At 60.3% G+C, this 86941-nt stretch carries 79 protein-coding genes and 4 pseudogenes; 42 read left to right on the top strand and 41 right to left on the bottom strand.

Going from position 1 to position 86941, the window contains the following annotated elements:
* Nucleotides 1-268 precede the first annotated feature (268 nt).
* The 3 genes from EVC45_RS27105 to EVC45_RS27095 form a co-directional block, all read right to left on the bottom strand.
* The gene (locus tag EVC45_RS27105; protein ID WP_129961283.1) at nucleotides 269-1297 is read right to left on the bottom strand and encodes a sensor histidine kinase; all 1029 of its coding nucleotides are present in this window, start codon (nucleotides 1295-1297) and stop codon (nucleotides 269-271) included.
* Nucleotides 1298-2364: 1067 nt separating this feature from the next.
* A complete protein-coding gene (locus tag EVC45_RS27100; RefSeq protein ID WP_129961282.1) occupies nucleotides 2365-3549 on the bottom strand; it encodes a YhcG family protein in 1185 nt (394 codons plus the stop codon).
* Nucleotides 3546-3821: an HU family DNA-binding protein gene (locus EVC45_RS27095; RefSeq protein WP_129961281.1), complete on the bottom strand. Its 276-nt coding sequence runs from the start codon at nucleotides 3819-3821 to the stop codon at nucleotides 3546-3548. The genes EVC45_RS27100 and EVC45_RS27095 overlap by 4 nt, the downstream gene beginning before the upstream one ends.
* A gap of 427 nt (nucleotides 3822-4248) precedes the next feature.
* Here EVC45_RS27095 and EVC45_RS27090 point away from each other — a divergent pair, with 427 nt between their 5' ends.
* The 3 genes from EVC45_RS27090 (at nucleotide 4249) to EVC45_RS27080 (ending at nucleotide 7525) form a co-directional block, all read left to right on the top strand.
* Nucleotides 4249-5106: an MBL fold metallo-hydrolase gene (locus EVC45_RS27090; protein WP_129961280.1), complete on the top strand. Its 858-nt coding sequence runs from the start codon at nucleotides 4249-4251 to the stop codon at nucleotides 5104-5106.
* A 726-nt stretch (nucleotides 5107-5832) separates the two neighbouring features.
* The gene (locus EVC45_RS45765; RefSeq protein ID WP_168991544.1) at nucleotides 5833-5994 is read left to right on the top strand and encodes a hypothetical protein; all 162 of its coding nucleotides are present in this window, start codon (nucleotides 5833-5835) and stop codon (nucleotides 5992-5994) included.
* A gap of 331 nt (nucleotides 5995-6325) precedes the next feature.
* On the top strand, nucleotides 6326-7525 hold the full coding sequence (locus EVC45_RS27080) for an RNA-guided endonuclease TnpB family protein (protein WP_129961278.1): 1200 nt from the start codon (nucleotides 6326-6328) through the stop codon (nucleotides 7523-7525).
* Nucleotides 7526-7997: 472 nt separating this feature from the next.
* Here EVC45_RS27080 and EVC45_RS47690 read toward each other — a convergent pair whose 3' ends face one another.
* The 4 genes from EVC45_RS47690 to EVC45_RS27055 all read right to left on the bottom strand — a co-directional run bounded on the left by EVC45_RS47690 (nucleotide 7998) and on the right by EVC45_RS27055 (nucleotide 13963).
* Nucleotides 7998-8123 (bottom strand): hypothetical protein, encoded by a 126-nt coding sequence (locus EVC45_RS47690; protein WP_306770796.1) that lies wholly within the window; start codon nucleotides 8121-8123, stop codon nucleotides 7998-8000.
* A gap of 1866 nt (nucleotides 8124-9989) precedes the next feature.
* The gene (locus tag EVC45_RS27065) at nucleotides 9990-10961 is read right to left on the bottom strand and encodes an RNA-guided endonuclease TnpB family protein (protein ID WP_129961276.1); all 972 of its coding nucleotides are present in this window, start codon (nucleotides 10959-10961) and stop codon (nucleotides 9990-9992) included.
* A gap of 813 nt (nucleotides 10962-11774) precedes the next feature.
* The gene (locus EVC45_RS27060; protein ID WP_129961275.1) at nucleotides 11775-12758 is read right to left on the bottom strand and encodes a ParB/RepB/Spo0J family partition protein; all 984 of its coding nucleotides are present in this window, start codon (nucleotides 12756-12758) and stop codon (nucleotides 11775-11777) included.
* The gene (locus EVC45_RS27055; RefSeq protein WP_129961274.1) at nucleotides 12755-13963 is read right to left on the bottom strand and encodes a ParA family protein; all 1209 of its coding nucleotides are present in this window, start codon (nucleotides 13961-13963) and stop codon (nucleotides 12755-12757) included. The genes EVC45_RS27060 and EVC45_RS27055 overlap by 4 nt, the downstream gene beginning before the upstream one ends.
* An 839-nt stretch (nucleotides 13964-14802) precedes the next feature.
* Here EVC45_RS27055 and EVC45_RS27050 point away from each other — a divergent pair.
* A complete protein-coding gene (locus EVC45_RS27050; RefSeq protein WP_129961273.1) occupies nucleotides 14803-16179 on the top strand; it encodes a replication initiation protein in 1377 nt (458 codons plus the stop codon).
* Nucleotides 16180-16331: 152 nt separating this feature from the next.
* On the opposite strand, the gene EVC45_RS46925 is transcribed toward EVC45_RS27050, so the two are convergent.
* From EVC45_RS46925 to EVC45_RS45760, 4 genes and pseudogenes are all read right to left on the bottom strand, one after another.
* A complete protein-coding gene (locus tag EVC45_RS46925) occupies nucleotides 16332-16775 on the bottom strand; it encodes a hypothetical protein (RefSeq protein WP_248295270.1) in 444 nt (147 codons plus the stop codon).
* Between the two features lie 121 nt (nucleotides 16776-16896).
* A pseudogene (locus EVC45_RS46920) lies at nucleotides 16897-17499 on the bottom strand (RNA-guided endonuclease InsQ/TnpB family protein); the annotation flags it as partial.
* Nucleotides 17500-17551: 52 nt separating this feature from the next.
* Nucleotides 17552-18052, bottom strand: a complete 501-nt coding sequence (locus tag EVC45_RS46915) for a helix-turn-helix domain-containing protein (RefSeq protein ID WP_248295269.1) — start codon at nucleotides 18050-18052, stop codon at nucleotides 17552-17554.
* A gap of 258 nt (nucleotides 18053-18310) precedes the next feature.
* Nucleotides 18311-18460 (bottom strand): hypothetical protein, encoded by a 150-nt coding sequence (locus EVC45_RS45760; protein ID WP_168991543.1) that lies wholly within the window; start codon nucleotides 18458-18460, stop codon nucleotides 18311-18313.
* Here EVC45_RS45760 and EVC45_RS27035 point away from each other — a divergent pair.
* From EVC45_RS27035 to EVC45_RS26975, 13 genes are all read left to right on the top strand, one after another.
* The gene (locus EVC45_RS27035) at nucleotides 18459-19160 is read left to right on the top strand and encodes a type IV secretion system protein (RefSeq protein ID WP_129961272.1); all 702 of its coding nucleotides are present in this window, start codon (nucleotides 18459-18461) and stop codon (nucleotides 19158-19160) included. The two genes, EVC45_RS45760 and EVC45_RS27035, sit on opposite strands and share 2 nt — an antisense overlap.
* Nucleotides 19157-20041, top strand: coding sequence for a TrbG/VirB9 family P-type conjugative transfer protein (locus tag EVC45_RS27030; protein ID WP_129961271.1), 885 nt, complete (start codon nucleotides 19157-19159; stop codon nucleotides 20039-20041). The genes EVC45_RS27035 and EVC45_RS27030 overlap by 4 nt, the downstream gene beginning before the upstream one ends.
* Before the next feature lie 588 nt (nucleotides 20042-20629).
* A complete protein-coding gene (locus tag EVC45_RS46225; protein ID WP_373683071.1) occupies nucleotides 20630-21592 on the top strand; it encodes a CpaF family protein in 963 nt (320 codons plus the stop codon).
* An 18-nt stretch (nucleotides 21593-21610) separates the two neighbouring features.
* The gene (locus EVC45_RS27020; protein ID WP_129961269.1) at nucleotides 21611-22003 is read left to right on the top strand and encodes a conjugal transfer protein TrbC; all 393 of its coding nucleotides are present in this window, start codon (nucleotides 21611-21613) and stop codon (nucleotides 22001-22003) included.
* 54 nt (nucleotides 22004-22057) lie between these two features.
* The gene (locus EVC45_RS27015) at nucleotides 22058-22321 is read left to right on the top strand and encodes a conjugal transfer protein (RefSeq protein ID WP_035490446.1); all 264 of its coding nucleotides are present in this window, start codon (nucleotides 22058-22060) and stop codon (nucleotides 22319-22321) included.
* Nucleotides 22315-24777: a VirB4 family type IV secretion system protein gene (locus EVC45_RS27010; protein WP_129961267.1), complete on the top strand. Its 2463-nt coding sequence runs from the start codon at nucleotides 22315-22317 to the stop codon at nucleotides 24775-24777. The genes EVC45_RS27015 and EVC45_RS27010 overlap by 7 nt, the downstream gene beginning before the upstream one ends.
* Nucleotides 24778-24787: 10 nt before the next feature.
* Entirely contained in the window at nucleotides 24788-25522 is a 735-nt protein-coding gene (locus tag EVC45_RS27005; protein ID WP_129961266.1) for a type VI secretion protein, read from the top strand.
* A gap of 17 nt (nucleotides 25523-25539) precedes the next feature.
* Entirely contained in the window at nucleotides 25540-26580 is a 1041-nt protein-coding gene (locus tag EVC45_RS27000; protein WP_248295268.1) for a type IV secretion system protein, read from the top strand.
* The gene (locus EVC45_RS26995) at nucleotides 26577-27869 is read left to right on the top strand and encodes a TraI domain-containing protein (protein ID WP_129961264.1); all 1293 of its coding nucleotides are present in this window, start codon (nucleotides 26577-26579) and stop codon (nucleotides 27867-27869) included. Before EVC45_RS27000 ends, EVC45_RS26995 begins: the two co-directional genes overlap by 4 nt.
* Complete coding sequence (gene traD, locus EVC45_RS26990) at nucleotides 27866-29737, top strand: conjugative transfer system coupling protein TraD (RefSeq protein ID WP_129961263.1); 1872 nt, start codon at nucleotides 27866-27868, stop codon at nucleotides 29735-29737. The genes EVC45_RS26995 and traD overlap by 4 nt, the downstream gene beginning before the upstream one ends.
* 10 nt (nucleotides 29738-29747) lie before the next feature.
* The gene (locus tag EVC45_RS26985) at nucleotides 29748-30266 is read left to right on the top strand and encodes a hypothetical protein (RefSeq protein WP_129961262.1); all 519 of its coding nucleotides are present in this window, start codon (nucleotides 29748-29750) and stop codon (nucleotides 30264-30266) included.
* Nucleotides 30223-30504: a hypothetical protein gene (locus EVC45_RS26980; protein WP_129961261.1), complete on the top strand. Its 282-nt coding sequence runs from the start codon at nucleotides 30223-30225 to the stop codon at nucleotides 30502-30504. Before EVC45_RS26985 ends, EVC45_RS26980 begins: the two co-directional genes overlap by 44 nt.
* Complete coding sequence (locus EVC45_RS26975) at nucleotides 30494-31099, top strand: DUF4400 domain-containing protein (RefSeq protein WP_129961260.1); 606 nt, start codon at nucleotides 30494-30496, stop codon at nucleotides 31097-31099. Before EVC45_RS26980 ends, EVC45_RS26975 begins: the two co-directional genes overlap by 11 nt.
* Before the next feature lie 84 nt (nucleotides 31100-31183).
* Here the strand turns inward: EVC45_RS26975 and EVC45_RS26970 are convergent, their stop codons facing one another.
* Entirely contained in the window at nucleotides 31184-31585 is a 402-nt protein-coding gene (locus tag EVC45_RS26970) for a hypothetical protein (RefSeq protein WP_129961259.1), read from the bottom strand.
* A gap of 304 nt (nucleotides 31586-31889) precedes the next feature.
* On the opposite strand from EVC45_RS26970, the gene EVC45_RS26965 reads away from it, so the two are divergent.
* The 4 genes from EVC45_RS26965 (at nucleotide 31890) to EVC45_RS26950 (ending at nucleotide 36694) form a co-directional block, all read left to right on the top strand.
* Complete coding sequence (locus EVC45_RS26965; protein WP_129961258.1) at nucleotides 31890-32777, top strand: ATPase; 888 nt, start codon at nucleotides 31890-31892, stop codon at nucleotides 32775-32777.
* 13 nt (nucleotides 32778-32790) lie between these two features.
* The gene (locus EVC45_RS26960; RefSeq protein ID WP_129961257.1) at nucleotides 32791-34497 is read left to right on the top strand and encodes an ATP-dependent helicase; all 1707 of its coding nucleotides are present in this window, start codon (nucleotides 32791-32793) and stop codon (nucleotides 34495-34497) included.
* An 18-nt stretch (nucleotides 34498-34515) separates the two neighbouring features.
* Nucleotides 34516-35235, top strand: a complete 720-nt coding sequence (locus EVC45_RS26955) for a hypothetical protein (protein ID WP_129961256.1) — start codon at nucleotides 34516-34518, stop codon at nucleotides 35233-35235.
* 184 nt (nucleotides 35236-35419) lie between these two features.
* Nucleotides 35420-36694, top strand: coding sequence for an RNA-guided endonuclease TnpB family protein (locus EVC45_RS26950; protein WP_129961255.1), 1275 nt, complete (start codon nucleotides 35420-35422; stop codon nucleotides 36692-36694).
* A gap of 63 nt (nucleotides 36695-36757) precedes the next feature.
* On the opposite strand, the gene EVC45_RS26945 is transcribed toward EVC45_RS26950, so the two are convergent.
* From EVC45_RS26945 to EVC45_RS26925, 5 genes are all read right to left on the bottom strand, one after another.
* Nucleotides 36758-36961, bottom strand: coding sequence for a hypothetical protein (locus EVC45_RS26945; protein WP_129961254.1), 204 nt, complete (start codon nucleotides 36959-36961; stop codon nucleotides 36758-36760).
* Entirely contained in the window at nucleotides 36949-37233 is a 285-nt protein-coding gene (locus EVC45_RS26940) for a hypothetical protein (protein WP_129961253.1), read from the bottom strand. The genes EVC45_RS26945 and EVC45_RS26940 overlap by 13 nt, the downstream gene beginning before the upstream one ends.
* A 39-nt stretch (nucleotides 37234-37272) precedes the next feature.
* Entirely contained in the window at nucleotides 37273-37665 is a 393-nt protein-coding gene (locus EVC45_RS26935; protein WP_129961252.1) for a polymer-forming cytoskeletal protein, read from the bottom strand.
* 12 nt (nucleotides 37666-37677) lie between these two features.
* Entirely contained in the window at nucleotides 37678-38526 is an 849-nt protein-coding gene (locus EVC45_RS26930) for a hypothetical protein (protein WP_248295267.1), read from the bottom strand.
* A 92-nt stretch (nucleotides 38527-38618) separates the two neighbouring features.
* The gene (locus tag EVC45_RS26925; protein ID WP_129961251.1) at nucleotides 38619-39218 is read right to left on the bottom strand and encodes a DUF1845 domain-containing protein; all 600 of its coding nucleotides are present in this window, start codon (nucleotides 39216-39218) and stop codon (nucleotides 38619-38621) included.
* 636 nt (nucleotides 39219-39854) lie between these two features.
* Between EVC45_RS26925 and EVC45_RS26920 the strand changes: the two genes are divergently transcribed.
* From EVC45_RS26920 to EVC45_RS26880, 10 genes are all read left to right on the top strand, one after another.
* Complete coding sequence (locus tag EVC45_RS26920; protein ID WP_013094719.1) at nucleotides 39855-40121, top strand: hypothetical protein; 267 nt, start codon at nucleotides 39855-39857, stop codon at nucleotides 40119-40121.
* Complete coding sequence (locus tag EVC45_RS26915) at nucleotides 40118-41524, top strand: hypothetical protein (protein WP_129961250.1); 1407 nt, start codon at nucleotides 40118-40120, stop codon at nucleotides 41522-41524. The genes EVC45_RS26920 and EVC45_RS26915 overlap by 4 nt, the downstream gene beginning before the upstream one ends.
* Nucleotides 41525-41907: 383 nt before the next feature.
* Nucleotides 41908-43338 (top strand): metallophosphatase family protein, encoded by a 1431-nt coding sequence (locus EVC45_RS26910; protein WP_129961292.1) that lies wholly within the window; start codon nucleotides 41908-41910, stop codon nucleotides 43336-43338.
* A 219-nt stretch (nucleotides 43339-43557) separates the two neighbouring features.
* Nucleotides 43558-44148: a hypothetical protein gene (locus EVC45_RS26905; protein ID WP_129961249.1), complete on the top strand. Its 591-nt coding sequence runs from the start codon at nucleotides 43558-43560 to the stop codon at nucleotides 44146-44148.
* Nucleotides 44136-46457 (top strand): SMC family ATPase, encoded by a 2322-nt coding sequence (locus tag EVC45_RS26900; RefSeq protein ID WP_129961248.1) that lies wholly within the window; start codon nucleotides 44136-44138, stop codon nucleotides 46455-46457. The genes EVC45_RS26905 and EVC45_RS26900 overlap by 13 nt, the downstream gene beginning before the upstream one ends.
* Before the next feature lie 351 nt (nucleotides 46458-46808).
* Nucleotides 46809-46967, top strand: coding sequence for a hypothetical protein (locus EVC45_RS45755; protein ID WP_168991542.1), 159 nt, complete (start codon nucleotides 46809-46811; stop codon nucleotides 46965-46967).
* Nucleotides 46968-47044: 77 nt separating this feature from the next.
* Nucleotides 47045-48100, top strand: coding sequence for a hypothetical protein (locus tag EVC45_RS26895; RefSeq protein ID WP_248295266.1), 1056 nt, complete (start codon nucleotides 47045-47047; stop codon nucleotides 48098-48100).
* Between the two features lie 281 nt (nucleotides 48101-48381).
* The gene (locus EVC45_RS26890; RefSeq protein WP_129961247.1) at nucleotides 48382-48909 is read left to right on the top strand and encodes a hypothetical protein; all 528 of its coding nucleotides are present in this window, start codon (nucleotides 48382-48384) and stop codon (nucleotides 48907-48909) included.
* 29 nt (nucleotides 48910-48938) lie between these two features.
* Nucleotides 48939-50720: a hypothetical protein gene (locus tag EVC45_RS26885; RefSeq protein ID WP_129961246.1), complete on the top strand. Its 1782-nt coding sequence runs from the start codon at nucleotides 48939-48941 to the stop codon at nucleotides 50718-50720.
* 75 nt (nucleotides 50721-50795) lie between these two features.
* The gene (locus EVC45_RS26880) at nucleotides 50796-51773 is read left to right on the top strand and encodes a hypothetical protein (RefSeq protein ID WP_248295265.1); all 978 of its coding nucleotides are present in this window, start codon (nucleotides 50796-50798) and stop codon (nucleotides 51771-51773) included.
* Nucleotides 51774-51910: 137 nt separating this feature from the next.
* Here the strand turns inward: EVC45_RS26880 and EVC45_RS26875 are convergent, their stop codons facing one another.
* From EVC45_RS26875 to EVC45_RS26855, 5 genes are all read right to left on the bottom strand, one after another.
* A complete protein-coding gene (locus EVC45_RS26875; protein ID WP_129961245.1) occupies nucleotides 51911-52378 on the bottom strand; it encodes a hypothetical protein in 468 nt (155 codons plus the stop codon).
* Between the two features lie 343 nt (nucleotides 52379-52721).
* Complete coding sequence (locus EVC45_RS26870) at nucleotides 52722-53249, bottom strand: hypothetical protein (RefSeq protein WP_129961244.1); 528 nt, start codon at nucleotides 53247-53249, stop codon at nucleotides 52722-52724.
* Nucleotides 53250-53486: 237 nt separating this feature from the next.
* Complete coding sequence (locus EVC45_RS26865) at nucleotides 53487-53771, bottom strand: hypothetical protein (RefSeq protein WP_129961243.1); 285 nt, start codon at nucleotides 53769-53771, stop codon at nucleotides 53487-53489.
* Nucleotides 53772-54302: 531 nt separating this feature from the next.
* Nucleotides 54303-56027 carry a SulP family inorganic anion transporter gene (locus EVC45_RS26860; protein WP_129961242.1) on the bottom strand — a complete coding sequence of 575 codons (1725 nt, stop codon included), beginning with the start codon at nucleotides 56025-56027 and terminating at the stop codon, nucleotides 54303-54305.
* The gene (locus EVC45_RS26855) at nucleotides 56024-56824 is read right to left on the bottom strand and encodes a TrkA family potassium uptake protein (protein ID WP_211193483.1); all 801 of its coding nucleotides are present in this window, start codon (nucleotides 56822-56824) and stop codon (nucleotides 56024-56026) included. The genes EVC45_RS26860 and EVC45_RS26855 overlap by 4 nt, the downstream gene beginning before the upstream one ends.
* A 612-nt stretch (nucleotides 56825-57436) precedes the next feature.
* On the opposite strand from EVC45_RS26855, the gene EVC45_RS26850 reads away from it, so the two are divergent.
* The 4 genes and pseudogenes from EVC45_RS26850 to EVC45_RS26835 all read left to right on the top strand — a co-directional run bounded on the left by EVC45_RS26850 (nucleotide 57437) and on the right by EVC45_RS26835 (nucleotide 61746).
* Entirely contained in the window at nucleotides 57437-57736 is a 300-nt protein-coding gene (locus tag EVC45_RS26850) for a hypothetical protein (RefSeq protein ID WP_129961241.1), read from the top strand.
* A 47-nt stretch (nucleotides 57737-57783) separates the two neighbouring features.
* Nucleotides 57784-58668 (top strand): DUF2092 domain-containing protein, encoded by an 885-nt coding sequence (locus EVC45_RS26845; RefSeq protein ID WP_129961240.1) that lies wholly within the window; start codon nucleotides 57784-57786, stop codon nucleotides 58666-58668.
* Nucleotides 58665-59588, top strand: a complete 924-nt coding sequence (locus EVC45_RS26840) for a hypothetical protein (protein ID WP_129961239.1) — start codon at nucleotides 58665-58667, stop codon at nucleotides 59586-59588. Before EVC45_RS26845 ends, EVC45_RS26840 begins: the two co-directional genes overlap by 4 nt.
* Before the next feature lie 714 nt (nucleotides 59589-60302).
* Nucleotides 60303-61746 (top strand): annotated as a pseudogene (locus EVC45_RS26835) (IS1182 family transposase).
* A 386-nt stretch (nucleotides 61747-62132) separates the two neighbouring features.
* Here the strand turns inward: EVC45_RS26835 and EVC45_RS26830 are convergent.
* Both EVC45_RS26830 and EVC45_RS26825 read right to left on the bottom strand, forming a co-directional pair.
* Nucleotides 62133-63155, bottom strand: a complete 1023-nt coding sequence (locus tag EVC45_RS26830) for an IS110 family transposase (protein WP_129961238.1) — start codon at nucleotides 63153-63155, stop codon at nucleotides 62133-62135.
* 423 nt (nucleotides 63156-63578) lie between these two features.
* Nucleotides 63579-63890 carry a DUF4148 domain-containing protein gene (locus tag EVC45_RS26825; RefSeq protein ID WP_129961237.1) on the bottom strand — a complete coding sequence of 104 codons (312 nt, stop codon included), beginning with the start codon at nucleotides 63888-63890 and terminating at the stop codon, nucleotides 63579-63581.
* Nucleotides 63891-64201: 311 nt separating this feature from the next.
* Between EVC45_RS26825 and EVC45_RS26820 the strand changes: the two are divergent.
* Nucleotides 64202-64575 (top strand): annotated as a pseudogene (locus EVC45_RS26820) (IS5/IS1182 family transposase); the annotation flags it as partial.
* Between the two features lie 413 nt (nucleotides 64576-64988).
* Nucleotides 64989-66170: a porin gene (locus tag EVC45_RS26815; RefSeq protein ID WP_129961236.1), complete on the top strand. Its 1182-nt coding sequence runs from the start codon at nucleotides 64989-64991 to the stop codon at nucleotides 66168-66170.
* Between the two features lie 829 nt (nucleotides 66171-66999).
* Here EVC45_RS26815 and EVC45_RS46910 read toward each other — a convergent pair.
* The 7 genes and pseudogenes from EVC45_RS46910 to EVC45_RS26785 form a co-directional block, all read right to left on the bottom strand.
* On the bottom strand, nucleotides 67000-67176 hold the full coding sequence (locus EVC45_RS46910) for a hypothetical protein (RefSeq protein ID WP_248295264.1): 177 nt from the start codon (nucleotides 67174-67176) through the stop codon (nucleotides 67000-67002).
* Between the two features lie 113 nt (nucleotides 67177-67289).
* Nucleotides 67290-68021: a trypsin-like peptidase domain-containing protein gene (locus EVC45_RS26805; RefSeq protein ID WP_129961234.1), complete on the bottom strand. Its 732-nt coding sequence runs from the start codon at nucleotides 68019-68021 to the stop codon at nucleotides 67290-67292.
* An 80-nt stretch (nucleotides 68022-68101) separates the two neighbouring features.
* Entirely contained in the window at nucleotides 68102-68335 is a 234-nt protein-coding gene (locus EVC45_RS26800; protein WP_129961233.1) for a DUF6723 family protein, read from the bottom strand.
* A gap of 38 nt (nucleotides 68336-68373) precedes the next feature.
* Nucleotides 68374-68658 (bottom strand): hypothetical protein, encoded by a 285-nt coding sequence (locus EVC45_RS26795; RefSeq protein ID WP_129961232.1) that lies wholly within the window; start codon nucleotides 68656-68658, stop codon nucleotides 68374-68376.
* Between the two features lie 772 nt (nucleotides 68659-69430).
* Nucleotides 69431-69610 carry a helix-turn-helix transcriptional regulator gene (locus EVC45_RS47975; RefSeq protein WP_373683070.1) on the bottom strand — a complete coding sequence of 60 codons (180 nt, stop codon included), beginning with the start codon at nucleotides 69608-69610 and terminating at the stop codon, nucleotides 69431-69433.
* A gap of 130 nt (nucleotides 69611-69740) precedes the next feature.
* Nucleotides 69741-70088, bottom strand: a pseudogene (locus EVC45_RS47970) (response regulator transcription factor); the annotation flags it as partial.
* A 462-nt stretch (nucleotides 70089-70550) separates the two neighbouring features.
* Nucleotides 70551-71795, bottom strand: coding sequence for a hypothetical protein (locus tag EVC45_RS26785; RefSeq protein ID WP_168991541.1), 1245 nt, complete (start codon nucleotides 71793-71795; stop codon nucleotides 70551-70553).
* Between the two features lie 838 nt (nucleotides 71796-72633).
* Here EVC45_RS26785 and EVC45_RS26780 point away from each other — a divergent pair.
* Nucleotides 72634-73911 carry a patatin-like phospholipase family protein gene (locus tag EVC45_RS26780; protein ID WP_248295263.1) on the top strand — a complete coding sequence of 426 codons (1278 nt, stop codon included), beginning with the start codon at nucleotides 72634-72636 and terminating at the stop codon, nucleotides 73909-73911.
* Nucleotides 73912-74881: 970 nt separating this feature from the next.
* Nucleotides 74882-75988, top strand: a complete 1107-nt coding sequence (locus tag EVC45_RS26775; RefSeq protein WP_248295262.1) for a PAS domain S-box protein — start codon at nucleotides 74882-74884, stop codon at nucleotides 75986-75988.
* Between the two features lie 28 nt (nucleotides 75989-76016).
* On the opposite strand, the gene EVC45_RS26770 is transcribed toward EVC45_RS26775, so the two are convergent.
* Nucleotides 76017-76415, bottom strand: coding sequence for a response regulator (locus tag EVC45_RS26770; protein WP_129961230.1), 399 nt, complete (start codon nucleotides 76413-76415; stop codon nucleotides 76017-76019).
* Between the two features lie 223 nt (nucleotides 76416-76638).
* Here EVC45_RS26770 and EVC45_RS26765 point away from each other — a divergent pair, with 223 nt between their 5' ends.
* Nucleotides 76639-76956: a hypothetical protein gene (locus EVC45_RS26765; RefSeq protein WP_129961286.1), complete on the top strand. Its 318-nt coding sequence runs from the start codon at nucleotides 76639-76641 to the stop codon at nucleotides 76954-76956.
* 194 nt (nucleotides 76957-77150) lie between these two features.
* Here the strand turns inward: EVC45_RS26765 and EVC45_RS26760 are convergent, their stop codons facing one another.
* From EVC45_RS26760 to EVC45_RS26750, 3 genes are all read right to left on the bottom strand, one after another.
* Nucleotides 77151-77726 carry a hypothetical protein gene (locus tag EVC45_RS26760; protein WP_129961229.1) on the bottom strand — a complete coding sequence of 192 codons (576 nt, stop codon included), beginning with the start codon at nucleotides 77724-77726 and terminating at the stop codon, nucleotides 77151-77153.
* Nucleotides 77727-77873: 147 nt separating this feature from the next.
* Nucleotides 77874-78104, bottom strand: a complete 231-nt coding sequence (locus EVC45_RS26755) for a hypothetical protein (RefSeq protein ID WP_129961228.1) — start codon at nucleotides 78102-78104, stop codon at nucleotides 77874-77876.
* Nucleotides 78105-78295: 191 nt separating this feature from the next.
* Entirely contained in the window at nucleotides 78296-78499 is a 204-nt protein-coding gene (locus tag EVC45_RS26750; protein ID WP_129961227.1) for a cold-shock protein, read from the bottom strand.
* 752 nt (nucleotides 78500-79251) lie between these two features.
* Between EVC45_RS26750 and EVC45_RS26745 the strand changes: the two genes are divergently transcribed.
* Entirely contained in the window at nucleotides 79252-81171 is a 1920-nt protein-coding gene (locus EVC45_RS26745) for a PAS domain-containing sensor histidine kinase (protein WP_129961226.1), read from the top strand.
* A 147-nt stretch (nucleotides 81172-81318) separates the two neighbouring features.
* Nucleotides 81319-81579, top strand: a complete 261-nt coding sequence (locus EVC45_RS26740) for a hypothetical protein (RefSeq protein WP_129961225.1) — start codon at nucleotides 81319-81321, stop codon at nucleotides 81577-81579.
* Here the strand turns inward: EVC45_RS26740 and EVC45_RS26735 are convergent.
* The 6 genes from EVC45_RS26735 to EVC45_RS26705 all read right to left on the bottom strand — a co-directional run.
* Nucleotides 81576-82730, bottom strand: coding sequence for a sensor histidine kinase KdpD (locus tag EVC45_RS26735; protein WP_129961224.1), 1155 nt, complete (start codon nucleotides 82728-82730; stop codon nucleotides 81576-81578). The two genes, EVC45_RS26740 and EVC45_RS26735, sit on opposite strands and share 4 nt — an antisense overlap.
* Before the next feature lie 509 nt (nucleotides 82731-83239).
* Nucleotides 83240-84097 carry a PA4780 family RIO1-like protein kinase gene (locus EVC45_RS26730; protein WP_129961285.1) on the bottom strand — a complete coding sequence of 286 codons (858 nt, stop codon included), beginning with the start codon at nucleotides 84095-84097 and terminating at the stop codon, nucleotides 83240-83242.
* Nucleotides 84098-84533: 436 nt separating this feature from the next.
* Nucleotides 84534-84746, bottom strand: coding sequence for a 30S ribosomal protein S21 (gene rpsU, locus EVC45_RS26725; protein WP_129961223.1), 213 nt, complete (start codon nucleotides 84744-84746; stop codon nucleotides 84534-84536).
* Nucleotides 84747-85338: 592 nt separating this feature from the next.
* Nucleotides 85339-85578, bottom strand: a complete 240-nt coding sequence (locus EVC45_RS26715; protein WP_248295261.1) for a DUF6723 family protein — start codon at nucleotides 85576-85578, stop codon at nucleotides 85339-85341.
* A gap of 34 nt (nucleotides 85579-85612) precedes the next feature.
* On the bottom strand, nucleotides 85613-85897 hold the full coding sequence (locus EVC45_RS26710) for a hypothetical protein (RefSeq protein ID WP_129961222.1): 285 nt from the start codon (nucleotides 85895-85897) through the stop codon (nucleotides 85613-85615).
* 450 nt (nucleotides 85898-86347) lie between these two features.
* On the bottom strand, nucleotides 86348-86941 hold a 594-nt coding region (locus tag EVC45_RS26705; protein WP_248295260.1), incomplete at its 5' end, for a transposase.

Below are 86941 nucleotides of genomic sequence, written 5' to 3'. Positions count from 1 at the left end.
AATCACCCTGACGCATGCGCGCCAGTACCTGTCGATACTCAAACACTTCGAACCTCCTTCGACTCATCGGCCCTCCGGGCAAAAAGCCTGAAGGTACCGGGTTGCGGAAATTCGAAATGCGTTTCGGGCTGGCACCCGACAGAACACTGAGCCTGCTACGTGGCTCGATTACGCCGATCCTGCGGTGGCTCCAATACGCCGATCATCGAGTGGCCCGATTGCGCCGATCATGCACTGGCTCGATTGCGGCGATCATCCGGTGGCTCGATTACGCCGATCCCGGAATGGCTCGAATATGCCGGTCAGTGACAGCGTCCGGCTCGTTCACGCCGCGGCGGAGCGGCGTGAACATACAATCTAGCGTCACCTGATCAATCGCCTGACCGCGATTCCTGACCTCGATATGGACTTCCGCATCACTCCCGGTCGCTACCACGCGGACCGGGGAATCGAGCGCGCCATATCTGGTGGCGTTGACCACCAGATTACCAACCAGTTGCTGTATACGGTGAGCATCCCAAATCCCGTGCAAATCGCCATGTGCCTCCAAAACGATCCGGTGGCCGGGATGAGCCGCACGCAACTGGTCGACCAGATCGGCAAGCACTTCCGCCAGATCGACGTCGCCGGGGACAATATTGATACCCAACCCCAGTTTGGTTCGATTGAAGTCGCATAGATCATCCAGGAGGCCTTGCATGCGAGCGCCGCTCCTGATGAGCCGGGCGGCAGCCTCCGATACCTTGTCGCCGGCATTGAGCGCCGCAAGATATGACGCAGTCGTCACGATCGTTTGCAGGGGACTGCGCATGTCGTGGCCGAGCATGCCGAGCAACAGATTGCGGGCCTGCTCAACCTGCTCGTTGAAGAAAGCCACCGATTCCGCCAACGCCTGATCTATAGCTTCATTAAACCGGATCATGTCATCCAGATGCGGCGTGCTGGGCTGACATTCGTCCGCCCACAAACGAAGGACACTAGCCCGCAGCGCACGGTATTCAGCGGCCATCTGGTTGATACTGAAGCCGCGTTGCGCGCGCAGCAGGGCATGGGTTTGCGCAGCCGTCTCAGTCGCCTCGATCGGCGCGGGAGCATGACCCAGAGATTTCTCGCGTTGTTCTTGCTTCGTCTGTGGCGTCGATATGTCCTTGGCCACGGCCTCAAGAATCTGCCGTGCGTGATCACGCAAGCCAGACGAATTCATGCTTCCCGCAGCCGGCGTCAAGGTGGATGCGAACGCCTCCCATTGCGCCAGAATCGGCTCGATGTTGCGAATGATGAAGTCCGCCAACCGCATGTGCCCCTCTCTCATTGTTGGCCTTGTAACAGCCGAAGCTTCTTAAGTGCATACATATCCGTGCTCCGCCCCTGACGTAGGCCCGAGATACCATGTTGGCGTATCCGGATAGAGGCATGCCAGCCGATATAACAATTTACCAGTGCAAAAACGCCAGTGGGGGCATCCGCGCGTGTGTACGGAATCCGCGATATCCGTACAGGCCTGACAGGCTTGACAGGAGACGCCTCATGGTGGCGAGTCTCCGTGCCCAAGGGCTGGAGGTGTTTTCTGCTGGTTGCGCGCGAAGTGACGAGCCCAATCGCTTTGGACGCGCAATTACCCTTTCCGTCAGTGATCCAGGCGTCGACCCGTCCAAGCGCGAAATAGCTCGCGCCCGGAGTAAAGAAACGAAATCGCACCGACCAGCAACGCCGCCCTTGCTAGCACAGCGTCGGTATTGTTTAAGTTCTCTTTGGCAATGAACCAAAGCCCCGCGCCGGCCGTCGCGACAACGATGCCGAAAACAAGTCCCCACACCGGTCCCGCCGTTGGCCGGCTACAGCCCGATGGGTTTGGCAGTCGTCGGCCCCTCACCTCTGCTACGCCTCTCCGCAGCCTCTCCACGAAGTTCCAGTTTTGCTTCCCTTCGTCAACCAGGTCCAACTTCAGTTCCCGTTTCCGGAAAGCAAATTTGAATACGCGGGCTGGTTGGACGGCCTCAGCACGGACATTCTTTGGAGGAGAATGGAACAACTTCACTTCGCGGGACGGTCATCGAGAGCAAGGCGAAGCCCACTGATCCAACATCTGCGAGGTGGGCTGATCGCATGTCCTCGTCACGGGTACTTTGTCCTGTGGCTTTTCCGGTTCAGTACAAGTCGATATGGTGCCGTGCCGCTGCCCACGCATTTAAATACTAGTGGGCGACCGACCGGAATAAAGATCTCCGTCCCAAGACGTAATAAATTAGTCACCGCCCCTCTACCAACCACGGGCCAAGATGCGACCCTGTTGACACTGAAACCTTCTGTGGCACCGGCCGCGTCTATTCGGACCGCTTTTTGTAGAGACGCACGCAACCGGAATCAGGATTCCCGTGCGGCCGCGCCAGGATGAGCGGTTTGTTTGCGCTCTTCCAACGCGATGCGGGTTCGTTCGAGTTCCTTAGCAATCAGCCTCTCGTCCGGTAGCACGGTCCGGTACTCGGCCGCCACGATCTTGTTTGGCAGGTTGTCGAGCGCATAATGCGCTTCGGCCGCTCCCTTCTCGGCACACAGGATCAATCCAACCGGTGGGTTTTCACCTAGCTTCATCCAGTGCTCGCGCGCGTAGTTGAGGTACAGGTGCATCTGCCCAGCGTCAGCATAGCTGAAGCGACCGACCTTCAGGTCGACGATCACGAGACACTTCAACCGCCGGTGAAAAAACACCAGATCGACCCGAAACCAGGTGTCGTCGATCCGAAGGCGACGCTGACGGCCGATGAAGGCAAAGTCATCACCGAGCTCGAGCAGAAAGTCCGCGAGGTGTTGGATCAGGGCCGCCTCAAGATCGGACTCGGAGTACTCGTCCCGAATGTCGAGGAACTCGAGGACAAACGGGTCTCGAATCGCCTCCTCCGGCGTCACGGCATCGCCCGGCTGCTCATCGCCAGCCTTCCTGAGGAGGGCCGCTTTGTTGCGAGAGAGGGCCAGTCGTTCGTAGAGCTGGCTGCCGATCTGCCGGTCGAGCTGGCGTACCGACCAGCCCTGTCGCAACGCTTCCGTCTCGTAAAAGGTCCGGGCTGCGGCCGTCTTCACGGAGAGCAACCGGACATAGGCAGACCACGGAAGCGTGAAGTGGCTGGCCAGTGACAGGTAGTCGGACGTCGCCGCTCCCGTGGCGACGGCTCCGTCTGCTGACGGGGATTTTCCAGACGTTGTCTGGAGGTTCCGATGAGCCGCCGATTTTCCAGACAGTGTCTGGAAAATGTCTCCCTCGGGCCACGCGAGGTAGAAGGCCCGCATGCTCGCCAGATTGGCCCGGCCGAACCCGCGGCCAAAACGGCTTGTCAAATCCTCGGCGAGGTGTGCGATGATCGCCTGCCCGTAGCCGGCGCGCGCCTTGCCACCCTGCTCACTACCGACGATGCGCCGCCCGATCTCCCAGTAGGCGGCAGTCATCACTGCATTGACGTTGCGCGCGGCGGCTTGTCGTGCGGACTCGACCACACCGACAACGGCATCGTGTAGCCCGGCGTAGTCGTCAGGCGCGATCAGGAGTTTCGTCATGACGCGTTTACCGCCTCGTTGATCGATTTGCCGGCAGTGAGTTTATCCGTCTTCGCCTCGCAAATATGGATTTCTGCTCCCGTCGATAAAGCGCGGCCGGTGCGGGCCGGGCGGCGCCCTACCGAAATCGTATCGAATCCGGCCAGCCGTATTGGATCGTCGCCTGCGACCGCGTGCGTGGAGACCTTGAACAAGGCGTTCACCTCAGACGTGGCGGTCTTGCTGTCACCGGTGCCCGCAGCCACCCTATCAACGAGTTCCTGTCTTTTCATGGCCGGCCCTGCTCTGCGTGTGAAACCGGCACCCTACCGCATCACGCCGCACGCTGGCAAATCCGCGGCACGCTGGGTCCGGTCGACGTAGTGTGTGCTATGCCCCGTCGACGGTGCGCCGCGGAATTCACTCTCGCATTCGCGGTACGGCGCGCATGTGACAAATAGTTACTGATGCACCCGCGCAACGCGAGGACTATACGAGCAACTGCAATTTAGTTGTCGCGTAACCATCGGTCCGAGTACCACGAAACGCCAACGATCGTCGGCTGGGTAACACCCACGGTGACATTGCGCACGCTAACCGCTACGACTGGTCGATCGGTTGCCTCGCCGACGCCTTCGTGATCGAGTAACAGTACCGGATGGAACCCAGGTTGGCCTTCCCGCGCATTGCGCCCGTGGCTTTCCGGACCGTGAGCATCGAATGAAGCCGACACGCAACGCCGATTCCGTCCCAGGCGAGTGGTACATCGACACAGCGTGCATCAATTGCGGTGCATCGCGTCACGTCGCGCCTGGGCTGATCGTCGAACGAAACGACAAGAGCGTCTTCATGCGGCAGCCCGCTACACCCGAAGAGCACCTCGCTGCCTGGCTCGCGATGCTTATATGTCCTACGGCGTCGGTACGCAGTGAAACGAAGCAGCCTCGTCCGCGCGGCGCGATCTTTCCAGAGCCGATCACGTCGGCTGTGTGGCGATGCGGATTTAACGCGCGGTCGTCGTTTGGCGCGCACTCTTACTTTGCGAAGCGTCCGGACGGCAATCTGCTGATCGATTCACCGCGCCATGCGGCGGAACTCGTGAAATGGTTTGATGACAGCGGTGGTATCGCGCACATCCTTCTGTCGCATCGTGACGATGTAGCGGACGCAGATAAATACGCACGGCAAGTCGGCGCACGCGTCTGGATTCACTGGGCAGACTTGTCGGCTGCGCCCTATGCAACGGACGTCCTCGACGACGGATCGGCGACGGACGTTGCGGCCGGTGTGCGCGCGATCCCCGTGCCCGGCCACACGCGCGGTAGCGTCGTGTACCTGCTCGATGACAGCGTGTTGTTCACGGGTGATTCGCTTGCCTGGAGCCCGCGCGCGCGGGACTTGATCGCATTCAGGGATGCGTGCTGGTATTCATGGTCTGAGCTCACCGAATCGCTTGGCAAGCTATCCGCGTATCGCTTCGACTGGTTGCTGCCTGGTCACGGTTGGCCTACTCACTTGCCGGCCGAAGAGATGCGTGCCCGCCTGCTGGCGTTAGTTGTTCGTATGCGGAAGGGTTGAAGTCGCCGGAATACGCCGTCAGGTATGACATCGTTCTGCTTCATCGGCTTCCGGAACCCACCTCGAAGCTCGCCTTATGCGACAAGGTCGACGGATCCTCGATTGTTTCTTCGGATGCTGTTTCGTAGAACGCCCGCTCTTTGGACGAGCGCGTCTATCGCAACAGCCGCACATAGTGCGTTCAGGACAACGGGAAACACTCGGCTAACTGTTGAAGCGAGAAGATCCGAACCGGTGATCCGGATTTTGTCGTGCAGGCCTGCGTCCGGGATTTCCAAATCAGTGATTCGGAAATCCTACTTGGCCAATTATTCTGGTCAGAGAGAGAGGCTCATCAGCTCTGACGAGGTAAGACTCTCTCCGCACTGCGGAGAGAATCTTCTACCGTATCCCAAACGTTGCTCGCCACTACTCGCGCGATCCAAGGCCGCTCAACCGCGAACAGCTTAATCACTGGGCGGATCGTGTTCTACAACGCAGTCTGGTAGGCCCGTGCCGAGCAGGCCTACCGACACGCGCAAACCATGCAACGCGAAGTCAGAAAAGCTCCCTTTGCCGTGCGTCCCTGACTGGCGGTAACGAGACCCTCGCACGTCGTGCACCACCGCGATGTGCGAGCCTGCGCACGTGTGCAATGAGTTCGACGCATACCTCCCCGATCGCCAGCACCAGTGCATACAGCCGTGCACCTTCGGGGCCGAGCTCCGGGCGCACGCGCAGCGAGGCTTGCAATCCCAGCCGGCGCGCTCGGTCGAGCAACTGGGCGCGGCTCATGCCGGACCAGCAGGCCGCGACGAATCGGGTGACAGAAACTGGAAGCGATTCTGGCGCGCAGTCAGCGGGCAGCGCGAGGGCGACAAGTTCGAGGCGATCGGCCATGCGGGGTGAAGTGAAGGGAGTACGGACCCCATGATCCTGCCGGAAACAACGCTGCACGGCAACGTTCGACGCGACCAGTGCGTTTGAGCACGGCCTCGCAGCATCGCAACCTCACAGATAACGGCTGTGCTTGACCGTTAGTTGCATCTGGCTAACCAAATTGCTCGAACTGGCATTGGCGCTTGCCAATCAGCAGAAACCTGTATATATTTACAGTACTGTATTTAAATACAGTACTGTAGAGCATCTGGTCAGGGCTTAAGCAGATTGGTTTGAAACTAGGCAATGCTATGCGAATCTAGCTCGATGGAGTTTGCCAAGCCGTGGAGAAGACGCAGAAATGATCCTCGCTCACCGGATCGCCCTCGACCCGAACAACGCACAGGCCAAGTATCTGGCCTGTGCAGCAGGCACGGCGCGCTTCGCGTACAACTGGGCGCTCGCCGAGTGGAAGCGGCAATACGAGTCGCACAAGGCCGATCCGACGCTGCCAAAGCCGTCGCAAACGGCGCTGCGTCGCCAACTTAACGCTGTCAAGCGCGAGCAGTTTCCCTGGATGCTTGAGGTGACCAAGTGCGCCCCGCAGTTAGCTATCATCCAACTCGGCGAGGCGTTCAAGCGTTTCTTTTCCGGCCAGAATCGGTATCCGACGTCCCGAAAGAAAGGCGTCGATGACCGCTTCAGCCTTTCCAACGATCAGTTCTCCGTCGACGGTTCACGCATTCGCATCCCCAATCTCGGCTGGGTGCGTATGCGCGAGTCGTTGCGCTTCGTCGGCAAGTTCGTGTCGGCCACCGTCTCGCGAAAGGCCGACCGCTGGTTTGTGAGCATCACCGTCAAGGTCCCCGATGTGTCCCACCTTCCCAAAGCCAAAAACCAAGGCGCGGTTGGTGTTGATCTCGGAATTTCCGTGATGGCGACGCTCTCGACCGGTGAGAAGATCCCCGGCCCGAAGGCGCACACGGCTCTGCTCGATCACCTGCGGCGCCTGTCGCGTGGCCTCTCGCGCAAGCAGAAAGGCTCCGCGAACCGCCGGAAGGCCCGCGCCAAGTTGGCTCGTCTTCACGCCCGCATCGCCGATATCCGCTCGGACGCGCTGCACAAACTAACGTCGGACCTCGCGCGCCGATTCGACACGATCGGCATAGAGGACCTGAACGTGCGCGGCATGATTGCGAATCGGCGCCTCGCGCGTTCGATTGCCGACATGAGTTTTTATGAGTTCCGCCGGCAGGTTAAATACAAGGTCGACATGCGTGGAGGGCGGGTGATTCTCGCCGATCGCTGGTTCCCGAGCAGCAAGACGTGCTCGGACTGCGGCCATAAGGTCGAAGCGATGCCGCTCAATGTGCGCGAGTGGGTATGTCCGTCGTGCGGGAGCGTGCATGACCGCGACGTGAATGCCGCGATCAATCTGAAGAAGATGGCCGCGAGTTCCGCGGTTTCAGCCTGTGGAGAGGAAGGCTCTGGCCGCGCGCGCAAGCGTGCGACGAAACCGGCCTCTGTGAAGCAGGAACCAGACAGCAATCTCGCTGCGTAGCATTAGTCAGCTATGCAGCGGCTTGCGTAGGTTTTGGAGAACGGTCTACAACGAGAAAGACCCCCCGGCAAACGCTTGAGGGGCTTCGCAGGCATGTCGGAGATGCGGCGATCGCCACCTCCGTCGAGCAATGCGCGGGATCAGGCAAACCTTATCTCTCGACCGTCTGCAGACGCCTAGGTGTTAGAACTCCAGAGTTTGCGGCAGCGCGTCGGCACGCGTCTTCTCCGATCGCGGAAAAATCTCTGGCTACTATCCGGAGTATCCTTTCTGCTCGAGCAAAACCCGCAAAACTGGTTGCTAGCTGGTAGGTGCCACCCTCCCCCGCGTGCCTTTCCGCAGCGACGACGGGTGCTCGATTTAGGACCGCGGCTTCACAGCGCAACGATTCGGCGCGGGGTCGGCTCGCGAACCATGACGGTATCAGCTAGCCTGCAACGATCCTGACTTTCGCTGGATCCGGCGTGTTCTTTTACTTCAAAACGGGTAGGGGCGTCGCCGACAGCAGTCTTTTTTCAACTAGCGAACGCGGTGCCTGCTCGCCGTCTTCATCCGCCACTTCTTCGTAATGCTCAATATTTTCGTTGAATCGTGGCATCTAAGACGCCGCTATTACGTGTCGCTGGTTTCGATCGGCGCCCGCGAGTCGGCGAGTCTGCTTGAGGAATTCAACGGCGCCTCGCTGATTTCGTTGTTCGCCGTCTCCTCGCCTGCCTCGCGGCCTTCCGCGGCTTCCTACGCCGCATTCGCAGTATCGCTGAAAACGCTCAAGCATAGCCTCCTCGCCGTCACATAGGTTTCGCGTCCTGCGAGCGTACTTGTCGCAAGGTCTCGACGTAGGCCAGTGCGATGCTCCGGTTCCGTTTTTAGGTTTTCACGGATAAGCAACCACAACGTCTCGTCCACCGGCTAGTCGAGGAGTCTCGACCGACCCCGATCCCGGACGCCACTCGACGAGATGCCCTTGTCCAGAGGCAACACTTGCTTGGGCATATTCGTCACCTGACGAAAGGCAAATGAGCTGCCCACTCGTCTGAAGGGGCAGGTCGGTCAAAAAGGTCTGGTTCGGAGCGATCTTCGGTTAACTGGGGGACCTGTCCGGCACGGACCTGTTCAAGCAGCTGTGGAGGCAACCAGGTTTCCTCCAGTGCGCCTATACCCTCTTCGATGAGTCGTTGGAGGAAAAAAGACTGCTTACGGCCGCTAGTCTCGGCGAGCAATCGAAGTCTGCGCTCGACGCTCGGGTCTATCCGAACCGCGACAACCTTAGAAGTTTCCAAGCTCTTTGTTCGTGGCAAAGCGGACACCTTCCGTTCAAAGGGTCTGCATTGTAGACCCTAGCTTCTGTGCAATGGGCGGCCGGAACGCCAAGCCAAGCCAAGCCAAGCCAAGCCAAGCCAAGCCAAGCCAAGCCAAGCCAAGCCAAGCCAAGCCAAGCCAAGCCACTATAGTCTCGATGATTCGCGGGTTGTCCTTGATGTCCACGAATTCAAGGACGCACCGACGAACGTTCGCGCAGGGTCTCCATTTCGTAGAATTCTCGGGCGACTTCCATCTTCACGGAAAGCAGGCGAACGCCAAGAGAGGAAAAACCTGTGCGACAAAGGACAGTTCGGAGACAATGCGCGCTGGTACACCCGTGACCATTGGCCCCTGCGCTGGCGATCATTCAGACAGCGTCTGCAAAATTCTTTCAGGCGACCAGGCCGGGTAGCAAGTCCGCATCTACGCCGCGCGCGTGGATTCCACTACGTCCGCGATCTCGCGGGTGTAGGTTCCTCATGAACGTCTGCGGAGTTTCTTGTCTCGTCAAGACGCATTCACCGCATCATTGACGGAAAGCCCCTCGAACAGCCGCGAGCAGAAATTCGCAGCAGCGTTACAAATTACGTAGTATTCGCTACGTTTAGTCCATCCCGACGTCGAAGGCTCGGTCCGAGCGACAGCTTGCAGCCTTTTTGCCGGTCATATGGGAATTTGGCCGTGAAACAATTGAGGGGGAAGTCGAAAGAATCCCTGACAGACGGGGCTTTGGAGGCAGCGGAAATTGTTCGCCAATGTTTCACGGAAGCGGCGCGCCAATCTGCCGCGAAAATTCCGAGTTTCCAACTAAGCCTCCGGTCCGCAGGACAACAATTTCTTAGTTATGCCAGGCATCTTTGTCGAGGGCAGTTCCGTCCGTGCTATCGATGTGTCATTGACAGCTGCCTCGACGCGCTCGCGATTTCACAGAGTGCGGAATCCCCACAGGCCCCAAATCAGGCGCTGTATTTGGACCGCCCGGAGCGCTTTCTGTATCGCCACTAAAGGTTCGCGATAGCGGGTAATGCCGCCGCAGACCATCCATCGCGCTTGCGACCTCACGTCGAGGACTGAGTCATTTGTAGGGGCGCAGCGATGCGGCAAGATTCTCCAAGCGATACTTGTTCGTGTGTGACAGCCTTCGCCCCAAAGGCCGGGGTTCTTAGAGGAGCATCATGCGTCGTCGCTTCGGTCGGGTTCTTGTTTCCCCGGAGCACCCTGACTGCACTATCTCTCCACAGACCAACGAGGGCATGTCCGGCCCCTCACTGGTCAGAAGCGCTTTGCCGCGGCGACGCACGTTGATTGGGTCGACCACATCGACATGGTTCCCGTACCCGCACGCAATCCAGAGGAATTCCGCCTGTTTGGTGCGGTTATTGCCGAGACGTGCCCCCAGCACGGGCACGTCTGGCTCGCATGTCGCGGCGGCACGGAAATGAGCCACCCACCCTGCCACTTGAGCTGGTGATCCGGTTGAGGCCGGAAGTCGATCCAGCGTTGATCGGGAATCGCTTTTTTGCCCGGATATCCGTGCGGGCCCGCAGTCGACTTCGACATGTTGCGCGCCGTCCTCGACACACATGAGTGCGTGGTTTTGGCTGATCGGGGCCGAGGCCTCGTAAAGGTAGTTGCGACACACGTTGGCGATGCGGACGTGGACGCGCTGGATGCGCGCCTTCTGTTTCTTCCAGTTGCTGCTAATTTTGGCCTTGCGACTCAGGCTGCGCTGGGCGCACGCGAGATGTTTCTCGTGCCGCCTGAAGTTGTTGAGCGGCTCCAGCTGCAAACCATCGGATAACGTGGCAAACCGGCTAATACCCACGTCGATGCCGACAACCGAGGTTGCCTGCGGAAGAGGCTTCGCGACCTCACGCCGTGTCGGGATTGAGATGAACCACTTTCCCGCCGAGTGGCTGACCGTGACGCTGTGCAGTGCGCCTAGCACCATGCGACTCTCGCGGTGACGTATCCAGCCGACCTTGGGCAGGAAGATTCGCCCGTTACTCTGATCGAGCCGGATCTGTTTCGGATTGGGGTAGGGGAAGGTGTCGTACTGGCCTCGCTTCCTGGACTGCGGGAGCGTCGCGCACTTCTCGAAGAATCCGGCGTCCGCGCGTCCAAGGTCATTCACGCTCTGTTGCAGGGGTGAACTGGGTCGTCGGCCAACCGTGCCGTTTCTCCGCTATTGCGCCACGTGGGTGAGTTCCTTACACAACCCGGCGTGGCCAAGCCTAGCGTTTGAACTGCTACGCCAGCGCCTTGTTATTGACGAACGGGCAGGCACCAGCGATACGGCATGAAGCGCATTGGCACGCCGTTGGGCATCAGTTCGAATGTATAGGCCTGAAGTCGTTGCACGCAGGCAATCGCATCAGTGTTGACGCGGTGTCAAGAACACCCTTTGGCGTCCGCGCTTTCTTTTCCTCCGGCGAACGACGGGGCTTGGCGCGCGTGCAGGCCAAGCTCGATCTGTTGTCGGGAACACAGATCGCGAATCGACTTGGTCGCAGCCGACGCAATGATGCTCGCCACGTTCGGGAGCGGACCTTTAAGTCTCTTCCTTGAAGACGACGTATCGACCGCTAGCTGCAACGGGGCGGACCTTGCGCCCTTTGCAGTGCCTTCACCGCGCCCCGGAGATGCCTCGATGCGGCCTCTGGACCTCAAATGCTGAGTCGTGTAATTCAGACTTACCGGCGACGCAGCGCGCGAGAAAAGACGTGTCCCAACTTGGGACACTCGTTCAGCAAGTCGGAGCGTCGCTGCCACTTTCAGTCCCCGACAACACAAACTCCCGAATCTGCTGCGGGAGGTGATCTCGAATCGCTGAGCTTTGCCGTGGCAGAGGACGCGTGTCCCAATTTGGGACACACCAACGGCCATCAATTAACGATGGGGCTCCCCAAAAAAAGTGCCCGCTTGGGGCACTTTTTATCGATTGCTCTCAATCAGCACTGCTGTTACCGGCAGAAAAAAGCTCCGCTATGAGCTTCCGTATCTGCTTCTCCTTTTCGTCCGAAAGCATTCCGGCTCGGATCTTCACGGTAAATCCCACAGCATCTTTCGTAATCGACCCGGCCTGGTTCTTTCCCGCAAATATCTTCTCGATGCTGCGGTCACTCACACCGCGTGATCCATTGTCCCCGCTTTGAATGGCTTGCTTGATCGTTCTCGCGAGTTTCGATTGATCGAGTTCCCCCGACACCACTCTTCCCCATACCTCTCGAGCGACGTCGACCGCTTTCTCATTCTTGTCCCGCAAGACCGACACGAGCCCCTCCGCGGCAGTTGCCCCCAATAGCCTGGGCTGTATGTCCAGATCCTTGACCACAAAGTCCGGAAGATCAGAAAAAGCGAGGAAGCGATACAGTTCCGAACGAGAAATACCCAAACCTTCCGCCATACGCTTCCGGTTGGGAAATTCCTTCTCTGTGCTACGGATAGAGCGAGCGATCTCGTAGTCGGACAGGTCGTCGCGCACGACGTTTTCCACAAGGGCTAACATCGCCATCTCTTCATCCGAAAGATCGATGATGACAGCCTTGATCGTCTCCTTACCGATCATCTTGTGGGCGCGCCAACGTCTCTCGCCGGCAACAATCTGATGGCCATGCGCCGCCCGCCGAACCACGATCGGTTGAACCAGTCCCGCTTCGCGAATCGATTCCGCGAGTTGCCTCAACTTCGCTTCATCGAACACCTTCCGTGGCTGCCACGGGTTAGGAACGATGTCCGCAACGGTAACGTCTGACGCTGTGCCTGCCTTCTCAAGTTGAACAATTCGCTGTTGTGCCTGAGCCAACGCGCCTGCCATCCCTGGGGCGGTTCGCGGGCTTGTGGGTTTTTCTTCCTGCTGGTCAAGCTGAATGTCCTTCGCGGCCCGGACCTCGGCAGTCTTGCTCATCATGCGCTCACGCAAGTTGCTCATTGTCCAGCCCTCCATTGCGCGACATATTGATCATCGATCCACTTGCAGTAGTCCAGCAGCGGTTGCTTCACCCGGGCCAAAGTTTTCGCAACAGCATCAGAACGCGATAGGTCGAAGACCGTCGAGAAGGCTAACGCGCCGTTGCTCATAACGGAACTGGCCGGGACCTCCGTTGTGTTAAGCCAGTCCCCGTATGCACGTTGAGACCACGAGCGGACGACCGGCGCTGATGATGTTGTTCCATAGTCCACTCGAGACAGGAGGACAGAGATGAAGTCGTACGTTTTATCGACCTCATGCTCCACAAAACCATGCGCTACCTCGGCGAACAGAGACCAGAAAGATACCGAGGAGATAAAGTCCAAGCTCTCCGGAACCAACGGCATAACCATCGAATCTGCCGCCATGAGACCATTAAGGGTCATGTAGGAAAGAGACGGGGCGGTGTCCAGAATGATGTAGTCGTATTGGGCCCGGAGCGGTTCAACTCCCTTGCGAAGGACAGACCAGAATTCAAAGCCTGGGTTTGTCTGCTGCGCAGTAGGAAGATGAAATTCAGCATCATGAAGGTAATTGTGTGCAGGGATGACGTCTAGGCCATCCCAATATGTGCTTTGAACCTTCGCTGCGAGCCCGCCTTCGATGTTCGGGTCATAAATGAAAGGGAGGACCGTGTCCTCCCACGTCACGTCTTTTTCCGCGTAGAGCCCGCACAGCTCCGAAAGGGACGCCTGCGGATCGAGGTCAATGACAAGGACCTTGCGACCACGCAAGCTCAAACCTTGCGCAAGACACATGGTGGTAGTGGTCTTACAAGACCCCCCTTTGAAGTTCGCCGTGATCAACACGCGGCCACGATGTTCCCGCGTGCCGGTGACCAGCGGAGTCTGGTAGATGTCAGATACTTGCTGCACCCACGTGCGAACTTCTTTAAGAGAGAAGATGCGCGCCCTGCCAGTACCATGCGCCATACCCGGCGGAAGCTCACCGCCTTCCTTGGTCGCCAGATAGTTAATTTTCTGGCGGTCGATACCGCATAGCTCTCCCAGCTCGCCAATTGTGAATACTGGAGGATTCTTGCGAGGTCTCGGAGCTAGAATTTGGTCACGCAGTTCATTCGCCATCACCGACAGGCGTTCAGCGAACTCCCCCAAATTGGAGAGCTTCACGCGCCTGTCTATCCCGGGCAATTCGCTCAAATTCATTTTGCAGTTCCTATGTTTTATCGACGGTGAGATGATTTCTTCACGCTCACCATCTGTTTCTACGGTTTCTATTGGATCACGCGTCGAACCGTAGAATACTCATCCCACCAGAGAATTGCCAACGAAATCTGATCATAAAAGTAAGGACGATCGCCCCGAACAATTTTTCCCTTTTCTTTCAATAGCTTATCTGATCTGATTAGCGGACGACTTTAACGAAAAATCGCAGAAGGGGAGCGAGGGCCACCGGGACCGGCGTCGAAAGGCCAACCATGCCAACACAGAACGCCTCACCTTATCGTGGCAAAAGCGGCGAAATTTGGTCCCCCTTTTGTGCGTCACACAATTTTCCTCACCTTCGCTGAAGGCCCTGCCGTCGACCTGTGTTGAAGGCTCCAGTCCGTGCCTACGGGCAATGCGGTTCTCAAATACCATCGCGTGACCGAACCTCACCGCTCTACTACAGCTCGTTCGTCCTGCTCAATAGAGGTTCTAGTGGTTAGTGTTTACAAATAAACAAAACCGACAAACAACTAACGTGATTCGCAGTTTCCTTTAAAAACAATAAGTTAAACACGCAAGGTGAGACGAATTGTGTCGAAGGTGCTGTTAATTGAGAACCAAGGTGAGGCGTTTACCACGGCAAGGTGAAGCAAATTGATCAGCAAGGTGAGGCGATTTGGCGGGGAGGGTGAGACGAATTGTGACGACAGGCGGTGGAAAGGTGAGGGGTTCTGTGTCGACCACCCCGCAAGGTGAGGTGATCTGTGTTGACTTGGCACCTTCCCGTCGGTACCGTACCGCTCCAAGTATCTTTGACCACGAGCTAGGGGGGCCGTATGACGACAGCAGGGCAGGTAGCCACATCGCGGCAACTGGCCTTGGCTTTGTTCGACGACGCAACTGGTCAGGATCTGCCGGTCGACACAGCGCGGTCCGATATTGGCTTCGCGCGAAAGAACGTTCTCATCCGAATTATCGATTTAGGCGTCGCCGCTCGACGTCTGATCGATGCGGCGTATTTCATCGTTGCTCAGGACGAACAGATACGCAGTCTTTATGACGTAGAGCTGGACTACTTCAAGTGGCTCATGCGTTACTCGAGTCGTAACAACGCACATCTCGAGCAAGTCATCACAGAAGCCCAACGGGCATTGATTCAGGCGACCACCGCGCCGGACGCCGATGGCGAAAAACCCTTTGGGTCAGTGCAACTGATTGGACGCATTTCCTACTCAGGTGGCCGCTTCCAGTTTCGAGTGCCCCCGGATCTCGTAGACATCATACGTGGTCCCGGCAAGTCGCATTGGCTGAGCCTGCGTATTACGTCACTCTTCACGCTCAGCTACGCACGGGTCATGTACGACCACTTGCTTCCCTACGCGGATGACGGAGAAACGGATTGGTTCACGCTCGATGAATTGCGTTTGTGGCAAGGCGCAATGGGTGCCAAGGCAAACGAGTTCAAGTATTTCAAACGAGACTGGCTAGTACCCGCTATCGAACAGATCAACGAGGTCTCCGACCTGAGGCTTTCGTACGAGACTCGCAACGAGCAGGGGTCTCGGAAAATCGGTCGCCTGAAGTTTCGCATCGAGCGCAAAGAGATGGCTGAGCGCATCCTTCACACTCACGAGCAGGCGCAAGCGATTTATCAAACGTTGAAGCAGGAGTTCGGGCTGTCCAGCGCTCAGCTCAACCAGATCGCGGCATCGCGCGACACTTACAACGATGAGCGACTGGAACAGGCAATCGAGCGTACGCGTTTCAGCTTGAAACTGGGTAAGGTGTCGAAGAGTCCAGCAGGATTCTTCATGAAGGCATTGAAGGAGGGGTGGATCATCTCCGACGCTGAGCGTCAAATGATTGAGATTCAGGAGACGTTGGCTCTGACAGAACAGCGCGAAGTCGAAGTGAAAGAACAGGCTATAAGTCGGGCGGCATTGCGGGTCGCGGCGCAGGATGTACATGCTCAGGACCGCAGAGTCGAAGAAGTCCAGCGCGGATGGGAAGCTTATGAAGCCGCGACACTTCGACAGCGAGAGGACTGGCGACGGACCTATAAGGTCACTCCCGCAGGCAAACTCACGTTGCGTCGGCTGGGAATCGATCCAACGAGCGATTTGACTGAACCCACTATCCAGAAGTACCCCGACCTAAAAGACGGATTCGCGGGCTATGTATTTAACAGGTCGAGGTCTGGCAAGTCTCGCTAGCCTTAGTTTGATGTTTGTATCGAATGTTGGCCGGAGAGAGCTCCGAGTTTCGGCTGGCGTCTTTCCTGTATCGAAATTTCCGGAGACGCATTCTGCCCTAGCGACAATAACGATACGGCTCAACGCGCGCGTCGTTCTCTACCGGAAGCTTCTCAGATCAGTAGCAACACCCCATTCAAAACAGTGTTGATTGTCCTCTCAAGACGCGGAAGATCTGAGGACATGCGGCTCAACTGCGGCGAGTACAGCCTGATGTAACCTTCATCGTTATGGCGTGCGAGCCTCACGACTTGTTTTCGGATCGGCGCCAAAAACTCAGAAGCCAAGCCCGCGAATATCTCGTGCACCTTGAGATCGGAACGGGCACCAAGGCTCACCGCGCGAGCTATCAAAAGCATGCGCCCGCTCTCCTTTTTAATCTTCGCGAGTCTCTCAACGGTTTCAAAGGAAATGCGATGTACGCCGCCAAAAGTATGGACAACTTCGTCTGGAACTTTTGCTGCGCGCAGCAACCGGGTGACGTGCGGTTTCGAAATGGCCACGGCTGAAGCCATTTCAGTTTGCGATTGCCAGATTTGCCGAATGAACTCTCCCATCGCTAAGCGTCTCGCGGCGCTGTAGCAGGGGTTTCGCGGGTCACAGACTTTGACTTGGCGCGTTGCCGCGACAGAGGTTTCGGTCTCGCCGCCACGCCCGTTCCAAGCGTGTGCGCATCGATCAGGACGACCGATGCTGCGTTCTGGTCGCGTGGCGCTGTGTGTCCGCAATGCGCGCACACATGCGTGCGCTGCGCGGCGTCTTGGGCGCGATCTCCCAACACGCCGCGCAGCGCTGCGACGGTCGTAACTGGCGTGTGTTCGCCACATGCAATCGCGTACCAGCTTCTACCGCTTTGTACGCGAGCATCTGATGGGCAATGCCCAATCCAGCCGACAGAATCTCACGATTCAGCCCGACCTTCTGTTTGACCATCCGACCGGGTTTGTCCTGCGTGCCTTTGGCCGAACGGCTCATGTTCTGTATGCGCAGTTCCTCGGTCGCGAGCACCGCGCATGCCTTGACCATGCGCGTGGTTTCCTTGTGCAGGAAATCGAGGCGGAGATTGCCGATCCGCTCATGCACCTTCGTCACCAGAGCGCCGAGCCTCCTGTACCGGATGGAGCCACGCTTCTTGCGTGCCTGTTGACGCTGAAGATCGGCTATGCGCGGCATCTCGTTGCGCATGAACCGCGGGTTGCCGATCGTCTCGCCGTCATCGAAGGTCGCCCAATCGTTGAGGCCGAAGTCCACGCCGCGGTGTGCGTCGCCGGTACGGGCACGTGTGCACGCATCTTCCGTTACCCGAAGCGTGACCGAGGCGAACCAATCGCCATTAGCGCGTGATCGTCAAGTCGTTGGGTTTGGCGCCGTCTACGAAACGATGCCGGCCGCGCGCGCGGATCGACATGGCGTCCTTGCCGCTGCCGATGCGCAGCGTGGCACCGCGGCCGCCGTGCTGCAAGAGCTTCCATCCAGCCGGATCGGGATAGCAGAAGCCTGAGAAGCGCTTGCTGCCCTTGAACCTGGGGAAGCCAGGCGTGTGGCCGGCCTTGACGCGCCGGAAGAACCCCTGAAACGCGAGGTCCAGCTTGCGCAGGGTCTGCTGCAACGCGTGCGAGCCGAGTTCGACGAACTCAGGGCGAGCCGCCTTAACCTCGGGTAGCGCGTTCTGCTGCTCGTAGTAGCCGACCGACTTGCCGCATTTGCGGTAAGCGTCAATGCGCTCCTCGAGCGCCGCGTTATACAGCTCACGGTGCAGGCGAATCCAGCCCGCGAGGCGTTTGGCCTCCCGAGCATTCGGATAAAGCTTGAAGGTGACTCTGCGGCGTTCCATGACTCAATCGTAACCGCGAATATGCGAAGTCAAGGAAGCTTAGGCATTACTAGGGCGATCAGAGGTCGCGTTTTGAAGAACAAGGCATGTTGATTTGATATCGCCGAAACTTCCGTCAGCCGGCTGACGCCAAAAGCTCTACATTTTCGTTTTAAATCAACGACGCGACTGGGCGATTCCATGTAACCCATGTAACAGCCAAGATCCTATTCGCATACGCTCTCAGTTGCCGCCTCGAAAGCTACCCCTAAATCGTCATCATTTCGCCTTAAGCCCGTCAGCCGGCTGACGCGATGCATCGCCGAGCCCCTCAGCCCAGAAAGCACCCAATAATCGCACCTCTTTTGCATGACTTGCTTCCCATACGGACTGATTCAATGGAGTCGGCCCAAATGGATCGACCGTCATGTCCTTTCTCCGCAGCAAAAAGCAGATAGCACTGTCTACCGCCCCTGGCGGCTACTCCGAAGATGATCCCGAGAAGATCATCTTCGACAATGGCTCGCGTCTGCGCGTTGAAGCGAACCACTGGAAGACGTTCTGCTTCATTCTCGTGTTCATTGCTGGCGGTGCAATCTACACCCGAAATCCTGCGCCGTCCGTCGTCAAGGCCTATGGTGTGTCGGGCGACGCGAACGGCCATGCAGTCGTGGCGCAACTGACGGCGTACAAGCCGGACGATCAGGCTATCCGCACCTCACTTCGTGAGACCGTCGAGCGATGGTTCACGATCGAGCCGGTGCTCACCGATGACATCCAGACTTCGCGCATGGCCCGCAACATCAACGGCGTGAAGGCCATGATGGTCGGCAATGCACGCAACCAGTTCGGCGACTGGATCAAGATCGATGCACCGTTCCAGCAGATCACGCTCAACCCGAAGCTGGTGCGTGAAGTGCGCGTGACCAACGTAGCGATGCTCGAAGACTCGACCGCGGTGGTGGAATTCACGACAAGCACGACGCAATCGCCGACCGACAAGCCGGCCGTGCAGAAGTACGCCCTGACGTTCCGCTACCAGATCATTCCGCCGACTTCAGAAGACGCGCTGGGCCTGAATCCTTTCGGCATCTTTTATCCGTTGTTCTCCATCCAGAAGACCCAATGATGATCGACTCCCGCACGCTCGCCTCGTGGGTCGCGGCTCTCGCCTGCGTCACGGTGGTTTGCTCGCCAGTGTTTGCAGCACGGAAGGGAAGCCCTGTGTCGTCCGCATCCTTCGATATCGCTACTGCGATGAGCGATCCGATGAGCCCGGTGAATCCCTATAACGCCGGTACTGATCCGATCACGATGCCCGGTGACGCCCGCATGGCGGTGTTTCCGTATAGCCGGGACCAGATCTACCGCATCATGACTGCGCCGCTCAAGACGACGACGATCGAGCTGGCGCGCGGAGAAGTGCTGGCGACTGAGCCCGCGCTTGGCGATTCGATCCAGTGGATCGTCGATACCGACGGGTCGAACCACGTCTTTATCAAGCCGGTCAAGCCGGGTCTGGTCAACACGCTGCACCTCACGACGAACCAGCGCGAGTACGACATGACACTCGTCTCGTCGCCGATGGGCGGCCTCTTCTATCAGACGGTGCGGTTTAACTATCCCGGTTCGCTGATGGCCAAGGTTCACGCGCGCGAGGACGGCAACGCTGAGACGGCGGACGCGGGGCAGGGTGGACCTAATGCGAACGATTCTGGCCCGCTCGGTGTATCGCCCGATAAGCTGAACTTCGACTACAAGGTATCCGGCTCAGCGCCGTTCCGTCCCGAGACCGTATTCGATGACGGCAAGTCGGTGTGGTTGCGTCTGCCTGCGAACGCGCCTTTCGCGGTGCCGATCGTCAAGGACCACGGCGATAACGTCAGCCCCAATTTCATCCGTCGTGGGCAGTACATCGTCGTGCAGGAATTGGCCAACGAGATCGTCCTGCGCGCTGCCGATGACCAGGTCACGATCCGGCGCGGTCGTCCCGGCGTCTTCGGATTCTGAGGGCACGCGCACATGACAGGGCTAAACGGACAGCCAACGGGCGCGCAGGCGCAGATCGTGAAGGGGAAGTCGCCACGCAATGCGCTGATCAGCGCGGGTGTAGTCGCTGCTGTCGTCATTGCCGCACTCGGCTTCTACTATCAGGTCAAGGAGAGCGCGAAGGCCGACGACGAAGCGAAACTGGCAAAAAAGGCCAAACAGGCGGAGGTGGTCGACAAGTCAACCAGCACCCAGGACGTCGACAAGATCATTGAGGACCAGCAATCGGCCGCACGACGGATTGCGGCCTCCGAGGCGCGAGCTGCCGCATTGCCGCGTGCTGCATCGGCCGCGGCGCCCAGCCTCGCGCCAGGTCTGACGGTGGACAACTTCGTCGCTGACCAGCGCACTCGCGAACTCAAGACACAGGCGGACAACGATGCGATCTACGCGTCGGCAATCTTCCGTCCCGGTGTCAAGGTCAAGGATTCCGGGTCCGTGCAGGCGACCTTGCCTCCGGGCATCCTCACGCCGCAGCAGATCGCCGCGCAGCAGGCGTCCGCCCAGCAGGCTGCCGCCGGTTCAGCCGGTGCACAGGTCGCCGCCGCGCTGGCGTCAGCGGGCATTGACGCGCCCGACGTTGCCGAAATCATGATCAACGATTTCAGCAACATCTGGATCGAGCGCCGCGGCACGATGGAGCGCCTTGACCTCACGCTTAACGAAGCGGTGCTTGACGGCGCGATCAGCGCGCTGGCGGCATCGGTCGACAAGTCGGCGGTCGCTGGTACCGCGCAGGGGATCATCAACGCGGGACACAAGAATCTGCGTATCGCATCGGTGATGCGGCCAACCGCGATCGACGGCAACGCGCTTTCGATCCGCAAGCATCGGGACAAGCACCTCTCGCTGCATGACTACGTGAACATGGGCGCGTTCTCTCTCGTGAACGCCCGCAAGGAAAAGGAACTCGATCTCTTCCCGCCGGACATCCAGGACGATGCCTTGCGCGAGGCCCTGAGCGCGATGGTTCGCGCACGCCGGAATGTCCTCGTCGCCGGCGGCACCTCGTCCGGCAAAACCACCTTGCTCAACGCGCTCAATGCCGAGATTCCTGAGGACGAACGCGTCATCACGGTCGAGGACACGATGGAACTGAAGCTGACCGCGCCCAATCGTGTGCGGCTGCTCTCAAACCCCGACAAGGGTGTCACGACCCAGCTGCTCGTCGCCCTGTGTCTGCGCTTCCGGCCCGACCGGATCATCGTCGGCGAAGTCCGAAGCGGTGAGGCCTACGACTTCATCCAGGCGCTGAGTACGGGTCACGACGGTGGCATGGGCTCGATCCACGCCAACGACGCGCGTGGCGGGCTGAGCCGCCTCGAAAGTCTCGCCATGCTCGGCGTGCCGCCGGGCAGCCGGTGGGAACTGGCAGATATGCGCAAGGCGGTGGCCGACTGCTTCCACTACGTCATTCATCTTCGCCGCACAGGCGAGCTGCGTCACGTTTCCGAAATCCTCGAAATCAAGGGTTTCAGGGACGGCGACTACGTTCTCAACCGCGTTTTCTAACCCATCGGAGTGCCGTTTATGAAGAAGTACCCGTCTGATTTTCTCGCTACCGCGCGCGAGCGCACGCGAGCGTTGAGCCGACTGATCTGGACGCGCTTCCTGACGCGTCGGGAGCTGCGTTCGACTCTGGTGGGCGCCTCGCTCGCCGCATTGGCGCCGTTCGCTTCGGCCACCGACCTGACCGACCTCGGTTCCGCGACGGACGTCATCTGTCTGATCTCGGCCTATATCAGCGGTCCCTGGCTGTACGGCATCGGCATCGTGCTGATCATCGTCGGCGCGGTCGCGATCGGCAACTCGGAAAGCACCATCGGCAAGATCATTTCGACGGTCTTCGTCGGCCTCGGGCTCGCCGCGTGCGCAATTCCGATCGTGAAGAACCATCTCCACGTCACCTACACCTGCACCTGAACTCACATGCGTCAGCCAACCCGCGTCAGCCGCTCTCTTTCGCTGCCTCGCCAGATGGGCGGGGCAGATCGCGGACTCGCGATCGCCAACGGCACGATGACCATGCTGCTCTGCTACACCAGCATGACGCCAACCTTCCTCGTCGTTGGGATCGCGGTGCACTGGCTGTTGCGCTGGAAAAGCTCGAAAGATCCGTGGTGGAAGCAGGTCATGCTCGTCTACAACCGCTACGCGGACGTGTATGAGCCCCTGCCGACTGCGAAGTTTTCGGCCCGATTCAAACGTCCCTATGGATTTGATCAGGACCTGCCATGCTGAAGAAGAGCCTGAAGCGCCGCTCGATCCAGGAAATCGCCCCGTGGGCGACGATGGTCACGCCCGAACTGATCCTCGACAAGGACGGGTCGCTCCTGACCGTCTATACGTTTGAAGGCGTGGACGCGGACAGCCCGAACGCCTCCGATATTTCGGCCGCGCGCGACAACCTGGATCATGCCTGCAAGAATTTCGACCACCGGATCACGGCGTGGTGGAAGCTCTCGCACCGGCGCGTCAAGGGAGACATCGGTGGGACATTCGATTCCTCGATGGACGCGCGTGTCGACGAAATCAACCGCGCTCATGTCGCGAGCGGCCGGTATTTCCGCAATACGCATTCGCTCGCACTCGCCTTCACGCCCGAGACCGGCGTCAACAAGATCTTCGAGAAGGTCGCGTATCACATGACGGTGGGCGGCAAATCGATGCCGCTCGCGATCTTCGAGACGATCAAGGACTCGGTGCTTGCGCGCAGTGCCTTCGCCTTTGATATCGAGCGGCTGACGTCTGACATCAAGCGGTTCGAAGGCGTGATCGATGCGTTCAAGGGTGGTGTCACGCGACTGAGGATGAAGCGCCTGCAGTTGCAGAACGCGCTCGCGTTCCTTCATCAGGCGGCCAATCCGTCGGTGCCGCCTCGGCGCGTGCGGTATCCCGTCACGATGCTCGATACGCACCTGACCGAGAGCGAAGTCACGATCGGTGCCGACACGCTGATGTTCGAATCGGCGCACGGCAAACGGTACGCGAAGATCATCGCGGTCAAGGAGTGGATGGGCTTTCAGGAAGCCGCACTGGACGTGCTCGCCGAAGTCGACGCCGAACTGGACGTGTGCGTCATGTTCCGCTTTCTGGACACAACGAAGGCGAGCGCGTACATCGAGAAAATCCGCAAGTTCTATAAGGTCGCGGCGTTCAACCCCTGGTCGATCCTCAAGGCCTACTTCTCGAAGGAGGAGCAGAAAAACGACGAAGGCCGCGAGCGTCTCGCTGATGAAGCGGAAAAGGCGCTGGCCAAACTGGTCGCGGACGGGCAGCAGTATGGCTTTGCGAACGTCTCGGTGATCGTCTATGGCGATACGGTCGACGAATGCGACGACGCAACGCGCGAGGTGATAGGCCGCATCGGCAACGCGGGATTCGGCGTGATCCTCGAGCGGGACAATTTGTTTGCCGCCTGGCAGACGACGCTGCCGGGCCGGTGGGACCAGCAGAGGCGATTGCAGTTTGTCGAAACGCCGGCCGTGTCCGATATCGCCCCGGTGCGCAGCGTATCGGAGGGCGACACGGTCAATGCGTGGCTCACGCAGCAGTCCGGTGAGAAGACCGGGCCGCTCACGATGCTGCCGACCCGTCACAAGACGCTGCAGCGCGTGAGTCTGCACCATCCGGGCGGCAAGTCGCACGCGCTCGTGATTGGCCCGATTGGCGCGGGCAAGTCGATCTTCCTGAATTTCCTGGTCTCCCAGACCGGGCGCCACAAGGCGCGGCGAATCCGGTTCGACAAGGACCGCTCGACCCGCATCCCGACCCTGCTCGCGGGCGGACGGTTCGTCGACGCGACGGGGCGCTTTGAGGCCGGAACCTCGGTCAATCCGCTTTCGCTGCTGCACGATTCAAAGCACTTCCCGTACGTCGCCGAATGGGTACAGATGGCGATCGAGGACGATGACTTCCGATGCTCGCCGCAACAGCAGCGCACGATTTTCGAGAAAGTCACGGTCCTGGGTACGGGCTACCCGCGAGACCTCTGGACACTGTCCAACCTGAACGCGCTTCTGCCGATCGAGCTGCGCGAGCGGCTCGCCGTCTGGACCCAGGGCGAAAAGAACGGCCGGTTTTTCGACCACATCGACGACGCCTTCTCGCTGTCCGACGACATCTCGATCGAAATGGGCGACCTGTTCCAGAACTATCCGGTGGCCGCGGCGCTGTTCATGGATTACGCGTTCTACCGTATCGCGCAATGGCTTGACGGCAAGCGCTACACAGTCATCGAAGTGGAGGAGGCGGGCTTCTTCTTCCAGTATCCGCGCTTCTACCAGCGGCTGGAAATCTGGGCAGTCACCATCCGCAAGCTGAATGCGACGCTACTGCTCGCGACGCAGTCGCTTTCCCAGGTGGCCCGCATCCCGAACTTTGAAATTCTCAAAGAGAACATTCCCAACATCTTCTATCTGCCCAACAAGGATGCAAAGAACAACCTGCATCTGTATCGCGACCTGTTCGGGCTGACGGAACATCAGATCGACATGCTGGCCAACGCCGTGCCGAACCGCGATTACCTGTGGGTGACGCCGGACCAGACCCGCATGCTGCAGGCGAGCTTCCCGAAGGAAACGCTAGCGGTGCTGCGCTCGGACGGCCGCGCGCAGGCGGTGCTCGACAGGCACTACACGTCCGGCGCACCGGACTGGCGCGAGGCCTATGTGCGCGAAATGCTGACTCTCGACTAGGAAACCCACGATGAAAATGATCCTTGGCCACCTGACGCTCGCCGCAGGCCTTATGCTCGGTATGTCGCACGCTGCCAACGCCGTGCTGCCCGTCATTGACGCGTCTAACCTCGCGCAGAACATCATCACTGCGGCGAAGGCCGTGAAGACCGAGATCTATCAGGACAGCAACATCGTCTACCAGTACCAGATGATGGCAAACCAGCTGCTGCAGGCGACGAACCTCGACCCGTCTGCCATGAAGGCGCAGTACGACCAGATCACCGGCGACATCAGCAAGTTCACGCAGCTCAAAAGCACCCTGACTGACATGTACGGTGACCTCAACGAGGGCAGTCAGTGGATCAATCACGTCCAGACACTGATTTCCCGCTCGGGCAAGTCGAATTCGCAGTGGTTCGCCGACATGGCAACGCTCTACAACCAGCGTGATAACGAGGCCACGCGCCTCTTTCAGACAGGCAATGACGTCATGGTGCACGCCCAGACGCTGGCCAAACGCCGCCAGGAACTGCAGTCGCAGATGTCGCTCACGCCGACGCAACAGGCAACCGCTGAGATGACGACGCATTATCTGGACATCGTATCGAGCCAGATGAGTGACCTGATCCAGATGACGGCCGGCAAACAGCAGCAGGATGCACAGAAGCAGTCGATTGCCAACGAGGACGACAAGAACCGCTCAGCCGCCGCGAAAAGCTTCCTGGATCAACAGGACGCAGAACGCGCGTCCTATGGCTTCTGATGCGGGCAGGGCTGAACATGCTTCGCTATCTGAACCGGCTTTTTCTGACGGTGCTGGTGCCGCTGTGTGTGTTCGCGTGGCCAGGGTTTGCGATCGCAGACGAACCTACGACCCTGCCGGACGGCACCGTGGTGCCCGCTTCCAACACGCCCAGTCCGTCGAGCTCGGGTGCCACGGCTGCGTCGCTGGTCAAGCCGGGAGAACTTGGGCAGGCCAATGCGAATGCGATGGCGAAGCTCAACGCGATGTTTGCCTCGGTGGTCAGTGCCGCCGCTGATGCAAGCCAGAGCATCAGCCAGGAATCGGACAAGTTCGCCAGTGGCCTTGCGGTTATCACGATCGTGCTGGCCGCGGTCCGCTTCGCCGCAACAAAAGACCCGGTCATGGCATGGATCGCGCTTTTCGAGGAGCTCGGGATGCTCGGCATTTTTGCATCCTTCTACGTCGGCTACGCGACCTGGGTTCCGTCCTTCTACAAGTGGTTCCAGACACTGTCGTCAGAGATTGCCGGCGGCACGAACATGGGCAGTTCGGTCAGCATCATCGGCAATGCCGCCAGCCAGCTTTTCGACGCGGTCATCAAGGCGTTCTCCGGTGCCTCATGGACCGAATACATCTCGGTGCTGATTGGCGTTATACCGCTGCTTCTTGCCTGGTTTGTCCTGTCGATCACGGCGGTCATCTTCGTGTTCTACATCAATGTGGGGCAGTTGCAGTTTGCGTGCGGCGCGGTCATGGGCCAGATCGCGTTTGCGCTCGGATTTTCGTCATTCACACGGAGCTACTTCAAGTCATGGCTCGACTTCATGATCACCGCGGGCATGTATATGGTCGTGGCCGCCATCATGATGAAGCTCGTCACGGGTACTCTCGTCAACGCAGTCAAGGACGCGGCCAGCGCGGGACTGACCACTTCACTGTCGGCCGGTTACGTCTTTGACCTCTCGCTTTTCGTGTTCCTGGTGTCGTTCGAGATTCCGAAGATCGCCGGCATGTTCGGGGGCGGCACGGGAGCAACCGGCGGGGCGCTGGCCAAACTGGCGAAGCCGCTGCTATGACCGCGCATACGCCTATGACCGAGGACGCGCTGCTCGGCGAGTATCAGCGTCGCGTGGACCTGATTGGGCAGTGTGCGAACGAAGCCACCCAGAGCGAGCTGGAGCGCAAGTGGCTCGCAGTGCTGCGCGCCTGCGCATCGTGGTTCTCGTCGTTGCCGTTGAGCCCGGATCTGTACCGCGAACCGGGCGGCGCCTTCCGCGCCACGATCGAGACCGCGTTCTACGCCATGCGGCTCGCTGGCGGCCAGAAGTTCGGCACCAATCTGCCTTCAGAAAAGCGCCGGCGCATCGAGCCGCAGTACAACTATGCGGTGTTTCTGGCCGCCGTGTGCTCGCGGCTTGATGAACCGTACCGGCATTTCGCCGTCGAGCGGGACAGCGACCGTGCGCTGTGGAATCCACCGGTTCACGGACAGTTCGGCCCGTGGCTGGCCGGATCGCCATATCGCCTCGCGCGGCGCGACACCCCGCTGCCGGTCGAGCGGATGCGTACCGGCATGCTGGCCCAGATGCTGGTGGGCTCCGGGCTGCTCGCCGGTCTCGACGCCGAGGTGCTCGCCGAACTCTTTGGCGCGATCAATCCGAACATGCGGCCGATCGAGGCCGAATCGCTGCTGCACAAGGTGGTCCGCCAGGGCGTGAGCACGGCCGACGAGTTTGACCGCAAGGCGCAGCGTGGTGTGTTCGCACCCGTGCAGTTTGCTGTGCCGTCGGCCGTACACGTCGCGGCCGAGCTGGAGCCAGTGTCATCGCCGGGAGCACCGGTACCAGGTGCGAGCGCGGCAGCACCACACAATCCGCCTCCAACGTCGGCTCCTCCAGTTCCAACAGCAACGCAGGCGGCGGCTGTTGTGACGGCGGCAGGCATGACCGTCGAACGATCGACGGGCGAGATTCTGCCCGCCACGCCTGCGGATACCCCGATCGTGCCGTCGCCGGCACCAGTGTCCGCCGCGGTCGATCCCACCGCCATGCGCCCACTAGCAACGACGGCGAGTCAACCGAAGCCGTCGAACGCGCCGACCTTCGACGAGGTTCTCAAAGGCGTCCCCGGCTCCGTGCGCGAATTTTTTCAGGCACTCGGTGAAGACGTCGCCAGTGGCAAGGCGGCAGTGCAGTGGACCGAAAAGGGGCTGGTCGTGCCCACGCGGCTGATTGGCAGCTACGGCATCGCCGCCAGCACCCTTGTTGAACACATGCGCAAGCGCAGCCTGATGGTCGCCGATGCGCCAACCGAAGTCACCCTCGCGCCGCGCGCGGGACAACTCATACTCGCGAGCCCAGCGTGACCAGCTACATCAACCATTTCAGGCCGATCTACGAAGTTCGCGCAGCGGTGTTCTGGCTGGCGGCGATCGTGCTGTTGCCCCTCTCGGGCATGCCCTATGGCTGGGCGTTCGCACTGGTCGCACTTGCGTTTCTGGCGCTGCGTTCCCTGCAGATCTGGCGCGCACTGACTTTCCGCATGGCTATCTCGACCAAATGGCTGACGACGCTCGAGGTGCCAAAGCTCCTTCAGATCCAGAAGCGGATGCGCACGGAAGCGAACTCGATGTATCTCGGCATCGGCTACGAGTGGACGCAGAAGCATTGCCAGATCGCACATGACATCCTGCGCATGCCGACGACCGATATTCCCGGTCTGCCGCGCTGGCTCAACAGGACGAAGACGGGCCGCAGGATCGAAGAGGCCATCGAGGGCATCTTCGCGCCGAAAGACAGCCTCCGCGATCGCATGCCGCAAGGTTCATCGTGGATTCACGGCATGGAGCCGAAAAAGGCGCTGGTGCCGTTTCACTACAAGGCGATGGGTGGTCACACCCTGGTTGGCGGCACGACGGGCGCCGGCAAGACCCGTACCTATGAGGTTATCTCCACCCAGGTCATTCACCTCGGCGACGTGCTCATCATCGTTGACCCGAAAAACGACGCGGAGTGGAAGCGGCGCGTCGAGAAGGAATGCCAGCGCGCCGGCCGCAAATTCCTGTACTTCAATCAGGCCAAGCCATCCGAGTCGATCCGGTTGAACCCGATCGAAAACTGGTCGCAGCCGTCGGAAATCCCGAGCCGCATCGCCCAGCTGATGGAGGAGGGGCCGTTCCGGGACTTCGCGTTCCTGTTCATCGACCGCGCCGTGAAGGGCGAGCTCTATATCGGCGACAAGCCGACCCTGCGCTCGATCCTCAAGTATGCGCAGTCGGGCATCACTTCTCTGCTCGAAAAGGCACTGAAGCGCTTCTTCGTTGAACGGGGGCTCACCGACTGGGAGCAACAGGTCGCCACCGAAACGACCCGGCAGGGTCAGCGTAACAATGCCGCCTCGCTCGTCGACGGGATGATCGGACTCTACAACGCACAGTTCGCGTCACAGGAACGTGGCAACGAAGCGATCGACGGCCTGATTGCCACGCACGTGCACGACCGTGAGCACTACATGCGCATCATCGCGTCGGCGCTACCGCTGCTGCAGATGCTCGCAACCGGGGAGACGGGCCTGATGCTCGCGCCCAAGGCGGACGACTTCGACGACGAGCGCGAGATCTGGGACATCGACAAGGTCATCAAGCAGAAGGCCGTCCTGTACATGGGCCTCGATTCGCTGTCGAACAACATCGTGCAGAAAGCGATCGCGTCGATGATCCTGTCCGACGTGGCCGCGGTGTGCGGCTCAATCTACAACTTCTACGATTCGCCGCCCGAAGTGGTGCTGATCATCGACGAGATTGCAGAAGCGATCAACGAACAGGTGATCCAGATTCTCAACAAGGGGCGCGGCGCTGGCTTCAAGGCGTTCGTCGCATTCCAGGCGCGAGCGGATCTGGAAGCGCGGCTCGGAAACGCCGCCAAAATGCTGCAGGTTTTGGGCAATCTGAACAACCAGATAATTCTAAGATTGGAAGACAGCGATACCGCGCAGTGGTTTTCCGACAAGGTCGGGGAGACCGCGATTCGCAACCTGACGCTCACAGGCAGTACGAGCACGGGCAGCGAAGCGCATATCGGTGAATTTACCGGGTCCGTTTCACGTTCGCTTCAACTGGAGAAGGTTCCGCTGATCCCAACCCGCCTGATTCACGGCCTGCCCAACCTGCAATACTTCATGCGCATTTCGGGTGCCGCCGTCTATCAGGGCCGTATTCCCATCCTTCAAGGCTGAAAACCTACGCATGTCTGCCGTATTCAAAAAAATCATCCGCGAACATAAGCTGTCCTCCCGTCTGATCCCCGTCTTTACGGTGGCGCCGGAACTTGAACTCGCCTGCGCCCGCGTGGCCGATTTCATCGGGGAGAAGTTCATGGGCGAGAGTGAGCCGCTCGTCAAGGAGATGCTGGACTGCGGGCTCGCCGCCTACAAGCGCACCCGCAAGACGGGCAACCCGCACATCGCATTCATGCAGGGGTTATTTTCCCGCGCGCACCTGCTGTATGCGCGCCGCTACGTGGCGATCGACGGCGATCGCTATCACGTCTGGCCGCCGATGTTCGAACCGGTGACCACGTTCGAGGCACGCTACGGCAAGCTTGAAACCGTCATGTTCGACGAGCGTTGCCCCGAATCGGTCACGCAGCGCTCGGCCGCCTTCCAGCTGGCCGCGCGCGCGCTGACGGGCGAAAACTTCCGGCTCTATTTCGAGGACTACGATGTCGCTCACGCCTTTTCTGATAGCGAAGCTATCGAGGGTTGAACCGGACGTCGTGCGCCGTGCGATGTCGACGGCCAGCGCGATCGACGAGATTGAAGGCGGGCGACCGGCCGAGTTCTCGCGCGGTCCGAACGCGATGGCGTTCGCACTGGCGCTCTTTGTTGCGCGGCGGCCTGTGCATTTCTATCTTGGCCTCGCGGGGCTCGTTGGATTTCCGGTCTACCTTCTGGTGCGGATCGGGTCGTTCCTGATCGGATGGATGCACATCCATGGCCAGTAGCCGGTTCGTCTCCCACGTCAAGTGGTGGTTCTTCTTCGTGCCGTTGCTTGCCGTGTTCATCATGCCCGCCATTCCTGAGCCGTCGCTGTTCTCGGTGCCGCCCGAGGAAGCGGAGTCGGTCGCAGCGATTCTCGGTGCGGAGAGGGCCGACGAAGTGGTCGAGAAGACCAACGAACGGTTCAAGGCGTGGTTCGTGCAAACCGGTCTGGTGCGCGCAACCATCGACGCGACGGGAGGCGGTGATATCGGCGATGGGGGAGTGTCCGAGTTCGCCCACATCTGGATCCACAACTTCTGGCGCGAGCTGTACCGGGTCGTGTACCGCGCGAGCGTCATGAGGCTCTGGATTTTCGGCACGCTGATCTTCTGCGTCGCGGCATTCTTCGACGGCGCGATGCGTCGCAAGATCAAGGCATCAGCGGCGGGCTTCGCCAGTCCACTGTCGTTTCACCTGGCGGGCCACGGCATCCTGCTGGTGTTCGGTGTTGCCTTTGCGGTCCTCGTCGCCCCGATCCCGGTGCTCGCGCCGTGCTGGATCGCTATCGCCGCGGTTCTCGGTGCGCTTCTGTGGCACGCGGCGTCGTCCTACCAGTGATCGGCTAGCCCGAAAGCTATATGGAAAACCGCATCATTTCAGGTTAAGGCCGTCAGCCGGCTGACGGCACCCTGATTGTCCGTTTCATCTGGAGGGGCAGAGATTTTTCAGTGCCCCATACAGCCACGGTTCCTTGACCCGACCCCAGCTAGCCCCGTCAAACCGCTGTCTGGCTACCACGTCGCCCGATTCATCGAGCAACGTCGTTTCCGTGCGAATGACTGTCAGACGCTCGCAATTCACGATCTGTTGAGAGATCGCCTGACTGAAGAAGACCTGTTGCTGATATGTCGGCGGTAGCCGGGTGTTGACCCGGTTAGGAAAGGTTTCCTTCTCCAGGAAGCTTGTCAGCCCGTCCTCATGACGTATTGAATCGAAATCAATGTAGACGCGATGAGGCCTGTCGATCTGCTGAACCCAGTTCTCAGCATGGGCGGCGCCGGCACTGAAAAGCAGGCACAAACTAACGACTGTTCTTTTCATCATCTCGCTCTTTCCCCGTCCTCAAATTCCCCAGGTCAAAACACGTCATAGTTTACCCGACGGTGGATTGACGTTGAAATCGCTGGCGCTTTAGGCGCTCCCAGCCGGTTCCCGAGACCAGCGGGATTGACTGGGCTCGCGGCTGCGAGCATGGACGGGTGAGTGGCACTCTGCCCGGGTACGATCATCAACTGGTCGGAAAGATGCTTCAAATCACACATGTTTTGACGGTCCGGGCGAGGTGAGGCTCGCAACAATAGGGACATGCCGCGCGCGTGCGCGTGCACCTTTCCAAAGGACACCCTACATGAGCACCATCTCCGAAGAGACGAATACTGAAGCCCTGAGCCAGCCGTCGGCGACCGACATTCCTGCAGCAGCGGACGGCCCGGCTACCGGTGCTGATGTCGCAAGTGCATCGGCGGCAGACCAGAATGCGACGACGGATGGCGCGGACGGCGGCGAGATCGAACTCGAGCTGCAACAGATGGAAGACGCGGCAACCACCCTTCAGAAGGAAGGGATGATCAGCGAGTCCGAAGCCGAGGAAAAGCGTGAGCAGGTCGCCCGCACGCGCAAGCTGTTCCGCGAGCTGTCGCCGGCCGAGCGCGCAGCGATCGTGCGACGCCGCCGAGAAATCGGCCGTGAACTGATGGCGCGTCAGCTTTCCGGCGCGGCAGTAGTGACCGCGACAGTGCGGCTGAATCACACCCGCCTGAAGCCGCTGTTCGAACAGTGGTGGCCGTACCTGAACCGCATGAGCATCAACATGCAGCGCTTTGGCCGCTCGACGTTTGGCGCTGAGGATCAGGGCACGGTCACTTCCTGGCTCGAGAAGCAGGTTGCCGAACTCGAAGCGTATGTCGATGAACAGCTTGGCGTGGCCAAGGACTTCCGCGAGAAGACCGAGCAGAAACTGCGCGACCAGGGCGACATCGTGTTCGCGCCGACGGTGACGAAGCCGTCGCTCGCCATCGAGGTTGAGGCGTATTCGCGTTTCTCGATGCGTCTGCTGTCGCTGCTGATGAAGTTCGACAAGGTGATGGACAACTTCGACTTTCTCATCTGGAACGGCATTCGCGACCAGTCGGACGTCGACGAGGAAACCGCACGCTTCCTGCGCAAGTTCCATCCGATTGGCGTGCGCGGGTATATGACCCACCTGCGCCTGATGACCACGGTGCGCGGTCGCTAGGCGCGACGCAATCATGCTTGACGGCCTGAATCCCCAGCAGCGCGAGGTTGCCGAGCACCGCCGGCACTGCGTCGCGATCGCATGTCCGGGCGCGGGCAAGACGAAGACGATTGCCGCCAAGGCCGCGCTCCTCCTGACGCAGCCTGGCGCGATCGTCGGTGCCGTCACGTTCAGCAAGGACGCTGCGGTGGAACTGCGCGATCGCATCCTGGCGCTCTCGGGCACCCAGGCGAAGAATCGGCTCATCGCCGGGACCTTCCACTCGCTGGCGTTCCGGCAGTTGGGCCAGCCCGGCGGAAAACGGCGGGACATCGCATCCGATGGCGATCGCATGGGCCTGATTACCCGTGTCATCGCCGAACTCGGCCTCGAATGGAAGCCTGAAGAAGTCGTGCCCGTGATCGAGCGGATCAAGACCAATTTTGGTCGTGTCGAGGCCGGCACCGCCGATGCGCAACTCTACGAGGCCTATCAGGCAGCGCTCGAGCGCAACGGCAAGATCGACTTCCAGGACATGCTGCGTCTCGCGGTTGCAGGCATGGAGGCGGGCGATATCAAACCGTACCGCTTCACGGATCTGCTCGTTGACGAGTTTCAGGACACTGACCCGTTGCAGTACCGGTGGGTCGAGCTTCATGCGAAAGCGGGGGCACAGGTGACGGTCGTGGGTGACGATGACCAGAGCATCTATGGCTTCCGCGCCGCGCTCGGCTTTCGCGGGATGGAGAGCTTCGCCGCATCCTTCAATGCGCAGCGGGTCGTGCTGGGCAGCAATTACCGGTGCCGCAGCGAAATCCTCTCGGCCGCCGACCGGGTGATCCGCCATAACGCCGATCGCATTCCAAAGGTGCTGCAGGCCGAACGCGGCGCCGGCGGCTCGGTCGCGACGAAGCGGTCCGACGACGAATATGCAGACGCCATTGCCGCGGTCGAATTCCTGCAACCGCTGCTCGCGTCCGGCAAGTCGTGCGCCATTCTTGCACGCACGAACCGTATACTTGATCCGATCGAAGCGGTTTGCCGCTCGCACGGCGTCCCGTACTTCCGTGCGTCCGGCAGTTCGGTACTGAACCGGCCGCAGGGCGCGCTCATGTGCAATCTGCTCGAAATCGTCGAAGGCCGCAAGCAGAACGGGCTTGATGCGGTCCTGGGCTACATGGGAATGAGTTCTGCGCACCTGGGCTCATTGCACCGCGACATGGGCTCGGCGCTTGTACAACGGCAGAAAAAGGATCTTGTCGCGCTAGGTCTGCCCGAAGAGACGGCCACCGCGTACCGCGCGTTCATGAAGCGCCTGGGCGAATGGCAACTGATGTGTGAGCGCCAGTTCTATTCGCTTGCGCTCGATGGCGTGCTGGAACTGATGATGACCTATGCGAAGGCCGATCCGGCGATTCGCGCAATCCAGGGCACGTACGACGTGCTGTCGCGACTGAACGGCACGTTCGCCGAGCGGATCGAATATCTCAAACGGGACAACAACAAGCCCGCAGACGGCGCGCTCGTGCTGACCACGATGCACAGTTCGAAAGGGCTGGAGTGGGACCACGTCTGGATCACGCGCGCCGAAGAGGGTGTCGTACCGGACGAGAAAAGCACCGAATCGGAGGAGCGGCGCCTGTTCTACGTCGCGATGACACGGGCGCGTGACAGTCTGGTCATCGCCACGATCAAGAAAAATCCCGTGTCGCGATTCGTCATCGAATCGGAAGCACGCTGATCATTATCTGGAGTTTCCATGCTCGATCGACTGCTTCGCAGGCTTGGCTATGTGCCTGCCTCATCCCTTATGCCGGTTGACGCTGCCTCGCAGGTCGTCGTGCCATCGGTTGCGCCGCATCGACACCGGGCATCGGCCTTTGAGTTCGACAGGGCAAGTCTCGATGCCCTCTGCTATTCGTACAGCGACGGCGACTTCTCCTACCTCGCCGTCGGACGCGATGACTGGGCCCCGCTCGCCGTCTCAGGCTTTTCGCTCGTGAGCCAGCCGCAATGCCGTACATGGCTGAACGAGAACCTTCGCTCACGAGTCTGGGTCGGAACGGACGCGCTGGAATCCTGGCACGCGGAGAACAGGCCGGTGTTCGCAAAGGTTGGCGCGCGACCGGACCGGCAGTTCGTGTCGCCGATGAACCTGACGATGGTGACGGACATCGGGGAGGATCAGGTCCCGTTACTGGAGGCCAGCGAGATCGCGGAGCTGTTCTCGTTGGCGTGGCAGCGTGCCCGTGTCGCGTCGCCGTTTTTCTTTCTGGCAAATTCGGCGCAGTATGCCGCATTGCTCGGTCACCACGCACTTCGCTTCGCCTCTGAGGCGAACGAGCACGCACTCGAAAGAGCTATCGACTGGCTCGCGACCTGGTTTGAGGCACGCGGCCTGGCGGTTGACCGGAAGCGGTTGCTCATAAACCTGCCGGGCTATCGTGCGCTTTTCCATAGGGCTCCTGCACCTCTATGACGTGGACGCGGACGTGGTCCGGCGCACATGCAGAGGGCGCTTCACTGACGGGAGCGCCCTTTGTTCTATCGTGGCCCGGTAATTACCAAAAGCGCGGAAAGCCCCGTCGTTCACGGGGCGGGGATGGAAAGCGCGGACGCCGCAGGCGTCCTTGACAACGTCAGCATGCTGATATCCTGTGCATATGCAACGACTTCAAGCCTTCAAATTCGAACTGATGCCGACCGGTGAACAGGTGCACAAGATGTGCCAGTTCGCGGGCGCGTGCCGGTTCGTCTTCAACAGGGCGCTGGCGTTGCAGGTTGAGCGCTACAAAGGCGGCGAGAAGAAGCTCGGATACGCCGGGCTGTGCAAACAGCTCACCGAATGGCGCAACAGCACAGATACGCCGTGGCTGGCCGACCTGCATTCGCAAGTCGGCCAGCAGGCGCTCAAGGATCTGGAGCGCGCCTACACCAACTTCTTCGATGGTCGCGCCAGTTTTCCGCGCTTCAGGCGCAAGGGAGAACGCGATAGCTTCCGGTTTCCGCAGCGTGTCGAGGTCGATTGTGCGAACGGCCGCGTCAGGCTTCCGAAACTCGGCTGGCTGCGCTATCGCAATAGCCGTGCGGTGCCTGGCGAGGTCCGCAGCGCAACCGTGTCGCTGCACGCCGGCAAGTGGTACGTCTCTATCCTCACGACGCGTGAAGTCGAGGCGTCTGTGCCTCACGGTCCGGCCGTCGGGATTGATGTCGGCATCACGCGCTTCGCCACGCTGAGCGACAGCACGTTCATCGCACCGCTCAACAGTTTCAGAAAGCACGAACAGCGTCTCGCAAAGTACCAGCGCCGCATGGGGCGCAAGGTCAAGGGTTCGGCGAACTGGAAGAAAGCGAAGGCCCGTATCCAGCGCATCCACGCGCGTATCGCCAATGTCCGTTCGGACTTCCTGCACAAGGCCTTGGCCACGATCAGCAAAAACCACGCGATGATCGCCGTCGAAGACCTGAAAGTGCGCAACATGTCGAAGTCCGCATCGGGAACGCTTGAAGCACCGGGACGCAACGTGCGTGCAAAGTCGGGACTCAACAAGGCGATTCTCGATCAGGGTTGGGGAGAGTTTCGTCGGCAACTGGAGTACAAGACGGCGTGGTGCGGCGGATTCTTTGTTCTGGTACACCCGCGCAACACGAGCAGAACCTGCCCGTGCTGCAGCCACGTCTCAGCTGAGAACCGCACGTCTCAGGCGAAGTTTCTGTGCGCCGCGTGCGGATACGAAAATCATGCCGACGTGGTCGGTGCAATCAACATTCTTTCCCGCGGATCGGCTGCATTGCGGGACGAAGGGCAGGACACGGGCGACGCTTCGCCCGGGTGCGCATGCACAGCCCGGATCGCCTGTGGAGAGCCGGTGCAGTCGGGCCGCTCTGTGAAGCAGGAACCCGCCGAAGTGACTATGCATACAGTTTCTCATGCGTAGCGCCGTAGGAATTCTCCCCCTTCCCGCGAAAGCGGCGACCGAAGGTCGAGGGGGAGGAGGATGTCAAAGGTCCGCGTGGTGAAGCTTCAGCGCGAGGCGATAATGTGTGTCGCCGAGCGGCACGTCGATAGTCTGGCCATCTGCGACCACCACGTTGCGTTTTTCGACTACCAGGCCCTTCGTATTCACGACCTGGGAACGACAGTCGGCTGGCCCGTCTTCCGACTTGCCCATGAATTCCGTGTCGTGAACGGTCACGGAAACCATTGCCTTATTCCCGTCGACCATGGCTGGTGCGATAAACAGGCCGCGCCCCACAGATTCGTGCAATGACCATAGCCGATGTTCTCTCCGTTCGAAATAACGAATGGGGCTTTGCCATCGTCGCCAATGATTGACGAGCCAGTCACGATCGGAACGCCGTCCTTATAGAGCGCTGCGTCCAGCTGTTCACGAGCGGGCGCTGTTTCGGCTTGTGCACTGGCCACCAATGCGCCGGCAATGAGGAACGGACTGAAGACCTTGCTGAAACTGTGCATCCTTGATTCTCCTGTTGAAAATAGTTATACGCGTTCGGCTCAGGTATTTGATGCGGCGCGCGCCAACTGCTGGACGTTGCTTGCCGCGTTCTCTATTGTCAGATCGCTCTTGCGCTTGACCTGCCCTTCGAGGGACGCACGCGGGCCGAGACGGATCGTCCCGTAGTAGTAGACATTCCCTATCACGCGACCGTTAATCTCGAGGATGCCGCGCGCGTGCACGTCGCCTTCAACCGTGCCGTCGATCCGGACGTGCTCGCCCTGAACCTGCCCCTTGACCATGCCGCCCTGACCGACGTGCAGCAGGCCGGTATTGGAGACCACGTCACCATCGACGATGCCAAAAAGGCTCAGACCGTGATCGAGAATCACGCTGCCGTGAACCGACAGGCCCGCGCAAAGCAGGGTGACGTTGGGACCTTGTGTTTTCATGGGGGCGGGCTCCTAGAACAGTTGAACGTCGCCGGATTTCGCGGCGGGCGCTTTCGACGGCGCGGGCGTTGTGGTCGACGGCGCAGCGGGCTCGTCGTTCGCCGTCGGCTGGTGACGGGTGAGGTGATGCAATGGCCGAGAGGCTGGCCTGGCCGGTCCATGCGGCTGCTCCGCCGGCGTCGCGGCCGCCGTTGTGGTCGGAGTCGAGGTTGTGGGTGTCGGCGCGCTCTGCGATGGCGAGGGCGCTGGCGCCGGTGCCGGTGCTGGTGCCTGAGTCTGCGGTGTGATCGCCAGCGCGGCTGTCTGTGCAGGGGCAGTCGGGCGTTGCGCGTGGATCGGAGAGGCCGCGGCGCGCTGTTCCGGATTGGTGGATGGGGTGGCCGCGCGAATATCGGTTCCCGCAGCCGCGGCCGGCATCGCGAGCGAACGCGCGTCGACGCTCGCGAGGCCGGACGGTCCGGTTGCCTTTGGAACTTCGAGGTCACCCGCCGTCAATGGCTTCGCGGGCGCCGCATTGATCGGCATCGTGCCGTCGCCCACGGATTGCGAAGTACCAGGAACCTGAGCGGATGCCGGAGCCACGGCGATCGGCGCCGGATGAATATTCTCGCGCGTCGCGTGCCACACCCGCGCTGCACTCATCCCCGCCAGACCAGCAAGCGCGGCAATGGCCACAGCGATCACGGCAGAGCGTCTTGCCGTGCGCAGTGCCGCGGTCATTGCGGCACCCTGGGAGCGTAGCGATTTGCCGCCTTCGGGTGCCGGTAGCGCCGGCATCGCGGCAGTGTGGCGGGTGATGTCGATGACGACGGGTTGCCCCGAATACTGGGCGTGCAGTGCCTGAATTTGCCGTAGATCCATATGTTCCTCACAGGGTGACAAGTCGAGCGTACCCATGCGGCCACGAAGTCAAGTGGGCCGCGATCTGAAGTAGGCGTGAGAGGTCGAAGCAGTCAGCTTTCGCGGCGCTGGCCGTCGAAGTCGTACTGGTCGTTGTCGGGCATGCACACCTGAACGATGTGTTTGAGCCGGCGCTCCGCATTCGCGAGAATGTTTGCGCGATCCTGGTCCGTGATCTTTCGCTCGATCATGCGCTCGGTGGATCGCACGAAGATCCGGTCATACTGCGTCAGGCATCGCACCAGCAGACCCGCGAGCGGACGCGTGACAGTCAGTTCGATCAGTTCGTGCGGCATTTCGAGCCGACGCGCTTCGTGCCGGGCCAGCCACTCATCGGTCTTGCCGAGCCAGTTCGAGGTGTCGCGCAACGCCTTCTCCAGAGCCTTGACCTTGCCTCCCCGCGCGACGGCAATCTTCGACGCGCAGAAGTTGTAGTCGGACCTGATGTAGTTGCGGGCGAACTGCGAGCTGTACCGAAGCACCGTTTTCGCATCGGTCTCCGGATTGATCCGCTCAATCCGGCCGTCGCTTGTGAGGCGTTCGATGGGCTTCAGCCCGCTACCGGATGCTGAAGGGACACTGAGTGCGGGGCGCCCGGCGGTGCCCTGCGGCTGCCGTTCGGGCTCAGGTGGGAAATCACGGACTGCGGCCATGGTTATATTCAGGTGTGGTCTCTCTCACCGTCCATTTTCAACGTGAGTCCTCTGACGAATTCAGGCAAAAGCTATGCCGTTTTCGTGATCTTTCGGGGGATTGGCGGCAGCGTTTTGGGCAATACTGACTCTACTTCTCGCGTCCCTGACGCATCGACCTGACCCCGGCTAGCCCGGAGTCCATCTTCTGTCCCATGTCGTGCCCTTGTGCATGCTCCGACCAGCCGGCAACTGGTGTGGAATGTTCTGCTGATGAGCGCCTAGCCCGTGCTCCCCATTCATTCAGTCATAAAACTCGTCGCCGGTCGCATTCATTTGCGCCGCGACATCGTTCGGACCCGGATCATTCGGGTGTTCTCTCTCCAGAGCCCGTCTGGGTAGAACGATCGTAGTGGACTGATCCGTGATCCTGCGGCGGAATGAATTTTCCGAAAATGGGCTGTTGCGCAGCGTGACCATGCTGCGCGGGAACGACCTAACGTTCCCGACTGTGAGCCTCACGGCTCCCTGAGCGCCACGACCCCAGAAGGGTTGTGGCGCTCGGGTCATTTCATCCGAATCCCGAAGCGCGCTCCTCTGACCGAGGAACGCGCTTTTTTTTCGTCCTTTAGTTCCTGTCCCGTACGGAGGTCTTCCATGCTTCCCGACCGCCTTGACCAGCGCATTGCCCAGGCGATCAGCGACACGATCGCCCAGGAACGCGCATCTGCAGATACCGCATCGCCAGCATGGCGCACGCGGTGCGAGGTAGCACGGTTCGCGACGTTCAGCGATCCCGAGCGCCGCGTTTTTCTTTCACATGTTGCTGAACGCCGCGGCGAGGCGGCGGCGCACGAACTGGAGCAGTCGGCCAGCGAGCTGCGCACGACAGCGATCTTTTTCCTTGCGAGAAAACCCTCATGAATGCAGTTCCCAGCATGCTCAACGGCCCTGTGCGCAGTGTCGTTGAAGAACGGGCCTTGCGCCCGCCGGTGATCGGACACATCCGGCCCGGTATCAAGGTGCTCACATCGAAAGCCCGAGCCAACAGTCGCGCCGTTGAGATCTATAACGACATGGTTGCGGCGGGTGATTCGTTCGACACGATCGGCAAGGTGATCGAATCGAAGTGCAACCTGAAAAACGCACTCGCGCCGAAAAACACACCGTATTTCACGTGTCGCCGCTCGGATTTCACCAATCCCGACGTCGCCGCCGAAATCCTCAGGCTGTACGGCGAGGATCGTGGCGAGGGACTCAAGCTCTATCGCTTTCCAGTGCTGTTCGCGTTCAACGACTGGATGCAGAACCTGCCCAACCAGATGGCGGTGTACGGCACCAATGGTCGCAAGTTCTTCTCGCAATACGAACGCGATGGCATCCGCTATTGCATGACGTACGCAAAGATGGAGCGGGATCAGCGAGCGCAACGCGCGGTTCGCCACTTCGGCGGCCGCACGGTCATCCGGCGACAGGATGAAGCGATTCCTGATGGCATCTGTGACCCCGAACAGTGTCCGCAGTATCAGGCGCGACATTGCAACCTATCAGCGAGTTTCGTCTTCGCTGTGCCGGACATCAAGGGTCTGGGGCTCATCGAGTTGCCGACGAATTCGATCTACGTGCTTCAGAAGGCGTATTCGGCCATGCAGACCGTGCAGCTTGCCAGAGGCAAACTGACCGGGACGCGATTCTGGATCACGAAGCGCGAGTTCGACATCACGCGCATCAACGAAAACGGCGAAGCGGTTCGGGCAAAGCAACTGCTCACGGTGCTCGACGCTGACATCGACATCGGTGCGCTGCTTGACGGCGCCGATGATGCCGTGCCGGCAATCGAAGCGGCCGCACAGGCGGTTGCCTTGCTCGAGGCCGGTGGCAACGTTGTTCCCCTTGCGGGTGGCTTTCCAGTCGCCATTGCTGATGAGGGAACGCGCGGTGAGAGCTCTCTCGACCACAGCGACCCAACGCCAGATCAACAGGCATCCGGGCGGCAGCAGCCGGTACAGGTTGCGGACGCAGCCGAAGCAGGTCATGCGCATCCCAACGCGCCGTCATCGCAAACTGACGGCAGCGCGGACGATGCAGTCGAAACGCTCGCCGACAAGCTGGACCGTATGTCGGACCTGCTGAAGCGTCTCGGGTTAAGCGCGGAAAACCGGAAGGAAGATTTCCGGCTCTTTGCGCACACCACCTATGGACGTGGATGGGTCGAGCGGCCGCAGGATGTCGACAGCATGAACGAGCGTCTGGAGAAGGCACTGACTGATCGCGCAGCACTCGATCGCGAGATCGCGGCGACCAGGCAGACGACGTTCTTCGACTGACGGTTTCATCCCTTTCCAAAACCTTCCTGCCAGCCCTTCGGGGCTGGCTCTCTCCATACCCGTAGCGAGAACATTTCAGAAAGCTGGTGTTTGCTCAAGTGTTTTCGACCGCGCATTTGCGCATCGAAGCCATGCCGCTAGATGCGGCCATTTCCCTGTTATTCACAAAGAGTTCGTCCGATGCGCACGATCGGGAATTACACCGCGTTTTTCGGCGAGGACGATGTATGGCGCGGACAGAACCTCCTGGGCATCGCGCTCATGAAGGTTCGGGACGCAGTCGCTGCATACTGACGAAAAGTTCTTTTTTCCCTGCGTCCATCCGGGCGCGCATTCAAATATTGGCTGCCGTATGGCGGCCTTTTTCATTTCTGGAGGCGAAAGTGAAGTTCGCACATTTTTCTGACCTGCATTACGCGCCCGACAATCTGGCCGAGTCCGACCGTTGCTTCAGTTTTGCTGTTGGCAACGCGATCGACCGCGGCGCTCAGGTTGGCGTGATTTCCGGCGACTCGACCGATCACCGGCTGGATGCGCATGCGCCGTCGTTGCACGCGCTCGCGACCCAGATTCACCGGCTAGCCAACGCGATGCCTGTGCTCATGTTGCAGGGGACTTTCTCGCATGAGCCACCGGGCACGCTCGATAACTTCGCCCTCATGGGCGGCGTTCATCAGATCCATGTCGCGGATCGCGTATCTCAGGTCGCGCTCGTCGATGGGCGTTTCTGGGCATCGAAGGGACCAGTCTTCTCGGATGACGAACTGCGTCAGTTCATCGGCGTCATGCCCGAAGTGGTGTTCACCTGCCTGCCCACGGTCAACAAGGGCCAACTGGCTGCGAGCGTTGGCGCGCTCGAGGCCGGTACGGGACTGGGCGATGTGCTCGCCGCATATCTGGCGGCGGCGGGCCGGGTGAACAGGCAGCTCCGCGCAGCGCGGATTCGCACGGTGGGTGTCTCGCACGGTACGGTCAACGGCTGCACGACCGAGCACGGCGTCACGATGGCGGGGTTCGATCACGAGTTCTCGCTCACGGCGTTGTTCGAAGCCGAATGCGATGGCTTCATGCTGGGCCATATTCACAAGGCGCAGCAGTGGGAGCGCGACGGCAGGCTGGTCGCATATCCGGGCTCGATCGGCCGGTTTCACTACGGTGAAGAGGGCGAGAAGGGCTATCTGTCGTGGGACGTTGAACCGGCCAATGCGTCAGCAACGCTCGTCGCAACGCCTTCGCGACAGATGATCTGCATGGACTTCGACGGACCACCGGACATGGCAAAGCTTCAGGAGCTCGCTGCGGACGCGACCGACAAGTTCGTGCGTGTGCGTTGGCAGGTCGACGAAGAGCATCGGCAGGTAGTCGATCGTGAGGCGATCAAGGCGCTGTTTTCCGGCGCTGCGGGGCTGAAGGTCGAATCGCGGGTGCTGCCGGTGGTTCGCAGCCGTGCCCAGGGCATCAGTCTGGAGACGACCGTCGAGGGGAAACTCGCACGCTGGTGCGAACTTTCAAGCGTTGACGCCAGCCCGCTTCAGGACCGGTTGCAGCTGCTCGCCTCCGGCGACGTGGAAGCGATCGCGGCCGGTGTGCTCGCCAGTCTTGCTTCCGGGCCTGGATTGCAGCCCGAATCGCAGCCTGAATCGCAGCCTGAGTCGCTGCCTGAAGTGCCGGCGCTCGCCACGGTGCTCACGCATCCCGCCGCATCGCTGGAGACGACGGACGTAGTCACCGTCGCCCCGGTCGTGACTGACACGAAGGCGACCGCTACACCCGCGTCGTTCGACTGGCTCAACGATGATCTGTTTGCGGCCTAGCCGCCATCGTGAGAGTGGCCGGTACGGCACTCTCACGCGGAACACAGCCGTGTTCCGGAAGCCCGCCCGCTACCAGAGGACTGCGGGCTTCCGGAACAAGGTTCACCCGCGTCCCTGACGCATCGATCGCAGTCTGCTGCATCCATCTTTTTCGATTAACCCTGGCGGGGATTCATCCCCTCCGGGATGCACTCCGCCGATCTTCTGTGGAGTGTCATCATGTTTGGTCTTTATCCCGCCGGCGCCCAATGGGTCCGGCATTTCACTGCCAACCGCTCGCCGCGCGAGATCCAGAAGGTCCTCACCGACCACGCGGGTTATCGCGCAAGCATTTTTCATCTTCCCTTTGGAGAACATCGCGGCGCTGTCATTGCCCAGTCGGACCGCTTCCTGATCCTGACTGCTGCCGTCAACGCGGCAACGGCGGACCTGGCCGTTGTGCCAGACGTGCAGTTGCAGAACCTGCTGTGGTCGTTCAACACGGGCTATGCAAACCAGTGGGGCTCACGCGAGCTGCTCGCGCTCACGGGCGTCGACAACTGGGACGCGCTTATCCGGCGTACCAGCGCGGCCTATGCCGCCGTCTGCAGGACCGTTGGCGAAGTCGTCGACGGGTCACTGGAAAAAAGGGCGGCGGAAGAGGCCGCCCGAGTGGCCGCCCAGGCGGCTGCGAAGGCTGCTGAACCGCCTGCGCACGTGCCTGATCCGATCGTTGGAAGGATGTTTTCCAACGACGATGACGCGCCGTGGTTGCCATCGGACTATCTGTACGATGCGCCGCTTCAGGAGGTGCCGACATGCGCCCACTGAAACTGACGCTGACGGGCTTTATTGGTGTTCGTGACGGCATGAAGCGCGACACCATCACGCTCGATCTCGAATCGCTTCCGGCAGGCCTCATCGCGTTGACCGGTCCGAACGGTGCGGGAAAGTCCACGATCATGGATAACCTCCATCCGTACCGGATCATGCCGTCGCGGGCCGCGAAATTGTCGGTGGATGCGTTCTCTTACTGGGACCACGTCTACGGCGCGCACGCGCTCAAGGGGTTCGAATGGGAGCATGGTGGTGTGCGGTACCGCTCGTCATTCGCATTCCGCAAGCCGGGCAAGACGGGCAAGGCTGAGTACTACCTGGCCTGGCGCGACGCGGACGGAAACTGGCAGCCCATGCAGACAGGTGACGGTACTGTCTCTGATGGCAAGGCGGAGACCTATGACCTGTGCGTCGAGTCGGTGTGTGGCTCGCTGGAGTCGTTCTTTACCAGCGTCTTTTCTGCGCAGAACCGACGTCCGCTCGCCTCCTATGGCGCGACCGAGATCAAGGCACTGCTCGCGGAACTGCTGCATATCGATGACCTGCGCACGCTGTCGGCGAAAGCCGCCGATGTCGCCAAGGTGCTCAGTCGCGCGCTTGACTCCACGCAACAGCAACTCGTTGCGCTTGGAGCGAAGCGCGATCGCGTCGCCCAGATCGATCAGGCCATCGCTTCCGATGCACAGTCCGTCACCGCAACTCGCGAGAGCCGGGAGACGCTGAATGCAAAGGTGGCCACCCTGACCGACCAGCGCGCCGTTCTCGCTGCAAGGCAGACGGCCAATGCCGGTGCGCAGGCCCGCCTGCGGGAACTCGGTACGCGGCGAAGCCAGATTTCGTCGGCCTTGCAGGTCCTTGTGACGGACGCGAGCGCCGACGAACGGCGCCTGAACCAGCGGCGCGCTTCGTTGCGCTCGTCCATCGCGGAACACAACGCAGTGATTGCGCAACGTGAAGCGATTCTGGGCGCCGCCACGGCACGTGATACCGCCCAGGCACGTATCGCGAGCGAAGAGGCGCGTGTCGAGCCGATCCAGAGGGAGATTGCTGCCCTCGAAGAGAAGCAGCTTGCGCTGACCGCGGCGACTTCCCGTCTGAACGGTCTGGAGTCGGAAGGCACGTCGAAGATGACGCTCCTGAAGTCGCTGGAACAGCAGGCGAGTGTGATCAGTACCGTGCCCTGTGCCGGTCATGAGATGCATAACACCTGTCCCTTGCTTGCGCAGGCCCGTCAGGCGGACGTACAGGTTCAGGAGCACCGCATTTCGCTCACGAATCTGCGTGAGACGTTTCGTGCCAAACGCGATGAGGTCGCGCTGCTGACGCCTCAGGTGCAGCATCTTGCGGGCAGGCGGGCGGAGCTGAAGGCGGTCAATGATGCGATCGCGGCCGCGCGCCGTGACCTTCAGAAAGCTGTCGATCTCGCCGCACGCAAGCCGCTGCTCGATGCCGCAACCAAGGGTCTGGGCAAAGCCAGTGAAGAACTGGCCGCGCTCGAGACCGAGGAAGCCACGCTGCATGCACGCCGCGAGGCGCAGCAGGCCCGTCTGTCGGAGGAAGCGAAGGAACTGGACGCGGAAGTCGCACGCCTCGGCGTCGACGACGTGACCGGTGCCATCGCCGATCTCGACCGGCAGCTAACGCAATGCCGCGAAGCCATCACCGCGGCCGATGCCCGGATCGAATCACTGATCCGCTCGCAGACGACGCGTGAGGTCGAGCGACAGGCGATCGCAAAGGAGCTTGCGGGATTCGACGCGACACAGTCGCGTGCGAACCGCATCTCCGATGAAATTGCCCAGTGGAAGCTGCTCGCGAGAGGCCTCGGCAACGAAGGCGTGATTGCATTGACGATCGACGATGCGGGCCCCGCCCTCACGAAGATGGTGAACGACCTGTTGCTCGCATGCTATGGCATGCGCTTCACGGTCGAGATCCAGACGCAGCGGGCGCTGGCGAGCGGTGAACTGCGCGAGGGGTTTGAAATCCTCGTGCATGACGCCGATCACGACAGCACCAAGGCAGTCACGGTGATGTCCGGCGGCCAGAAGGTCTGGATCAACGAGTGCCTGACGCGCGGCATCGCCCTGTATCTGGCAAGCAATGCTGGCCAGCCCTACCAGACCCTTTTCAGCGACGAGTCCGATGGCCCGCTCGATCCGCAGCGCAAGCTGCAGTTCATGCGGATGAAGCGGGAAGTGATGCGGCAGGGCGGGTACGAGCGGGAGTTTTTCATCTCGCAGACACCCGATCTGGTTGCGGAAGCTGATGCAGTCATTGACGTCGAGGCGCTCGCTGCCTGAGCGCTGTCATTTCTTAACCCTGTGGGGAACGTCCCCACAGGGGCGTTCCCTCGTCTTTTTCACAACGAGGAATCCCATGCAAAACCTGTTGTTGCTGCTCATCGCAGCAGGCAGTTCGTCGCTGTGCGCGTGCACGGCTCAACCCGTGACACACGTTGAGCCGGCCAGGCCAGCACCGACGATCGTTGTCCGCGAGCCGCGAGCCGCGAGGCGAGCCGGGCGACTTTGTTCTCTGCAAGGATGGTCGCGTTCTGGTCTTCCCGGCCGCGCATCCGCAAACCTGTTCCTGATCGCGCGAAGCCCTGGCCTCGAAAGAGCGTCGGGGCTTCGTGCGCAAACATGGAGGTGACCATGAAGAAGCAGATCGCAGCCGCAACCGTGATCGGGGCAATGCTTGCACTTGTATGCCTGCTCTGGGAACAGCAGTCGTTTGCTGCGCTTCACAAACATCCGACGCGCGTACCAGCCAATAGTCTGTCGCCATTCGACCGGCATCTTCGTCGCGCCTGACTGCCATTTTTCTTTACCCCGGCCGGGCAGACCTCCCGGTTGGGGAGGTCTGCCCGGCATCCCCCAAGGAGCGGAAATTGACCTTCTCATGCAGTGATTTTCTAGATGATGTAATGCGCAGTCTCGTCCACTCACAGGCGATCACAGAGGCCGAAATTCCTGCTGATGATCCCGGCAGAGCCGCAGACATTGCGACCGCGGCAATCGTGGCGATGCATCGTGCAGGCCTGTTCGCACGCTTCATGCGAGAGCTGCTGAACGCAGTGGAGACGTTAGGAGCGGTCGCTGAGGCCCACGGTGTCGACGCGCTGGTCTTCCTGTTCGATCTGCAGGCGGCGATTCTCAACGATACTTCTGTAGATGCGCACGCAGGCATCGACGGTCGCATCGTCGAACTCCTATCTCAACTGCCGTCGGCCGCCGAATGGATGAAGCATATCCGGAAGGAAGGGCATGAGATCGACACTCGCTTTGGGGCTACCGCTCTGCTGGAGAGCCGCAGAGTGCTGGAAAGCGGAGATTGTCGATCGCCGGACCACGAGTTCAAGAACTTCCACCGGCTGCTTTGCGAGCGCTTCGAGTACCCTCACGATGAGATTGACTGGAAACGCGATCAGCTTTCGCTGATCGAATGGATCGCGAATCGCCAGTCGACCCAAGTCAGTGTGCAGCCTGTTCCGACCATCCGGGTCAGAGCGGACGGCGACGCGAATTTCTATCATCTTCTGGACGGCGACGACTGGATTGCCGCCGTGCAGATGAATGGCAGGTTCACGGTGCCGATGCAGGAAGCGATGCTGCAAAAGTTTGCCGGGGTGTTGCGCAATCCATGCGGTCCTCACTCACCGGACATGAGCAACGCAGTTCCTCATCATGTCCGGGACCGGGTGAAATGGGCGCTGAGCCGGTTGCGTGATCATGCAGCCGCGCTTCAGGGAGTTCATCTGGCGCGCGGGAACGGCCACATCCTGGCACTGGAACTGAAGGATCGGGAAGAGGCGATCGGGCACGCAATGGAAACGATCAACGAGTTCCGGGGCATGGCTGCCAAAAATGGTGTGGATGCTGAGGCGTTTATCCATTCCATTGGCGGTCTTCCCGATCTGGAGAGGTTCGGATACCGGACCAGCTAACCGGTACTACCATGAAACCGCCCGTCGAGCGTCCCCGTCCTGGGGTCCGCCCGACGGGTTTTTTTTTGGTGCGCGCGCAGTCAGCGCCGGATTTGCGGGTCGTCTGCGGTCGAAAGAGACCACTTTTTCCGCATCTTTTCCCATGGCTACGCTCGCGCACTGGAATTACCCTGTGTGAATCTTCTGCGCCACTGGCGCATCGACCAGCCCGCCTCGCGGGCTTCTTTTTCCCCTTGGGAGCTTCTCCCACCGGGGAAGGCTCCTGTCCTACTGGAGCCTTCATGAAAAGCACTCAACGCAGCGCCAATCGTTACCGTTCTGCTTCCTGGGAGCGGGTCTGCACGGCATCCACCCGGGTTCCCGCGGATTTCGGGCGTCACTTGCGTGACATCGCTCGCCCGCTGCAGATCGCATATCAACGTCTCATGTCTTCGTATGACGGTTATCCAGCCGGTATCGAGTGCCGCATGGAAGATCGCGAGTCCTGGGCATTCGTGCTTCCGGATGCGTCAGGCTCAAAGGCGTGGCGCATTCAGCAGTTCGACCTGGACGGGTTCATCGGTCATCTCTGCTTCGACTCCCTCAACGAGGCGATCGAAGAAATGCTCCGCATGGGCTACTGCGTGACCGATCCCGGAGCACTCGATCGCATCGGAGCGACCGACCGATGGGCACGGGGCGTACGCCGCGCAGCGCTCACGCAGAAGCATCAGGAAGGCCTCATCACCTACCGTCAGATGATCGGCGAGATGTCTGCACTGCCTCACGGACCTTTCAACTCATTAACCCTATGGGAGCCGCTCCCGTAGGGGGCGTGCTCCAATAAGCCGGAGCAATCATGTTTGATGACATTCTTCAAAAGATGGAGGCCGCGATCGCCGTCCTCATGGGCCTGATCCGTGCCGGCCATCCGTTGTGCGGGACGGCCAGCGGCAAGGACTCCACGTGTGCGACGATTCTCATGTTGGAAGCCGTGCGCCGCGTCGCGGATGAAGGCCTCGCCCAACCCGCGCACTACATCTCGTCGGCCAACACCACGATCGAAAACAGCAGTCTCGCGCGACATATCGAGACCATGCTGGAAGAGGTCGACGATCACGCGGCCGCATATGGGCTCCGCGTGACGACGCACATTGCCACGCCGTCGCTGGCGATGCAGTTTGTCGTTTCAACCATTGGTCGCGGCACGCTGGTGCGCACCGTCGGAAACGGCGTGCGTGCCGGCAAACGCATCAGGGCATGCGCGACGGACTGGAAGCTCATCCCTCAGGGGCGGTTGCGCGCGGCGCTTGAGCGCGATGCGACGGCCCGGGGCGATCGCGAGATCGTTACCGTTCTCGGCAATCGCATCGCCGAAAGCGCTTCGCGCGGCGTTGCGATGCTGGTGCGGGCGGAAAGCGCGATTGCGCCTACGCGTGACGCCAATAGCGCATTGACTATCTCACCGTTGCGGGACTGGTCGGTTGACGACATCTGGCTGATGCTGACACTGTTTGCCGACGAAGCAAAGCGTCCGTTTCCTTGTGCGTTTTCGGTGCGATCCATCGAACGTCTGTCGGACCTGTACCGCGCCGGTAACGATGGCATGTGCGGAGTGGTTCTCGGCGAAAGTGGGCAGCGTACGGCGTGCGGTTCGCGATTCGGATGCGTGTTCTGCTGCGTCGTTGGCGATCGGAACAAGTCGCTGGAATCCATGATCCGGGAGCCGGAGCATGCGTACATGGCGGGCCTCAACGATTTCCGCAATTACCTGCTCGCGACACAGTGGGATCTGAAGCGCCGCGAGCCGGTAGGTCGGTCGCTGAGTTCCGCCGGATATGTGCGAGTGCAGCCCGATGTGCTGTCGTTCTGGGAGCGCATGAACCTGTTGCGCTACCTGCTCACGCTCGACGCGCTCGAAATTGAACGCGCCGAACAGCACGACGCGGATCTCGCGGCTGGTCTCATTCCTGGTACGCCCGAGAACCGCGACCTCTGCGACGTGCAGTTCGAAATGATCACGCCGTCACAACTGGTCGCGATCGACTTCATGTTGTCCATGCACCACTACGCACCGCGTGCGTTTCCAGCGGTATCAGCCTGGTACGAAGTCCACAGACTGGGGCGCCGATACCGCATCCCCAAAGTCGACACGTTTCCGAAGGTACCCATCACGAATCACGGATGGTTCCGCGTCGGACAGTTCGACGCGGAGGCGCCCGCCGAAGGTCTTCGGGATTTTGGCGCCGAGCAGTGGAATCGGTACCGACATCCGGGTCGCGTGTCCACCTATGCGCAAACGACTGCTGGCGAACGCGTCGTGTATTTCGAACAAAGCGACCACCTCGACGTCGATGCCGAAAGAGCCTGTGAGTTCGTAACCTGTTCGTTTGACTACGACTGGTATGCGCGCGTGCAGGCCCATGCAGGGATCGAATCGGCGCGTTTCTGGCTCAACGAAACGATCCTGACCCTGCCTACTGGGAAGTCCCAGCGATATCAGGAGATGGCAGTGCGCGGGCAGTATTTCGCGCGCCTCGCCGAGCGTCTGAACCTCACGCCGGCGGAAATGGATCAGTACCTGATCAGCAATGCGGTCAAGGAAGTGCAGCAGCTCGATCTCTTCTCAATGGCCGCGTGAGCGGTCTCATTTCATTCACCCTTGCGGGGCATCCCCTCGCAAGGGGCTGCCCCGCGCATCCATCTGGAGTAGCTTATGTACCTTGAAGCAGCTGAACCCGGCATGCCGGTTCGCCAGCGCAACGCTCATGTGGACGAAGGCCTGCTCGTCCGTGTCGGTATCCCGCACAGCGGCGGTCGACTCGCATACCACGCGTTCAATGAAGGATACGCGGGCATGGTCTCCGCTTCTGCCTTCTGGAATCCGAAAACCGGGCGCTTCCGCATTCCTGAAGCGACGGACCTTTCGGAGCTCGATTTCGCGCTGGATAGCGCGGGCTTCACCGCAATGCGGCTCTTTCAACTGAAAGGACGCCAGCAGGGAATCGCTAACGTATATCCTTGGAGCTTGGAGCAGTTCGTGGAACTTGCAGCCTTTTCCGGTGCAACATGGTATGCACAGCCAGACCTTTGCTGCGAACCGGCTATTGCACCTGACCAGGAAGCAATCGACTATCGTATTAACGCGACGGCAACGCTTCTGGAGGGGACGCTGCGTGTCGTGCATGCGTGGCAGGATGAACTGTCGAAGACAATGAGCGCGGCCGCGGTCCAAAATGCCGTTCGCATTCCCGTAGGTGTGGCCCAAGGCTGGACGGTCGACGACTACAGGCGCAGCATCGATCTCATGATGCAGGTGTGGGAGCGATGGATGCCCTGGATCGCTCCCCCCGTTCTGATTGGCCTCGGCTCCGTCTGTCGACGCCACCTGACCGATCCCCGGCATGGGCTGTTTGCCCTACTGGAGGGGCTGGAGGGGCATCTTCCAGTTGGGGCGCGCGTCCACTGCTTCGGCGTCAAGGGGCAGGCCTTATCGAGGGTCAAAATGTATCCCTGGGTGGCGAGTGTAGACTCGATGGCCGCCGACTATTCGGCGCGGGTGAAGGCCCGACAGGCTGGGATCTCCAACACGATCGCGCACCGCGCGGCAGAAGTGAATCGCTGGATGGCGGCCGCCTCACGGCGTGCTGCACCTGCAACTGGCGACCAGTTCCGTCTTGGCTTCAACGTCTGAAGGCAGCATCCATTTTCTCGATACCAGCCCGCGCGTTCTCACGAACCGCGGGCTTTCTTTCTTTTTGGACTTCGGCATTATTGCGCCGTGCTTGATGCATGCTTTCTCGATAGATAGCTGGCTGCAACACTTCCTTGCTATCGCAGAGCCGCAGCTTTTTCCTTCGGGACAGGAACAGGTTTCGCGTGTGCGGTATGGACGCGTGCCCGCCCGGCGATGACGGAGTCCGTGCGGATTGCAACGCGTTCGGAGAACCTGCCTCGGCCCGTCGTGACATGGGTGGCGTCGTACGGATTGCCGCGCGTGATGTAGTCGTGGATGTCGACCTCAATGGCGAAGAGGGCCAACGTCTCGCCGTCCTCAACGACGAGCCTGATTGCGTTTAGCGCCACGCCGCGTAGATAGACATCCAGGATGCGGTTCAGCACGTGGTCCCGAACGATCGAAGAATTCAGCGGACTTTGATGGTCCGGGTTGACGTGGCGCAGTTGAATGATCCCAAATCGTTCGGGCGCTTCCGTGAATGCGATCCGGAATTGAAGGGCACATGGCCGTGCAGATTCGTCGGGATAGGTCAGATCTAAAAATGCTGTCCGGTAGGGCATGCCACGCTCCGCTCGAAGGTTGCGCCGGTCGGGACGATCCGGCACAACCCAGCCTACGGAGCAGCGCGCAAAGTCAAGGCGCTGCAGAAGCACACAGCCATTCGCCGAACTGTTCAAAGATGCGACAGGCAGCAGCCGCGTCGAGGCGCAGCCGGACATGTCCGGCTGGCTTCGGCCAGTCTCTGCCGTTCGTTCGTGCTGTCAGTCGGTCATCCGAATGTCAGGTCCACGTCCGAACCCAGCCGACGTTAGTTGCCGGGCAGGTACGCAAATGGGAGTACGGGTCCTTGAAACGCAGCGAAGGCGCCGAAATATCGGCCTGGTCTGTGTTCGAACTCAGCCATTACATGCTGGACTGCCCCGTGGGATTGGTCGGCATCGGCCCAAAGAACATCGCCATAAATCTTTTGCGTCCAATGATCCGGGACAGCTCCGCCAGCACACAGTAGTTGAGAATCAGAGTCACGAGAAGAATCTGAATGGCCCAAAAATGCGCCCAATTAAGTTCAGTAAGCTGTTTATGATATGCCGTCAGGAGACTTGGCGAAACCTTCCAGTAATCGTACAAGTGTTCGAGAAAATGCACGAACAGTGCTACGAGCGTATAAATCAAGGTCTTCCAGCCCGCATTCCAGATCAACGGCTTTTCAGGGAAACAATTGATGAAAGGCAACATGTTTGCGACCAGCACCGACTTGCCGAGGATGAGGGCGACGACGGTGACTGTGCCCGAGGTGTGCCACGACGGCACCGTACCTTCCGACGTCAACGTGCGGATCAACGCGACGATATGAAGAATCACGAAAAAGAAGAGGGTCGGTGGCAGCATCTCCATGAACTCATGTTTGCACATGGCAGCCAGCTTACTCATATTCCTCTCCTAAGCGTTTGACCCAGGAGGCGTACCCGGCATAGCGCCGCACTATCGGAATGTCGATCGCCGATAGCAAGCGGTCCCAGCGAAAGGTCGGCGTGAGATCTTCGCGGATTTGCGTTACACCGTCCAACACTAACAGCCTTCGTCACAGCTGACCGAACTCGCGAATACAAACCAGTCGTGCGAACGGAATGGCGGTTGCTCGACACGCGGGGAACGATGAACGCACATTCAGTTGCAGCCGTGACTGTTCGCAGTGCGGTAGCAGGTCTTGCCTCCAGGCCCCTTGGCCACGCCTTTGCCGTTCTTGGTCTTTGCCTCCCCGCCCCGGTTGGTCTGCGTCGTCGTAACCCCGCTTTGATTCTTCTGGGCCGACCACGCCGTTCCTGAATTCCGGTTATAACCGCCAGCCGTCTGCCCGTTGCCGCATACCGTTTGACCATGCGAATTTGTCGCGCATTCTGCAAAGGCACTCGCCGAGAGCATGAGCCCTATCAGCATCACCAGCTTCTTCATGTTCGTCTCCTACACGACGGCTATTGAGTTTCATTGTCGACGCCGATTGGAATCGGACCCGATCAGGGGTTGCCGAGCCTGAGAACCCCATGGTGGCCACCAAGGCGTCTGCTCAATCGTCTGTTGAGTGGATATCCCGCGTCAACCCTCAATTACGCTCGTTGAATCCTGCGAGCTGCCGGTCCATTGGTTGGATCGTCGCGCCCCATCCAATGTGGCGGGTTGATCTTGATCAACGGAATGAATCGATAGAGGACCGAACGATCAGCGCCGTTAACGAATGTAAGAATGGCTGATAGGAGCCGGTTATTGTGGAAAGGATTCGGCGGTCCAGGTCCGGAGAAGCAGCACCACCGTCGTTGTCGAAACGACGCCTACGGGCGCGAGACAGGTGTTTCTCGCGCTCTTTAGCCGCCGCCCTGAACGGATTCGTTCGGCACGCCCGCTCACAAGAAAAACTTTGCCGCGCGGTTGAGAAGTACGTGATGCAGACTAGCGCGCAATGCGCCATCGGCTAGAAAAGGATGTGTTTCATACCTTCGGATCGCGGTGCGCTGGGGGCGCCGGCGCGTCGACCAGTGCCGCGACTGCTTCATCCACCGTCGTAAATATCTTTTGGCGCGGTGGAATGGCGCTTAGTGCCCGATAGCGGCTCAATTCGTCGAGGACCCCCTCGGGAACCGCAATCGACGCGAGCCCCACGCCGCGCCGTTCGAGTTCGTCACGCAGCTGCAGCAATGTCTTGCCAGCCGTGTAGTCGATGTTACTGATCTGAGACGCGTCGATCACTACCCAGCGCACGGGCGGACGTGTTTGCTCGACGATCCTCAGGATTTCCTCCATGAAGCGCCCCGCGTTGGCGTAAAAGAGGTCGGCTTCAAAGCGGTACACCACGATGCCGGGTGCCGCGAGCAGGTTGGGCGCGACGTCGTGCGGCACCCAATGTCCGCTGTCGGCACGCGTCACCACGCGGGTGCGTAACTGATAGCTGTACCGGGCGTGGGCAATCAGCGACAGGATGACGGCCGCAATGATCCCGTGCATGACATCGACGAATACGACGATGCCGGCCGTGATCAACGCGACGAGGAATTCGTCTCGCTGCAGGTGGAACAGCTCCGCCATGCCTTTCACGTCAATCAACTTCACGCCGATCATGAAGACTATCGCCGACAGCACGGCCGCCGGCAAGAAGCTGAGAGGTCGCGTGAGAAAAAGCAGCACGAGTACGACGATCACGGCGGTGGTGAGGTGCGCGACCTGCGTGCGCCCGCCAGCATCATCGACCATCTCCGTTTTCGTCGGGCTGCCGTTCACGACGAACGTACCGGTGAACGCCGCAGCCGCGTTCGCTGCTGCAAGACCGACGATGTCGAGATTGTCGTCACCACGTTCGTTGTAACGGTTCGCATACGCTCGTGCAGTCGCCGCGCTTTGCGCGATGATGACGATGAAGCACGAGGCAGCCGTAGTCAGCACCTGGTCGATGGTGCTCACATGGATGGGCGGCAGCGATAGCGACGGCAATCCGCCTGGTATCGTGCCGATCACCGAGATACCGTGTCGCGCGAAATCAAAGGCCGCGCTCGCGGCAATCGCGCCCACCACGGCGATCAGTGCGCCCGGTGCACGTGGTGCGAAGCGCTTGCATCCGATGATCAAGACCAGGACCGCTGCCGAAATCGCAGTCGTGCCATAGCTCAAGCTGCCGATCCGATGAAACACGGAGGCGAGCTGAAGCAGAGGTCCATGCCCCTGTTTCTCGAGCCCGATCAGTCCGGCAAGCTCTCCGGCCGCGACCTGCACGCCTACGCCGGTCAGGAAGCCGACCAACGCGCTGCGCGACAGGAAGTCGGCGAGAAAGCCGAGGCGAAAGACACGCGCGAGCACGAGCATGACCGCGACAACGAGCGCGACGGTACTCGTCAGCGCGATGTAGTCCTTGCTGCCGACGGCGGCCACGATGGCGAGTGTGCTCGCGAGGATGGCGGCGGTGGCGGAGTCGCCTCCGACGACGAGATGTCGCGACGCACCGAAGAGCGCAAATGCGATGAGCGGTAGCAGAATTGTATAGAGGCCCGTGACCGCAGGCGTGCCCGAGATCTTCGTGTACCCCATCACTTCGGGAATTCCGAGGGCGGCGAGCGTGATGCCCGCCACGATGTCGTGCGGAAATTGTGAGCGGTCGACGGGCAGGAGTCCTTGCAGGAAGGGCATGTGGTGCGGGCGCGCATCGGTCAGGGCGGCGGGCTTCATGTCATCGCTCCGGCATCGGCTGTGAGTTTGTCGACCAGTGCGTCGGCGAGAATCTCGTCCCCAATGACAACCCGGGTGGCGCCGGCACTTTCCAACATGGTCTTTCTTAAATCGTTTTCACCGTGCACGAAAATCGGCAGCGACTTGTTTAACGTGTGTGCCACAAGCGTGACCGCCAGATTGGCGTTGCTGTCGGGGGACGTCACAACGAGCGCCCTGGCACTGTCAAGCCGCGCGCGTTTTAGTGCGTCGTCGAACACATCAGGCGCGCACAGGATGACCAGGTGGCCTCGTTCCGCGGCCCGATCGGCCAGGGCCTGGTCAGCCACCAGAACAAGGACATTTACCCCGGCCCGTTGGAGCTTTTCAGCAATCCGTTCTCCGAGCGACCGAAAGCCCACGACGACCACGTGGCCCGCAAGATGTTCGAATTTCCGTTCCATTATCCGGTTCTCCCTGAACGTCATCACATCGTCTCCAGACAGAATGCCCGTCAGCCTCGATAGCGCGAATGCGGCGACCAGCATCGTCACAAACATCGCAGCGAGCATGAAGAGCTTCTGGCGTACGTCGAAGTCCGAAAAATCGCCGAGTGTTGTGATGAGATTGACTGCGTCCCACGCGGCGTTGAATAGTCGCGTGGTCAAGGACGCGTTTGACTGGTCCAGCAGCATGAGCCCTGTGGTGGCAGCAACAAGCAATAGAACCAGCAGGGCGATAGCGTGCCGTGCGCGGCGTCGCCATTCACGCACTCGAACCGCACCCAGGCGTGGCTCATTGACATGGTAGATCCACATTTGCACTCCACACCCTCACGTGCACCGCTCATCGAGTCCGCCGTGGCACTTTTCCCGTAACGGCCTGTCGGATCACCGACCCCAACCCGCCTGAAACGGCCGGGGATGATGGGTTGGGTGCACTCTTGTGAAATTGCGCGCATTGCCCGCGTGTATAAACTGAAATTCGCGCTCACCTCAAACCGGGTTTGCCTGGTACGGGCTTGTATGAAAGGCTAGTGGTATCGGTGTTGATCTGATTGACTTGCATCAACGCAACCGCAATACGGCACGATCAGGCGGCGAAACGAGTCACTCACCGGGGTTGACATGGATCAATCAACAGGTCCTGGCCCGGCGGTCTAATATGCACACTGCCCTTTGGCTGAGACGAGGGTTAGCGTGGACACCGACAGCGTCAGGCGCAATATGCAATTGCCGCTGCGGTTCTTGCTCGTCACCAGATGCGCGAGCGGCAGCGCGCGAGCAGTAGCAATGTGCAGACGTTTCCTGCGTCCCGATGACCGGCTGCGCCTGCCACAACGCGGAGCCGTTCAACGATCAGGCTAACGTTCGGGACGTACATGTCGAAGCGGTCCCCGGATACTTTCCTTGACGAAACGAGGCCAAATCATGCTTAAGCGTGTTTCGTGGTTTGCGATTGCGACGGCGTTGCTGTGGACGAATGTCGCCACGGCACAGCAATACCCGATGCTCGACTCAGTCGCAAGCCGACTCGTGCAGAAGTACGAGCAATCGAGCTGCGAGCAACTGTGGCAAGAGCGAGCGACGAAGCAAGGTCGTCCGAAGCCGCAGGGTGAGGAGAATGCTATACAGATGCTGCATAACGATCCGCACATGCGAGCCGAGTTCATCAACCGGGTGGCCGCGCCGATCGCCAACAAGATGTTCGAATGCGGGATGATCCCCTGATCCCGACGAGGCGTGGCGTCGCGCTACGCCTGATCACGGAGGCTGCCATGACTGCCTGGAAACCGGTCTTGCGCGCAACGGCCGTTGCGCTGGGCGTGTGCCTCGCCGCGAGCGGTGGCGCGCAGCAACCCGGAAGTGCGCCCTCGAAGGCCGCGGCGAAACACACGACGCAGGCCGCCGCGCCCGACTACCAGCCGGGGCTCGACCAGCACGCGCTCGACGTCATCAAGGCCGCGTGCGACCGGCTCGCGGCGGCGAAGTCGATGTCGTTCACGGCCATCGTCTCGTACGAGAGCCCGAGCCGAATCGGCCCGCCTCTCATCTACTCGACCAAGTCGGAAGTCGTCATGCAGCGGCCCGACAAGCTGCGCGTGATCACGCTGGGCGACGGTCCGCGCTCGGAGTTCTATTACGATGGCAAGACGATGACGGCGTTCTCGCCGGCCGAGAACCTCGTAGCCGTGACGGACGCGCCGCCGACGATCGACGACGCGCTCAAGAAGGCCTACGACGTCGGGGCGATCTATTTCCCATTCACCGACGTGCTTGTCGCGGACCCGTACAGGGACATCGCCGACGGTTTGAAAGTCGCGTTCTATATCGGCCAGTCGATCGTCGTCGACAACACGACCACGGACATGGTCGCGTACGTGACCGGCGACGTCTTCGTTCAGGCCTGGATCGGTGTCGAGGACAAGCTGCCGCGGCGAATCTACGCGGTCTACCTCAACGATCCGACGCGGCTGCGCCATGTGCTGGCGCTCTCGAACTGGGTACTCGATCCAGCGCTCCCGAAGGACTCGTTCGTGCCGTCCGGCACGTCCGGCGCGGCGCCCATCGCGTTCGAGCGTCCCGATGCCGCCAACTCGTCGGGGCTCAAGCCGCCGAAGAAGACCAAGGCCACCGATCCTCAACGAGGAGGCTCATCGTGAAGACGATTGCTATCTATGTAGTCGGTTTCGTCATTCCGGCCTTCGCCTCGGGCCCCGCCGGCGCCTGGGGGCACGCGGGCGGCTGGTCCGCTCCGGCCGGCGGATCGATGACGCGCAGCAACGCGTATGGCGGAAGCGAAACCCACACGCCGGGCCAAGGCACGACCGCGACCAACCGCTACGGTGACACCGCCACGCACACGCAAGGCTCGGGGCAGACGAGCTTCAGCAATCCGTACGGCGGTAGCGCGACGCACACCTACGGCCAGGGCACGACGGCCACCGGTGCCCATGGCGGCACCGCCACGCACACCGAGGGCTCCGGGCAGACCACCTACTCGAATCAGTACGGCAGCGCCACGCACACCTACGGCCAAGGCACCACGGCGACCAACAACTATGGCGGCACGGCCACGCACGCCACGGGATCGGGCTACACGACCTACACGAACTCGTCGGGCGCGACCGCGTATCACAGCAACTACTACGGCAACACGACCTACGCCGCCTACCATCCGCCAACCACGGTGAACGTGTACGGATCGGGATGCTATAACTGCGGCGGCTGGTCGACGGCCGGCGCGGCCGCGGCGGGTGCAGCGGTCGGTGTTGCGGCGGGCGCGGCGGTCGCTTCCGCGAATACGCAGGCGGTCGCCGCGAACGCCTACAACAGCGGCTATGCCGCCGCGAACTCGGCGAACTCGGCAAACGCCTATAACGCGGGCTACGTCGCCGGCGCGACATCCGCGGCGCCCCCGCCCAGTTCGAACTTCGCGATGGGCGCGATCTACGCGACGCTGCCGGCCGGCTGCATGAAGCCAGCGGTCCAGGGGGGCACCTACTACCTGTGCGGCAATACGTGGTTCAAGCCCTCCTATGGCGCGAACGGTGTCTACTACCGCGTCGTGCCCGCGCCCTGAACCACGCCCCGCCTCCGGCGCCAGGCACGCGACAGGCGGCAGGCGGCGTCGACGTGCATGACGCCACACGGTGGCGCTGCCGCGCACCTCTGACGGCGTATCGCGCGTGCACCATCTGTCGCATTGATCGCGTTGGCCCGCGTCTGCGGCAGCAAGCTGCTGGGCTTGTATGCCGGACGCGCCTAGCGAACCATCATCCTGGCGACGACTCGATCGGCGTCGTGAAACTGCCGACATGATCGCGACGTTGGTCGGCTCGTGCTCGGGCTCCTGTTCTCGTAGGCGAGAAGCTCGTTCGATAACCTGGAAGGCAAGATCACGCGCAAAGCAGCCAACGTCATCCTGCTCGACCGCATGCTGGCCAAAGGAGCCCGAAACGCATGTCCGAAGTACCTCGGGACCTGCCACTCGCCTTGCGCGAAGCCGAACGGCAGTTCCGGGTCGAGAGGACTCGTTCGTCAATAAGGAAAGCTGACACACGCCGGCACCGGGTCGCGAATGTCGGTGAAACGATCTAGAACGGCCACACGTTCCTGATCGGCCACCGTCGGCAATGGCCGACAACTGCGCATTCAGCATCGGGCGGGTTTCGGAGTGGACCGGTCGTTCAAGCGACCACCGCATGACTCAAGGCGAGCGGCAGAAAGTGGCCGAGGGTGTGTGAAAACGCATTGATCGCCTAAACTGGATCAACGCACTGAGACCGGGTGACTCATGAAGCGATTCGTTGAAGGCGATGACCGCAAGCAGGTCGCACTGCTTCCCGAATGCGTCGATGACTACATCGGACAGGACAATCCAGTCAGGGTCATCGATGCTTTTGTCGACGAACTGGACCTTGCGGAACTTGGCTTCAACGGTAGCACGCCTGCAGTCACGGGCCGCCCGTCCTACCACCCAGGCGTGATGCTCAAGATCTATATCTACGGGTATCTAAACCGCGTACCCTCCAGCCGGCGTCTTGAGCGCGAATGCCAACGCAATGTCGAGCTGATGTGGCTGACAGGACGTCTGGCGCCAGACTTCAAGACGATCGCCGACTTTCGCCGCGACAACGGCCCCGCCATCCGCAACATATGCCGTCGGTTCGTCGAACTGTGTCGCGGACTGAAGCTGCTATCCGGCGACATGGTGGCAATCGACGGCAGGAAGTTCAAGGCAGTGAACAGCCGTGACAGGAACTACACCGCAGGCAAGATCGACAAGCGTCAGCAGCAGATTGAGGAAAGCGTGCAGCGATATCTCGACATGATTGAAACCGCAGACCGGACCAGTCCGACAGGTTTCGATGTGAAGACCGTGCGCCTGTACGAGAAGATCGCGCTGTTGCGCCACCGGATGCGTGAGCTCGAGCAGATCAAAAAGCAACTGAAGACGCAACCGGACAGACAGCTATCGCTCACTGACCCGGATTCCCGCTCCATGACCAGTGGCGGCAAGAGAACCGGCACCGTCGGCTACAACGTGCAAACCGCCGTGGATACGAAGCACCATCTGATCGTGGAACACGAGGTGACGAATATCGGCGGCGATCACGGGCAACTCAGCAGGATTGCGAGTTGTGCGAAGAGCGCGATGGGCAAGCTAAAGCTGAAGGTGCTGGCTGACCGCGGCTACTTCAGTGGTCCGGACATCCGTGCCTGTGAATTGGCCGGGATCACTACGTATGTCCCGAAACCACTCACCTCGGCGTCAAGGAAGAAAGGGCTCTTTACCAAACGCGACTTCATCTACATTGCCAGGAACGATGAGTATCGATGCCCCGCCGGCGAGCGCGCAATTCTTCGATTCAAGACCGTTGAGAATGGCATGAATCTGAACGTGTACTGGACCAGCGCATGCCCGCGTTGCCGTCTCAAGGAGCGATGTTCACCCAGCGACTACCGCCGCATCCGACGATGGGAGCACGAACATGTACTGGAAGCCATGCAGCGTCGACTCGACCGGAAACCCGATGCAATGACCATCCGAAGAAGCACCGTTGAACACGTCTTCGGCACGCTCAAGCATTGGATGGGTGCCACACTTCCAGACCCGGACGCTCGGGAGGGTGAGCACCGAAATGAGCCTTCAGGTACTGGCATACAACCTCAAGCGAGTCATGAATATACTTGGTGTTGCGAGGACAATGAAGGCAATGAGGATGGCTGGAAGCTGAGGCCCTGAAGGGCTTCTTGCGCTCGCATTGCTCAAATAGCGTAAGCTCGACGCATCTAACTTGATCGACCCGACCACCAACCTCGCCCTCAGCCGCGAAAATCGAGTTTCCACACACCCTTATATGGACACCGCCCGGTTTGCCAAGTTGATCTTGATGTGATGTGCTAACGAGGTGTCGGCTGCGGTCTTATATGCGGCCTTTGGCAAGCCGAAGCTGCGGGCCCTGATGGAATACGCCAGGAACGTCCTCATCTCGGCCACGTACTTGTCAGTACAAGGGTGTGTTCAGGCTTGCGTTCCTGCGGTCCGACCTGTTTCGCCATCACATGTTAATCAACCTCAGCAACCTATCCAGACTACGGTCCTGGATTTACTGCTTCCCTGCTAAACAGATTTCACACTGACGTGATGCTTCTCGTACGTGCTGCCGCGAGCGAGAATTGCCCACGCGATGCGTGCTATTTTGTTGGCCAGCGCCACCGCCACTACATTGGCTGGTCGTCGCTCCCGAATTCCTTTCTGCCATGCTGTTGGAACCTTGGTGTGACACATCACCGAGCGCGCACCATGGATCGGCAGGGTGCGCAAATATGGGTCACCTCGCTTCGAGATTGAGCCCAGCCGGATCTTGCCTCCGGTGCCGCTTTGCCGTGGAACGAGTCCGAGAAACGACGCAAATTCACGGCCAGATTTGAACGTCTTTGCATCGCCGATCGTAGCCACCAGCGCTGTTGCAGTCAGTCTGCCGATGCCAGGCACTTCAGCGATTGCACGGCACGCCGCTTCCTGCTTGTGCCAGACGCCGATCCGTTTCTCAAGCTGCTCAATGTCCTGCTCAATCCCGTCGATACGCCTCAACTGGTCCTGCAGGCTGGAAATCATGATTCCGGGCAGGAGGCATTCCAGTTCGGCCATGCGTGCGCGGATCTCATTGAGTCCGGCGACGCGACCGGCTCGGAACGACACACCGAACTCGTAGAGGAGACCTCTCAGCTGGTTCACCTGCATGGTCCGGAATTTGATGAGCAGCGAGCGCATCCGATGAAGACCGAGCATGGCCTGCTGGTCTTCTGTCTTCATTGCCACGGTTCGCATCCCCGGCTGCTGAACCGCTGTCCAGATCGCCCGAGCATCTGCTGCGTCGGTCTTGTTCGTCTGAACGAACGGTCGGATGAACTTCGCATGCAACAACACCACCTCGTGTCCGAGCGCCTGGATCTTGCGGGCCCACCAGTGCGCACTGCCGCACGCTTCAAGCGCTACAAGACCGGCCGGCCGTTGGGCGAGAAACGTTATCAACTCGTCGCGCCGAAACCGTCGATTGGATACCTCACCCGTTTGCGCGTCGACCCAGTACATCTGGAAGATCTGTTTTGCAACATCCAGTCCGTATGTCGTAGCATTCATTTGGGCCCTCCGTTCCTCAAGTGGACGTGTCGAAACGCCACTCTGGCACATTGATGCCATTCGGTTCTGGAGGGCCTCCGCTTTCCTGCCGGACCCTACCTCCCCGAATGGAGGGCGGTGTCCATTCCATCTCGACCCGTTGCGGACGGCCGCAGCTCGGTGGAACCGGAGCTACCGGCGCTGCACCGGTATTGGCATTGTTGCAACGGAAAAATGAAAAAGCGCCCAGACCGCGGAGATCTGAGCGAGGCCATCGGGAGCCCGACGACGGAGGTAGAGCGACGAGACTGGCCCACTGCCGGCGTTGCGGTGCTAGCGAGCAGCTGTTTGAACCGGACGCGCGCAGGGGTGCTGCGCGCTTCAGACTGCGAGACGCGAGACAAGATACTTTTGGCGTCCTGCCGCGAGGCCGAAATCAACGCATTACGGATGGCTGTACATCGCGTTCCAGTCAGCCTTCGACACTGCCGGGCGTCCTGCTTCCGACGAACCACTGACTACGCCACCGTAACCGCTCGCCCCGCCATTCTGCGAAGCCACCTTGGCTTCAGCAGCCTGAATTGCTTCAGGATAGTGCGCGTTGTCGCCGTCACCAACGTGATAACCAGCCTTTTCCAACTGAACAAGTTCGGCGCGTACCTGTGCACGGGTGACAGACGCGTTCGATTGCGCGAACGACATGACCGGAGCAGCAAGGGCAGCGGCAACGACAACGGCGTGAATAAGGGACTTCATGGTACTGACCTCCAGACTTTGCTTTGTCCTGTTACGAACAGCCCTGTTCGTAAAGCAGTGACTACAGTCTAGATAAGTAGACGCTTAATATTAATGGCTATCGCTGGAAGGGATCGTTGCTGGATTTGGGGAAACCCTTAGTTCGTGCGCAACGCAAAAAATCCCGCCGAAGCGGGATAGCCTGATCTCGGCACTAGTTGGGCAAGAGCGTGACGACCCGGTACATAAGCATTGGATCCCAGCGAATCTCGGAGAACGACGGTTGAATCGGGGCGAATGGCCCGATGATTACGCAGTTATTCCGCTCATACCTGGCTGGAGCGCTGGAGCAGGCGGCAATCCTGAGCGACACGACGCAAGAGGTGGCGATTGTGGATCGCGGCTTCAAGGGTGTCGCGATCGACGACGTGAAGATCTACCACCCGGGCTTGCGCCGGGGCATCATACGCGGACTGCGCGCGATGATCAGGCGGCGCAGCGCGATCGAGCCAGCCATCGGCCACATGAAGACAGACGGAAAACTCGACAGAATTGGCTCAAAGGCGCGCTCGGCGATGCGATGCAAGCGGTGCTGTGCGGCGCGGGCCACCACCTGCGGATGATCCTGAGGAAGCTGCGGCTTCTTTGTGCCTTCGTTCTCGCGGCTCTGTTCAACTACAGTATTGCCGCCGATGTGATGGCGTGACGCCAGCAGGATGAGCAACGAATTGTTCAGGGCGGACTCAGTAAGAGAGCAGCGAAACTCATCGACCGCACTATGACCCGCCAGGGAAATACTGCGCCCCAGCGCATGCCTTCGAGTCGCCTCGATTCTTCAAATCCACCGGGCTCTGATGCGCAATCCAGCTCCATGCGATGCGCAACTACAGGAACGGTTGCCGTTGCGCCAATGCCACTGATGTTCCGGGCCAAACGCGATCGTCCTGTCTTCAAGTGCCCCGCAAAACACCGTCCCGCTTCGATTGTTTACAGTTTGTGACAAATTATTTCATTTGTCGCAAGAGAGTTATGCCTGACGGACAGGGTCTGTTCGACGGCGCGCTTTTCTATACTCGAGCGGTTTTCTCTCCCTTGTCGCAGCCAAAGCCAGAATAATTTATGAAGAAAATCTCCATCGCCCTCGCCGTATCCGCGCTTGCCGCATCGGCCGCTCATGCACAGAGTTCTGTCACCCTCTACGGCCTGATCGACGCGGGCATCGCCTATACGAACAATGTTCAGAATGGCGCCCCCAGCCACGGTAGCTCGCGCGTCGCACTCGCAAGCGGCAATATCAGCGGCAGCCGCTTTGGCCTGCGCGGCAGCGAGGACCTGGGTGGCGGTCTGCATGCGATCTTCGTGCTCGAAAACGGCTTCAACGTCAACAACGGCGCGCTCGGCCAGGGTGGTCGCATGTTCGGCCGTCAAGCGTATGTCGGCCTGAGCACCGATCAATACGGCACCTTCACGATGGGCCGGCAGTATGACTCGATGGTCGACTTCGTCGCGCCGCTGTCCGGCACTGCGGGCACGTTCGGCGACTCGGGCTTCGCGCACGTGTACGACAACGACAACCTGCAACATACGGTTCGCTTCAGCAACGCGGTGAAGTTCTCGAGTATCGACTACGCCGGCTTCAAGTTCGGCGGCATGTACGCGTTCAGCAACAGCACCAGCTTTACCGTCGATCGTGCATACAGTGCCGGCGCGAGCTACAACAACGGCCCGCTGCGACTGGCCGCGGCCTACCTCCAGATCAACGGCTCGGCGGCGGCGAGTAGCCCCGCAGGAGCGGTCAATCAGAACGTTGCGGCTGATCCAAGCGAGTTCAAGACGACCGTGGGCGGCGGCAACCTGACGGCGGATGTGCAGCGCACAGTCGGTGCAGGCGTCGGCTATACGTTCGGCCCGGCGGCGGTCAATTTCGTCTACACGCACAGCCAGTACCAGAACACGTCCGCGTTCGGCCTGAACCCGGTGAGCGGGTCTACTCACTTCGACAACTATGAACTGAACGTCAAGTACGCACTCACGCCGGCGCTGAATCTCGGCCTCATGGATACTTTCACCGACGGTCATCTGAATGGTGTGAGCAAGTCGAACATCGGCTCCGATCCGAAGTGGAACCAGGTCAACGCGATTGCACGCTACTCGCTGTCGAAGCGCACAGAGGTGTATGGAGAAGCGATGTACCAGCGCGCGATCGGTCACAACAATGTCGCAGTGATGTACAACGCCGGCGGTTTCTCGGCGACGAGCAATCAGGTGATGGGTGCTGTCGGCATGCTGACCCGCTTCTAAGGAAGCCTAACGCGGAACGGATTCAATCCTGTGTGAGGGCACAGTAGCAGTGCGCGCCGGCAAAGCACGCACTGGCGCAAATTCATCCGGGCACGACCGATACAGCCTGATTCAGAGGTCGGGTCCAGATGTGTCTGGACTCTCGTCGCGGGTTCAGACGAAACGGCGGTCATGGCGCAGTGAATGCGGAGCGAGAGTCCGCTGATACTTTCGCCGACGCGACTTTCTCCGAGCAAATCCAAGTAGTATTGGGCCCGTCCCGCTGGACGGGCTTTTTTTCATCCGGTGACCCAGCCGAGTCGCCTGGCGACGATGCGCGGGCCCCGTTTTTCCAACTGTTTGCTGCAAACAGGCGACATGCCCCAACCACCAAGGTCCGGTGTCTGGGCGGAGCCGACGTCTGAATGTCCACGAGAGCGCACGGTCGGACGACCGTTGTTGGCCGACCCCGGTCCGACGTAGACCGGCGGGCGTGCTCGGCCATAGATCGGCTGCGTCGGGCAGCAGTCGACCCAGAACGGACCTCGAACCCGGCTCTACTCGTACGGCAGCTTTCAGAGATGCAACGGCCATCCACGCCACAGCGCCCGGCAGTAAGTCGTCGGCCTTATGCGAAGCTTTGCATAAGGCCGAGCTCCAGTCGGTTGACCGAAAGGGCGGACCGAAGATCGCGTATGTCGCGGGCATCATAGCCGCGAGGTATTCGATCGCATTTCAGTTCAACCTGCTGTCGTTGAGCGTGGCCGTCGAGATCGCGCGCGCCCGGGCGCAGGGCCACGGCTGCGCGGCGCATAAACCCGTACCTTCATCCCCTGATCGCGTCAGAACGCTAAAGGTTGGCGAGCAACGCAAGTTGATGTTCGGTCTCGCTACCTTTGACCAACGAGTAAGCGCACAGACACTTCCGTTCGTCGGACGAAAAGCCGTACTCCAGGGAAAAGCTATCCCAGTGCGCGTCTTCGATCGGCATCGGTTTGACGTTCGCGCGCGCGAACCAGTTCATCATGCGACTTGCCTGGCGGCGAATCAGCACGCGCTCCCGGTCCAGAACGTATGATTCGTATCCGGCGCGAAGAACAAGATAGTGAGGAATTCCCTGCATTTCGCCGCTCCGGGCCGTCAGCGTTCAGTGAGCTTCATCAGAATGTCTGCATACCACGCGCAGTTCAGGCCAAGCGCCTCGTCATGCTCAATGTCGCGCCCACCGATATCGAAGCGCGTTGAATGAACGCCGAGCAGCGTCCAGTGCAGTCCGTTAGCGTGCATATTCAACCGCCCGCTGTCGGCCATGACAACAGCGGCTCCGCTGGTTCCCCGATGCGTTCGCGCGTCGGTCAGAAATTGCCCTTTCCCCTGGAATCTCAATCCAAACGAGGACGCCACAACAGCGTGTCGGACCACCGGCAGATGATGAAGCGAATCATGAAAACCAAGCGGATACCCCACCACGAGAAGCGGGCTGCCAATCTCAATGGCCTGGTTCAGATCAGGCAGGTGCGCCGGGGTAAAGGTCCGATAAGCCATCGTATCCGGCAACGCAGATTCCTGCAGCTCCACAGCAGCCACATCGATCGCACCGCCTGCATCGCAGCCTTGTCGCCAGACGGCTCGCCGGTCGACATAAAGCGGGACTGAAAACCAGGTGGAAGCACCGAGGTTCGCCGGATCGATGTGCAGCTCGATTTCAATGCGGTCCGGGCAATGGCCACTCGGCTCGTCAATGAGGACGTGCCTGCTCGTCACGAAGAACAGCCGCTTCTCGCGGGCAAAAAAGAAGCCACTCGCGCTCGTCATCATCGCATCCTGCGAGAACGTATGCACGCGGGTAGCGGCTAGCAGTAGTGAGTCCATGAACCTTGCCTACCCGATTGGCCGCACGTCGATGCAGCCTGATAAACGTACGCGGCGGCCCTCGACGGTGCGCCGTCAACCTACTCCGGAACCGCAATATCGCCGTTCACGAGCTGCCAGCCGTAGACCTCGGCGAAGTTCTTCGCGCGCTGCGCATCCTCGTACAGGGGCATGTCCGCGCAGCCGTGAAACGGATAGATGACCCGCTTGTCGGAAAGACGGATCACCTTCAACGTCGGAACAACGCCACCCATCGTCCGACGAAACGACGCGGCGACCTCATAGTTCTTCGCGCCAGGCTTATGTTGCTGCATTCGCGTCTCCTCGTTAATTGCACGGTCTCCCGGCTCGCTCATAGATCACGCACCGACTGCCCGTCGACCTGTCCATCGATCAGGCGCTCCGCATAGTCGCTCGACGCCTTGCGGGCCTCGCCCGCCTCGCCAAACGGCGCACGATGTGGAATCCGAAATACACGGCTGGCCGTCAGTGTGTCGTTGGTGCCTCGGCGGCATATCCTGACAGCAGCGTCGAAGCCGGCGCCATAGTCGTATGATCCAACGGCACCCCGCGGAATGCGGGGATAGACGAGGGGATAAATCTCCAACCCTCTGTAAGTTCTGACGTACTCGTTCATGATGTAGTCCAAAGGTGTGAGCCAAGACGAGAAGTAGCCGGGAACCGCCCAGGATGAGCAAAAGGGCGATTGCCGCAAACGAAATGGCGATGCACAGCGCGCCGCAGAGGTCGGGATGGAGCAACTATCGTAGCGGCGCAGCTAGCGGAATCGGCGTCCGGAGACGGAAAATCGCTTCCTCTGGAAAGGGCAGAAAGCTAGCCAGTGGTAGACGGGAATCGGGTGCCGCACGTGAACGCGAACTCCGATGGACGGCAGGCATGAGAGAAGACTGGAAGCGATGCAATGAGTGTACCACCCCGCCTTTATAGTGGACCGCCCTTTTTATCAAGTGTCAGACCAGACATGGGTGATCCCGGGCTTTGGCCTGGCATCGTCGTTTGACGGCTATGCCGTTCGGGCCCGCAGCCGATGGCGATTGTACGAAATCAAGTTCGATGGCTAACCGATGTTCCGCGGATGGCGAACGACAATGGGCAGCTTTTCGCGCTCCACGGCTACCACTGAACCGCGCGAGTTGTGCGTCGTTGCGATGTGGCCGCTACGATATCCTTCGAATCGGTCTGGGTCCACGCAGAAGCGACGGTACTCAACGTTGACGGAAACTCGACTTGATTCCGGGCTGCCATAGGAATGGACTCGGCGTCAATGCGCCGCCACGCCCTCAAGCGTCCGTGTGAAAGCGTGTGCGAATGTCCCTAGATGGCCGCACTGCGACTCGCGACCGAGTGCGACGATCAGGGCCGGGACCGGTGGCTTTGCGCCCGCATGCTCACGAATCGTCATCGGGGACAAGCTTATGGGTGATCGCGTAACGGACCAGATCGACATCGCACCTGAGCCCCATTTTCCTTATGATATTTGTGCGATGAGTGCTTACGGTTTTCGCGCTTATGCCCATAGTGGTCGCGATGTCGACGGCTGTCTGACCGCATGCGATGCGTAGGAATATATGATGTTCCGTAGGGCGTCAGCCGTTCATGCGGTAAGCCGCTGTCAGACGCCACCACATCAAGCATCGGCTCGTCAGATGCTGTGAGATTCACGTAAACGCCACCCGACGCAACCTTTCGAACTGCTGCAAGCAGTTCGTGGGCGGGGCAGGTCTTGACGACAAAGCCCGAGGCACCCGCCGCAAAACATTGACTGGCAACGCTCGCTTTCGAAGACCTCGTAAGAACGACAATCCTTGGCAACTGACCCGCCCGCCTGGTTTCTCGGATAAGGTCTGTCCCACTCACACCCTGCATGACAAGGCCCAGCGTTAGCACGGCAGGCGATTCAGTGCGCACAAGATGCAGCGCGCCGTCCCCGTCGGACGCCTCGCCTGCAACCTCGATGTCGCCCGCAGCCTCAAGCACGCTCCGAATTCCAGCGCGCATAACGGCGTGTGCTTCTACTATTCCGACCCTGATTATGGAGCGTTCCATGAAAACACTGCTTTGTGTTCTGAGTACGTTGAAACTCTAAGTCATACATGAGCCGGCCGGCAACGCGTTATTTTTTACCGCGCTCACGCTCTATTTCGCTCCGAGCACCGTCGCAGCCACAATCTTCTTGGCTGCGGAGATCAGATTTTCGTTGAAATGGAAAGCATACCGTTAGCCTTTCCATTCCCACTTGCCCTCTGTCTGTCGAACGGTCAGTACGGGAAGATCCGTAGCTAAGTGGCAACCTGCCGCTCAAATGTCTGTGCAATCGTATGGCCAATTGACGGCTTGTGGCCGACCTCTGCCCGATGCCATCGACTCAGGACGACCCGTTGCCGACGGTCGAGCCGCCAAAATACAACGGCTGCTATCAAAGTCGAGGAGTCACTCAGCACGGCTACACGGCTCACAACTGGTCGGCCGGTCCGACCCTCCATGGCGCCTGGAAAGCAGGGCCAACGCCTAGAACACCAACCCGAACAGTCTTTTTAGCAGGTCTTCCAGCGACATCATCGTCAGTGCCAACGGCACGATCGGTATGAGTACCGCGGCTGCGAGGCGAACGATGGCATCCTTGGTAATGGGAGCGATACGCATGGTTCGGACCACGTCGAAACTGTTGGCGAGATCCGCAAGCGACTGAATATCCCCGCTCCCCACCAACGCCTCACCGCCAGGCGCGCCGCCCCGAACCCACTTGGCGTCGAATTCACGCACGTACCGTTCCGCCAGAGTGCCGTATTCACTCAGGCCTGTTCGCTTCGCCTGGGCCAGTTGAGGCGCGAAGACCAGTAAAGGAGCAAAGACCAGGCACAGCAGGAAGAGAACCATCGTTGCCGTCTCAACCTTGAATTCCGTGAGTGTGGCCCCGGCGAAGAAAATGCGGTTGGCGAACTGGGCTGCAAGCATTGCGCCGTGCGCGGCAAGGAGGGTCATGAACGCATAGACGGTATTGGCGAGAAATCCCAGGCCGCCGACGCGATCAGGATGAGTGGGAACGAGGCTCAGTTCAATGCGCGACACCTGCCAGAGAAACCGCGCCCAGATGAATACCCGGAAATACCAGCGGATCAACAGGAACTGGAACAGCGGAACGCTTACATAGGCATACCAGAATCCGGCGAGCGAAAGCGTCAAGCCACTGGCGGTGGGTATTGCGTACCACGTCGACGTCGTTTGCATCGCGGTGTAATGGCGCCACACGACAAGGACACCCACACCGTACACAAAAGCGATCAGCAGCAGCTCGGTGGCCACTGAATTGCGCAGACGGAATGCCGACCTGACAGCCTCATCGAACCGCGTCACGGACGCTTCAGGAATGATCTTCCGTTCGAGAAAGGCCCGCGCGATCGGGCGCAGGCGCCGATGTACCACCAGCTCGGCGATGATCAGAAGGGGCACTGCTACAAGGAAGCGGATGTGAGCTTCAAAGTCCAGCAGGAACGGTAGGGCCACACGGTTGCCTAGCAAATGGCCGTCCACAGCAGCGAGCACCAGTAGCGGCAGCCAGGCCAGGAGCGAGATGACGAGAACCCGCTGGCGCACCAACGCCAGCGCATCGTCGGCCATGTGCGTCCGGCGCAGAAGCTGGTAAAGGGGGCCACCCAGAACCAGTGAGAAACTCTGCGTATCCTGCAGGATTTCCTCGGCAGTCGGCGTCTTACGTTCTGTTCCTTGCTGTCCAAAATGCAGGTAGCGATTCATGATCCGGCGCCCCATCCTCTCAATTGACTCAATCGCCACGGCGGGGCGGTGGCGCGCCATTAGGTGCTGATCGCAGCAGCATTACGCATGCTGTTCGAGCAACAGACTGTCGACTGAGTAGGCAGCACGCCGCCTGCCGTGGCCACAACAGGCCCGGCGAGCATCAGGTCAGCAGTCGCATACCGCCTCTCGACTTGGGTTTCATCGTAGGATCCGACACGCCGCGTACATTGATCCAGGTCATGTTTGCGCGATCCCGGACCGGTGCGAGTTGGGTGCACTGAAGTCCGTCCTCTTTACATGAGGTGCGCAGCTTCTTTTGGCAGGATTCCGGCAGGTATCCGGCCAGTATCGGAATGGATCAGCCGTTCGAATGCCGGCTTTGTGGGATGGCCGAGCCGCAACTATAGGCCGCACGTAGAAGTTGGTCGCCGGAGGTCGGTCGTTCATCCTTTCGCCACCCCGAACATGCGAAGTCGAAACTCTCCAGCCATAGGCGCCCACACCATCTCTCAGGGAACTTTGGCGCTACAACGGACATGTGCGTTGAGATGTTGGCGGGCATGTTATGGACCGGCCAACGCTTTAGCCAGCACGGCACCGTGGGGATAGCTAAGGAAAGATCGGTACACGTTCTGACGTGACTTGACTCGTATAAATCTGACCCAAATCAAGGTGCGAGACCCTTTGGGCCCTAGGATCCTTGTAAGGTGATTGCGGTCGCGGCTCGATAGTCACCGCCGCCACGCATATCTGGACCACTACGGAACTCGAGTGAGATGCAACGCGACGCGCGGTCTGCGCAGACACACGCACGTCTCGTCTCAAGGGGGGCGCAATGATGAGCACGTTCTTCGCGGGACCGGTCAATGATTTGTCGGGCAGCAAGTGGAAGATGGACCAGACAGTTTTCGGCGTTTTCGCTGCGATCATATTTGCCTTGCTGCAAGGATGCTCCACCGTGCCTGACCGCTTGCCAGCGGTCCCAGATGAGCTGACAAGTAAGGCCGAGATTCCGGACATGCCCGGCGTGCGCCATGTTGCCGGTGTGGACGCCCCGGATCTGACACAGGTTGCCCTTGACTCGTTGAAGAGGGAAAAGGACTACCTCGCGCGGCAGGGACACGTGGGCCCGATGCCGCCTGCGGTGTTTCTCGCGATTTCGGGTGGCGGCGACAACGGCGCATTCGCTGCGGGCTTACTGAATGCGTGGACAGAAACAGGAACCCGGCCGGAGTTTAAGCTCGTAACCGGCATTAGCACCGGGGCGCTTATCGCGCCTTTCGCATTTCTCGGGCCGAAGTATGATGCAACGCTCAAACAGGTCTACACAACTATTTCTCCAGAAGACGTCCTGGAGAAGCGTAGCCTGCTCGGCGGCGTGCTCAGCGACGCGATGGCTGATAACCGGCCGTTGCTGGCGTTGACGCGGAAATTCGTCACTGCGGATCTGCTCAAGGAGGTGGCAGCAGAATATGCTAAAGGCCGTTTGCTGCTGGTTGCAACGACCGACCTGGATGCTCGTCGAGGCATCATCTGGGATATGGGGAAAATCGCGACATACGGTGGTCCCAAGGCACTGGACCTCTTCGTGAAAATACTCGTCGCCTCCACGTCAATTCCCGGCGCGTTTCCTCCAATGATGATTGACGTGGAAGTCAACGGCAAACATTACCAGGAAATGCATGTTGACGGCGGTGTCGTGGCGCAGGTGTTTGCCTATCCAGCGACGATCCGCATAGGTGAGGAAGCTGCGGCGGTCGGCGTCAACCGTGTGCGCAAGCTTTACATCATACGCAACGCACGACTCGATGCGGACTGGGAGCAGGTGGACCGCTCTACGATGACCATTGCCTCTCGCGCCGTTGCGTCGATGATCCAAAGTCAGGGCGTCGGTGATCTTTACCGCATCTACGCGACTGCGAAGCGCGATGGTGTCGAGTTTAACCTCGCCTTCATTCCGGAGAGCTTTAATGCGCCCCACAAGGAAGAGTTCGATACCGAATACATGCGCTCACTCTATGACACCGCCTATCAAATGGCATTGAAGGGCTACCCGTGGGCCAACGCACCGCCCGGGTTCGTTTTGCCGCGCGTCGCGGTAGCCCCGAAATAGGACGGCAGCGCCTTTTAAGTGCTGCGCGGACGCCGGCCCGCGCGCCGGCACGAGTCACTAATACCGGCGAGGCATACTTCTGTGCGATTTTTGCTTGCCGTGCCGCACAATTGAAGTAAGCCAATTGCCCGTTCGACCCTGCGTTAGGTGTCCCGTAGATGCGGTCGAACGGTCGGCCCGCGAAGGTCTGTAGCGAGACGGCAACCCGACGCTCGAGTGTCCGTGCAATGGTGGGACCATTGACTGCTCATGGCCGACCCCGGCCCAATGTGGACCGGCGGGTGCGGTCGGTTAAAGATCGACCGCGTCGGGCAGTAGCCGACCCACTTCGGCCTGTCGGTACGGTGCCGCCCGGATGGCCAGTCCCAGGATATTCCGGCCATTCGGGCAACTGCGCCAGGTGGCTCGTGCTCTGCGAATGATCTTTTTATGCTTGTCGGCGCGCACCCGGCAACTTCGGGTTGTTACGCTGAAGGCCGGTTCGGCACAAAGGACATTCGCGGATAAGAAATTCCCAAAGGCATCGGGCCGAACTGGCCAGGAAAGATCGCCTGCCGCACAGACGCGCCTCGCCTTACCTGCGCTGCACGAGTGGTTCAATGCCCAGTTGTCTGATCATCGCCAGGGTGCGATGGCTGGGCACGATCCGGGCAGCGCACACCACCTGTCAGGCGCCTCGGCAATGGCATAGGCGGCGGGGACCGGGCTGATGGCTGTTCAGACGGACGATTCCGGTTCCGCCGAGGTTGCGGCGGGCGCCCGCTTTGCGCGTCTGCGTTCATGGCAAACCCTGGGCTAGCGAGCGCTTTTATTTTTTCGTCCACGGCCTAACCTGTTCTACGTAGGCTTGCTGTAGCTGTTTCCGCTTCGTTTGGACCGGCTTGGCGCCCCCGGTAGTTTCCTCACCCTGCGGCTGTTTTCGCCGCTGCACCTTGGTCGCTTGCGCCACCCACTGCTAAGGGAGGCTTTTGTGGCTCACGGTGACTTTTCCCCTCATGATTTCGCCAATCTCAGCGCGGTTGAAATTGATCACCGTTATCGGCTCCTTATTGATGCAGTCCAGGACTACGCGATCTTCATGCTCGACCGCGCCGGAAACGTTGCAAGCTGGAACCCCGGTGCGCAACGCGCTAAGGGGTATTTGCCAGACGAAATCATGGGACGACACTTCTCCGTTTTTTATACCGACGAAGACGCGCTCGCAGGGAAGCCCGCGCGACTGCTGGCTGCTGCGAGAGATCGCGGCCGGGCAGAAGACGAGGGGTGGCGGGTACGAAAGGACGGTAGTCGGTTCTGGGCGAATGTCGTCATCACAGCGGTTCGCGATGAGGGTGGTGAACTGGTGGGGTTCGCCAAGATTACCCGCGATTTGACCGAGTCACGTCGACTTCACGAGCTGGAACGGGTGACCGCAGACTCGACACTGGTGCAGCGCGCTCAGGAAAACGAGAGAAAGCGCATTGCGCGCGAGCTCCACGATGATCTTGGTCAGCGAATCTCGGCACTCAAAATGACTCTTGCGCTGCATGAAGCCGAGATTTCACAGCGTGTCCCGGCGGCTGTCAGGGATTGCTTGACCGGAACCCAGGGACTCGCCAGCCAGCTCGACGCAATGGCCACCGCGATGCGACGTATCGCGGCTGACCTGCGTCCGCCAGTGCTGGATGATCTGGGGCTTGAAGCAGCACTCGAGTGGATGACAGAGAACTTTGAGCTGCGCTACAGTGTGTCGGCAAAATGTCAGATTGACGGTGACGAATTACACCTCAACGACCTAGCCGCGATTTCCCTTTTCCGCGTGGCGCAGGAGGCGTTGACGAACGTCGCACGGCATGCCAAGGCTACGCAAGTGGCCGTGACGCTATCCGCGGACGACCAGGACTGCCATCTGCGCATCCAGGACGATGGCGTCGGCCTCCCGAGAGATTGGAAGCTTCGGCCTGACGCATTCGGCCTGCGCCGCATGCGTGAACGAATCGCTCAGTTGGGCGGAAACCTGTTCGTCGAGGGCAAACCCGGCAACGGAATGACGATCGCGGCGCAGGTGCCGCTGTCACGAATCACCGCCCCAGGCTAGTTCCTTGGACGTCCTTTCCGTTGCCAGACTAAAGATCATCGATTCGTTGTCGGGCGAGCCTATTGATCGTAGCAATGGCCATCGTCAATTCGCCGGTCTTGTCAAAGAAATAGTCGGCTCCCGCTGCTGCCGCCGCACGTCGGACCACCGGCACGGAATGATTGGTCAGGACGATCTGTATCGCGGGGCAGAGTGCCGACTTGAGCCTGCCGATAATATCCAGCCCGCTGCCGACCCGAAGGTGGAGGTCGACGAGCACCACGTTTGGCAACAGTTGCAGAATCTCTTCGACTGCGGCGGTTGCGTCGTCGGAGGTTCCGACCACTTTCGACAGTCCCGTTGATTCGACCAGCGCGACCAGTTGCCGAAGGACGACCTCTGAATCTTCAGCTATATAAACGGACATTTTAGAAAAATTTTCGCCCATGACTCGCTCCATTCAGAGCCCTTCAAACGCGCGCTCTGCGGCGCAAATTGCTCATAGCGTGAACCAAGTGCATGCCCTCGCCGTTGATCGAGATCAGTTACGTTTGACCGGAATCCAGGAACTGGCCACGCAGCTCGACGGAATGGCTACCTCGATGCGGCGTATCGCGTTTCGCGGTCACAATGGGGCTACACTGAAAGAGCGATCGAAGCAGGAGAAAGCCATGACAGACGTTGACCCTACAAGCACCTTCCGAGGGTTGCCGCTGACCGCGGAGCAGGACGCGGAAGTAAGACACTACATAAAGGTCCGAACGCAGCGTGGCCTCCCATGGGATACAGCAGAACTGAACGCGATACTCAAAGACATGCTGCAGCCCCCAGCTGACGGCAACGACGAATTCGATGCCCCGGCAGACGGAACGAAAGCTGCCGCCGAGCGCGCAATGGCGTCGGTTAACGAAGCAATGGAACCCATCGAGGCGAGCGAGGAACGGAATGCGGCCATGGAGTCGGAAGGCATGAAAGGGCCCAGGCGATAAAACGGCCAGCAATGCTTACGCTTGCTTCCTGGCAGCACCGATACAGGTGCGATTACGACGCGTGGCTCATGGGTGCTGTGCGCACATCTCCACACTTGAGCGGGTGTCGTCGGTCCCCATGGCGATAGGGCTCGCGGCTGATCGACTGGCCCCGCCTTCTTTATACGACATCAATTGCCGCCCTGGATAACGCTTTACAGATGCTGGACAGCAGTCGCGTAGGACTTCGCCGCTTCCCTAAGTAACCCGGCGGCGGCCTGTACGCGGGGCGGCAGTTCGCTCAGTGCGAGCAGGGTATCGACACCGTCCAGCCGCCTGCGAAGCTCAATCACGAGATCCATGACGCTGGCGTCGCCCACCCGCCGGCGATTGCTCTGTCGGGAACTGACCATGGAGCAGTCGACCAGACGATCAATCTTGCGGAAGTAGGCTTGAGCTGCGGCGCGGTGCCTCGCATACAGCGACGCAACATTGGACCTGGAAAGACAGTCTTTAACGACATCGGCGTTCATGCCGAAATGAACCTGTAGCGCGTCGGCGGCATCCGCCCGGTGGAAACAGGCCACCTGATCAAATAGCGTCTCGCCATCCTGGTCGATCAGATCGATCCAGACCTCACCGTCTTCCAGAGTCTGGCCGGCGCGTTGAATCACCCGCTCATCCTCATTGGCGCAAGCGAGCATCCGTTGTCCATCGATGTCGTCAATCGGCATCTCGAACACCTCCACCAGCTCCCCACTCACTGCGACCTGCATGACCAGTAAAGCCATCTCTGTGCTCCTTGTGATGCGATTGATGGGAATACCGCTGTGCAGATCAGGCAATCGAAGCTGGCGATCTGTTTGTGTGGCAATTCCGCGAGAAAAGGCGTGAGCCCGACATCTTCACGGATCTACGGTCCGACGTTGCGCGACAAACTAACCGCGACTGTCGACCCAGCCGCGCGCCCATGCTGTCGCGTGCCCGACTGCCTGTGTTTCACTATCAAAATAGTCGAGCGCATCAAACTTGTAGGAAACCGGATCAGCATCCCCGGTGTCACCTCTGGTGAGCAGCAGCTTGGCGGCAAACCAGCCGTCAGCTAAACGGTGAGCGGACGGGGAGACTGAGTAACCGTTGTAATGGTGAAGATTTTTATTGTTTTGCATAAGCGATAACCGGCCGCACGACATCAATGCCGTACAAGCGAACTGAATGGAAATGAGGCGAGACGGATCGTGTCGAAACGACAAATGATGCGCACGTCGAAACGCGGGATCAGATCGGGAGCGCATGGCTCCGCGAGGATGCTAGTCAGGCTGACAAAGCAAAGGGCCGGCAGAGCGGCCCCTGAAATACGTTACTGCGGCGAGATATTCGCGGCCTGCATACCCTTCGGGCCGCGCTTGGTCTCGTAGCTCACCTTCTGGTTTTCTGCGAGCGTCTTGAAGCCGTCGCCCCGAATTTCCGAGAAGTGAGCGAAGAGATCGTCGCCGCCGGAGTCAGGAGTAATGAAGCCAAAGCCTTTGCTATCGTTGAACCATTTAACAGTACCGGTATCCATCGGAATTTCCCGAAATAAAAAATAACAGCTCCGATGCGGAGCGACAAAAACTTCAAGGAAGAAGAGAGGACAGCGAGTACCGCGCAGACGAGGCGGAAAATGGTGATCAGCAATCGAGCTTCTTGAATATTTCGAAGGTCACAATATAGTGCCCGGCTGGGTCTGTCAACGCTTTTCGTGACGGTCCTGGTCTCCCAGCCGATGGGCCCGGCGCATCGCTGGCCAACAGACTCCAGGGCGGAAGTGTCGCGAATTCGACCGGTGGTCGTCTATGCAGGGCTTTTTCGGGGCATCGATAGAGCGCCACCGCAGACATCACCCCCGTCGGCAAGAGTCACTGGACCTGGAAATCGACAAGCCGACGCCAGTATTCATCCTGACGCTCAACGCAAGGCGGTCGTGCGCAGCCGCTTCCAGCGCCTTGACCTGATTTCCGGATCCGTCGAGACCCTCGGCTAACCCGACAAGCCTGACTCGATACGTGTGCAGCACAGCGTCCCAAATAACCAGTAAGTCGCTCAGTCATAATTCTCTTCCGGGTGCCTGTCTGTCTGTGTATGGACGGGAGCCCCACCGCACAGTTGACCACCGCCTGTCGAGCCTGCAGAGACCAATCCGGGCGCTACGGCTTTGATCTGCGTATCATGCGATTCCGCTGGCGCGGCTCTTGCTGACAGATGAAACAGGCCGCACCACGGTGCCTTTACCGCCACCATGAGGAAACGCCGACCCGGAGCGCCCCTGCAAACACCATGACGAATAGCACACCGCCCCTTGGGGGAATTTCCAGCGAACACTCTTTCCAGCTTCTCGTCGAAGGCGTGACGGACTACGCGATCCTCATGCTGGATCCGGCCGGTTTCATCAGAACCTGGAATGCCGGGGCGCAACGCTTTAAGGGCTACGCTGCCCGCGAAATCATCGGTCAGCACTTCTCCATTTTTTACCCGGAAAGTGACCGGATTGCCGGCCGGCCGGCGCTTGCCCTGCAAACCGCCCTTGACGAGGGTAAATCTGAGGACGAGGGCTGGCGGGTCCGCAAGGACGGCAGCCAGTTCTGGGCGAGCGTGGTCATCGATCCGCTGCACGACGATTCCGGCCGGTTCATCGGGTTTGCCAAGATCACACGCGACATCACGGAGCGCAAGCGCGCGCAGGAAGCGTTGCGCGAAAGCGAGCAGCGGTTCAGCCTGCTGGTCGAGGGCGTTACCGACTACGCGATCTTCATGCTTTCGCCCACGGGGGAAGTGACTAACTGGAATACCGGCGCGGAGCGCATCAAGGGTTATTCGCGTGACGAGATTCTCGGAAAGCATTTCTCCTGCTTCTACACGGAAAAGGACCGCGCAGCCGGTCTGCCCGCCCAGACGCTGGCCATAGCCGGCAGCGAAGGCCGCTTCGAGCGGGAAGGCTGGCGGGTGCGCAAGGATGGCACCCGCTTCTGGGCGCACGTGGTGGTCGACGCCATCCGCGACGAGGCTGGCAGGCTGGTCGGATTTGCGAAGGTGATACGCGACGTGACCGAGCGCAAGCAGGCAGCGGATGCCTTGGCGCGCGCGAACACCGCGCTGTTCCAGTCGCAGAAGATGGAATCGCTGGGACAGCTGACCGGCGGGGTCGCCCACGACTTCAACAACCTGCTCGCGGTGATGTCCAACGGACTGGATGTGCTTTCGCTGCGGCTACACGAGCACGCCGATATCCGGATGCTGGAAATGATGCAGCGTGCGGTCACCAGGGGTGCGACGCTCACCCAGCAGCTGCTGTCATTCGCACGCCAGCAGCCGCTCAAGGTGGAAAAGTGCAACCTGAACGCGGTGCTTCGCGGCTTTGAGGCCGTGCTGCGGCGCGCCGCCGATGGCGCAATCGAACTCGAGGTCAGGCAGGAACCGCGGCCCCGGCCGGTTCTGCTGGATGCAGCCCGGTTCGAGGCTGCGTTGCTTAACCTCGTCGTCAACGCGCGCGACGCCATGCCCGACGGCGGAAAGATCGTCATCGCCGTGGAGAATGTCGAACTCGGCGAAGGGACGGTGGGTGCGCTTGCGCCCGGCCCGTACGTCACCGTGTCCGTCACGGACACTGGCTCGGGGATGCCACCGGAGGTTGCGGCGCGTGCCTTTGAACCGTTCTTCACCACCAAGGAGGTGGGCAAGGGCACCGGCCTCGGCCTGAGTCAGGCGTACGGCTTCATTGCGCAGTCCGGCGGCGACGTGCTGATCCATAGCGAACCCGGCAAGGGCACGACCGTCAGCATGTACCTGCCGGTCGCAACAGGGACATCCGGAGATGCGGACACCATCACAGGGCCCGCGCTGGATACCGTGCTGGTCGTCGAGGACGAACCGGATCTGCTGGAGGCGACAGCGGAGCTTCTGCGCAGCCTCGGCTACGAGGTGCTGACCGCCAGCAACGGGGCCGAGGCGATGGATGTCTTGAGTCGTCGCGACGACATCGGCGTTCTGTTCACCGATGTGGTCATGCCCAACGGCATCAATGGCGTCCAGCTCGCGCGTTCTACCCGCGAGCTTCACCCTGAGATCAGGATCGTGCTGGCATCGGGGTATGCGCTTCCGGCACTCAAGGCGCAGCACGGCAATCTCAGCGACTTTGCGTTCATCAACAAACCCTACCGGCTGGCCGATATCGTCCGCACCTTGGGCCTGGGGACATAGCCGCGGGTGCTTTTGCGCGACCTTGAAATCGCTGGTGTTCTCGGTCGCCGCACCGCGTGTCCACGACGGGGAACTGATCGGGCACACGCAATGCGCAGGCCAAAAGTCTCACGACGAGCAGATCGCAATCACGACCCAGGAGAAACTATGCCGAACCCAATACTTAAGGACGGCAGGACGGACCGTCCCAAAAACGGACCCCAGTCGGACCGGCCCGGCGCTGCCGGCAAGCCCATGTCGGACGAGGACGCACAGCACGCGCTCGATCAGGGCGACAATGGAAAGATCGACCGCGCCCTTGACGAACTCGACGTGTCGACCACAGAGTCGGGGAAGGACCAGACGGCGAAGCCGGACACCGAAGGCTCAAACTCGTCGAGCAAGAATCTGGACGAACAGGGCGATTAACCGCCGGTTCTGGTGGGTGTTGGAGGTTCGCCTGATGCGGGCGAACACGGCAGGCATACGGTAAAGCGGGTGCCGCTCGAAGACGAGGTGGCGCCAATTGCGCCCTGGTGGGCGTTGGCAACGCAGCGGCAGATGTAAAGGCCCAGGCCGATGCCAGCAGCGGTCCCGCTCCGGTCAGCCGGCCCCGCGCGTGTCAGCGGATCGAACAGCGTGGGCAGTGCCTGTTCCGGGATCGGGTTGCCTTCGTTGGACACAACCAGGGTTACCTGTCCATCGTGAGCACCGGCTTCGACAACGACAGGACCCGTACCATAGCGAACCGCGTTGGACAGCAGGTTGACCACCAGCTGTCCGAGCCGGCTACCGTCCCAGCGGCCTCGCAAATCGCCCGCAAGCTGCAGTTCGATGTGGGCTTTGGGGTAGGACGCGCGCACTTCGTCTATTGCGTCGCGACAGATCCGTCCGAAATCCTGCGGCGTGAAGCTGACGGGCAGCGCATCCCCCAGCCGGTTGCGCGTAAAGATGAGCAGGTCGTCGATCATCTGTTTCATGCGCATCGCGCCGCGTTGAACGAAGGCGACCGCCCTCACGCTGGCGGGAGACAGCCCTTCGTCATGTAGCAGCACTTCGCCGGCATTCAGTATCGCGCCCAGTGGCGAACGCAGATCGTGCGCGAGCACGCCGGCAAACAGGTCACGGATGCGCTCGGTGCGATACGCGTAATGCCGGACCGATTCCGCGAGCACCTGGTCGATCGCCTCGTTGAACCGGATCATCTCCTCAAACGCCGCGGCGCCGTCCGGTGAGGTTGCCTGCCAGCGGCGCAGCACCGTCGCGCGCAGCGCGCGGAATTCCGCCACCACATCGTTGATGCTGAATCCGTGTGACACGCGATCCTCCGCGTGCAGATGCGCGACGCGGTTAAAGGCAGAATGCGGCGCACGTTTGTCGCCGCGCGACTTCGTTTCCTGCTGGGCTGGGTCCTGTGCCTCACGCATGTCCGCCGCAATCGCGGCGAGGATGTCGGCGGCCGAATCGCGCAACTGGGTCTCCGTGAGATGGCTGTCCTCCTGGCTGAGCGCCAGTGCATACTCGGTCCAGTCGTCGATCAGGCCCTGCCGGTCAGCTTCAATAAAGTCCGCGAGGCTCATCTGGTTCCCCAAATGGTTAGGCGTAGCTGATACAGGGCCGGACCGGGCGGCAGGCGGGAATCAGCCTGTGCTGTGTCCCGACCTCGCCACCGTTTTGCGTGGAAATTGTAGCCGCTCCCGGACGTGACGGAAATCGTGTTCACCATGCGTCTGCCCGGCAACTGCGCAAGGTGTCAGGGCGCGAGGGGTCCCGATCAGCGCGACGAGTTGGCCCGGCGACCGGCTCTCATGCATATAGCCGTCGAAAGTCCCGGTGAGAACCGCAGGGACGGGATCGCTCGAACGAAGTCATCGTCGGCCCGAATGGCACAAGTCCGAGCCTCTGGATACAGCACCTGAAAATGAAACTCGTTCGTCCGACGACTCATCGGTCGCCGTCTTCCCGAATGGCGGTTCGTCATTCGTCGGCAGGCGTTCGCCGATGCAGCGCAGGGGACTGTCTATGGCCGGGCGGCGACATCATCGAAGACCTTCACTTTCGGACGATCTTCGGGGGACATTGAGCACGGTTACCGGCCTGCGCTCAGTTCCTGCTGTCGCCGCGCTCGCGCGTCCTCCTCAAAACGTGTGTCTTCGAGTTCCTGCAGCACGCCATCAAGGTCCACCGGTCGCGTGTCGACCTCGATGCGGCCAGTCAGTTCGACATCGACATGCAGCCGGCCTGCTTCGAAGAGCGTCCAGATCTCCGTGCCGTAATCTGCGGTGAGTATCTGCGGGGCAAATCGCCCGAAGTACGCGGCCAGGTTGTCGACGTCACGCTTGAGCATCGAGGCGGCTTCATTGTTGCCGGCTGCGTCGACGGCCTGCGGCAGATCAATGATCACCGGCCCATCCGCTGCCAGCAGGATGTTGTATTCCGACAGGTCGCCGTGAATCACTCCCGCGCAGAGCATGCGGACAACCTGGTTGAGCAGCAGCGCGTGTAGTTCGAGGGCGCCGGCTTCAGTCAGATCGACGTCGTTGAGTCGTGGCGCGACGTCACCCATCCCATTGACCACCAGTTCCATCAGCAACACGCCATCAGTACAGATATAAGGTTGCGGCACCCGCACACCTGCGCCGGCGAGCCGGAACAGCGCGTCGACTTCGGCGTTCTGCCATGACGCTTCCTGCATCTGGCGGCCGTAGCGCGTACCTTTTTCCATTGCACGCGCCTGCCGGCTGTTCTTGACCTTGCGGCCGTCCCGATACGACGCGGCTTGCCGAAAACTGCGCTGCTTCGCGTCCTTGTAAACTTTTGCGCAACGCGTCAATTCGCCGCTGCGCACAACGTAGACTGTTGCCTCCTTGCCGCTCATCAACTGGGCGATAACTTCGTCGATGAGTCCTTCTTCGAAAAGCGGCGCGAGCCGTTTGGGTATTTTCATACGACCGCCAGCTGCGGCCGGTGGGACGAGCATTCCACATGCGTGGATGGTGAATGGCCCGCTGAGGCATGCCCGATCAGGAAACCGATGAATCGAGGGGGCAGTGCTGCCAATCGTATACCTGTTGCGTGGGAGACGGATGGAGTCATTCCAGATTAAACGGAAGGTAATGGGCGAGGACGAGGCGAGGCAAACTCCTGCCACCGGCATGCGGGCCTCGCCGCCGCAGTCCCAACGCGGGCAGCTTGGCCCGGCGGGCAGCACCGACCTCGAAGCTGTCTATCGATCGCAAAAAATCAGGTGGCCGAATATGGGAAGGCGGATTCAACCGGCCATTCGGCCGAGAACAGAGCCGGTTCCCCCATGCGGAGGTTATGCGAGACACCCGGCTGGGCACCAGACGGCCGCTTCAGCATGGCGGCCGGGCAGTTCCCGGTCAGTACCGCTTTTTCGGCGGCAACGACCGTTTGATCTGCTTGCGCAGGCGTGCCATTGCAGCAGCCTTTTTGCGCTTGCGTTCTGCGGTAGGTTTTTCGTAGGCCGTCCGGGTACGAAGCTCCGGAATCAGGCCGGTGCGCTCGATCGCGCGCCGGAAACGGCGTATTGCAACTTCCACGGGCTCGTCGGGTTTCAGAATTACGGTAGTCAATTTATTCCCTGGTTGAGCGCTCGCCGGGTAACTGCTGCCGCGGCAGGCGCACTATGAAGACATCTCCTGCTCGTCCGATCTCACCTCGATCATGCCACCGTGTGCCGCGGCTATTTGGCAGCGCTCGTGGCACGACAAGATCACTGACGCTTCGAAGCCTCCTTCTTCAGCTTCTTCGCGTCCTTCTTTTCCTTCGGCGTTCTAGTGGCGACCTTCTTTTCCGTCTTCCTGGCGTCATGGGCTTTGCTCATGATGGCCTCCTTTCATGTCGAATCTGACAGTGTACGACGCGCCGCCCCTTCGGCAGGCAGGGGTTAACTCGAAATACACCGTTCGCCGGACCGACGTGCGGTTCGATTTCGATGCGGTTAGGGTAATGGCCGCTCCGCTCGTCAATGAGGACGTGGTGGCTCGCCACCAAGAACAGTCGCCTCTCTCTCCTCGGGCCCGTCACCCTCGCATCCTTCGGAACGCATGCAATCGGATAGCCGTGAGCAGCAGTGAGAATCCATGAAATTTTCCTACCCGTCCGGCCTTACCTCGATGCAACCCGAAAAGCGTAATCGGCGGCTCTCGACGGTGGTCCCTCAGATCACTCTGGAACCGCAATATCGCCCTGTACGAGCTGCCAGCCGTACACCTCGGCAAAATGCTTCGCACTCTGTGGATCGTCGAATAGAGGCATGTCGGCACACCCGCAAAACGGATAGATGATCCGCTTGTCATAAAGGCGGGTGACCTTCAAGGTCGGAAGGGCACCATTCATCGTCCGGCGGGACGAGGCGACGACCTCATAGTTGTTCGCGCCTACTAGCAAAGATGCTGCATTCATGTTTCCTCGCGCATTGGACCGCATCGCCGTTCGCTCATAGATCCCGCACAAACTGCCCGTCAACCTCGCCATCTATCAGGCGCTCCGCATAGTCGTTGGATGCCCTGCGCGCCTCACCCGCATCGCCAAACGACGCACGATGTGGAATCCGAAATATGCGGCTGGTCGTCAGTGTGTCGTCGGTGCCCCGGCGGCATATCCTGACGGCAGCGTCAAAGCCGGCATCATGGTCGAATGGCCCAACGGCCTCCCGGGAAAGGTGGGAATAGACGAGGGGATAGATCTCCAACCCTCTGTAAGTTCTGACGTACTCGCTCATGATGTAGTCCAAAGATGTGAGCCATGACGAGAAGTAGCCGGGAACCGCCCAGCGTGTGGCAAGTGGGAGATTGCCGCAAACGAAATAGCGACGCAGCGCTCGGCACGGAGCAACTTTCGCAGCGGCGCAGCTAGCGGAATCGGCGTCCGGAGAGGGAGTATCGCTTCCTCTGGAACGAGGAGAGAACTGACCGGCAGTAGACAGGAATCAGGTGCTGCCCGTGGAACGGGAACTCCGAGGGACGACGGGCATGAGAGAAGCCTAAGACCGACCCCAGTCAGTGTACCACCCGACCCTGTAGTGGGCCACCCTTTTTTATCGAGTGTCAGGCCAGGCACCGGTGATCCCTGGCTTCGGATTAGCTTTGGTCGGAGACGCAGGAGTTAGCAGCCCCTTTTTCGAGTTGCGGCGAGCGGCGAATCTAGGCGGGGCAACGGTCCCCGTCGCTCGTCATGCAACTGCATGGTTCATCTGCTTGCTTCCTGGCATGTGCCGCTTGGCCATTCTTCGCAGGTTTTGCGCAGTCGCTGCCATCAGGAATTCATCATGGGCGCCACTTGGACCCCGCAGTCGCAGACGGTCCAGCTTCAAAATGCGTTTGAGATGCGCAAAGAGCATTTCCACCTTCTTTCGCTCACGGCAAGATCGCTTGTATTCTGGCGTCTTCGCAATACGCCGGGCCTCGTCGCGTGCAGCTTCATGGATGCTGCGAGCAATCTTGCGAAATGGTGTATTCGGACAGCAGCGATCCTTCATCGAACAGCTCTCGCAGTCCAGCTGGCTTGCCCGATAGATGATCGTGTCAGCCTTCGTGACACGCGAGCGCGGATTCCTGAACTTGCGCCGGTCACTGCGTAGTGCGTGCCCGGTAGGACAGCGATATTCATTGGCCAGTTCATCCCATAGCAGGCTGTTGAAAAGCGCCTCGTCATGAGGACCGAAGCGATGATCAGGAGTGTTTCGCGTGCAATTTCCAGCTGAAATCCGGATGCGCCGATCAGTTTGCGCAGGCAACGCGCCTGAGCGGGGTTGCCAGGCCTCGCA

Source organism: Paraburkholderia sp. UYCP14C, assembly GCF_004197395.1.
Taxonomy (GTDB): Bacteria; Pseudomonadota; Gammaproteobacteria; order Burkholderiales; family Burkholderiaceae; genus Paraburkholderia.
The sequence above is the reverse complement of the archived record's forward strand: the minus strand, read 5'-3'. Positions and strand labels throughout refer to the sequence as shown.

What these genes read in the sequence shown, in the direction of transcription:
- EVC45_RS27105 (WP_129961283.1), bottom strand. Translation starts at nt 1,297, where the DNA reads ATGCGGTTGGCGGACTTCATCATTCGCAACATCGAGCCGATTCTGGCG.
- EVC45_RS27100 (WP_129961282.1), bottom strand. Translation starts at nt 3,549, where the DNA reads ATGACGAAACTCCTGATCGCGCCTGACGACTACGCCGGGCTACACGAT.
- EVC45_RS27095 (WP_129961281.1), bottom strand. Translation starts at nt 3,821, where the DNA reads ATGAAAAGACAGGAACTCGTTGATAGGGTGGCTGCGGGCACCGGTGAC.
- EVC45_RS27090 (WP_129961280.1), top strand. Translation starts at nt 4,249, where the DNA reads ATGAAGCCGACACGCAACGCCGATTCCGTCCCAGGCGAGTGGTACATC.
- EVC45_RS27080 (WP_129961278.1), top strand. Translation starts at nt 6,326, where the DNA reads ATGATCCTCGCTCACCGGATCGCCCTCGACCCGAACAACGCACAGGCC.
- EVC45_RS47690 (WP_306770796.1), bottom strand. Translation starts at nt 8,123, where the DNA reads ATGCCACGATTCAACGAAAATATTGAGCATTACGAAGAAGTGGCGGAT.
- EVC45_RS27060 (WP_129961275.1), bottom strand. Translation starts at nt 12,758, where the DNA reads ATGAGCAACTTGCGTGAGCGCATGATGAGCAAGACTGCCGAGGTCCGG.
- EVC45_RS27055 (WP_129961274.1), bottom strand. Translation starts at nt 13,963, where the DNA reads ATGAATTTGAGCGAATTGCCCGGGATAGACAGGCGCGTGAAGCTCTCC.
- EVC45_RS27050 (WP_129961273.1), top strand. Translation starts at nt 14,803, where the DNA reads ATGACGACAGCAGGGCAGGTAGCCACATCGCGGCAACTGGCCTTGGCT.
- EVC45_RS46925 (WP_248295270.1), bottom strand. Translation starts at nt 16,775, where the DNA reads ATGGGAGAGTTCATTCGGCAAATCTGGCAATCGCAAACTGAAATGGCT.
- EVC45_RS46915 (WP_248295269.1), bottom strand. Translation starts at nt 18,052, where the DNA reads ATGGAACGCCGCAGAGTCACCTTCAAGCTTTATCCGAATGCTCGGGAG.
- EVC45_RS27035 (WP_129961272.1), top strand. Translation starts at nt 18,459, where the DNA reads ATGTCCTTTCTCCGCAGCAAAAAGCAGATAGCACTGTCTACCGCCCCT.
- EVC45_RS45760 (WP_168991543.1), bottom strand. Translation starts at nt 18,460, where the DNA reads ATGACGGTCGATCCATTTGGGCCGACTCCATTGAATCAGTCCGTATGG.
- EVC45_RS27030 (WP_129961271.1), top strand. Translation starts at nt 19,157, where the DNA reads ATGATGATCGACTCCCGCACGCTCGCCTCGTGGGTCGCGGCTCTCGCC.
- EVC45_RS27020 (WP_129961269.1), top strand. Translation starts at nt 21,611, where the DNA reads ATGAAGAAGTACCCGTCTGATTTTCTCGCTACCGCGCGCGAGCGCACG.
- EVC45_RS27015 (WP_035490446.1), top strand. Translation starts at nt 22,058, where the DNA reads ATGGGCGGGGCAGATCGCGGACTCGCGATCGCCAACGGCACGATGACC.
- EVC45_RS27010 (WP_129961267.1), top strand. Translation starts at nt 22,315, where the DNA reads ATGCTGAAGAAGAGCCTGAAGCGCCGCTCGATCCAGGAAATCGCCCCG.
- EVC45_RS27005 (WP_129961266.1), top strand. Translation starts at nt 24,788, where the DNA reads ATGAAAATGATCCTTGGCCACCTGACGCTCGCCGCAGGCCTTATGCTC.
- EVC45_RS27000 (WP_248295268.1), top strand. Translation starts at nt 25,540, where the DNA reads ATGCTTCGCTATCTGAACCGGCTTTTTCTGACGGTGCTGGTGCCGCTG.
- EVC45_RS26995 (WP_129961264.1), top strand. Translation starts at nt 26,577, where the DNA reads ATGACCGCGCATACGCCTATGACCGAGGACGCGCTGCTCGGCGAGTAT.
- EVC45_RS26985 (WP_129961262.1), top strand. Translation starts at nt 29,748, where the DNA reads ATGTCTGCCGTATTCAAAAAAATCATCCGCGAACATAAGCTGTCCTCC.
- EVC45_RS26980 (WP_129961261.1), top strand. Translation starts at nt 30,223, where the DNA reads ATGTCGCTCACGCCTTTTCTGATAGCGAAGCTATCGAGGGTTGAACCG.
- EVC45_RS26975 (WP_129961260.1), top strand. Translation starts at nt 30,494, where the DNA reads ATGGCCAGTAGCCGGTTCGTCTCCCACGTCAAGTGGTGGTTCTTCTTC.
- EVC45_RS26970 (WP_129961259.1), bottom strand. Translation starts at nt 31,585, where the DNA reads ATGATGAAAAGAACAGTCGTTAGTTTGTGCCTGCTTTTCAGTGCCGGC.
- EVC45_RS26965 (WP_129961258.1), top strand. Translation starts at nt 31,890, where the DNA reads ATGAGCACCATCTCCGAAGAGACGAATACTGAAGCCCTGAGCCAGCCG.
- EVC45_RS26960 (WP_129961257.1), top strand. Translation starts at nt 32,791, where the DNA reads ATGCTTGACGGCCTGAATCCCCAGCAGCGCGAGGTTGCCGAGCACCGC.
- EVC45_RS26955 (WP_129961256.1), top strand. Translation starts at nt 34,516, where the DNA reads ATGCTCGATCGACTGCTTCGCAGGCTTGGCTATGTGCCTGCCTCATCC.
- EVC45_RS26950 (WP_129961255.1), top strand. Translation starts at nt 35,420, where the DNA reads ATGCAACGACTTCAAGCCTTCAAATTCGAACTGATGCCGACCGGTGAA.
- EVC45_RS26945 (WP_129961254.1), bottom strand. Translation starts at nt 36,961, where the DNA reads ATGGTTTCCGTGACCGTTCACGACACGGAATTCATGGGCAAGTCGGAA.
- EVC45_RS26940 (WP_129961253.1), bottom strand. Translation starts at nt 37,233, where the DNA reads ATGCACAGTTTCAGCAAGGTCTTCAGTCCGTTCCTCATTGCCGGCGCA.
- EVC45_RS26935 (WP_129961252.1), bottom strand. Translation starts at nt 37,665, where the DNA reads ATGAAAACACAAGGTCCCAACGTCACCCTGCTTTGCGCGGGCCTGTCG.
- EVC45_RS26930 (WP_248295267.1), bottom strand. Translation starts at nt 38,526, where the DNA reads ATGGATCTACGGCAAATTCAGGCACTGCACGCCCAGTATTCGGGGCAA.
- EVC45_RS26925 (WP_129961251.1), bottom strand. Translation starts at nt 39,218, where the DNA reads ATGGCCGCAGTCCGTGATTTCCCACCTGAGCCCGAACGGCAGCCGCAG.
- EVC45_RS26920 (WP_013094719.1), top strand. Translation starts at nt 39,855, where the DNA reads ATGCTTCCCGACCGCCTTGACCAGCGCATTGCCCAGGCGATCAGCGAC.
- EVC45_RS26915 (WP_129961250.1), top strand. Translation starts at nt 40,118, where the DNA reads ATGAATGCAGTTCCCAGCATGCTCAACGGCCCTGTGCGCAGTGTCGTT.
- EVC45_RS26905 (WP_129961249.1), top strand. Translation starts at nt 43,558, where the DNA reads ATGTTTGGTCTTTATCCCGCCGGCGCCCAATGGGTCCGGCATTTCACT.
- EVC45_RS26900 (WP_129961248.1), top strand. Translation starts at nt 44,136, where the DNA reads ATGCGCCCACTGAAACTGACGCTGACGGGCTTTATTGGTGTTCGTGAC.
- EVC45_RS45755 (WP_168991542.1), top strand. Translation starts at nt 46,809, where the DNA reads ATGAAGAAGCAGATCGCAGCCGCAACCGTGATCGGGGCAATGCTTGCA.
- EVC45_RS26890 (WP_129961247.1), top strand. Translation starts at nt 48,382, where the DNA reads ATGAAAAGCACTCAACGCAGCGCCAATCGTTACCGTTCTGCTTCCTGG.
- EVC45_RS26885 (WP_129961246.1), top strand. Translation starts at nt 48,939, where the DNA reads ATGTTTGATGACATTCTTCAAAAGATGGAGGCCGCGATCGCCGTCCTC.
- EVC45_RS26880 (WP_248295265.1), top strand. Translation starts at nt 50,796, where the DNA reads ATGTACCTTGAAGCAGCTGAACCCGGCATGCCGGTTCGCCAGCGCAAC.
- EVC45_RS26875 (WP_129961245.1), bottom strand. Translation starts at nt 52,378, where the DNA reads ATGCCCTACCGGACAGCATTTTTAGATCTGACCTATCCCGACGAATCT.
- EVC45_RS26870 (WP_129961244.1), bottom strand. Translation starts at nt 53,249, where the DNA reads ATGAGTAAGCTGGCTGCCATGTGCAAACATGAGTTCATGGAGATGCTG.
- EVC45_RS26865 (WP_129961243.1), bottom strand. Translation starts at nt 53,771, where the DNA reads ATGAAGAAGCTGGTGATGCTGATAGGGCTCATGCTCTCGGCGAGTGCC.
- EVC45_RS26860 (WP_129961242.1), bottom strand. Translation starts at nt 56,027, where the DNA reads ATGAAGCCCGCCGCCCTGACCGATGCGCGCCCGCACCACATGCCCTTC.
- EVC45_RS26855 (WP_211193483.1), bottom strand. Translation starts at nt 56,824, where the DNA reads ATGTGGATCTACCATGTCAATGAGCCACGCCTGGGTGCGGTTCGAGTG.
- EVC45_RS26850 (WP_129961241.1), top strand. Translation starts at nt 57,437, where the DNA reads ATGCTTAAGCGTGTTTCGTGGTTTGCGATTGCGACGGCGTTGCTGTGG.
- EVC45_RS26845 (WP_129961240.1), top strand. Translation starts at nt 57,784, where the DNA reads ATGACTGCCTGGAAACCGGTCTTGCGCGCAACGGCCGTTGCGCTGGGC.
- EVC45_RS26830 (WP_129961238.1), bottom strand. Translation starts at nt 63,155, where the DNA reads ATGAATGCTACGACATACGGACTGGATGTTGCAAAACAGATCTTCCAG.
- EVC45_RS26825 (WP_129961237.1), bottom strand. Translation starts at nt 63,890, where the DNA reads ATGAAGTCCCTTATTCACGCCGTTGTCGTTGCCGCTGCCCTTGCTGCT.
- EVC45_RS26815 (WP_129961236.1), top strand. Translation starts at nt 64,989, where the DNA reads ATGAAGAAAATCTCCATCGCCCTCGCCGTATCCGCGCTTGCCGCATCG.
- EVC45_RS46910 (WP_248295264.1), bottom strand. Translation starts at nt 67,176, where the DNA reads ATGATGAACTGGTTCGCGCGCGCGAACGTCAAACCGATGCCGATCGAA.
- EVC45_RS26805 (WP_129961234.1), bottom strand. Translation starts at nt 68,021, where the DNA reads ATGGACTCACTACTGCTAGCCGCTACCCGCGTGCATACGTTCTCGCAG.
- EVC45_RS26800 (WP_129961233.1), bottom strand. Translation starts at nt 68,335, where the DNA reads ATGCAGCAACATAAGCCTGGCGCGAAGAACTATGAGGTCGCCGCGTCG.
- EVC45_RS26795 (WP_129961232.1), bottom strand. Translation starts at nt 68,658, where the DNA reads ATGAACGAGTACGTCAGAACTTACAGAGGGTTGGAGATTTATCCCCTC.
- EVC45_RS26785 (WP_168991541.1), bottom strand. Translation starts at nt 71,795, where the DNA reads ATGAATCGCTACCTGCATTTTGGACAGCAAGGAACAGAACGTAAGACG.
- EVC45_RS26780 (WP_248295263.1), top strand. Translation starts at nt 72,634, where the DNA reads ATGATGAGCACGTTCTTCGCGGGACCGGTCAATGATTTGTCGGGCAGC.
- EVC45_RS26770 (WP_129961230.1), bottom strand. Translation starts at nt 76,415, where the DNA reads ATGGGCGAAAATTTTTCTAAAATGTCCGTTTATATAGCTGAAGATTCA.
- EVC45_RS26765 (WP_129961286.1), top strand. Translation starts at nt 76,639, where the DNA reads ATGACAGACGTTGACCCTACAAGCACCTTCCGAGGGTTGCCGCTGACC.
- EVC45_RS26760 (WP_129961229.1), bottom strand. Translation starts at nt 77,726, where the DNA reads ATGGCTTTACTGGTCATGCAGGTCGCAGTGAGTGGGGAGCTGGTGGAG.
- EVC45_RS26755 (WP_129961228.1), bottom strand. Translation starts at nt 78,104, where the DNA reads ATGCAAAACAATAAAAATCTTCACCATTACAACGGTTACTCAGTCTCC.
- EVC45_RS26750 (WP_129961227.1), bottom strand. Translation starts at nt 78,499, where the DNA reads ATGGATACCGGTACTGTTAAATGGTTCAACGATAGCAAAGGCTTTGGC.
- EVC45_RS26745 (WP_129961226.1), top strand. Translation starts at nt 79,252, where the DNA reads ATGACGAATAGCACACCGCCCCTTGGGGGAATTTCCAGCGAACACTCT.
- EVC45_RS26740 (WP_129961225.1), top strand. Translation starts at nt 81,319, where the DNA reads ATGCCGAACCCAATACTTAAGGACGGCAGGACGGACCGTCCCAAAAAC.
- EVC45_RS26735 (WP_129961224.1), bottom strand. Translation starts at nt 82,730, where the DNA reads ATGAGCCTCGCGGACTTTATTGAAGCTGACCGGCAGGGCCTGATCGAC.
- EVC45_RS26730 (WP_129961285.1), bottom strand. Translation starts at nt 84,097, where the DNA reads ATGAAAATACCCAAACGGCTCGCGCCGCTTTTCGAAGAAGGACTCATC.
- EVC45_RS26715 (WP_248295261.1), bottom strand. Translation starts at nt 85,578, where the DNA reads ATGAATGCAGCATCTTTGCTAGTAGGCGCGAACAACTATGAGGTCGTC.
- EVC45_RS26710 (WP_129961222.1), bottom strand. Translation starts at nt 85,897, where the DNA reads ATGAGCGAGTACGTCAGAACTTACAGAGGGTTGGAGATCTATCCCCTC.